The sequence below is a fragment of the Arthrobacter sp. Ld5 genome, assembly GCF_051172775.1.
GTDB lineage: Bacteria > Actinomycetota > Actinomycetes > Actinomycetales > Micrococcaceae > Arthrobacter_D.
This window is the reverse complement of record NZ_JBPKBO010000016.1, coordinates 114007-226631: the sequence shown is the minus strand read 5'-3', so window position 1 is coordinate 226631 and position 112625 is coordinate 114007. Positions and strand designations below refer to the sequence as shown.

The window sequence follows — 112625 nt, the reverse complement described above, 5'->3', positions numbered from 1 at the left end:
TTGAAACCGTAGTCCTTCAGCGCCCACACGGCGTGTTCCCGCGAGGAGCCGGTACCGAAATCGGGACCGGCCACCAGGACCGAGCCCCGGGAGTAGGGCTCACGGTTGAGGATGAAGTCCTCGTCCTTGCGCCAGCCGGCGAAGAGCGCGTCCTCGAACCCCGTGCGCGTGATGCGCTTGAGGTAGACGGCGGGGATGATCTGGTCCGTGTCGATGTTGCTCTGGCGCAGCGGCACGCCGATGCCGGTGTGCGTGGTGATCTTCTCCATGGCGGGCTCCTAGGCTGCGGTGATGGTGGTGGGGGCGGCGTGGGCGCCCGTGCCGCGCGCCTCCGTACCGGCGGGGCGCGGGGGCAGGTCCGACGGCGAGCTGAGCGTGCCGCGCACGGCCGTCGCGGCCGCGACGACCGGCGAGACGAGGTGGGTCCGGCCGCCCTTGCCCTGGCGACCCTCGAAGTTCCGGTTCGACGTCGACGCGCAGCGCTCCCCCGGCGCCAGCTGGTCCGGGTTCATGCCGAGACACATGGAACACCCGGCGAACCGCCACTCCGCCCCGAAATCCGTGAAGACGCGATCCAGGCCCTCCGCCTCGGCCTGCAGGCGCACGCGTGCCGAGCCGGGGACCACCATCATCCGCACCGCCGGGTCCTTCTCGCGGCCCCGGATGATGTCGGCGGCGATCCGCAGGTCCTCGATGCGGCTGTTGGTGCAGGAGCCGAGGAACACGGTGTCCACCCGGATGTCCTTCATGGGTGTGCCGGGCAGCAGGGCCATGTAGTCCAGCGCACGGCTGCACGCGGCCTTGTCGTTCTCGTCGGCGAAGTCGTCGGGCGACGGCACGGCCTGCGAGAGCGAGACGCCCTGCCCCGGGTTCGTGCCCCACGTGACGAAGGGCTCCAGCTCGTTCGCGTCGAGGAAGACCTCCGCGTCGAAGGCGGCGTCGTCGTCGGTGCGCAGCTCGCGCCACTCCGCGACCGCGGCATCCCAGTCCGCGCCCTCGGGCGCGTGCGGGCGGCCCTTGAGGTAGGCGAACGTCGTCTCGTCGGGGGCGACCATCCCGGCCCGCGCGCCCGCCTCGATCGACATGTTGCAGATGGTCATGCGTGCTTCCATCGACAGCGCCCGGATGGCCGACCCGCGGTACTCGAGCACGTAGCCCTGCCCGCCGCCGGTCCCGATCTTGGCGATGACGGCGAGGATGATGTCCTTCGAGGTGACGCCCGGCTTCAGCGTCCCCTCGACCGTGATGCCCATGGTCCTGAAGGGCTTGAGCGACAAGGTCTGGGTGGCCATCACGTGCTCCACCTCGGAAGTGCCGATGCCCATGGCGAGGGCGCCGAAGGCGCCGTGCGTGGAGGTGTGCGAATCGCCGCAGACCACGGTCAGTCCGGGCTGGGTGAGGCCGAGCTGGGGTCCGACGACGTGCACGATGCCCTGTTCGGCGTCGCCGAGCGAGTGGAGCCGCACCCCGAACTCCCTGCAGTTCGCGCGCAGGGTCTCGATCTGGGTCCGGCTGGTGAGATCGGCGATGGGCTTGTCGATGTCCAGCGTGGGCGTGTTGTGATCCTCGGTGGCGATGGTCAGGTCGGGCCGGCGCAGCGGCCGCCCGGCGAGGCGTAGACCCTCGAAGGCCTGCGGCGAGGTGACCTCGTGGATGAGGTGGAGGTCGATGTACAGGAGGTCCGGCTGGGCCTCCGCACCGACGACGTCGCCCTTGCGCACCACGTGGGCGTCCCAGACCTTCTCTGCCAGCGTCTTGCCCATGACCATCGTCCTTTTCCGCTCCGGCGTCCGGACCCCGGTGGGGAACAGCGGCCGGAACTCCTCGTGTCCTCAACTCAACCAGCGCCCGCCGACGAGTGCCACCCCGACGGCTTGCGTCTCAGATTATGAGACGGCAGTATCATCTTATGGACAATTCTAGCGGCGTCGGCGTCATCGACAAGGCCGCCCTCGTGCTCGACGCCCTCGAGGCCGGGCCCACCACCCTCGCCCAGCTCGTCGCCTCGACCGGCCTGGCCCGGCCGACGGTCCACCGGCTCGCCCTCGCCCTGGCCCACCACCGGCTCGTGGGCAGGGACATGCAGGGGCGGTTCGTCCTCGGCAGCCGGCTCGTGGAGCTGGCCTCGGCCGCTGGCGAGGACCGCCTGATCGCCTCGGCGGGGCCGGTGCTCCTCGGCCTGCGGGACGCGACGGGTGAGAGCGCCCAGCTGTTCCGGAGGCAGGGCGAATGGCGCGTCTGCGTCGCGTCCGCCGAACGTCCCGTGGGTCTGCGTGACACGATCCCGGTCGGGACGCAGCTGTCCATGAAGGCCGGATCGGCCGCACAGTGCCTCCTGGCCTGGGAGGACCACGACCGCCTGCTCAAGGGCCTGCAGGACGCACGCTTCACGCCGACCGTGCTGGCCGGTGTGCGGCGCCGCGGGTGGGCGCAGAGCCTCGGCGAACGGGAGAACGGCGTCGCCTCCGTGTCGGCGCCGGTCCGCGGTCCGTCCGGCCGCGTGATCGCCGCCGTGTCCATCTCCGGGCCGATGGAGCGCCTCACCCGCCAGCCCGGCCGCATCCATGCCGAGGTCGTCTCGGATGCCGCGCGCCAACTCACCCTTGCCGTGGCGAAGGCCGCGGACTGACATGGGCGGAGAGGTTCCCGGGCCCGGGCATCGGTATGCGATCTTCCTGCGGGGCGTGAACGTGGGCGGGGTCACCATCCGCATGGCCGACCTCCGGGACCTGCTCGCCGGCCTGCCGGTGCAGGAGGTCGCCACGGTCCTCGCGAGCGGCAACGCCACCTGCTCGTCCACGCTCGAAGCCGCGCAGCTCAGGGACCGGGTGGAAGAGGCACTGCGCGCACGCTTCGGCTATCAGGCGCGTGTGATCGTCGTCGAGCACTCCGAGCTCGCCGGCATCGCGGCATCGGTGCCCGGTCAGGACAGCCCCGCCACGCACTCGTACGTCACGCTGTTCACGGGACCGGCGGACCGTGCGGCGTTCGTGGACGAGGCCCGCAGCCTCGGAGAGGATCCGGTGATCCTCGCCGGGGCCGCGATCGCCTGGTTCCCGCCGAAGGGCAGATCCACCGAGGTGCCCCTCGCGAAGCTGCTCGCCCGGACACGGCACGCCTCGAACTCGACGACGCGGAACATCAACACCGTGGAGAAGGTGCTGCGTCTCCTGGGGTGAGGCTTGGTAGGGTTCCAGCACGCGACGATCCAGCCGAAGGACACCCATGCGACTCATCGCGCAGGACTGCCACCAGCTCGAGCGGCAGAAGGGCTCCCACGGCTTCGTGGTGGTCGGGTCGGGGCGTGCCGCCGTGATCGACCCGGGCCTGACATCCGGGTCCGACGGCGTTCTCGCCGAACTGCGGGCCGGCGAGGCGACGACGGGTCCCATCACCGACATCGTCCTCACCCACTACGACCCCGACCACGCCCAGGCGGCGCGGCGCCTCCAGGACGCACTGGGCGCGAGCGTCTGGATCGGTTCCGCCGACGCCGGGGTGCTGCGCGGCAGCATCCGGCCGAGGACCGTGCTGCGGCGGGCGCTGCGCCGGATCATCCGCGTCGAGCTCCCTGACCACGTCCGCGAACTCACCGGGTCCGGCGAGATCTTCCCGGGGCTCGGGTACTTCCCCACTCCGGGGCACACCCCGGGACACTACGCCTACCAGTGGCGCGGGGTCCTGTTCACCGGCGATGCCGCCAGGGTGTCGGCGGGCGGGGGTATCCGGGACTTCTACGCGCCCCTCGACGACGACCGTCCCGTCGCCGCGCGGACCGTGCGGCGTCTGGCCGAGCACATCCGGGACGGCTCCGTGGACTGGGTCTGCTCCGGTCACAGCCCGATCGCCCGGGTCACCCTGTCGACATCCTGACCATGGCCCTCCCCGGCGTGCTGCCGGGGAGGGCCATGGTCTCCGGACACGGATGATCCCGTCCCCGGGATCTGCCCGGAGGACGGGATCACCGATGCGGTCAGCTCGCGGACGCCAGGGCGCGATCCTTCAGCTGGACGAACTCGGGCTCCGTGATGGCGCCGGCCTCGAGCAACTCCCTCGCCTTCGCGATCTCCTCGGCCGAGGACGGGGTGGCCACGCTGCGAACGTAGTTGTCCATCGACTCCTGGGCTGCCTGCCGACTGGCCAGTTCACGCTCGGCCATGCCGCGCCCACGCGCCAGCAGGTAGGCCACGGCGGTGATCAGGGGGATGAAGATCAGGCCCAGCGCCCACAGCGTCTTCCACCATCCGGAGAGCTCGCGATCACGGAAGAGATCCACGATGATCTGGAACAACACGATCAGATAGGCGAAGAACACCATGATCGCGAAGGACGCCCATATGATGTTCCAAATGTTTTCCCAGAACTCCATCTGTCCACTCCTGTCGGAATTCGAAAAGGGCCGCGGTAACAGGTGGACCGGTGCGGCTCGGGTATTCCCAGTGTGGTGATCCACCACCCCGGGGCAAAGGGCCGAAGGTCCTTCGGGCGCTCTCACCCGCGGGGGACGGCACCGTCAGGGCGAGCGGCTGGCTACCATGAATACATGGGTGGGAATAGCATCGGGCAGCGCAGCCCAGCGTTCGTCAGGGATCTGGACAAGCGGGTCCGGCGCCGTGCCGTGCTGCTGATGCTCATACGGCTTATCGTTTTCTGCACAATTCTCCTCGGCACCTATTTCCTCATTCCCGTCGAGGGATTCGACGAGGAGAATCCACTCGCCGCGTGGGTCCGCCTGGTCGCCGTGGTGCTGGTCTTCCTCGCTGCCATGGCCCTCCAGCTGCAGTTGATCATGGCCGCGCGGATCCCCCAGATCAGGGCGGGCGAGGCCGTCGTCGAACTGATCCTCGTCCTGTTGTGCCTGTTCGCGCTGCTCTACGTCTCCATGTCCGTGACCGACGCGACGGCCTTCAGCGAACCGCTCAGCCGGGTCGACGCGATGTACTTCACGACCTCCACCTTCGCGACCGTGGGGTTCGGGGACATCACGGCGCGGAGCGACCTCGCCCGGGGGCTCCTCACGGTCCAGATGCTGGCCGATCTCGGCGCCCTGCTCCTCATCGGCAAGGTCGCCTTCTTCGCGGCCTCGAAGCGGCTGTCCCAATAGCGGGGACGGCGGCTCGTGTGCTGCGTCAGCCGCGCTGTGAGGCCGCCCCCACCGCCGCACTGAAGGCGTTGCTGCGCTCCACCTCGTCCAGCACGGGCCGCAGGACGACGTCGTCCGCCGCACGCGAGCACGCGGCCAGCAGCTTCCGCCGCACCCTCGCCGCGCGCCTCCCAGCACCCCAGCGCGCCAGGAGCCCCGCAAGGACCCCCAGCAGGAGCCCGGCCGCCAGGCCGCCGAGAATCAGCAGGGTGGGCAGCGGGAAGCCCTCCACCCGGGGCACCTCCGGTGCGGGCAGCTGCAGGAACGCGAGAGCAGCCAGGAGGCCGAGCCACACGAGCCCTGAGGCGAGGGCCGCGAAGGCGATCCACTGCAGGACGCCGAAGACGCCCCACGCCTTGCTCCGGCCGGTCTCGAGGTCGGTGCCGGTGACCGCCGCATCGAGGGCATCCGTCAGCTCGGGGGCGGTCGTGCGGGCAGCGTCGCGGACCGAGGTGTGCCACGGCTCGCGGAGCCCCGTCGCGGCCTCGTCTCCGAAGGCGCGCAGGGCCTGGCCCACGCGCGCCTGCTGCGCCGGGTCACCGGCGGGGAGCGAGGACCGGCGGAGCTCGGGGACGAGGTCCTGGCGGCGCAGGTTGAGCCGGCGCAGCGGGTCCGGGCGGAGCCCGGACAGCCAGCGGGTGACCGGCCAGCCCGCGGTCGCGTGGACGTCCCTCCGGTAGGCGCTGCGGACGGCGTCGACCACCACGGGCACACCGGCGGCCCTGCCCAGTTCGGCGGACAGGGCCTCCCGCGCGGCGTCGGACGGTCCCGCGGTGCGCTGTGCCGCGAACGGGAGCAGATCGCCGACCGCCCGCTCGGCGTCGGCCGCGACCCTGCGCATCGCCGCGGCCCGGGTCTCGGTGAGGTCCCTGATGGTGGCGGCGAGTCCGCCTACTCCCTCGCCGGTCCGGGCGGACACCGGGACGACGTCGACCCCCGGCAGCCCCTCGCCGGCGAGGATGCCGGCGAGGGAGGACGTCACGGCCTCGAGGTCCTGGGGGTCCAGCCGGTCCGCCTGGTTGAGGGCCACGAGGATCACCGCCTCGTGGGTCGCGAGGCCGCGCAGGAAACCGTGGTGGAGCGCCGCATCGGCGTACTTCTGGGGGTCGACCACCCAGAGCAGCACGTCGACCTGCCCTGCGAGGCGCTCGACGGTCTCGCGGTGCGCCAGCGCGGTGGAGTCGAAGTCGGGCAGGTCCAGGAGGATGAGCCCCGCGGTGGACGTCGCTGCGGGCGGACCCGAGGGGCCGGGCTCTGCCCCGGTCGACGGCGTCGAGGGGCGCTGCCGCCGGCGGAAGAACCCGCGGCGGGACGCGCGGTCGCCGGAGCCGGCCACAGCCTCCGTGGCGGAGCCGGAGTGCGGCTCCCGCCGGCCGGGGGCGGGACGATCCTCGGGCACTGCGACGGCGCTCCCTCCCCCGGGTGCCACGGCCTCGAGCACGCGCGGTCCCCGGACCGGACCTCCCGCGACGAGCGGGGCGCCCTCGGGCAGGGCGACGCGCTGCCTGATCTCCAGCCAGTCGAGCAGCTCGTCGCTTCCGCTGCTGCCCCAGACGAGGGCCAGCGGTTCCGACGTCGTGGGCCGCCGGACCGCGACGCGGGCCGCCCCGGTGCCGCTCAGCGCGTTGACGAGCGAGGACTTGCCGCTGCCGGTGGGCCCGAAGATGCCCACCACCGTGTGGTCCGCCGAGAGCGAGCGGCGCCGGCCGGCGCGCTCGAGCATCCGGCGCAGCCGCTCGAGCTCCTCCTGCGGGAGCCGGTCCGCACCGAGCTCGTACGCATCCTGCAGGTGCGCGAGCACCTCGGACAGCGGGGCGGACGCCCCCGGCTCCGTGTCCGGCCCGGGACGGCTCACGCGTCATCCCCCGCCGGCTCGGCCGGCAGCGCCGTGCGGAGCCGGGTCGCCAGGACAGTGAGCGCCTCGGCGGAGGTCTGCAGGGCCAGGGGGTGCAGGCATCGGCCATAGGCGTCGCGTTCGCGGCGGAGCAGCGCCTCGACGCGCTGGTACAGGTTCCGGCGCGCCGTGGCGGCCAGCCGGCGGACGGCGTCGTCACCGAAGACGGCCTCCAGGAGTTTCTGGCCGGCGACCGCGGACGCGCCGGCGATGCCGATCTCTCCACCCGTGAGCCCGCCCGTCGAGGCGAACACCACCACCATCAGGGCCACGGCGACGCCGTTGACGCCGAAGGAGAGCATGCGGGCCGTGAAGCGTCTGTCCGCCCCCTCGGCCTGCACGAGCAGCAGGATGTCCTGCTGCCACTCGCGGATCTCGCGGGCCACGTCGGCGGAGACGTGGGCGGCGTCCCAGATCGGGACGTCTTCGAGCAGGACGCGGCCCGCCGGGTCGGCGCGCCAGCGGCGGCGTGCCGTCTCGTCCGCGCGCGCCGCCTGCTCGACGATCACCGTCTGCAGCCCGCTGCCGATCGCCTCGGCGACGGTCGCCGCCGGCGCAGGGCGTCCCGTGAAGAATGCACTCACGCGGTCGCGGGCCCGGCCGATCCTCGTCTCGAGGCCACGCATGAACTCACCGGTGCCGACGAAGTCCTGCCACCGGGCGAGGACCTCGCCGCGCAGCAGCTTGCCGTCCTCCGTGGCCGCGAGGACGTCCGCCAGCGCATCCGCGTAGGCGCCCTCCACGGCTGCCCGCAGGGCGTCGGCGACGGACTGCTCCTGGTCGGCGGCGTCGGCGATGGCGTCGATGCGAGCCGCCAGGGCGCGCAGCGCACCGCTCACCGTCCGGCGCGCGATGTCCCGCCGCCCGTCGGCGTCGGCCGCCAGCGCCTGCAACCACCGCATGATCGGCTCGACGGCATCCGCGGGCAGCATCCGGGACGGCCCGAGGTCCATCTCCGGGACCACGAAGATGGGAGCGTGGCCGAGGTTCTCGGCCGACAGCAGCGTCAGGAGGTCGCTCCTGATCTCCTCCTCCACCCCGGCCGGAACGCGGTCCAGCACGACGGCGACGAGGACGTCCCGCCGGCCCGCCTCCGCCAGCAGCCGCCACGGGACGGCGTCCGCGTAGCGGTTGGCCGTGGTCACGAAGATCCAGAGGTCCGCGGCCGCGAGCAGCTGGCCGGCGAGCCTGCGGTTCTCGTCCGCGATGGAGTCCACGTCGGGGGCGTCGAGGAGCGCCAGGCCCGAAGGCAGGCTCGACGTCGGGCGCAGGAGCAGGGTGTCCAGGCCCGCGGCTTGGTGGAGTGGGGCGGGCGCCCCGGCCGTCGACGGGCCGTCGGCCCCGGTGGTGCCGGACGTCGCGTCGTCGGCCGCCAGGCGGACGCGGCTGAGCGTGGGCAGGACCCGCGCGTCGTCGAACCAGGCGCCGTCGTCGGGGTGGTGGAGCAGGAGCGGCTGGCGGGTGGTGGGTCGCACTGCACCGGTGACGGAGACGGGACGCCCCACGAGGGCATTGACGAGGGTGGACTTGCCGGCGCCCGTGGAGCCGCCGACGACGGCGACGAGCGGGGCGTCCAGGCTGGCCAGCCGCGGGAGGATGTAGTCATTGAGCTGCGCGCGGGCGGCCGCCGCGGATTCCCGTGCCTCGGCCGATCCGGGAAGCTCCAGCGGGAAGGCGAGACTGTCCAGCGCCTCACGGACCTCGCGCAGCAGCGGGGAGAGCCCGCGGGCTTCACCGACCAAGGATGGTGCACTCATGAAACCATCATGCCAGTCCGCCGCACTCGCACCCGGAAGACCTCGTCCTCTTCCGGAAACAGGAAATCCCGGACATCGTGGTGATGTCCGGGACTTCCCGGTGTCCTTGCGGACTGTTGTGACCCCAGCGGGATTCGAACCCGCGTTACCGCCGTGAGAGGGCAGCGTACTAGGCCGCTATACGATGGGGCCAGTACTTTCCATCTTACTATGTGTTGCCGTGTGCTTTTGCCATCCTGCCCCGAGGGGCCGAAGTGCGCTGGGGTACCAGGACTCGAACCTAGAATGTTGGTACCAGAAACCAGTGTGTTGCCAATTACACCATACCCCAATGGCGCTTTTCGAAGCCCCGATGGTGCCGGGCCCCGGTCGCGTAACCGCTCCGCGCCGAGAAATAACTCTACCGGACGGAAGGCAGGTACTGCAAAACGGGCAGCAGCCCCGCGATGCGGGGCACCGCGGGCGCGGGTCCGGCGCCGGCGTCGGGGCCCGCACCCCCGCCCGTTCCCGCGCGGTCCAGCCACACGCCGACCAGTCCGGCCGACCGCGCGCCGACGGCGTCGATCAGCCGGTTGTCGCCGACGTAGAGCGTCCGTCCGGGCGCCGTCCCGAGCAGCCGGGCTCCCTCGTGGTAGATCGCGGGTTCCGGTTTGGCCACGCCGACGGTGTCGATGCCGACGAGCGTCGCGACACGCTGCAGGCCGGCGTGGTCGAGCTTCGCGCGCTGGTAGTCGTGCACGTTGTTGCTGACCGCTCCGTACGGGACGCCCCGCGCGTCCAGTTCGTCCAGGAGCGGCTCGACGTCGTCGTACGCCCGGAAGTGCAGGGGCAGTGTCTGCTCGTAGGCGCGCACCCAGGCCTCGGCCATGTGCCCCACGAACGGCTCCGGGGTGAAGGCGGCGCGCGCGTGCCGGACGCGGTGCACCCGCTGCTCCTCGAAGGTGACGTCCCCGGCCAGGAACCGGTCGTAGTGGCGCTGCGGGTCCGTCGTGAACAGCGCCTTGTACCGCGCCCAGTCGTCGTCGCTGAGATGGTCGAGGGACGGGTCGGGGATGGCCCGCAGGGTGTGCCCCATGGCCCCTTCGAGGTCCACGAGGGTGTCGTCGATGTCGAACAGCACGCCGTCGACCACGCCCTCCGTCGCCTCCGGCAGGCCCTCCCCCGCTGCTGCGGGCCCCGCCACGCCCGGACCCGTCGCCATCACGCAGCCGTTGCGCGCAGCGCCCGGACGCGCGCGAGGGAGGACTCCCGCCCGAGGATCACCATGGACTCGAACAGCGGCGGGGAGATCCTGCGGCCGGAGACGGCCGTCCGCACCGGGCCGAAGGCGAGCCGGGGCTTCAGGCACAGGGTGTCGACCAGCGCGGTACGCAGCGCGGCCTGCAGCGACTCGGCATCCCAGGTCGGGCAGCCGTCGAGGGCCGCCAGGGTGGCGTCGAGCACCTCGCCGAGGTTCTCCGGCAGCCCCTTGCGTGCGTCGTCGGCGATGTCCACGGCGTCGTCGGCCTTGAACAGGAACCCCAGCATCTCGGGGGCCTCGCCGAGCAGCGTGATGCGCTCCTGGATGAGCGGGGCCGCCTCGGCGACGATGCGCAGGTCCTCCTCGCTGGGGTCGGCGCCGATGAGGCCGGCCGCGGCGAGGTACGGCAGGAGCCGGGAGCGGAACTCGGCCGGGTCCAGCAGCCGCACGTGGGTGCCGTTGATGGCCTCGGCCTTCTTGAGGTCGAACCTGGCCGGGTTGGCGAGTACGTCGCGTACGTCGAATGTCCGGACGAGTTCCTCCACCGAGAAGATGTCCTGGTCCGCCGACAGGCTCCAGCCCAGCAGCGAGAGGTAGTTGAGGAGGCCTTCGCGGATGAAGCCGCGCTCGCGGTGCAGGAACAGGTTGGACTCGGGATCCCGCTTGGACAGCTTCTTGTTGCCCGCGCCCATGACGTAGGGCAGGTGTCCGAACAGCGGCATGTACTGGGCCACCCCGATGTCGATCAGCGCCCGGTAGAGGGCCACCTGACGTGGCGTGGAGGACAGCAGGTCCTCGCCGCGCAGGACGTGCGTGATGCCCATCAGGGCGTCGTCGACGGGATTCACGAGCGTGTACAGGGGCGCGCCGTTGGCGCGGACGACGGCGAAGTCGGGGACGCTGCCGGCGCGGAACGTGATCTCCCCGCGCACGAGGTCGGTGAAGGTGATGTCCTCGTCGGGCATCCGCAGGCGCAGGACTGCGGGGCGTCCGGCCGAGCGGAAGGCGTCCTTCTGTTCCTCGGTGAGGGTGCGGTCGTGGTTGTCGTAGCCGAGCTTCACGTCGCGTCCGGCGGCGCGGTGGCGTTCCTCCACCTCCTCCGGCGTCGAGAACGACTCGTAGAGATGGCCCGCCTGCACGAGGCGCTCGATGACGTCCCGGTAGAGCTCGCCGCGCTCCGACTGGCGGTACGGGGCGTGCGGCCCGCCCACCTCGACGCCCTCGTCCCAGTCGATGCCCAGCCAGGTCATCGCCTCGAGGAGCTGCTGGTAGCTCTCCTCGCTGTCACGGGCGGCGTCGGTGTCCTCGATGCGGAAGATGAGCTTGCCACCGGTGTGGCGGGCGTACGCCCAGTTGAAGAGCGCGGTCCGGATCAGCCCGACGTGGGGCGTTCCCGTCGGCGACGGGCAGAATCGGACCCGGACGGGCGTGGCATCGGAGACGGTGGGGAACTCTGCGGCTGTAGTCATGGTGGTCCCAGTCTAGGTGGGACCACCGGCGGTGGCCGAGCGCCGTCGGACCCCGGGCCCGACGGCGCCGGACGTCAGCGGCGCGCCGGGTTGGACAGGCGGCCGATGCCCTCGATGTCGACGTCGTACCGCTGGCCGTCGGTGATCATGCCCACCCCGGCCGGTGTGCCCGTGAGGATGATGTCCCCCGGCAGCAGGGTGAAGGCCTGCGAGACGTAGGCCACGAGTTCGCGGACGCCCCAGATCATGTCGCTCGTGGAGCCGTCCTGGCGGAGGTCGCCGTCGAGGCTCCCCCGGATGGTGAGGTTCTCCGGATCGAGGTCCGTCTCGATCCAGGGGCCGATGGGGCAGGAGGTGTCGAAACCCTTGGCGCGCGCCCACTGGTCATCGGTCTTCTGGACGTCGCGTGCCGTCAGGTCGTTCGCGCAGGTGTAGCCGAAGACGACGTCGTCCACGCGCTCGAGCGGGACGTCCTTGCAGATGCGGCCGATCACGACGGCGAGCTCCGCCTCGTAGGAGATCTGGTCCGAGAAGGACGGCAGCATGATCGGGTCACCGGGACCGATCACCGACGTGTTGGGCTTGAGGAACATGAGCGGCGCGGCCGGCGTCTCGCTCCCCATCTCCTGGATGTGGTCGGCGTAGTTCCGGCCGACGCCGACCACCTTGCTGCGGGGAATGACGGGCGCCAGGAGGCGGACGTCCTCCAGGGCGTGGCGTGCGCCGGTCAGCTGGATGCCGGCGTAGAAGGGGTCACCCTGGATGACGGCGATTTCCTCGCTGCTCTCCGGCCCTTCCACGACACCGAACATGGGGTCATCATTTATGACAAAGCGTGCAATTCGCATGCTGCCAAGCCTAGCGCGGGCCTCGGCACGCGGTGTCAGGGCTGACGGCGGCGCACGGACCGGTTAACGGGGTACCGCGGGCACCCTCTCCTTGGAGAGGATACCCGCGGTATCAGTTGAACCCCACCGGCAGATCGATGACCCTAACGGAATCCGTGCAACTGCCGATTGGTGACTAGCCGGGCCAGTTGTTGATTCGATCAACAGAGGAGACAGGAGCAACAACGCCCGTCTTGGCCGGAGCAGCGTTCGCCGCTGCCGCACTCCCCGTAATCAGGAGCGTTGCGAGGAGGAAAGCGGAAGTAATGCGCTTCATGGTGTGGGTCCTTTAGCTGGTAGTCGACAGTATTGCGGAGTCCGACTCTACATACCACGAGCGGTCCGGAAATCATCGTAAGCCACACCAGCCACTTTAGTAACACCCCCAGCAAGTTCTTTGGAAAAACTTCGGAAGCTCCCGCACTGTCGGGTTCAAAGACGAATAATGGATTGAAAAGCTCTACGGGCGTGGAAGGCACAGGGTGAGCATGACCTATAGCGACACAGTAGGACAGAGACTGCTACTTGAGCTGAGATCTCGCGAGGCGTGGAACCAACGGGATTACCTCAATGCTCAGAGGCTGGCGGAGGAACTCGCGGCAGCGGCACTCCAGGAACAGGACGAACTCGGCTGGTGGAACGCCACTTTTATAGTGTCCGAATGCCTTCGAAAGCGAGGCCTAGTCAGGGAATCTCGGGAGGTAGCCGAAGATTTAGCCGACCATCCTCTAACTGCCCAGTCAAACGCACTCAGCGCGCGGGTGTCCACGCTCGTCTCACTGGCTCTACAGGGAAGCGGCGACTTGGCTCAAGCAGTCGAGGCTGGAAAACGGGCTGTCCGAGCTGCGTGTGGGCACCCCGACGACCTCAATGTGGAAGTAGATGCCCGGCACGCCTTAATCGCAGCGCTTGCTGACAGTGATCAACTTGAGTTCGCCTGGCATGAATGCCTAGTACTGGTGGACTTGTTGAAGTCACAGCCAGACCTCAAGTACGCGGGACAGTCCTACTGGGCCATCGGCAACGTGGCCTTCCTGATGCAACATGTGGATCAGGGCGTTGCATACCACCAGCTTGCGGCCCAGTCTCTCTCTCCCAGTAATGACCTTGACCTCTGGGCTAGATTCAATCGAGCGTCCGCTTCCCTGCGCCTGACGGCTGGAGTCGTCGAACCCGAAACCCTTGAATGCATCGAGCGGGCGGAACTCGCCAGCTCCATCGTCGGTGGGACCGAGCGCGACCGGCTGGAACTCCGCCTGACACGGGGACAGTGGCTTGTGCTCACAGGACAGTTCGACGCCGCAATCGCCCCACTGACCGAGATCATCGGGAAGAAAGACCTGCTTGCCACTCACATGGCGGCACAGGCCCACTTCCTCCTTGGCCAGGCCCTTTCCGAGCGTGCGGGCGCCACGGGAGCGGTCTCCAACTTCGAAGCCAGCGAGGACCTGTTCCTTCAGTCGGGCGCCGAGGACAGGGCGTCCACTGCACGGGCCCTGATCGAGGCGATCAAGGGCTGAACGGGGAACCACCTCCTCGACTCACCGTCAAGCGGAATTCCGATCCTGATGCATATGCATGATCTTCGCTCGCTGTCCCGTATGCTGGTGAACAGACCCCGGCCGGGTTGGGCGTTTTCCCCCATTACTCCCACCCCGGCCGGGGTTCATTCGTTCCCGGGCCATGCGCGTTGACTCCCGGCTGGCGCGACCCGGAGAGAACACGCTCAACGCGCCGTCAGAATCGCCGCCTCACCGGCTCAGCCACCCTGTGGAATGTACGCTGGGACCGATGAGCGCTGACCACAAGGACCCCCGCCTCGCGATGCTCGTCGAGAGCATCGTCCGACTGTCGCGCGGAGAACTGAGCAGCCGGATCGAACCCTCGTGCGCCCGGGACGAGGTGGACGCCGTGATCACCGGCGTGAACCTGCTGGCCGAAGAACTCGAGCAGGTCTACGAGCAGTTCGAGAAGCGCGTCGAGAGCCGGACGGCGATGCTGCGCCAGGCACACCTCGACATGATGAAGATGGCGATGTCCGATGCCCTGACCGGCCTCGCCAACCGCGTGGCCCTCATGGACGGCGTCGAGGAAGCGCTCAGCCAGGCGGCCGCCACCGACGCCGGACCACCGGCCCTCCTGCTCCTCGACCTCGACAGCTTCAAGAACGTCAACGACCGTTTCGGGCACGACGCCGGCGACCGCGTCCTCCGGGAGGTTGCCACCCGCCTGCTCGGCGTGGTCCGCGAGAGCGACCTCGTGGCACGGCTGGGCGGCGACGAGTTCGCCATCCTGCTCCCGGGCGCCACCATGGAGATCGCCATGCAGGTCGCCCGCCGTGCGCTCGACGCCCTCGGGGAGCCGATCCGCCTCGACTCCCTGTACGTGCACTCGCGCGCGAGCATCGGCGTGCGGCTCGGCGCCCCCGGCCAGACGGCGGACGACCTCCTCCTGGACGCCGACACCGCCATGTACGCGGCCAAGCGCGAGGGCCGCAGCATCATCAAGGTCTTCGAACCCGTGATGCTGTACTCGCGCCAGCTCCGCAGCCAGATGGCCACCGAGCTCCGGGACGCCATCAGTTCCAACCAGCTCGTGCTCCACTACCAGCCCGTCGTCGAGCTCGCGACCAACCGGATCCTCGGGGTGGAGGTCCTGGTGCGGTGGCAGCATCCCCTCCGCGGACTGATCCCACCGGACACGTTCATCCCGCTCGCCGAGGAGATCGGCGTCATCCATGACCTGGACCGCTGGGTGATGTCGTCATCGCTGCGGCAACTCGCCGCCTGGCGGAAGGACCTCCCGCTCGACGACGACTTCCAGCTGCGGGTGAACCTCTCCGCCGTGGAACTCAAGCAACTCGACCTCGTCGACCACATCCGGGGTCTGCTCCGCGAGCTGGAGGTCCCGGCCCACAGCCTCGTGGTGGAGATCACCGAGACGGCCATCGTCACGCGCGGCGAGGTGGAGATGTACTCGCTGCTGAGCCTGCAGCAGCTCGGCGTCGGGATCGAGATCGACGACTTCGGGACGGGCTACTCCTCCATCAGCTACCTGCGGGAACTGCCGGTCAGCATGGTCAAGGTGGACAGATCGCTCCTCGTCGAGCTCAACACGAGGACGGGCCAGCTCGAGTTCGTCGCGGCCATCCTGCAGCTGATCCGAGCCGCCGGCCTGGAAGCGGTCTTCGAAGGGATCGAGACCCAGGAGCAGGCCGAGCAGCTGAGATCCATGGGCTGCGCCAGCGGTCAGGGTTACTACTTCAGCCGCCCGATGCCGGCCGACGAGGCATCGACCCTTCTCGCCTCCACGCGGTACCTGCGGGTGGCCGAAGGCATCGACGATGCGGAGACGGCGCGGTCGTACTGACTCCCCCGCGCTGCGGGACCAGGACCGACGACGGCGTCCGCCCCGCCCCCCTCCGAGGGGGGCGGGACGGACGCCGTCGTCGTCTGCCGGGGATCAGACCAGGCGCGTGAGCCAGCCGTGCGTGTCCTCGACGACGCCGGTCTGGATGCCGAGCAGCTCGCTGCGGATGGACATGGTCACCTCGCCGGCGGGGGTGCCCTCGGCGCCGATGAACTCGTCGCCGTCGCGCAGCCGTCCGATGGGCGTGATGACCGCCGCCGTGCCGCAGGCGAACACCTCGGTGATGTCGCCGCTCGCGACGCCGTCGCGCCACTCGTCCAGCGTGATCTTGCGCTCGGTCACGTCCAGCCCGCGGTCCCGGCCGAGCTGGATGATGGAGGACCGCGTGACGCCCTCGAGGATGGTGCCGGAGAGTGCGGGAGTGACGATGGAGCCGTCGCGGAACACGAAGAACACGTTCATGCCGCCGAGCTCCTCGACCGCGTTGTCGTTGAACTGGTCGAGGAAGAGCACCTGCTTGCACCCGTGCGCCTCGGCTTCGAGCTGGGCGGCGAGCGAGGACGCGTAGTTGCCGCCCGCCTTGGCTGCACCGGTGCCGCCGCGCCCGGCCCGCGCGTAGTTGCGGGACACCCAGATGTCCACCGGCTTCACTTCGCCGCCGAAGTAGTTCCCGGCGGGCGAGGCGATCACGCGGTAGGACACCTCGCGGGCAGGCCGGACGCCGAGGAACGCCTCCGTGGCGATCATGAACGGCCGCAGGTAGAGGCTCTCGCCGTCCCCGGACGGGATCCACGCCTGGTCGACGGCGACGAGCCGGCGCAGGGACTCGAGGAACAGTTCCTCCGGCAGCTGGGGCAGCGCGAGGCGGACCGCGGAGCGGTTCAGGCGCGCCGCATTGGCGTCGGCACGGAACGTCCACACGGAGCCGTCGGCGTGGCGGTAGGCCTTCATGCCCTCGAAGATCTCCTGGCCGTAGTGCAGGACGGCGGCCGCGGGGTCGAGGGCGATCGGCCCGTAGGGCTCCACGCGAGCGTCGTGCCAGCCGCCGACGCCCGACTCGTCGACGCTGAAGTCGACGATCGCGGTGTGGTCGGTGAAATGGTTGCCGAAGCCCGGGTTCGCCAGCACCGCCTCCCGCTCCTCGTCCGACGCCCGCTGCGTCGACAGATGCTGGGCGAACTGGGTATCGGTGGCTGTCATGGTTCCTCCGCGCTGGAACGGACTGCACGCACGGCTCGGCCGCCGTCGTCCGTCGGTGGTCAGTGCTCCGGCACTGGGTTAATGATGTGTAACCACCTTAGGACACGGCTGCGGCAATAGCATCGCCGACCGCTGAGGTGCTCCGCGCTCCCGTTCGCGCGGCGATGTCCTCCTCGACGGCCCGTTCGATCCGGTCCGCCTCGTCGGCGTGACCGAGGTGCTGCAGGAGGAGCGCTGCGGAGAGGATCGCGGCGGTGGGATCCGCCAGCTGCCGGCCCGCGATGTCCGGCGCCGAACCGTGCACGGGTTCGAACATGGACGGGGCGGTGCGCTCCATGTTCAGGTTCGCGGACGCGGCGAGGCCGATGCCGCCGGTCACGGCTGCCGCCAGGTCGGTCAGGATGTCGCCGAAGAGGTTGTCGGTGACGATCACGTCGAAGCGCGACGGGTCGGTCACGAGGAAGATCATCGCGGCGTCCACGTGCAGGTAGTCGTGGGCGACCTCCGGGAAGTCGGCGGCGACGGCCTCGACGGTGCGCTTCCACAGGTGGCCGGCGTACACGAGGACGTTGTGCTTGTGCACGAGCGTCAGCTTCCTGCGGCGAGCAGCGGCCCGCTGGAACGCGTCGCGGACGACGCGCTCGACCCCGTGCGCCGTGTTGAGGGACACTTCGGTGGCCACCTCGTGCGGCGTGCCGGCGCGCAGCGTCCCGCCGTTGCCGGTGTAGGGGCCCTCGGTCCCCTCACGGACGACGACGAAGTCGATCACCCCGGGATCCGCGAGAGGGCCGGGCACGCCCGGGAAGAGCCGTGAGGGCCGCAGGTTCACGAAGTGGTCGAGGGAGAAGCGGAGCTTCAGCAGGAGCTCGCGTTCGATCAGTCCCGACGGGATGCGCGTGTCCCCGGGAGCGGCACCCACCGCGCCGAAGAGGATGGCGTCGTGGCCCCGGAGCCGCTCGAGGGTGGCATCCGGCAGGGTCTCCCCCGTGGCGAGCCAGTGCTCGGCCCCGAGCGGGTACTCGGTGAGGGTGAGCCCGACGGCGTCCCCGAGCGCCGCGCGCAGCACCTTGACCGCCTCGGCGGTCACTTCGGGGCCGATCCCGTCTCCGGGAATGACGGCGAGGTCGATACTGCGGGGTGCATCAGTCATGAGCCCAGCCTAGGAAAGCGCTCCGGACGGCAACAATCCGTCCATAGGGTGAGACGGCTCCACCCTGGGTCTGATGTGCGCCGTGGTGCAGCCCGCCTAGAGTGGGACCTCATGGACATCCACCTGCGGCTGGCGCACTGGATCCGCACACATCCACGCATCATCGACGCCTGCCTGGTGGCGGCGATCCTCCTGGGGTTCGTCCTGCCCTTCGCCGCCGACGGCACCCAGGGGTACACGCTGATCGCCGTCGTGTCGGTCGCCCTGACGCTCCCGTTGATCTGGCGCCGCTCGCGCGTCGTCCTGTCGGCCGGGCTCGTCGCGGGTGTCTCCGTCCTGCAACTGCTCACCGGGATCGAACCGGTGCCGGCCCAGTTCCTCATCCTGATCACGCTGTACACCCTCGCCGCCCACGGTCCCCGCTGGGCGAGTCTCGGAGGGCTCGGGCTCGCGGTCGTCGGAACGGCGATCGGTCTGGTGCGCTACGCCTCCCTGATCGGGCTCAGCCCGGGCGGGTCGGTCCTCACCGAGGTGCCCCTGTTCCTGATCGTGCTGTTCCTCGTGGAGTCGCTCGTGCTGCTGGCCTGGACACTGGGTGATCTGTCCCGCGCACGCCGCGCGACCTACCGGGCCCTCGAGGACAGGGCGCGCCGGCTCGAGGTCGAGCGGCAGCAGGAGCGGGACCTCGCGGCGGCCGACGAACGCAGCCACATCGCACGCGAGATGCACGACATCGTGGCCCATTCCCTGTCGGTGATCATCACGCAGGCCGACGGCGCCCGGTACGCGAGCGCGCAGGCTCCGGAGGTCGCTGTCCGGACCCTCGGGACCATCGCCGACACGGGGCGCGGCTCCCTCCGCGAGATGCGGCGGCTGCTCGGGGTGCTGCGCGGGGACGAGAGCGCGTCGACCCGCCCCCTGCCGACGCTCGAGGACGTCGACTCCCTCATCCGGTCGGTGCGCCGCTCCGGGATCGGTGTCGCCTGCCGCCGCACGGGCGCACCGCGCGGCGACCTCCCGCCCGGCGCGGAACTGACCGCCTACCGCGTGGTGCAGGAAGCGCTCACCAACGTGCTCCGCCACGCAGGGGCGGCCACCACGGCGGACGTGGTGCTCGACCACGGCCCGCGCGGACTCGGCATCACGGTCGACGACGACGGCCGCGGCGCCGCCGCGGATCCCGCCACCGCGGGCGCCGGCCAGGGGATCCTGGGCATGACGGAGCGCGTGCGGCTCTACGACGGCTCCATGACCGCGGCTCCACGCCCCGGCGGCGGCTACCGGGTGGAGGCCTTCATCCCGTACACCCAGATCTGACGCGCACCCCGTTCGGCCATCCAAGGAGAGACACGCAGCATGGACAGCACCACCGAGACCCCGGCCCCCGCGGACGGTCGGCACCCGGCAGGGATCCCCGACGGCGGCGCCGCGGCGATCCGCGTCGCGATCGTGGACGACCAGCACCTCGTCCGCAGCGGCTTCGCCATGCTCATCAACTCCCAGCCCGACCTGCGGGTGGTGAGTGAGGCGGCGGACGGCGAGGCCGCGGTGAGGGCCCTGGCGAGCACGCACGCCGACGTCGTGATGATGGACATCCGCATGCCGGGGATGGACGGCATCGAGGCCACCCGGCGGATCCTCGCGGACCGCACCCCGCCGGCCGGCGGGAGCACCGGGGGCGCCGCGGCCGGTCCCCGCATCGTGGTGCTCACGACGTTCGACCTCGACGAGTACGCCCTGGCGGCCATCCACGCCGGAGCCAGTGGGTTCCTGCTCAAGGACGCACCGCCCGAGGAACTCCTGGAGGCGATTCGGACGGTGCATCGCGGAGACGCCGTGATCGCGCCCTCGACGACGCGCCGCCTGCTCGACCACGTGGCACCCCTCCTGCGGCAGCCCACCCCCGAACAGCGCGCCCACGCGGAGGCCGTCGCGCGGCTCACCGTCCGCGAGCGCGAGGTCTTCGGACTCATCGCCCAGGGTCTCTCCAACCCGGAGATCGCCGCGAAGCTCTACCTCTCGGAAGCGACGGTGAAGACCCACGTGGGACACATCCTCGCCAAGCTCCAGGCGCGGGACCGCGTCCAGGCCGTCGTCATGGCCTACGAGACGGGCGTCGTCCAGGTGTGACGGGTGGAGGCTGCGGCGGCCCTTCTCATCCCGGAGGAGGAGACTCCGCCCTGCAAGCCGGGCCCTGGCGCCGATCCGCACGGCGCCGCGCGTCCATAGCGTGGACACATGACACCATCGACGAATTCCCTCGACGCGCTGCCCGGCTCCTCGGCACCGCCCACCGGCGCCGTCTCCGCGCGGGCCGTGACCAAGAGCTACGGCACGGGTGAGACCGCTGTCCACGCCCTCCGCGATGTCTCCCTCGACTTCGAAGCCGGTCGCTTCACCGCGATCATGGGGCCGTCCGGGTCGGGCAAGTCCACCCTGATGCACTGCCTGGCCGGCCTGGACAGTATCGACGCCGGGCGGCTCTGGATCGGAGGCACCGAGATCACGGGGCTCCCCGACGCCGACCTGACACGACTCCGGCGCGAGCGCGTCGGCTTCGTCTTCCAGGCCTTCAACCTCGTCCCGACCCTCACCGCCGAGCAGAACATCACGCTGCCGGTCGCGCTGGCCGGAGGCACGGTGGACGCCGGCTGGCTGCGCCGCATCTCGGCGTCGCTGGGCCTCGACGACCGCCTCTCCCACCGTCCGCACGAACTCTCCGGCGGCCAGCAGCAGCGGGTCGCCGTCGCCCGTGCCCTGCTCACGCGGCCCGACGTGATCTTCGGGGACGAGCCCACCGGGAACCTCGACTCGGCGACGGGCGCCGAGGTCCTGGCGCTGCTCCGGCGGAGCTGCCGCGAGATGGGCCAGAGCATCATCATGGTCACGCACGACCCGGTGGCGGCCTCCTACGCCGACCGCGTGGTCCTCATGAGGGATGGCACCCTGGTGGGCGGGCTCGAGCAGTCCTCGCCCGATGCGATCCTCGCGGCGCTCGCGACGCTGGGGGGCTGACGTGCTGCAGGTAGCCCTTGCCCAGGTCCGTGTCCACGCGCGGCGCTTCCTCGCCGTCGGCGTCGCCGTCGTGCTCGGCGTCGCCTTCCTGTCCGCGACCCTCATGGTGGGCGCGACCACGACAGCCAGCCTGCAGGAAAGCGTGGGCGCCTCGTATGCGAGGGCGGACCTCGTGGTGGCCGCCCAGGACGGCGGATCCGTCCCCGCCGGGATGACCGCCGGCCTCGCGCCCGTGCCCGGCGTGGACGCTGCCTACGGCCTGGAACGCTCCTACGCCCAGCTCACCACGGGCGCCCAGACCTCGCTCGCCGTCCTGTCCACCACGGCGCCCCCGCAGCTGGAGAACGCGGTCGTGACCGCCGGGTCCTACCCCTCGGCGCCCGGCCACGTGGCCCTGGACGAGGCATCGGCTGCCCGCCTCGACGTCGTCCCCGGGGACACGGTGGCCCTCGACGCCGATGCTCCCGCCACCTCGCCCGGCCATGCCCTGACCGTCACCGGCCTCACGGAACCGAGCACGGACCCCGCCCTCGCCGGTGCGGTGCAGGTCCTCGCTTCGCCCACCGTGGTCCGGGAACCGAACGACGGCGAGACCGTGTTCCGCAGCGTGCAGCTCGCCCTGACCGCCGGAGCCGATCCCGGCGAGGTGCGCGCCGCGGTCTCGTCCGTCGTCGACGCGGCATCCTCGGAGGCCGGCGTCCCGCTGGTGGTGAGGACGGCGGAGGAGCAGACCGTCGCCGACGTCGCCGACTTCTCGAACGGCAGCGACGTGCTCACCGCGGTCCTGCTGGCCTTCGCTGCCGTCGCGGTGCTTGTCGCCGGACTGGTCGTCTCGAACACCTTCGCGGTCCTGGTGGCCCAGCGCACCCGCGAGCTGGCCCTCCTGCGCTGCATCGGGGCGGAGCGGCGCCAGATCCGCACCGCGGTGCTGGTCGAGGCCGCGATCGTGGGACTCGTGTCCTCGGTGCTGGGCGTGCTGCTGGCCACGGGGCTCATGGGCGCGCTCGTGGCCGTGGCCCGACAGACCGAGTACGGTTCCTTCGCGGTCCTCGCCGTGCCGTTGTCCGCCGTCGCCGCCGGCATCGCCGTGGGCACGCTGATGACGCTTCTCGCCGCGCTCGTGCCGGCCCGCGCCGCCACCCGGGTGGCTCCCCTGGCTGCGCTCCGGCCCGCGGCGCCGCCGGTCGCCGGAAGCGGCAGCGGTCGCGTACGGCTGGCCTCGGGGCTCGTCGCCGTCTTCGTCGGCGGGGGGCTGCTCCTTCTGGGCGCGCTGTCCGCCGCGCTCCTCCCGGCCGTCGCGGGCGGCGCCGTCTCCTTCCTGGGCGTTCTGCTCCTCGCCCCCCTGTTCGTGCCGCGCAGCGTCGCCGCCGTCGGCAGGATCGCGCGCCCGCTCGGTGTGCCCGGAGTCCTGGCCTCACTCAACGCCGTGCGCGACCCCGCGCGCACGACGGCGTCCTCGGCGGCGCTGATGATCGGCGTCACGCTCGTGACGATGATGATGGTCGGCGCCCAGACCTCCAGGACGTCCTTCGAGCGGGAACTGGACCAGACCTTCTCCGTCGACCTGGAGGTCTCCGGCACGGGCACCGGGTCGGCCGCACCGGACGGCACCCCACCCCGCGTCGACCGTGCCACCCTGCTGACCGTGGACGGCGTCCGGACCGCCGTCGAGCTCACGCCGGTGATGCTCACCGGTGCGGAGGACGGCGGGCAGGTGGTGTACGCCGTGGATCCCGCGGAACTCGCCGACGTCCTGCGGTCGGAGGCCACCCTCTCCGACGGGATGGTCCTCGCTCCCCGGACCTGGACGCAGCCGGAGGTGACGCTGGAGGGAGGCACCGGACCCGCGACGCTCCCCGTCACGGCCGTCGACGGCGCCTTCTTCCAGCCGCTGATCACCACCGACACCGCTGCGCGGCTCGGCGGCACCCCGGACGACGCCCTGTCCACCTATCTCGGTGCCGCCGGGGAACCGGCCGCGGAGACGGCGGGGCTGACCCTCGCGGACCATCTCGGGACGGCGTTCTGGCTCGGGCTCGACGACGCCGCGGACGCCGCGTCGGTGACGGACATCCAGGCGCGGATCGTCGAGGTCACGGGCGTGTCCGAGTACCAGGTGACAGGCGCGGCACTCGAACGGGCGGCGTACAACCAGGTCATCGACGTCCTGCTCCTGATCGTGACCGCCCTGCTGGCCGTCGCCGTGCTCATCGCGCTGATCGGTGTGGCCAACACGCTGTCCCTGTCCGTCCTGGAGAGACGCCGGGAGACCTCGCTGCTCAGGGCCCTCGGCCTCACCCGCGGCCAGCTGCGCGGGATGCTCGCCGTGGAGGCCGTGCTGATGGCCGGTGTGGCGGCGCTGCTCGGCACCGGCCTGGGCACCCTCTACGGCTGGCTCGGCGTGCAGTCCGCCCTGGGCGGGATGGCCCCCGTCAGCCCGGACGTGCCGGTCGGACAGCTCGCGGCCGTCCTCGCGGTGGCCGTCGGAGCGGGCCTGCTGGCCTCCGTGCTCCCGGCGCGCCGCGCCGCCCGCCTCTCCCCCGTCGCCGGGCTCGCCCACGACTGACGCCGGTCGCGGCGTCCTCACCGGAGCCTCCCCTGCCGCCTATATTGGGAGGATCGCAGTCGTGGCCGGAGAGGACGCCGTGGAGCAGGACGAAACAGCAGGGAACGACGGCGGAGCGCTCGCCGTCGTCGCCGCGTCCGGGCCGGTTGGCGAGGCCGCGTGCCGGACGCTCACCGGGGGCGGGTATCGGGCGAGGATCGTGGTGCCCGGGACGTCCGTGCTCGGCGCGATCCTCGATGCCGGGCCGGAGATCCTGCTGGTGGACCTGCCCACGGCCCTCGCCCACCTGGAGGCCGTGCAGGACATCCTCACCCGGCACCCGGCGCTCGCGACCCTGCCCGTGATCCTGCTCCTCCCCGAGGGCCGCGGCGTGCAGGTCCCGGAGGCCCTCACCCGGTACGTCTCCGACGTGGTCTTCCCTCCCGTGCACCCCGCCGAGCTCCTGCACCGCACCGGGGCGCTGATCGCACGGCGCCGGCGGGTCGGTGCCCAGCGGGCGTCCGCCGCCCGCCTGCGCGAGGACATGCGGGGGATCTCCGCCCGCATCCGCGCCACGAACGATCCGGCGGTCATGGTCGAGGCGTTCCTGTCCGGCGTCGGGCGCGCCCTCGGCGCACACCACGTGGCCCTGCAGGTCTTCGACGACGAGCGCGCCGCCGCGCTCGGCAGCAGCTGGACCGACCGCGCGGACGGGAGGCGGGCCCTGCCGGCACCCCGACGGGAGGACCAGGAGGAGGCACTCCCCCACGCGTTGGACCTGTGGGAGCACTCCAGGACCGTCCCCTTCAGTTCCGGTCCCGGCGCCATGCACGACGCCGACGGCGCGCCGGTCCCGGCGTGGTTGTTGGAGGGATCAGGGCGACGCAGCGTCCACGGCGTCGTCGCCGCACTGGGCGAGGGCGACACACCGTTCGGCCTCCTGTGGATCATGACCGAGGAGCAGCCCCTGGCGTGGTCCGGGGTGGAAACCGCCCTGACCCAGCACGTCCTCGGGAACCTGGCCCACGGACTGATCCAGGCCCAGCTCATCTCACGCCAACAGCAGGCCGTCCGGAAGCTGGAGGCGCTCGACCAGGCCCGGACCGACTTCGTGGGGACCGTGAACCACGAACTGCGCACCCCGCTCGCCTCCATCGCCGGGTACCTGGAGATGATCCTCGACGGCGCGGGCGGCGAACTGCCGCCGGAGGCGAGCACCATGCTGCAGGCCGTCGAGCGGAACACCGCCAAGCTGAGCGGGCTCGTCGAGGACATCTCCGCGCGCTCCTCCAGGGAGTCCGGGGCGCCCGGGCAGGCGGGCGCTGACCTCGTGCATCTCCTCAGCGACGGTCCTGTGGACGGGCCATGACCCAGGAGGCCGGTCGGGACGCGCCGCGGGAGTACCACGACCGGGCCACCCCGGACGTCGGACCGGCCCCAGCACGCTTCCGCTGCCGGAACACGCTGCCGTAGGGTGAGGTGCTGACATCCGATGGAAGGAACACGCATGACGAGCGCCCCGCACGGCGTCCCGGGGACCCGGCTGGACCTGGACGTCCTCCTGCCCTACCTGGACCTCCACCTCGCCGGCGCCACGAACGGCGTCCGGCTGTTCAACGCGGCACGGGTCTCCTGGGCCGGCACTCCGCACGAGGCCGAGTTCACGCGGCTGCGGAAGGAGATCAGCGAGGAGCGCACGTACCTGAAGAAGCTCATCAAGACCCTGGGGCACCGTCCCAGCCGCATCAAGATGGGCTTCGCGCGGGTGGCGTCCGTGGTCGCCGAGTTCGATCCCCTGAACCCCCTGCGCCGCAAGGCGACCGCCGGGGCGCAGCTGGAACTCGAAGCCCTCCAGTCGCTGCTCAAGGGCAAGGAGGCACTGTGGGCCACGCTCCTGGCCCTGCCGCCGGGTGCCACGGCGGGCCCCGGGCGTCACGGTCTCGACCGCGCCGCCCTCGAACGCCTGCTGGCCGCCTCGCGGGAACAGCAGGACTCCGTGGCCCGCGTCATGACCGAGACGGCCCCGGCCAGGTTCCTGGTCGAGACTCCTCGGTGACAGGACCGCCGGTCAGGCCGGAACGGGCTCCTCGTACTTGGGGAACACCGGCGTCGGCGCCGGAAGGGCCGTTCCCGGGGTGATCCGCGTCCCGAGTGCACTGAAGAGCCGCCGGGCGTCGTCGTCCGTCTCCCCCTGGCCGAGGGCCGTGAGGATCTGCCCGGCGCTGGTCGGCATGACCGGCTGGGCGAGGATCGCGACGACGCGGAGCACCTCCAGCGTCACGTAGAGCACGGTGGCCATGCGCTCCGGGTCGGTCTTCCGCAGGACCCACGGCTGCTGGTCCGCGAAGTAGGCGTTCGTCCCGCCGAGGACCGTCCAGACGGCCTCGAGGGCGCGGGAGAACTCCTGCTTGCCGTAGGCGGCGCGGCTGGCCTCCAGGAGGGCATGGGCCCGGTCGAGGATCTCCGTGTCGGCGGGGGTGAACTCCCCGGGCTGCGGCACCGCGCCTCCGCAGTTCTTCGCGACCATCGACAGCGACCGCTGGGCGAGGTTCCCGAAGTTGTTGGCGAGATCGGAGTTCATGCGCCCCACCATGGCCTCGTGGCTGTAGGAGCCGTCCGCACCGAACGGCACCTCGCGGAGCAGGAAGAAGCGCACCTGGTCCAGGCCGTACTGCTCCACCCAGTCCGCCGGGGCCACGGTGTTGCCGAGGGACTTGGACATCTTGACGCCCTTGTTGTGCAGGAACCCGTGGATCATGACGCGCTTCGGGACCTCGAGCCCGGCGGACAGGAGGAAGGCCGGCCAGTAGATGGCGTGGAAGCGGGAGATGTCCTTGCCGATCACGTGGACGTCCGCGGGCCAGAACTTGCGGAAGCGCTCGGAGTCGGTGTCGGGGAAGCCGACGCCGGTCAGGTAGTTGGTGAGCGCGTCCACCCAGACGTACATGACGTGGCGCGGGTTGCCGGGGACGGGGACGCCCCAGTCGAAGGTGGTGCGGCTGATGGAGAGGTCCTCGAGGCCGCGGCGCACGAACGAGATGACCTCGTTGAAGCGGGACTGGGGCGCGCCGAACTCGGGCTGCGCCTCGTAGAGGTCGAGCAGCTTCTGCTGGTAGGCGGAGAGCCGGAAGAAGTAGCTCTCCTCCTCGGTCCAGCTGACCTCGGTGTCGGTCTCCTTGGCGTACCGCACGCCGTCCTCGCGGACCTCCGTCTCGTCCTCGCCCCAGAACGCCTCGTCGCGGACCGAGTACCAGCCCGCGTACTTGTCGAGGTAGATGTCCCCGTTGGCCTCCATCCGCTGCCAGATGGCGGCGGCGGCGGCGTAGTGGTCCTCGTCCGTGGTGCGGATGAAGCGGTCGTAGGAGGTGCCGACGACGTCGTTCATGTCCCGGAACGCCAGCGCGTTGCGCGTGGCGAGGTCGCGGACGGGGATGCCTTCCTTGTCCGCGGCCTGCTGCATCTTCAGGCCGTGCTCGTCGGTGCCCGTCAGGTACATGACGTCGTACCCGTCGAGCCGCTTGAAGCGTGCTATGGCGTCCACGGCGATCGTCTCGTAGGCGTGGCCGATGTGCGGCACGCCGTTGGGGTAGGAGATGGCCGTGGTGATGTAGAACGAGGGCTTCTCGTCGGGTGCGGGAGTCACCCTATGAAATTACCCCGCGCGGACCGCATTTGCCCAAGCGTGCAGCCCGGCCGGGGGCTTCAGGCCGCCCCGACGGCGGCACCGACCGCGTCGAGCCCGAGCACCGCGTGGACCCCCCACGTCTGGTTCGCGATCTGCGTGACCCGGAGGTCGACGACGGCGCCCGCCAGGGCCAGCGCGGCCTTCCGCTCCAGCCCGTGCAGCAACTGCAGCCAGGTGAGCATCGCGCCGAGGGCCTCCGACGTCGCCCGGTTGAGGTCCGCGTCGAAGCCGAAGGTGATGCGCGCCGTCGGCGTCACCGCGTGGATGCCGGAGACGGGTGGGTCGCGGACGAGGTCGAGGGTGACCGTCGTCGTCATGCCGCATTCGATCGCCGTGCCGCCCACCTCGCCGTCGCCCTGGGCTGCGTGCCCGTCGCCGAGGTGCAGCAGGGCGCCGGGCACGGTCACCGGGAGGAAGAGGGTGGAGCCGGCCGTCAGCGCGCGGCAGTCGATGTTCCCGCCGCCGGCCGCGCGCGGCGGGGTCGTCGAGTGCTCGCCCGGCTCCGCGGGTGGCAGCCCCACCAGGCCGAGGAACGGCGCCAGCCGGACCACGTGCCCGTACTGGTCGGTGGCGGTACCTGCCTCCCGGTCGAGGTCCCAGAGCAGCCAGGCAGGGTCCGCTCCGTCGAGGCCGAGGCTCCGCGCGAAGGCGTCGTCCCGCCGCCCGGCGACCGTCCAGCCCCAGTCCGCGGGGTCGAGTGCGTCGAAGCGGACCGCGAGGACGTCGCCGGGAACGGCGCCGGCGACCTCGATGGGCCCGGTGAGGGCGTGGCCGCGCCGGTCCGGGAACCGGTAGCGCGTTCCCGCTCCGGGCGTGGCCTGCCGCTCCAGGTGCCCCGAGGCGTCGAGGGACTCGACGACGACGCGGTCGCCGGGCGCCACCCGGAGCACCGGCGGGGTGTCCCGCGACAGGACCTGCGTGGCGGTCGACGGCGTCGCCGGAAGGTGGTGCTCGGTCATGTGTGCCCTCTCCTGGCTGCCGGCGCTCAGTCCTGCAGGTCCACTTCCCGCGCCACGGTGGCACCGATCTCCGTCCGGATGGCGTCCAGGACGTCCTGGGGCACGGCGCTGTCCACGGTGAGGAGGGACAGCGCCTGGCCGCCCTCCTTGCTCCGGGCCACCTGCATGCCGGCGATGTTGACGTCCCGCTCCCCCAGGAGGCGGCCGAGCGTGCCGATCACGCCGGGGCGGTCGGCGTAGAGGATCACGAGGAGGTGCTCGCTGATGGGGATCTCGAGGTCGTAGCCGTTGACGCCGACGAGCTTCTCCACCTGCTTGGGCCCGGTGAGCGTCCCGGCCACGGAGATCTGGCTGCCGTCGGACAGCGCCCCGCGGAGGGTGAGGACGTTGCGGTACTCCTCGGACTCGGCGGTGGTGATGAGGCGGGAGGTGATGCCGCGCTGCTCGGCCAGGACGGGCGCGTTGACGTAGGACACCTGCTCGGAGACGACGTCGGTGAAGACGCCCTTGAGGGCGGCGAGCTCCAGGGCCTTGACGTCGAGGGCGGCGATCTCGCCCGCGACGACGATGTCGATCTGGGTCAGGGAGTCGTGCGTGAGGGCCGTGAAGATCCGGCCGAGCTTCTCCATGAGGGGGATGCCCGGGCGGACGGCTTCGTCGATCACGCCGCCGGCCACGTTGACGGCGTCGGGCACGAGCTCACCGGCCAGGGCGAGTCGCACGGATTTCGCCACGGAGATCCCCGCCTTCTCCTGGGCCTCCTCGGTGGACGCGCCGAGGTGCGGGGTCACCACGACGCTGTCGTGCGCGAAGAACGGCAGGTCGGTGCTCGGCTCCTGCACGAACACGTCGACGCCGGCCCCGGCGATCTGCCCCTGCTCCAGCGCGGTGTGGAGGGCCTCCTCGTCGACCAGCCCGCCCCGGGCCACGTTGACCACGTAGGCGGTGTCCTTCATGAGCGCGAAGGCCTCGGCGCCGAGCATCCCGACGGTCTCGGGCGTCTTGGGCATGTGGATGGTGACGAAGTCGGACTCGCGGAGCAGCTCCTCGAGGGGCACCAGGCGCACCCCGAGCTGGGCGGCGCGGGCGGAGGTGACGTAGGGGTCGTAGGCGAGGATCTGGGTGCCGAAGCCCTGGAGGCGGGCGGCGACGAGGGCGCCGATCCGGCCGAGGCCGATGATGCCGATGTTCTTCTCGTACAGCTCCGTGCCCGAGTACTTCGAGCGCTTCCACTCCCCCGCCTTGAGCGCGGAACTGGCCTGCGGGATGTTCCGGGCGAGGCTCAGGATGTGGCCGACGGTGAGTTCGGCGGCGGAGATGATGTTCGACGTCGGCGCGTTCACGACCATGACGCCGGCCTGCGTCGCGGCCTTGATGTCCACGTTGTCGAGGCCCACGCCGGCGCGGGCGATGACCTTCAGCTTCGGCGCGGCCCGGATCGCTTCCGCGTCCATCTGCGTCGCCGAGCGCACGAGGACGGCCTCGACGTCGGCCAGCGCGGCGAGCAGCTGGGAACGGTCGGCGCCGTCCGTGCTGCGGATCTCGAAGTCGGGGCCCAGCGCTTCGACGGTGGCGGGCGAGAGTTCTTCGGCGAGGAGGACGACGGGCTTGGTCACTGGGGTTCCTTCGGTGTGAGCGGGGGTGCGGGCGGGGCGGGGCGGACCGTTCGGAGGCGGACACGGCTCCGGCAGGACACCTGCTCGTCGGTGAGCATCGAACTTGTGTCCTGCCGGGACCGGGGGGTGTCGGCTCTAGCGCGCGACGGAGCCCTCGGTGTAGTCGTCGCTCGTCTTGATCCAGGAGAAGAGCTTGCGCAGCTCGCGGCCCGTGCTCTCGATCGGGTGGTCCTCGCCCTTCTTGCGGAGGGCGGTGAACTCGGGCGCACCGGCGTCCTGGTCGTCGATGAACCGCTTGGCGAAGGCACCGTTCTGGATGTCCGCGAGGACGGCCTTCATGTTCTCCTTCACCTCGGGCGTGATCACGCGGGGGCCGGAGACGTAGTCGCCGTACTCGGCGGTGTCAGAGACGCTCCAGCGCTGCTTGGCGATGCCACCCTCCACCATGAGGTCCACGATGAGCTTGAGTTCGTGGAGCACCTCGAAGTACGCGACCTCCGGCTTGTAGCCGGCCTCGGTCAGCGTCTCGAAGCCGTACTGGATGAGCTGCGAGGCGCCTCCGCACAGCACGGCCTGCTCGCCGAAGAGGTCCGTCTCGGTCTCCTCGGTGAAGGTGGTCTCGATGACGCCGGCGCGGGTGCCGCCGATCGCCTTGGCGTAGGACAGGGCCAGGTCGCGGGCCGTGCCGGACGCGTCCTGCTCGACGGCGATGAGGTCGGGGACGCCGCGACCGGCCTCGAACTCCCGCCGGACGATGTGCCCGGGGCCCTTGGGCGCCACGAGGGCGACGTCGACGTCGGACGGCGGCTGGATGTACCCGTAGCGGATGTTGAACCCGTGTCCGAAGAACAGGGCGTCGCCGGCCTGCAGGTTCGGCGCGATCTCGTCCTTGTACACGTGCCGCTGCACCTGGTCCGGGGTGAGGACCATGATGAGGTCCGCTTCCGCGGTCGCCTCGGCGACGGAGAGCACCCGGAGGCCCTCGGCCTCGGCCTTGGCGCGTGACGCGGAGCCTTCCTTCAGTCCGACGCGCACGTCGACGCCGGAGTCCCGCAGGCTCAGCGCGTGGGCGTGGCCCTGGCTGCCGTAGCCGATGACGGCCACGGTGCGGCCCTGGATGATGGAAAGATCTGCGTCGTCGTCGTAGAACATCTCGGTCACGGGTGTTTTCTCCTTGGGTGGGTGGTGCTGGGAAGGTCTGGTGGTGGCGGGGTCAGGCGCTGCGCAGCGCGCGGTCGCTCATCGACTTCGCGCCGCGGCCGACCGCGAGCGTGCCCGACTGCACGATCTCGCGGATGCCGAACGGCTCGAGCACGGACAGGAGCGCCGCGAGCTTCTCGGCCGTGCCGGTCGCCTCGAGGATCAGCGAGTCGATCGACACGTCGACGACGGACGCCCGGAACAGGTCCGCGGCCTGGGTCACCTGCAGGCGGGTGGCGGCGTCGGCCCTGACCTTGATCAGGACGTGGTCGCGCTGCACCGACTGCTCGGGCGTCAGCTCGACGATCTTGATGACGTTGATGAGCTTGTTCAGCTGCTTGGTGACCTGCTCGAGGAGATCGCCCTCGGCCTCCACCACAACGGTGATGCGGGACATGCCCGCGACCTCGGTCGGTCCGACGGCGAGGGAGTTGATGTTGAACGCCCGCCGCGCGAACAGGCTGGCGACGCGGGTCAGGACGCCGGGCACGTCCTCGACGAGCACGGAAAGGGTATGGCGAGCCATGGTCAGTCCTCCTGTTCCCAGGTCGGGGTCATGTTGCGGGCGATCTGGATGAGGTCGTTGCTGACGCCGGCGGGCACCATCGGCCACACCATGGAGTCGCGGCTGACCACGAAGTCGATGACGACGGGGCGGTCATTGATCGCGAGTGCCTGCTGGATGGTGGCGTCGATGTCCTCGTCCCGCTCGCAGCGCAGGCCCACGCAGCCGTAGGCGTCGGCGAGCTTCACGAAGTCGGGCACGCGGACGGTGTCGTGGCCCGTGTTGAGGTCCGTGTTCGAGTAGCGGCCCTCGTAGAAGAGGGTCTGCCACTGCCGGACCATGCCGAGCGAGGAGTTGTTGATGACCGCGACCTTGATGGGGATGTTGTTGATGACGCAGGTGGCCAGTTCCTGGTTCGTCATCTGGAAGCAGCCGTCGCCGTCGATGGCCCAGACGACGCGGTCCGGGTTGCCCACCTTCGCCCCCATGGCCGCGGGAACCGAGTAGCCCATGGTGCCGAGGCCGCCGGAGTTGAGCCAGGCGTGCGGTCGCTCGTACTGGATGAACTGCGCGGCCCACATCTGGTGCTGGCCGACACCGGAGACGAAGACGCCCTCGGGCCCGGTGAGCTCACCGATGCGCTTGATGACCTGCTGCGGCGCGGACAGGCCGTCGTCGGGCTGCGTGAAGCCCACCGGGTACGTCTCGCGCAGGTGGTCGATGGTCGTCCACCAGGCGGAGATGTCCGGTCGTTCCTGTGCGGCGAAGGCTTCACGGACCGCGGCGGTCAGCTCCGGGATGATCTCCTTCACCGAACCGACGATCGGCACATCGGCGGCGCGGTTCTTGGAGATCTCGGCGGGGTCGATGTCCGCGTGGATCACCTTCGCGTGGGGTGCGAAGCTCGCCAGCACGCCGGTCACGCGGTCGTCGAACCGGGCACCGAGGGTGATCAGCAGGTCGGACTGCTGCAGCGCGGTGACGGCGGAGACCGAGCCGTGCATGCCGGGCATGCCGACGTGCTGCCGGTGGGAGTCGGGGAAGACGCCGCGGGCCATGAGGGTGGTGACCACGGGCGCGCCGACGAGCTCGGCGAGTTCCAGCAGTTCCTCCGATGCGTGGCCCTTGACCACGCCGCCGCCCACGTAGAAGACCGGGCGCTGCGAGCCGCTGATCAGCCGGGCCGCCTCGCGGACCTGCTTGGCGTGGCCGCGGAGCACGGGCCGGTAGCCGGGGATGTCGATCCTGGGGGGCCAGGAGAAGGTCATCGGGGACTGCTGGGCGTCCTTGGCGATGTCCACGAGCACGGGGCCCGGGCGGCCGGTGGTGGCGATGTGGAAGGCCTCGGCGAGCACGCGGGGGATGTCCTGGGCATCGGTGACGAGGTAGGAGTGCTTGGTGATCGGCATGGTGATGCCGACGATGTCCGCCTCCTGGAAGGCGTCCGAGCCGATGAAGGCGCTCGAGACCTGCCCGGTGATCGCGACCATCGGCACGGAGTCCATGTGCGCGTCCGCAATGGCGGTCACGAGGTTGGTGGCTCCCGGACCCGAGGTCGCGATGCACACGCCGGGACGGCCCGTGACCATGGCGTAGCCCTGGGCCGCATGGCCCGCCCCCTGCTCGTGCCGCACGAGGATGTGCCGGAGCTTCGTCGACGCCATGAGGGGGTCGTAGGTGGGGAGGATGGCCCCGCCGGGAAGGCCGAAGACGTCGTCGACCCCGAGTTCCTCGAGGGACCGGACGATCGCCGCCGATCCGAGCATCTCGGTGGGGGCCACGACCCGGTTGGGGCCGCGGACGGAGCTCGCCGGAGCGACGGGCGCGGACTCACGCGCAGGTGCTGCGGGAGGTGCTGGCCTTGCTGCCATCAGCGCCGGGCTGACGGGCGATCCCTTGGACATCTCAGACTTCCTTCGGAACGATCGCTGCACTGCTGCAGCTGGAACTGCGGGCTTCCGCGCACTCTCCGTATTGACGGGTTGTGTCAACAAAAAAACCCCTCGGCCTTGTGGGCTCTGCGAGGGGTTGCGCGTGACTGCAGTCGTCTACCGGACGGGCTTCAGGCCACGCGCTGTATAAGAATGACGACTACGGGTTCGGGCTGCATACCTGTAGTTTCCCTGTCCCCGTGAAAGCGTGTCAAACGACTCCCTGCGCGTCTCACATGGTGGACAGCAGGTCCAGTTAGTGGACGTTAACCCTGCGGGGCCGGGAGCCCGCCGGAGGGTCGCATCCCTCCGGCGGGCCGGACCTCAGCCGCAGTACGCCCCTTCGGACGCCGAGTGGACGAGCTTGGCGTACTTCGCCAGGACGCCCTTGGTGTAGCGGGCGGGAAGCGGCTCCCAGCCCACCCGCCGCTCCTGGAGTTCCGCCTCGTCGACGAGGAGGTCGAAGCTCTTCGCGGCGATGTCGACGCGGATGCGGTCGCCGTCCCGCACGAAGGCGATGGGGCCGCCGTCGACCGCCTCCGGCGCGACGTGCCCGATGCACAGGCCGGTGGTGCCGCCGGAGAAGCGGCCGTCGGTCAGCAGGAGCACGTCCTTCCCGAGCCCGGCACCCTTGATGGCGCCGGTGATGGCGAGCATCTCGCGCATGCCGGGGCCGCCCTTCGGCCCCTCGTAGCGGATGACGACGACGTCCCCGGCGTGGATGCGGCCGGCGTCGAGCGCGTCGAGGGCGCCCTGCTCGCGCTCGAAGACGCGCGCGGTGCCCTCGAACACGTCGGCGTCGAACCCGGCGCTCTTGACCACGGCACCCTCGGGCGCCAGCGACCCGTGGAGGATGGTGATCCCGCCGGTCTTGTGCATCGGGTTGTCGAGGGCGCGCAGGATCTTGCCGTCGAGGTCCGGCGGGTCGATCTCGGCGAGGTTCTCCGCGAGCGTCCTGCCGGTGACGGTGAGGCAGTCGCCGTGCAGGAGGCCGGCGTCGAGGAGCGCCTTCATGATGACGGGTACGCCGCCCACCTTGTCGACGTCGAACATGACGTAGCGGCCGAACGGCTTGAGGTCGCCGAGGTGCGGGATGCGCTCGCCGATGCGGCTGAAGTCGTCGAGCGTCAGGTCCACCTCGGCCTCGCGGGCGATCGCCAGCAGGTGCAGGACGGCGTTCGTGGAGCCGCCGAAGGCCATGGTGACCGCGATGGCGTTCTCGAAGGCCTTCTTGGTCATGATGTCGCGCGCCGTGATCCCGAGGCGCAGGAGGTTCACGACGGCCTCGCCGGACTTCTGGGCGAACGCGTCGCGTCGCCGGTCGACGGAGGGAGGAGCGGCGGATCCGGGCAGTGACATGCCGAGGGCCTCGCCGATGCAGGCCATGGTGTTCGCGGTGTACATCCCGCCGCAGGCGCCCTCGCCGGGACAGACGGCGCGTTCGATGCTGTCGAGGTCCTTGAGGCTCATGGTGCCGGCTGCGCAGGCTCCGACGGCCTCGAAGGCGTCGATCAGGGTGACCTCCTTCTCGGTCCCGTCCTCGAGCTTCGCGAAGCCGGGCATGATCGTGCCGGCGTACAGGAAGACGGAGGCGAGATCGAGGCGGGCCGCCGCCATGAGCATGCCCGGCAGGGACTTGTCGCAGCCCGCGAGGAGCACCGAGCCGTCGATGCGTTCGGCCTGCATGACGGTCTCGACCGAGTCGGCGATGACCTCCCGCGAGACGAGCGAGAAGTGCATGCCCTCGTGGCCCATCGAGATGCCGTCGGAGACGGAGATGGTGCCGAACTGCATGGGGAACCCGCCGCCGGCGTGGACGCCCTCCTTGGCGCCCTCCGCCAGCCGGTTGAGGGACAGGTTGCACGGCGTGATCTCGTTCCAGGAGCTCGCGACGCCGATCTGCGGCTTGGCGAAGTCGTCATCGCCCATGCCCACGGCACGGAGCATGCCCCGGGAGGGGGCCGCATGGATGCCGTCGGTGACGATGCGGCTTCTGGGCTTGATGTCTGGTGTCGTGTCCGCGCTCATAGGGGAGAGTCTAGGCCCGCGTTGCGCGCACGTTTCGCCATGTGACCGGCCTGTTACAGCCGTCGGCACGCCCGGAACCCGGCGGCCGTGGCGGGGCGCGTGGCGCCTCGTCCGGGCCGGGCGCCCTCCGGTACAGTGTGGACCTCGCGGGCGAATCGACAGCCCGCCCGGCGCCTGCGAGCAGCCCCGCGAGGGGACGAGACCGACCGCCTCCTACCCCGATGGCCGTGATATGACCCCCGAAGAGCCCTCCTCCAGCCCACCGCTCGACGGCGGACAGGGCCTCAAGAACGCCCTCCGACGGGTCTTCGACTCGCAGATCCCGAACTACGGCGACTACAACCTCGTGTTCGCGGTGCCGGCGGACGCTCCCGGCGCCCGGACGGCCTACGTGGTGGGCTACCGGTGGAAGCCCGCCGAGCTCATGATCGCCCCGGTGGACCTCGCCGGCATCACGGGCGCGGGCGTTCCCGTGGAGGTCAACATGACGAACCTCGCGCACGCCCTGCAGTGGGACGAGGACGGCAGCTTCGAGGTGGGCACCAGCACCGGGCGCATCTTCCGGTTCGGCGTGACGCCGGCGCCCGTGCTCGACGTCGGCCCCGGCACGGCCCTGCACCTCGCCCAGCACGAGGACGTGACGGACTTCACGGCCTTCATGGACGCCTTCATCGGGATGGCCTGACCCGGACCCGGCTCAGGCCCAGGGGCCGCGCCGCACGAGGTTCACGGGTTCCGCGCCCCGGCCGAGCAGTTCCACCTGGCGGCGGAGCAGCGCGAGGATCCGCGGCGGGAAGGCGCCGGTGTTGCCGCCGACATGCGGCGTGATGATCGCCCCGGGCGCGCTCCACAGCGGGTGGCCCTCGGGCAGCGGCTCCGGGTCGACGACGTCGAGCGCCGCCCGCAGCCGGCCCGATACCACCTCGCGGGTCAGCGCGCCGGTGTCGACGACGGCGCCGCGGGCCACGTTGACGACGAGCGCGCCGTCGGGCAGCGCCGCGAGCACCTCCGCGCCGATCAGGCCGCGGGTGGCGTCCGTGAGCGGCGTGATCACGATGACGACGTCGTGCCCGGGCGCGAGCCGGACGAGTTCGTCGCTGCCGTGGACATGCCCCAGGGCGTCGTCGCGTGCCGTGCTGCCCACCCGCGTGACGGTCGTCTTGAAGGGGACGAGCCTCCGGCGGATCTCCTCGCCGATCCCACCGACGCCCACCAGCAGGACCTTCCGGTCCGCGAGGCCCGGGTAGCGTGCGCTGTGCCAGCGGCCCTCGGCCTGCTGCCGGACGGCATCGTCGATCCCCCGCAGCGACGCGAGGGCGAGCCCGACGGCGAGTTCCGCCGTGGCCGCCGCGTGGACCCCCGCGGCCGTGGCGATGGCGACGTCGGGTCCCACGAGCTCCGCCACGCCGTCGTACCCGGTGGACTGCGTCTGCACGAGCGCGACGTTCACGGCCGCATCGAGCGCCCCGTCGAGGTGCGTACGCCCCGTGTACGGCAGGACGACGGCGTCGAGTGTGGCCGGGTCGCAGCCCTCGGGCGGGGTCCGGAAGTCCCACAGCACCACGTCGACGGCGGGCGAGACGCCGGACAGGGCATCCCGCAGGTCCGCGGACGGGACGCTCAGGGTGCGGACGGTCGGTGGCGCTGCATCGGGGATCGTCATGGCGTCAGCCTAGCGCCGCCGCCCTGGTCCGCCTCCTGCGCCGGGCTCGTCCCGGATTCCCGGGCCCCGGGGACGGCACCACCTCCCCGGTTTCAGGTTTCGGCCGAAGTGCTGGTAGAGTTTCATGCTGTTGCGGATGACCCGGACGGCACGAAGAAGCCGGGAAAACGCTACGCACCTCTAGCTCAATTGGCAGAGCAATTGACTCTTAATCAATGGGTTCCGGGTTCAAGTCCCGGGGGGTGCACATCGAAGCCCCGTCCTCAGGTCTCGCCGCCTGCAGGGCGGGGCTTCGTCTATTGATCCCGCGCCCGGCGCCGGCAACCGCGTGGGGCACGGCGGCCGGGCCTACGATGGACCCGTGAACGAACTCCTTTCCTTCGCAGGGAGCTACTGGTGGCTGGTCTTCCCGCTCTCCGGGGTCTTCGCGATCTGGGGCAAGTCGCTCACCGAGGCGTCGGAGCGGCGGCACCAGCGGAAGATCGAGCTGTACCGGCTGAAGCATCCCGCGCCCCTCGCCGCGCCGTCCGAGGCCCCGCCGACCGCTGCGGCGCAGCCCGTCCCCACGAGGACCCCGCTCGAGCACGTGCAGCGCATGCACGACGAGGTGGACCGGAAGTGGCTCACGTACGAACTCGATGCCGCGAAGCTCATCGACTACCCCATGATGACCGACGTCCGCGAGCCCCTCACCGTGGCCTTCCTGCGGGCCAAGCGGGAGGCGGACGCGTTGCGGCCGGAACCGTCCGCGCCCGTGGCACGCGACGACCTCGCGGCATACCGGTCCGCCGTCACCTCCTACGACGTCGCCTTCCAGATCGCGGAGACCGAAGCCCGGCGGGTCCGGGCGAGCGGGTTCACCACCGAGGAACGGCAACGGCTGGAGACGGCGCGCCGTCTCGTCACCGTGGCGATCGACGACGCCGCGACCGCGGCGGAGCGCCAGACCGCCTACCGGCGTGCCCGCCGGGAGCTCGACGGCCTGATCGTGCTGCCGGACGCCACGGTCAGCTCACTGGAGGAGAAGGTCGCCGGCGCGATCGGGCAGCGGCCGGAGCCCCCACGACCCTGATTTCCGTGGGACCCTTCCCCGGGCGGCCCCCTGCGGACGATAATCGCTCCGTCCATCACAGGGGCGTGGCCGACGGCCACCCGAGGAGAGGCGATTCCCATGGCAGCGACGATCAACACGTACCTCAGCTTCAAGGACACCGCGAGGGAGGCCATGGCCTTCTACCACTCGGTGTTCGGCGGCGAGCTCACCAGCACTACCTTCGCCGAGTACCAGGTGAGCGAGGACCCGGCCGAGCAGGACAAGATCATGCATTCGATGCTCACCACCCCGTCGGGGCAGGTCCTGATGGGGGCCGACACGCCCGCCAGCATGGAGTACACGCCTCCGGCCGGGCACTCGCTGTCGGTCAGCGGTGACGACGAGCACGAGATCCGTGGCTACTGGGACGCCCTCACGGGCGGCGGCCACGTCGTGATGCCCCTCGCGCCGTCCCCCTGGGGCGACAGCTTCGGCATGTGCATCGACCGCTTCGGGATCAGCTGGATGGTGAATATCGCCGGGGACTCGGACGACGGCGCGCCGGCGTCGGGCGAGCGGGCGGCGCAGGAGCCCGCCCGGAAGTAGCCCGAAGCGGGCAGCCCGGTGGCGGCGTCCCCGGGAACGCCGCCACCGGATGCTCCTACTTGGCGGCTTCCTTGTTGACCTCCGCCGGCGACTCGAACTCGCGGTCGGGCAGGTTCTCGAGCGTGTCGAGGACCGAGCGGTCGGCGCCCTTGTCCTTCGCGTGCTGCACGAGGTCCTCCTTGGAGGCCGGGTAGTCCACGCCGCCCAGGGCCTTTTGGATGTCGATCGGGCTGGAATCTGCCATGTGCTGCTCCTTCTGTTCGGTTGTGCGGATACTGCCTGGTGGCTCCGGGACGGAGGCACCGTCACTGGCCCAGGATCTCCCGGGCAGCGTCTGTGTCACGGTCGACCACCGTGGTGGGTGCCTCCAGGTGCACTGCACCGGAGGGGATGATGCCGGCGCCGCCGTAGCGCTCCATGACGCGCCATTGCGCGGCCACGTCCTCCCCCGCATGGCCGGGCGGCAGCCGGTCCCAGAACTCGAACCCGCCGCAGTCCACGAGGGCCCGGCGGTCGAACAGGACGCAGCCGCCCACCCAGGCGACGTGGTAGAGCCGCCACTCGCCGCGTGGGACGGCGAGCTCGGCGGCCGCGTGGGCGAGGTTGGCCGCATTGTGCAGGGGCCACCGCCCGAAGCCCTCCGTCCCCGTACGGACAAGCTCGGGCCGCACCTCGTTGCCCGGCCACAGCTCGAACACGTCGCGCTCGTGGGGCCGATGATCATCGAGGTAGGACAGCCCCTGCACCGCGGATCCCACGAAGCCGCACCCGGCGGCCTGCAGGGCCCGGCTCATGCGGTCCAGCGAGCCTGGTTCGAGCCACACATCGTTGTCCAGGAAGAGGACGGCCGGCGCGTCGGCCAGGCCCAGCAGGAAGTTCCGGTGCTCGGCCAGTCCCCGGCGCGGCAGGTGCCGTTCCACCCGGACCGCCCGGCCCTGCGCCTCGAGGACCCGCACCATCGCGCGGACGGCCGGCTGGTCGACGGCGGGCTCGTCCTCGGTCTGGTCGCTGAGGATGACGCGGAACGCCGGCCCCTCCTGCGCGGCGAGGCCCGCCAGCGTAACGGCGAGCTCGGCGGGGCGTCCGAAGGAGGGGATCAGCACGTCCACCTCGGGCTCGCGGGCCGGCGGCTCCAGCGCCCACTCCCCCGACCACCGCGCCGTCACGGGGTCTCCCCCACCGCGGGGATGGCGCGGATGCGGCGGACCACCTCCGCGGTGTACCGCTCGGGAACGTAGTCGAGGATGCTGACGCGTCCGCCGCAGGCCTCGACCGCGGGGGTCTCCTCCAGCATCTGCGCGGTGTAGTCGCCGCCCTTGGCGTAGACGTCGGGCTTCAGCTGCTCGATCAGCGGCACCAGGGTGTCGGTCGAGAAGACGGTGACGTAGTCGACGCAGCTGAGGGAGGCGATGATGCCCGCGCGGTCGGCGATCGGGTTGATGGGCCGGTCCGGGCCCTTCAGCCGGCGCACGCCGTCGTCGTCGTTCAGGGCCACCACGAGCACGTCCCCGAGCCGCTTGGCCTGGTCGAGGTAGCGCGTGTGTCCACGGTGCAGCACGTCGAAGCAGCCGTTGGTGAGGACGATCCGCTTGCCGGCGGCGCGGTCCGCCTCCACCGTGCGCAGCAGCTCGTCCGTGGCGAGGGCGGTATCGGCGAACTGCTGCAGGTGGCCCGTCAGGTCCGCCGTCGTGCACACGGACGTGCCGGGGCGGTGCACGACGACGTCCGCCGCGGCCTGCGCGAGGTCGAGGCTCGTGGTGAGTGGCAGTCCCGCGGCGCGTGCGGCGGTCAGGCTCGCGACGAACGTGTCCCCGGCGCCGGAGGCCTGCTTCTCGGTGGCGGGCCTGGCGTAGGTGCGGTGCTCCTCGCCGTCGGGTCCGAGCAGGACGGTGCCGTCGCGGTCCAGCGTGACGACGACGTTCACGGCGTTGGTCGCCGCGAACAGCCGGCTCCGCCGCGCCGCCACCGTGGCGGCGCGGTCCGTCCGCGCGTCGAGGCGCGCGCCGAGGACCTGCGCGGCCTCGGCGGCGTTCGGCGTGACGATGTCCGGGCGCAGTGCGGACCAGGCCGCGGTGTCGTGGGCGTCGACCACCACCACCGCGGCGGGGTCGAGGGTGGCACGGCGCGCCAGGGCGGCGCGGACCTCCCCGCCGAGCGCCCCGGAACCGTAGTCGCAGACGACGACCGCCTCGGCGCCCGTGACGGCGGCGGGGATCCGGGCGGCCAGCGCGGCGATCGCCGCCGGCGGGAGGCCGTCGTGCGTGTCGTCGAGCCGCAGCATGACCTGGTCCCCGCCGAGGATCCGGTACTTGGTCGTGGTGGACACCCGCGGGTCCTGGACGAGGTGCATGGTGTCCACGCCCGCGTCCTCGAGGATGCCGCGCAGGCGGCGACCGGCGTCGTCGTCGCCGATGAGCCCGCACATCCGCACGCGGGCGCCGAGCGCGGCGAGGTTCACGGCCGTGTTCGCCGCGCCGCCGGCCGCGTACTCGCGGCGCGTGATGTCGACGACCGGCGCGGGAGCCTCCCGGCAGAAACGCTCGATGGTGCCGCTCCACCAGCCGTCCAGCATCGCGTCCCCCACCACGGTGACGGACGGCGCGTGATCGGCGATGGCGGCGGGCACCCACGCGGCGAGGCGGCGCACCAGCGCCAGGTCGCCGTCCCGGTGCTCGGGCGCCCCGTCGGCGGGGTGGCGCTGGGCGTCGTCCATCAGCCCTCCTGCGGCGGCGCGCTGATGTGGACGACCTTCACGAGCGAGAACTCGTCCAGCAGCTCCGGGCCGTAGCCGAATCCCGCCCCGCTGATGCCGCGCGGCTGGGCGGATCCGCCGGGCGCTCCGCCGAACACGGCGTTGACCTTGACGGTCCCGACGGCGAGCCCGGCGATGGCCTGCTGCGCGTGGGCGATGCTGCCCGTCAGGACGGACGCGGCGAGCCCGTACGGCCCGGAGGCAGCGAGCCGCAGGGCCTCGTCGAAGGTGTCGACGACGGTCACCGGGGCCACCGGGCCGAAGGTCTCCTCCGTCATGACGGTCATGGTCTCCGTGCAGTCCGAGAGCACCGTGGCCGGGTAGTGGGCGCCGGGGCCGTCGGGGACCGCCCCGCCCTCGAGGCACGTCGCGCCCTGGTCGAGGGCCTCGGCGACCTGTGCCTCCACGGCGTCACGCATCCGGCGGTCCACGAGCGGCGGGAAGGACCTCCCGGCGTTCCTGCTGCGGGCCTCCGCCGCGAGGGCAGCGAGGAACGGCTCGGCGACGGGCCGGCACACGTAGATCCGTTCCACGGAGGTGCAGATCTGCCCCGCGTTCGCGAAGGCGCCGAGCGCCGCCTGTCCTGCCGCCCAGACGGGGTCGACGTCGGCGTCGACGATCAGGGGGTCGTTGCCGCCGTTCTCGCGGATGACGTGGGCACCGGTCAGGACGGCCGCGCGGGCGATCCTGGCACCGGTGTCGCTGGATCCCACGTGGGCGAACACATCGACGTCGGCCTCCGTGGTGAGCTGCTGCCCCACCTCCGCGCCGCCGGTCAGGGTGAGGAACACGCCGTCCGGGAAGGCCGGCTGCAGCAGGCGCCCGAGCAGCTCGCCCACGTGGGGGCAGCGCTCGCTGGGTTTGTGGATCACCGTGTTGCCGGTGACGAGCGCCGCCCCGATGAGACCGCCGGCAACCGCCACGGGATCGTTCCAAGGGGTCAGCAGGGCGGCGACGCCGCGCGGCTCCGCCACGGTGTAGTCGGTGGCCGTGACGGCGCCGCGCAGGCTGAGCCCGCGGTGGACGGGCCCGAGTTCCGCATACTGCTCGAGGGTGGCGATGGCCGCTTCCACGCCACCGAGCGCATCCGCGGGCGGCTTGCCCGTCTCCCGTGTGTTGAGCTCCGCCAGGTCCTGGGCGCCGTCGCGCAGTGCCGCGGCTGCCCGCCGCAGGGCCGCGCCCCGTTCGGCCGGGCTGGTGGCCGCCCACTCGGGCTGCACGGACCGCGAGAGGCCGACGGCGAGCGAGACCTGCTCCCTCGCGGCGCAGGGCAGCGTGCCCACCTCGCTGCCGTCCCGGGGATCGACGATGGTGATGGACTCGTTCCCGAGCACGTCGGGCAGCGCGGGCGTCTGGGCGTTGATGGACATGGTGCTCCTCGAGGTCGAAGGCCGGAACGGCTGATCTACTCCTCCCGTACCCGTCTGCCGCGCCCTCACACAGGCGGCGGACCGATTTCTGTCGGCCGCCCGACAATCGTCAGCATGCTTGGCATATGGTGGCAGGAGGAGCAGCCGGGGCTCGACGGGTCAGTGGGAGAGCGCTGGACGGCGGTGGCCCGCGGCGGACGGAAAGGACATCCATGCAGGACGGCACGACGACGGCGGAGTTCGGCGGGCGGCAGGACACGGCGCGGGCAGTGGGACCGGTGCTCGAACCCTTCGGGGACATCCGGCGGATCGCGGTCCTGCGCGGCGGCGGTCTCGGGGACCTCATGTTCGCGATGCCCGCGATCGCGGCCCTCGGAGCACGCTATCCCGACGCCGAGATCACCCTGCTCGGCATGCCCGGCCACGCGGCACTGCTGGAGGGCCGGCCGGGGCCGGTGTCCTCGGTCGTGGAGCTGCCGGTCTTCCCCGGCGTGCGCCCAGGGGACGTGGACCCCGGGGCCGTGGACGCCTTCTTCGACGACGTCCGGGGCTCCTTCGACCTCGCCGTCCAACTGCACGGTGGCGGCCGCAACTCGAACCCGTTCCTCCTGCGGCTCGGGGCCCGCCACACGATCGGCACGCGGACGCCGGGCGCCGTAGCACTGGAACGCACCATCCCCTACGTCTACTACCAGCACGAGGTCTTCCGTGCGCTGGAGGTCGTGGGGCTGGCGGGGGCCGTGCCCGTGGACCTCGAACCCCGGATCGGCGTCCTGCCGGAGGAGGTGGAGCACGCGGAGCGGCTGACCGGCGACGGCGCGGTCGTCGCCCTGCACCCGGGCGCGACGGATCCGCGGCGCCGGTGGCCGGCGTCGTCGTTCGCCGAGGTCGCGGTGCGCGCGTCCGCGGACGGCTGCGAGGTGGTGGTGGTCGGTGACACGACGGACGTCCCGGCGGCGGAGGAGATCGTCCGGCTGGCGCTCGCGCAGGCCCCGACGGCGGACGTCCGCTCGCTCGCGGGCGAACTCTCGCTCGGGGAGCTGGCCGGCGTGCTCGACCGCAGTGCCGTGCTGGTCGGCAACGACAGCGGTCCCCGGCACCTCGCACAGGCCGTGGGCACGCCCACGCTCGGCGTCTACTGGATCGGCAACATGATCAATGCGGGCGCGATCGGCCGCACGCTCCACCGCGTCCACTTCTCCTGGGTGACGCACTGCCCGGTGTGCGGCGTGGACGTCACCCAGGTGGGCTGGACGGCGGAACGCTGCGAGCACGATGACTCGCTCGTCGCCGCCGTCCGGCCCGACGCCGTCTACGCGGACGTCGCGGAACTCAGGGCCACGAGCCTTCTTCTGCGTGGGCGATGACCATCTCGCGGATCTCGCAGCTCTTGGGCTGCGAGAGGGCGAAGAGGATGGCCTCCGCGACGCGTTCGGGATCGTTGAGGCGGGAGTCGTCCTGCGGCTTGTACTGCTCGTCGCGGTCGTCGAAGAAGCGCGTCTTCATGCCGCCGGGGATGACCGTCGTGACGCCGATCTGCCCGGTGGTCTCCGCGGCCAGGGCCTGCGAGAAGCCCATGACCCCGAACTTCGAGGCGCAGTAGGCTGTCGCGTCGCCGACCGCCTTGATCCCGAGGGTCGAGGCGATGGTGACCACGCGGCCGGAGGTCTGCTTCAGGTACGGCAGGGCGGCACGCGCGGTGGACGCCGTCCCCATCAGGTTCACGCCGATCACCTTCTCCCACTCGTCGGCGGGCACGGTGTCGAGCGAGCCGCACCGGTCGATCCCGGCGGCGGTGACGACGGCGTCGAGCCCGTCCATCATCTCCGCGGCCTCACGGACCGCGGTCTCGACGGCCTGGCGGTCGGCCACGTCGACCTCGAAGGCCTTGACGCCCGTGACCCGGCTGATGTCGCGGTCCAGCACCACGGGGGTGCCCCCGGCGGCGAGGACGCCCTGGACGATGGCCGCGCCGAGGCCGGAGCCTCCGCCGGTGACCAGGACGCGTCCGGGGTTGTAGCCGTTGCCGGTCGTGGTGGTCGTCGTGTTCTCGGTCATGGGTGTTCCTTTCGTTGCGTGCACGGTCCGGCCGGACGGGCCGGAAGATTTCGGCGGGGTCAGCCCACGCGGGCGAGCGCGGCTGCCAGGTTCGTGGTGGAGCGGGCGGGGATGTAGGGGACGGTGACGGTCCTGCCGCCCCAGCTGCTCACCAGCGCGGCCTCCGGGAGGTCCTCGGCGGCGTAGTCGCCGCCCTTGACCCAGATGTCCGGCTGCAGGCGCGAGATCGCGTTCTCCGGCGTGGACTCGGAGAACACCAGGACGGCGTCCACGCACCCGAGGGCCGAGAGCAGCTCCGCGCGGTCCTCCTGCTTGATGATGGGCCGGCTCTCCCCCTTGAGCCCGCGCACGGAGTCGTCCGAGTTGAGGCAGACGATCAGGCAGTCGCCGAGCCGGCGCGCCGCGGCGAGGGTCCGCGCGTGCCCGGCGTGCAGGAGGTCGAAGCATCCGCCCGTCGCGACGACGGTCCCGCCGGCCTCGCGCGTCCGGCGCACGACGGTGAGGGCGTCGAGCCCGTCGACGGGCAGCTGCTGCGGCGCGTCCTCGCGCTGCCGGCCCATGGCACCGACGCCCCCGGAGGCCAGGAAGTGTGCGGCGGCCTCGGTGGCCTGCTGGGCGGCGGCGTCGATCGGGGCGCCCTGGGCGAGCCCGACGGCGAGCGCCGAGGCGAAGCGGTCCCCGGCGCCGCAGGGGTCGGGGGCGCTGACCCGTGGCGCGGGCACCACCTGGGGCAGCAGTCCCGTCGCGGCGACGAGGGCTCCGTGGTCGCCCATGGTGACGAGCACGGCCTTGCTCCGCCAGGCGGCGAGCAGGACCTCGGCCGCCGCGGCGGCGGCCCGCGTCCCCGAGCCCTGGACGTCGGCGAAGCGCAGGGCCTCCCCGAGGTTCGGGGTCACCGCGGCCACGCCCGGGACCGGCGGGGCGCCGGCGGGGTGGGGGTCCCACACCACCGGGGTCGTCCCGGCGAGCGTCGCGAGGCGCGCGCGCAGGTCCTCGTTGGCGAGCAGCCCGCGGCCGTAGTCCGCCGCGACGATGGCGTCGGCTCCGTCCAGGGCGGCCAGCATGGCGTCGGTGACCCCGGGCACGGGAGGCGTGGCGCAGCCCTCGTCGAACCGGACGACCGCCTGGCCGGAGGCCCGGACCCTCGTCTTCACGGGGGTGGGCGCGCCCGAGGGGCCGGCGACGACGGTCACGCCGTCGAGTTCGGCGCGCAGGAGCCCGGACGCGTCGTCCTCCGCGAGGACGGTGACCAGGACGGCGTCGTGCCCGTCGGCACTCAGCATGCGGGCCACGAGGCCCGCGCCCCCGGCACGCCGCTGCACGGCGTCGACGTCGACGACGGGCACGGGCGCGTCCGGTGAGAGCCGTCCGGCCCCGCCGGAGAGGTCCGTGTCGAGCAGGACGTCACCGACCACGACGATCCTCATCGCTGCGCCTCCCGACGGCGGTGCACCTCGGCGTCGAAGGCCCGGCACATCGCGTGCAGGGCGATGAGGTGGCCCTCCTGGGCGTTGGCGGACCGGGCGTCGACCGCCACGTAGTCGTCGACGCGCTCGGTGAGGGGGTTGGGCCCGGCGCCGGTGAGCGCCCACGTCGTGATGCCGGCCGAGCGGGCGGCGTCGACGGCGTGCAGGAGGTTCGGGCTCCTGCCGCTCGTGCTCAGGAGGACGAGGATGTCTCCGGGCCGGCCGTGGGCGCTGACCTGCCGGGCGTACAGGTGGTCGAACCCGTAGTCGTTGGCGATGGCCGTGACCGCGGAGCTCTCCGCGTGGAGGGAGATCGCGGAGAACGGTTCGCGCTCGCCGTCGAAGCGGCCCACGAGTTCCGCCGTCAGGTGCTGGGCCTCGGCGGCGGACCCGCCGTTGCCGGCCGCGAGCAGGCGTCGGCCGGCCATCAGGCGGTCGGCCATCTCCACGCCCCATCCCGCCAGGGTGGCGGCGTTGAGGGCGAGGGACTCGAGGGCCGGTGTGACGGCCCGGAGGTGGTCCAGGACGAGGCGCCGCGAGTCCGCCAGGACGGTGTCCGGGGCGCCTGCGGTGACGGTGGACGGGGTGTCGGTCGGGACGTCGGTCTGCGTGGTCACAGTGCCCTGCCTCCTGTGCTTTCGAGTCGACGTGCGGCGCTGCGCCGCACGGTGGCCGGTTCTGCGGGTGCTGCTTCGGCGAGGGCCAGCTGGTAGGCCTTCTCCGTGTCGGCGGCGATGCGGCTCCAGGAGTAGCGGGCCTTGGCGCGGCGGTAGCCGTTCCCACCGAGCTCGCGGGCCCAGTCGGGTTCGCCGATGATCCCGGCGACGGCCGCGGCGATGGCCGCCGGGTCCTGGGGCGGGACATGCAGCCCCGTCGTGCCGTCCACCACGGTGTCCACGAGGCCGCCCACGGCCGCGGCGATCACCGGGACCCCGCACGCCATCGCCTCGAGCGGGACGATCCCGAAGGGCTCGTACCAGGGGGCGCACACGACCGCGTCCGCGCTGCGCAGCACGGCGGGCATCTCGGCCCGGGACACCTGCCCGCGCAGGACGACGCGGTCGGCGACGCCGAGATCGACGGCGAGGGCACGCAGGCGCTGCGCCTCCGGGTCGTCCTCGAGGCCTGTGAAACTGCCGGCGCCGCCCACGATGTGGAGTTCGACGTCGTCGCGGCCGAGGTCGGCGAGCTCGCGCATCGCCCGGACGACGAGGTCCATGCCCTTGCGGGGGACGAGCCGGCCGACGCTCACGATGCGGTGCGCGCGGGTGCGGTCCTCGACGGGACCGTGCGGCGTGAACAGTTCGACGTCGACACCGCACGGGGCGATCGACACCCGGCTGCCCGGGACGCCCATGGCCGTGAGCTCGAACACCTCGTCGGAGCACGTCGCGACGATGCGGTCGGCGCTGCGTCCCACCATCGCCTCCAGCATGAGGCGTTCGGAGGGGCTGGTGTCCTCGGCGCCCTGATGCCGGCGCTTGACGGTGCCGAGGGCGTGGAAGGTCTGGACGACCTGGACGGGCCGGCCGTCCGCGCGCGACCGTCCTGCGGCGTCGAGCGCGGCGAGCCCGGACATCCAGAAGTGCCCGTGCACGATGTCCGGCGGCTCCTGCCCCCAGTCCTCGACGATCCCTTCCGCCAGCTCGCCCATGTAGGGCAGCAGCAGGTCCTTCGGGACGTTCCGCGCGGGGCCGGCGGTGACGTGCACGACCTCCAGGTGCGGGTCGGTGCGGACGCGGTCCGGCAGCGCCGGATCGTCGCGTCGCGTGTAGACCGTCACGTCGTGTCCCCGGCGGGCCAGCGCGAGGGACAGCTCGGCGACGTGGACGTTCTGCCCGCCGGCGTCGACACCCCCCAGCGCGGCGAGCGGACTCGCATGCTCCGACACCATCGATATCCTCACTGCGTCTTCCTCTCTCCTACCGCCAGGACGCGTCGCCGCGTCGGCTCCTGCTCCAAGACGTCGTCCCAGTCGGCCAGGAACCGGGCCAGTCCGTACCGGGCGAGGGCGGCCGCGCGGGCGGCCCGTCCCCGGGTGCGGGCCTCGTCCGGGTCCTCGACGAGGTGTGCCGCCGTGCGGACCAGGTCGTCGACGTCCGTCGAGATCGAGCCGGCCTCGGGGGGCACGGCACGCGCCGCCTCCGTGGTCGCGAGCGCGAGGACCGGCAGGCCCACGTGCATGGCTTCGAGGAGCGAGAGCCCGAGGGAGGTCCAGCGCAGCGGGTGGACGTAGGCCCGGGACCGCCCGAGCCGCGCGTGCAGCTGCGCCATGGGCAGGTCGCCGCCGATGCGCAGCTCCGAGGGGGCGAGGTCCAGGGCGTCGGCCAGCCCGTCGGTCCCCATCCCGAAGACCTCCAGCGGCGCGACCCCCGCGAAGCGCGGCAGCAGGTCGGTGCCGGTGATGCGTCCGCGGCGCACGGGCTCGTTGATGACGGCGGCGAGCTGCTCGAGCTCGCCGGTGTAGAGGTAGCCCGGGTCCACGATGCCGTGTTCGATCACGGTGGTGCCGGCCCTGCCGTTGTCCCAGAAGAGCGCGTTGAAGTGGGTCACATGGACGATCGGGATGTCCGTCTGGCCCGCCAGCGGGTGGACGGTGCCGACGATGTCGCGACGCGGCGTGTTGTGCTCGAGGAAGACCGCGGGCAGGTCGCGGCCGGGCGTGCGCCCCAGGAGCCGCTCGCACTCGGCGATCTCCTCGACCCGCTGCAGGACGACGACGTCGATGTCGGCGTCCGCCAGGTCGGAGGGCGCCACCTCGAGAACGGAGGCCGGCCAGTCGCGGCCCGCGCGGCCGAGGCCCCAGGGCCCGCCGTCGGGTGTGGTGGGCAGCACGTAGGTGTGGGTGCCCCGCACGAAGGCGTCGGTCCACCCTCCGTGCACGTGCCATAGCAGGATCCTCATCGGTGTCCCCTCGTTGGTCGGCGGCCTTCCGTGCGGCCGATGCTGCGGCGTGAGCCGAGTGACGATACCCCGGAGCTGAGCCGGAGCACGGCGTCCACGACGTCCTCCGGGGAGACGCCGGACAGGCAGGGGTGCCCCTGCACGGGGCAGATGCGGGCCCGGCTGAGCGCGCAGGCCGCGTCCTGGTCGCCGAGCAGTTCCACGGGCACGCGGTAGGGCGCCCAGCGCACCGCCGGGACCACGGGCGAGAACAGGCAGACGACGGGGGTGCCGACGGCGGCCGCCAGGTGCGCCGGCCCGGTGTTGCCGGTGACGATGACGCTCGCCCCGGCGATGACGGAGCCGAGCGTGGCGAGGTCGGTCCTGCCCCCGAGGTCGAGGGCCTCGGGGCCCGCGACGGTGGACGTCAGTCCGGTCTCGCCGGGGCCGCCGGTGACGACCACGCGGAAACCGGCGGCGGTCAGGAGCTCGACGGCGGCCGCGTGGTGGAGGGGCGGCCAGGCACGCGCCGGCACGGTGGCACCGGGATGGACGACGACGTAGGGTCCGTCGCCGACCAGCGCCGAGGCGTCGGTGAGGTCGGTGACCTGCAGCCGGCCGTCGTCGCCGGGGGGCAGGGCGTACCCGGCGGCCTCCGAGATGCCGAGGGCGCGTTCCGCTTCGGGCTGGTCCTCCGGGAAGTCCTCCCCGGGCTTGAGCCGCACGTCGAGGAGCGAGCCCGCGTAGTCCACGGACGCGCCGGCGATCCTCCGGACGCCGGCGAGCCGGAGCAGCAGGGCGAGCGGCAGCGGCGACTGGTGGAACGAGGTCAGCAGCACGGCCTCGTCCACGGCGAGCGCCGTCACGGTGTCGTGCAGCTCGGCCATCAGCGTCGGCGTGGGCTCGGGGGCCGGATCCACGATCCAGGGAGCGGACCACGTGACGACGTCGACGACGCCGGGCAGCAGCCGCGCCGCCGCGGCGCCCTGGGGGCCGCACAGCATGACGACGTCGTTCGGGGAGTCCCCGTGGTCGCCGGCGGCGATGGCACGGACGGCGGGGCCGGCGAGAAGCACGTCGCCGGCGCTGTCGAGGCGGGCGACGAGGACCCGGCGCCTCACGGCGTCCCCGCCCACAGGGTGTCGACGGCTCCGGCGAGGGTGCGGGCGACGGCGGGCGCCGAGCGGATCTCGTCCTCGAGCGTGACGTCCGTCGGCACGAGGACGGCCTGCGCCCCCGCGGCGGCGGCGGCTCCCATGTCCGCGCCGATGTCCCCGATGACGGCGACGTCGGAGGCCTCGAGGCCCAGGCGGGCGCAGGCCGCGAGGACCATCCCCGGAGCGGGCTTGCGGCACGTGCAGCCGTCGTCGGACCCGTGCGGGCAGAGCTCCCAGACGTCGAACGGCCCGAGCAGCTCCTCGACGCGGGCGTTGACGGCGTCCACCTGCCCGCGCGTGACGATCCCCCGGGCGATCCCCGACTGGTTGGTCACCACGCCCACCGGGATGCCGCGGGACCGGAGGCCGTCGAGCACCGCGCGTGCCCCGGGCATGGGCTGCACGAGGGCGGGGTCACCGTTGTAGGGGACGTCCACGACGATCGTCCCGTCGCGGTCGAACAGGACGGCCCGTGGGGGCGTCCGTGGAGGTCCGGCCGAAGTATCCATACAGGCTTAGTTCCCGCAGAGGAGCAGTACTAAACACTTTCCGCCGAACTTCTTCTCCGCAGGCACTCCCGGGCGCCCTGCAACGTGCGGTCCCGATGCTCTGGCAGGATCGGTCCCATGACTTCCGAGGGCTCCAACACCACAGGCACGTCCGCCCGACCGCCGGGGCGCGGTGCAGGGTCCGGTTCCCGCCCGGTCCCGGCGTCCACCCCGGCACCGGACGGGCGTCCCGAGATCCTGGCGCTGCGGGCCCTGAAGCTCGGGGACCTCCTCGTGGCCGTCCCCGCGCTCAAGGGACTGCGGCGCGCCTACCCGGAGCACCGCATCCTGTACGCCGCACAGGAATGGCTCCGTCCGATGATGCCGCTCACCGACGCCGTCGACGACCTCCTGCCCACGCATGGCCTGGACGACCCCCTGCCCATCGAGCACGGCCGCATCGACCTGGCCGTGAACCTCCACGGGAGCGGCGGAGAGAGCCGGGGCCGCCTCGAGGAGATCGGAGCGCGACGCCGGATGGGGCACCGCTCGCCGGGCTGGGACGGCCCTGAGTGGCGCAGCGGCATCCTGGAGCGCGAACGGTGGGCGTCGCTCGTCAGCTGGCACGGCGTCCCCGCGGACCCGCTGGACTGCAGGCTGCGGGTGCCCGATGTGGAGAACCCGGCACCGGACGCCGTCGTCGTGCACGTCGGGGCCGCCTACGGGAGCCGACTCTGGCCGGTGGACCGGTTCGCGGCGGTGGCCCGCACCCTCGCCGCCGCCGGGCACCGGGTGGTCTTCACGGGCAGTGCCAGGGAGCGGCCGCGGGCACTCGCGGTCGCCGATGCCGCGGGCCTGCCGGCGGCGACGGTCGCCGCCGGGGACCTGCCGCTCGACGCCTTCGCGGGACTGGTGGCGGGTGCGTCCCTGGTGATCTCGGCGGACACGGGCGCCGCCCACCTAGCCTCCGCCTACGCCCGGCCTTCCGTGGTGCTGTTCGGGCCGGCGCCGCCCTCGGAGTGGGGGCCGCCGCCGGGACCCCACACCGTCCTGACGGACGAGTCGGTGCGGGTGGGCGAGACGTTCTCCGCCACACCGGATCCGGCCCTGCTGGCCGTGACCGTCGATCAGGTCCTGGCCGCCGCCGCGGGCCACGGGATCTCCTAGGCGGTACCGGACCGTACGGCCTGACGCTCCGCGGTGGCGGGCGCGCCGAGAAGCCTCTTCTGCAGTTTCACCAGGATGCGCGCCAGCGCCCTCGAGACCTGCATCTGGGACATCCCGAGCTCGTCACCGATACCCTGCTGGGTCTGCTCCATGAAGTACCTGCGGTAGAGGAGTTCCTTCTCGCCGTCCCCCAGGTCGTTGACGGCACCACGCAGGGAGAGCATGTCGTCGCTGCGCTCCACCCCGCCGAATCCGCTCGCCAGGGTGTCGGCCCAGGGATGACCCTCCGAGGGCGCGTCGAGCGAGACCGGCCGGAGGCTCGTCGCGGCGGCCTGAGCCTCGAGGACCTTGTGCTCCGGCCGGCCGAGCTCGAGCCCCAGCTCGCGTGCGGTGGCTTCGCGGCCGAGCCGCTGGGCCATCGCAGGGGCCGTGCGGGCGATCTCGGTGCGGAGGTCCTGCACCTCCCGCGGCGGCCGGACCACCCAGCAGGAGTCACGCAGGTAGCGCTTGATCTCCCCGCTGATCGTCGGCACGGCGAACGAGGCGAACGCGATACCGCGCGCCGGGTCGAAGCGCTGCACGGCCTTGACGAGTCCCAGGTAGGCGACCTGGCGGATGTCCGCGGCCTCGGGGCCGGCGGCGGCGAAGGACCGCGCGACGGATTCCGCAATGTCCAGGTGCCGCAGCGTGATGTCGTCCTGCAGGGCAGCCTTGAGCGGCGCGTGCTGGGCTGCGGCGGTACTTTGCATGCTGTTCTCCCGATGGGCGCTGGACACTTCCGTGTCCCAAGAGAACATCAGCACGCTTAGCATGCAAGCCGGAAGGTCCTGGAAGGCACGACCACCCGGGGGGTCTTCCCTTTCCCGCCGAGTCGAGGTAGAGGGGCGGCGTCGAGGGCTGGGCAGGAGCCGGACCGGCCTGCGTGTGCCGGCGCCCCGTCATTCGTCGGGGGTGATGCGCCGGGGCGGGAACCCGCCCGACCGTGGACCCATGACTCCCGGACGACGGCGCCCCATCACCACTCCCGCGAGGGCGGACTGATGGATGCGGTCCTCAGCACCAACCTCACCTGGATCGTCGCGGTGCTCGCGCACCTGACCGTCTGCATCGCCGCGTTGATCGTCATTCCGAAGCGGCGCAAGCCCACGGCGGCGATGGCATGGCTTCTGCTCATCGTCCTGCTCCCGCTGATCGGCGTGGTGTGCTATCTCGTCATCGGTTCGGTCAAGCTGCCGAGGCGACGCCGGGCCGAACAGCGGCGGATCACGGCCTCGATCGCGGCAGGCGCCGAAGGCCTCGACCTGGCCACGCCCCGGGACAGCCGGCCGGAGTGGTTTACCCGCCTCACCCGGCAGAACCAGTTGCTCGGCGGCATCCCGGTCGTCGGCGGCAACACCGGCCTGCTGCTGGCCGACTATCGACAGTCCATCGACGCCATGGCCGCGGCGGTCGACACAGCAGAACGGTTCGTGCACGTGGAGTTCTTCATCGTCTCCTTCGACGACACGACCAGAGGGTTCTTCGCGGCCCTGGAAGCGGCCGTCACCCGCGGCGTGACGGTGCGCCTGCTCGCCGACCACGTCTCCTCCACCAGGATCGTGCACCACAGGGAGACCTTCGCGGAACTCGACCGCATCGGCGTGGAATGGAGTTACATGCTGCCGGTGATGCCCCTGAAGGGCAAGTACCAGCGGCCTGACCTCCGCAACCATCGCAAGCTGGTCGTGATCGACGGGAGGGTGGGCTTCATGGGTTCCCAGAACCTGATCGACCGCAGCTACAACAGCCCGAAGAACCTGAAGCGCGGCCTGCAGTGGCAGGAACTGGTAACGCGGCTCGAGGGACCGGTCGTGACGACCCTCGACGCCGTGTTCGTCGCCGACTGGCTGACCGAGACCGGGCAACGCCTCGACACGTCCTCACCGCCCGCCGTGCTGCCGATGCGTGCTGCCGTCGTCGACGAGTCCGTGGAGGCCATCGACTGCCAGGTGGTGCCGAGCGGTCCGTCCTACGAGACCGAGAACAACCTGCGCCTGTTCCTGTCCCTGCTGTACGGGGCGACGGAACGGGCGATCATCACGAGCCCCTACTTCGTCCCCGACGAGGCGATGATGTACGCCATCACGTCCGCCTGTCAGCGCGGCCTCGACGTCCAGCTCTTCGTCTCCGAGATCGGCGACCAGGGCCCGGTCTTCCATGCCCAGCGCTCCTACTACGGGGAACTCCTCGAGGCCGGGGTGCGGATCTTCCGCTACCCGGCACCGTACATCCTGCACGCGAAGCATCTGTCGATCGACGACGACATCGCGGTCATCGGGTCCAGCAACATGGACATCCGGTCCTTCAGCCTGGACTTCGAAGTCTCGCTCCTGGTGCGTGGCCGCGTCTTCGTGCAACGGATGCGCGAGGTCGAGGAGCACTATCGTTCCGTGTCGCGCGAGTTGACCCGTGAGGAGTGGGCGCGGGAGCCGCTCTCGTCGACCTTCCTGGACGGCGTTGCGCGGCTGACATCCGCGCTGCAGTAGCAGGGCCGTTGCGGCAACGGTTCTGTGCTGGCAGGATCACTGCACTGTCACCGGAGCGAGCGGATCGGGAGTACTCCATGAACTGGACGCTGGAAGTCGTGGTCGTGCCCGTGGCGGACATCGACCGCGCCAAGAGGTTCTACGCCGATCAGCTGGGTTTCGTGGTCGACCACGACACTACGGTGAGCCCGGGCGACCGGCTCGTCCAGCTCACGCCACCGGGCTCCGGCTGCTCCATCGTGATCGGCGAGGGAGTGGTGCCGGCGATGCCGCCCGGATCCGTCCGGGGACTCCAGCTGGTCGTCCCGGATCTGGTCCGGGCGCACGCGGAACTCGTGGAGCGCGGCGTCGCTGTCGGTGACATCCGGTCGGTGGGGAGTGATCCGGAGGCGGTGCACCGGGGCGGGACGGCACTCGACAATGTCGGCTTCGTGTTCTTCAGCGACCCGGACGGCAACGGCTGGGCGGTCCAGCAGATCTCCGCTCGTGCCTGACGGGCGCCGTCGGCCCCGCCCTCAGGGGGTGACGCTGCGCTTCACGAGCAGGTACGGGGCCCACAGCAGACCTGCCGAGAGGACGGTCAGTCCGAAACCGATCAGCGCCATGTCCTCCGCCGCACGCCCCAGTCCCTCGACGCCGACGACGACGGTGAAGGCCGTGACGACCAGCAACAGCCAGCACACCGCCACGTGGTACCAGCGCAGACCCCGGCGCAGCGGCAGGAAGAAGAGCCCTGCGGCAGGAAGGACCACGAGGAGCTGCAACGGCCAGGCGGCGAGGGGCAGCAGTCCGTCCTCCACGAGATAGGGCAGCAGGAACCCTGCGCCCGTCGCGTACATGACGGCCAACCACGCGCCCTGGAGCCAGGACCGTCCGGTGGGCCTCAGACGCTTCTGGCGCAGGCCCGGGTCGCGCCGCTCCGCCTGTTCCTGGATCTCCTCGGCGTTCCGGCGCCAGCGGTCCCCCAGGCCGGCCGCGTTCTCCAGCCAGCCGCCCGTGGCGGGGTAGTCGAGGACCTCGTCGGTGGTCGCGAAGTATCCGAGCCGCGCCTCGTCGCTGAGGTAGTCCTCCTCCTTCCACGACAGCAACCGCGCGGTGTAGCCGAGCCGGACGTCGCGCCTGCGCAGCTCGTCGATCCACGTGTCCACGCCGGGATCCTTGTGGGAGGGGAAGGGAACGCTGCTGATCTGACGGCGCCCGTCCTGATCGAAGAGGATGTGCAGGATCGGCGCTGTCTCGGTGATCACCCCACCGCCGATCCTGGTCCGCATCACCCGCCGCACGATCCGGTGGGAAGCGACCACCGAGGCGATCGCTCCCATCGGGATCACCCGGCGCACCGGCGCTTCGGCACCCACCGTGTTCCACTCGGTCGTCTCGATGCAGGTGTCGCGGAGTACGAAACTCGAGCGGTGGCGTGATTGCCACGCCATCGTCCGGAGGCCGGCAACGGTCTTGACCAGGAGCAGGATCCCGGCCGCGACGAAGACCAGGGTGAACAGCAGCCAGGGGTTCCAGAACCTCACCATGAGCATGACCGGCACCCCGATGAGGGTCACGACGATCGCCGCGATGAGGAACACCGCGAGGACCAGGGCCGCCCTCCAGAACAGGTCGGCCCCCTGCTCGCGCTGTATGTGGAGGATGGGGTTGTCGGCCGTGTCCGTGTCCGTGGCCGGCACGGGGCGGGGCTGCGGGATCACGGGCAGGCTCGCTCTCGTGGGACGGGGCGCGTGTACGGAGCGGGGTGGGACGGTCGTCGGGTCAGGTGGACATGGTGGCGGCCGGTCCGGCATCCGAGCCGTCAGCGGCGGCGTCCTCGCCCGATGCCGAGCCCGCAGCCGTGTAGCTCCAGCGCGGGGCGCCGAGTTCCCGGATGACGGTCTTGAGGTGGTCCCGTAGTTCCTCGGACACCAGGCCTCCCCCGGCCACGAGGGTGCGCTCGATGTCCTCGGAGGCCTCGAGGACCTGACGTCCCGCGGGCGAGATCGACACCATGTGGGAGCGCCGATCCAGATCGTTCCGCACGCGAGTGACGTGGCCCCGGGACTCGAGCCGGGTGAGGGTCTTGCCCATCGTCTGCGCCTGCACGCGCACGATCTGCGCCAGGCTCGCCTGCGTCATCGCCCCCTCGTTCGCAAGGACGCCGAGGGCGATCACGCCTGCGTGGGTCACCCCGATGTCGACCAGACGCTCGTTCCATGCGTGCTCGACCAGCCGCGCGGCTGTCGTCAACAGTCGACCGGTGGGCCATTGCTCCAGATCGGGCATAGAACCGTGCACTTCCTCTCGCTCAGGAGACCGGCGGCCGCCGTCGGCGTCGGACCTTCCCCCTATGATAGCTAGGCCGGCCGGCCCGGCTCTCCAACCCGGCCGCCGCCCCCTGCACGCGGGCGCGTCCCGCCGTCCCATCGATCCCCAGGAGTATGCATGTCGGAACGACTGACCACGGGCGACAGTGCCCCGGATTTCACATTGACGGATGCCGCCGGCAACGACGTCACGCTGTCCTCCCTGCGGGGCGGCAACGTCGTCGTCTACTTCTATCCTGCCGCCGCCACCCCCGGCTGCACCACCGAGGCCTGTGACTTCCGCGACAACCTGGCGTCCCTCGCGGCCGCCGGGTACCGGGTGCTCGGGATCTCCCCCGACCCGGTCCGCAAGCTGGCTGCCTTCACCGAGAAGGAATCGCTCACCTTCCCCCTCCTCTCGGACGAGGACCACGCCGTCGCGGAGGCGTACGGGGCGTGGGGCGAGAAGAAGAACTACGGGAAGACCTACGAGGGCCTCATCCGCTCCACCATCGTCGTCGACCCCGACGGCAAGGTCGCGGTGGCCCAGTACAACGTCCGGGCCACCGGGCACGTCGCGAAGCTGCGCCGCGACCTCGGGATCGACCAGTAGGAACCCTTCACGCACGGAGGCCGCCGCTCCGGTGGCGCTACAGTGAAGGACGAAGGAACGCCCTCGGCACGAGCGGCGTTCCGAGCGCGAGTGGCGGAATTGGCAGACGCGCTGGATTTAGGTTCCAGTGTCTTCGGACGTAGGGGTTCAAGTCCCCTCTTGCGCACCAGCAGCACCAGCAGCACCAGCAGACGGACGGTCCCCGACCGGTCCGAACAGCCCCTCCGGGCACGCCGCGCGGAGGGGCTGTTCTCTGCCCCACGGCAGCTCTCCCGCCATCGCCGCAGGTCACGGGCCGGTTGCGAAGAACCTTTCTCGAAGATTCCACCCATCCACCCCTCGGGCACCCCCGAAGTACCTCCGAGACATCGACACGGTGTCCTTCACACGACAGTCACTGACCCAGGCACCCGCCGGGTCGTCACTTTGGAGGAAATTCATGCAGATCACCAAGCGTAGGAACCTGTCCGTCCTCGGTATCGCGGCAGTCTCGATGTTCGGTCTCGCGGCCTGCGGCGGCGGCACCGACGCAGCATCCGAGGCCGCCCCGAGCAGCATGGCGGAAGAGACGAGCATGGCGAGCGAGTCCCCCTCGATGGAGGCCAGCATGAGCCCCTCCGAGGACGCCATGATGGACCCCGCCGCGAACCTCGTCGGCCCCGGCTGCGAGGGCTACGCCGCCGAGGTGCCCGAGGGTGACGGATCGGTGGCCGGCATGGCCCTCGATCCCGTGGCCACCGCCGCCGGGAACAACCCCCTCCTGACCCAGCTGACCGCCGCCGTCTCCGGTGGCATCAACCCCGACGTCAATCTCGTCGACACCCTCAACGGCGACGAGTTCACCGTCTTCGCACCGGTCGACGAAGCCTTCGCAGCACTGCCGGCCGAGACCGTCGAGGGCCTGAAGACCGACACCGAGGGCCTCTCCAGCATCCTCACGTACCACGTGGTGCCGGGCAAGATCCAGCCGTCCGAGCTCGAGGGCACCACGCAGACCACGGTCCAGGGTGGGGACGTCGAGATCACCGGCTCCGGTGACGAGCTCCAGGTCAACGGCGCCAACGTCATCTGCGGTGGCGTCCAGACCGCCAACGCCGTCGTCTACCTCGTCGACACCGTCCTGACGCCTCCGGCCAACTAGGGACCCCGACCTCCCTGGTGTACCCCTCTAACGTGCTCCGGGGATCACGGACAGGCCCCCTCACCCCGCTGGGGTGAGGGGGCCTGTCCGTGGGGCCGCTCACCCCACTCCTGGGCGGCGCGGACAGGGCGATCGCCTACACTGGGGCATTCCACACACCGGTCCATCAGGGACCGGCCCCTGCCCTTCGGAGATCGACGCCAGTGAACAACGCCGCCGCGCGCCGCACCAGCCACGGACGGGCGACCCACGGTGGAACGCGCGTCGCCAGGATGGCCGTCGTCCTCGTCTCCGCGGCGTCCCTCGTCTCCTGCACCGCCGGCCAGCTCCCGCAGCCCCAGCCGGCGACGACGACGGCGCCTCCCGTCTCCGAGGCGGCCACCTTCACCTTCGGGACCGCGGCACACCCGCGCACGCTCGACCCCGCGCTCGCCAACGACACCGAGTCCTTCCGCGTGAGCCAGCAGATCCTCCAGGGGCTCGTGGGCGTCGATCCGCTGACCTCCGAACCGACGCCGCTGCTGGCCGAATCCTGGGAGGAGTCGGAGGACGGGCGGTCCTACGAGTTCACGCTGCGCGACGACGTCGTCTTCCACGACGGCGAGCCCTTCGACGCGGCGGCCGTGTGCGCCAACTTCGACCGCTGGTACACGCTCCCCGAGAGCACGCGTGCCGCCACGAGCCGGCTGCCGTTCGAGAACGTGTTCAAGGGCTACTCCGACACTCCCGAGATGAGCCTCTACGAGGACTGCACGCCGACCTCGGAGCACACGGTGGACCTGCAGCTCACTTCCCGGAGCACGGGACTCATCCCGGCCCTCGCCACGCCCGCCTTCGCCATGTCCTCCCCCGCCGCGCTCGAGGCCGGTGCCGCGGACGACCTCACCGAGACACGCGACGGCGCCGCGATCTCCCGCTACGGCCAGACGCCCGTCGGGACCGGCCCGTTCCGGTTCGTCTCCTGGGAGGCAGGGGACGTGGAGCTCGAGTTCTTCGACGGGTACTGGGGCGAGCGCGGCGATGTGGAACGCGTGGTGTTCACCACCATCGCCAACGCGGACTCCCGGGCACGCGCCCTGGCCTCGGGCCGGATCGACGGCTACGACTTCGTGTCCGTGGACAGCGCCGTCGACCTCGCCCGCAACGGGCTGCAGTTCCTGCAGCGCGACCCTTACTCCGTGCTCTACCTCGGCATGAACCAGGGCTTCCCCGGCGTCGACGACCCCCTGTTCCGCGAGGCCGTCGCCCACGCCGTCGACAAGGGCGCCCTCATCGACGGCCGTTTCCTCAACGGCACCAAACAGGCCCGCCAGTTCATCCCCGAGAAGCTCGGGGTGAGCAACGAGACGGTGGAGGACTACGGCTACGACCTCGAGCTCGCCAAGGACCTGCTCGAACGCTCCGGGTACGACGGGCGGGAACTGCCCTTCTACTACCCCCGCAACGTCTCCAGGCCCTACCTGCCGTCCCCCGAGAAGGCCTACGCCGAGCTGAGCCGGCAACTGACCGAGGCCGGCTTCAACATCAAGCCCGTCCCCGTCGACTGGAACGACGGCTACGTGGAAGCGGTCCAGCAGTCCGGCAACCGGGCCTTCCACCTGCTCGGGTGGAGCGGCAGCTACCAGGACCCGGACAACTTCGTCGGTGCGCTCTTCGGCAAGTACTCGGAGGAGTTCGCCTACGAGGACCCGCAGCTGTTCAGCAAGATCAACCGGGCCCGCGGACTGCCGGCGGGCGAGGACCGCACCGCGGCCTACGCGGACATCAGCTCGCAGGTCTCCGACCGGATCCCTGCCGTCCCGCTCGCCTTCCCCATCTCCGCGCTGGCGATGAGCCCGCGCGTGACCACCTACCCGGTGAGCCCGGTCATGAACGAGGTCTTCAACCGCATCGACCTGGCCGACGTCGAACCCCGGTCGACGCCGTCGGACTGAACCGCGGGACGCCGCGCCGCTGCCCGTAGCCGCGACCCGCAGGACGATTTAAGTTCGGTCACCCCCTGCGGCTAGTCTTTGTCTGCTAGTGACCTCGCGACTGGAGACTCCGTTGACCTCAAACACTCAGGGCACGCCTGCCAAGACCACCGACGTCGTCCTGATCGGCGGCGGGATCATGAGCGCCACCCTCGGTGCGTTCCTCCGGCAACTGCAGCCCGAGTGGGACATCTCCCTGTTCGAGCGGCTCGACGTCGCGGGCCTGGAGAGTTCCGACCCCTGGAACAACGCCGGCACCGGGCACTCCGCCCTCTGCGAGCTGAACTACTCGCCCGCCGGCAAGGACGGCTCCGTGGATCCGGCGAAGGCCGTGGCGATCAACGAGCAGTTCCAGGTGTCCCGGCAGTTCTGGTCGCACCTGGTGTCCGAGGGGCTCATCGGCGATCCCCGTACCTTCATCAACCCGGTGCCGCACATGAGCTTCGTGTGGGGCCAGGCCAACGCCGAGTACCTGCGCCGACGCTACGACGCCCTCAGCCCGCAGCCGCTGTTCAGCACCATGGAGCACAGCGAGGACCACGACACCATCGCCGGATGGACTCCCCTGGTGATGCAGGGCCGCAACCCGTCGCAGCCCGTCGCGGCCTCCCGCGTCGAGGGCGGCACCGACGTCGACTTCGGCGCCCTCACGCGCCACCTCACCACCTACCTCGGGGGGACCGGCGTCGACCTGCACTACGGCTTCGACGTCCTCGACGTCGCGCGGGCGACGGACGGCCGCTGGGACGTCAAGGTCAGGAACAAGGCGACCGGCGAGACGAGCACCGTCACCACGAAGTTCGTCTTCATCGGCGCCGGCGGCGGCGCCCTGCACCTGCTCCAGCGCAGCGGCATCCCCGAGGGCCGCGGGTTCGCTGGCTTCCCGGTCTCCGGACAGTTCCTGCGCTGCACCGACCCGGACCTCGTGGGGCGGCACAACGCCAAGGTGTACGGCCAGGCGTCCGTCGGCGCGCCGCCGATGTCCGTCCCGCACCTGGACACACGCTTCGTCCAGGGTGAGCGGTCGCTGCTGTTCGGTCCGTACGCCGGGTTCTCCACCAAGTTCCTCAAGCGCGGCTCCTACCTGGACCTGCCGACGTCGATCCGCCCCTCGAACCTGGTGCCGATGCTCGCGGTCGCCAAGGACAACATGTCGCTGACGAAGTACCTCATCACGGAGGTCCTCAAGAACCGCGAGGCCAAGAACGACGCCCTCACCGACTTCCTGCCCACGGCGGAGGGCGGCAGCTGGGAACTGATCTCCGCGGGCCAGCGTGTACAGGTCATCAAGAAGGCTCCGGGCAAGGGCGGCGTGCTGCAGTTCGGCACCGAGGTCATCACCTCGGCGGACGGCTCGGTGGGCGCGCTCCTCGGGGCCTCCCCCGGAGCCTCCACGGCGGCGCCGATCATGGTGGAACTGCTCAAGCGGTGCTTCCCGGCCAAGATGTCCGGCTGGGAGCCGAAGCTGAAGGAGATGCTGCCCGGGTACGGCGTCAAGCTCAACGAGAACGCGTCCCTGGCCGCCGACGTGCAGTCGATGACCGACCGGGTCCTCAAGCTCAAGTAACGTCCGACGGAGCCTCCGGTCGACCGTCAGCATCGAAGGCAGGTTCCTTGTTCCGTCTGGCCCACTTCTCTCTCGGCAACCGCGCGCTCATCGCGCTCATCACCGTCCTCGCGTCGGTCTTCGGGGTGATCACCCTCGGCTCCCTGAAGCAGGAGCTCATCCCGTCGCTCGAGTTCCCACAGATCACCGTGATCTCCGCGCTGCCCGGCGCGTCCCCGGAGTACCTCGACCAGCAGGTCAGCGAGCCGCTGGAGGCCGCCCTGAGCGGCGTGGAGGGCCTCGAGTCCTCGTCCTCCACCTCCCGCTCGGGCGTCTCGACCGTGAGCCTGGTCTTCGTGTACGGCACGAACCTGGACCGGGCCCGGGCGCAGGTGGACCGCGCGATCTCCACGGTGCGTCCCACCCTGCCGGAGGACGTCGAGCCGCAGGCCCTCGCGGGCAGCATCAGCGACCTGCCGATCGTCTTCATGGCGGTCTCCTCCGACCAGTCGCTCAGCGAGCTGAACGGTGACCTGGCCCGGCTGACCGTGCCCCGGCTGCAGAAGATCGACGGCGTGCGCACCGCCGACGTCTCGGGCGGGTCCACGCAGCACGTCGCGATCCTCCCGCGCGAGGGAGCCCTCGCGGCCGCGGGCCTGACGGTCGGGGACATCAGCAGCACCCTCGAGGACAACGGCGCCCTGTTCCCGGTCGGCAGCCTCGAGGATGATCCACGGTCGCTGACCATCCAGGCGGGCAGCCGCATCGGGTCCCTCGAGGACATCGAGGGGCTGCCGGTGCTCCCCTCCTCGGACGAGCCCTCCCCCGGGCCGGTCAGGACCATCGGCGACCTCGCCGACGTCGGTCTGGCCGACGACGCGCCGAGCTCCGTGGCGCGCACCAACGGGATCGAGACGCTCGCGCTCAGCGTCACGAAGGTGCCCGACGGCGACACCGTGGAGATCTCGCAGCAGATCGTGGCCCTCGTCCCCGAGCTGGAGACCGAGCTGGGCAACGCGGCGGACATCACCGTGGTCTTCGACCAGGCACCGTTCATCGAACGCAGTATCGACGACCTCACCACGGAGGGGCTGCTGGGCCTCGGCTTCGCCGTGCTGATCATCCTCGTCTTCCTCCTCTCCGTCCGCTCGACGCTGGTCACCGCGATCTCCATCCCGCTGTCGCTGCTCGTCACGTTCATCGGGCTGTACGTCGCGGGGTATTCCCTCAACCTGCTGACCCTCGGCGCCCTGACGATCGCCGTCGGGCGCGTGGTGGACGACTCGATCGTCGTCATCGAGAACATCAAGCGGCACCTCGGGTACGGCGAGGAGAAGCGCGAGGCCATCCTCACCGCGGTCCGGGAGGTGGCCGGGGCCATCACCGCCTCGACCCTCACCACCGTGGCGGTCTTCGCGCCCATCGGCTTCGTCGGCGGCCTGGCGGGCGAGCTCTTCCGGCCCTTCGCGATCACCACCGGGATCGCGCTGCTGGCCTCCCTCGGCGTGTCCCTGACCATCGTCCCGGTGCTCGCCTACTGGTTCCTGAAGCGCACGCCCCCGGACGCCTCCCCCGCCGACGGCGCCACCGCCTCCCGGGCGGGGTCGGACCGTCCGTCCCTCCTCCAGCGCGGCTACCTCCCGATCCTCACCGGCACCCAGCGCCACCCCGTCATCACCCTCGTCAGCGGCGTGATCGTGCTGGGCGCCACGGCTGCCATGGTCCCGTTCCTGCCGACCAACCTGCTCGGCTCCTCGGGCCAGAACAGCTTCTCCATCACGCAGACCCTCGCCCCGGGCACCAGCCTGGCGACGACGGCGGAGACGGCCGCGCGGACGGAGGAGATCCTAGCGGACAACCCCGACATCCGCGATGTCCAGCTGACGGTCGGCAATCCCGAGGGCGCGTTCGCCGCCCAGTTCTCCGGCGGCGCCTCGGTCGCCACCTTCACCGTCATCACCGAGCAGGACGCCGACCAGGAGGCCCTGCAGGAGTCCGTGCGTCAGGACCTCGAGGGCCTCGAGGACGCCGGCACCATCTCCCTGTCCAGCCAGCAGGGCGGCTTCGGGACCTCGAGCACCATCGACGTCGACATCACGGCGCCCGTCGCGGCGGACCTCGAAGCCGCGGACGCCGCCGTGCTGGAGGGGCTGCAGGGGCTCGACGGCGCGGGCGAGATCACGAGCAACCTCGCGGCGGCCCAGCCGCAGGTCCAGATCGACGTGGACCGCACGGCCGCCGTGGAGGCGGGACTGAGCGAGGGCCAGATCGCGGGCCTCCTCGGCGGCAGCATCAGCCCGGTACCGGCAGGATCGGTGCGGTTCGAGGCCGACGACTTCCCCGTGCTGATCGGCGAGGGGACGGCGATCACGAGCCTCGACCAGCTCCGGGACCTGCAGGTCACGACGCCGACGGGGCCCGTCTCCCTGGCCGACGTCGCCTCGATCGAGGAGGTCCAGGTGCCGCTGTCCGTCACGAGCTCCAACGGCGAGCGGACGGCCCGGATCTCGATCACGCCGTCCGACGACGATCTCGGCACCCTCACGGGCGCGGTGAACGAGCGCCTCGCCGGGATCGACCTGCCGCCCGGTGCCACGGCGACCGTCGGCGGCGCCTCCAGCCAGCAGGCGGAATCGTTCGACCAGCTGTTCCTCGCGCTGTGGGCCGCCGTCGCGATCGTCTACGTGATCATGGTGGCGACGTTCAAGAGCCTCGTTCAGCCCCTGATCCTGCTCGTCTCCATCCCGTTCGCGGCCACCGGCGCCATCGCCCTGCTGCTGGTCACCGGGACGCCGCTCGGGCTGCCCTCCCTGATCGGCATGCTGATGCTCGTGGGCATCGTGGTGACGAACGCGATCGTGCTGATCGACCTCATCAACCAGTACCGCCTCCCCCACGAGGGACGGCCCGGACTGCCGGTGGCGGACGCGATCCGCGAGGGAGCCCGCCAGCGCCTGCGCCCGATCCTCATGACCGCGCTTGCGACCATCTGCGCCCTGACCCCGCTCGCCCTGGGCCTGACGGGGAAGGGCGGCTTCATCTCGCAGCCCCTCGCGATCGTGGTGATCGGCGGACTCGTGTCCTCCACCGCGCTGACCCTCGTCCTGGTCCCGGTCCTGTACCGGCTCGTGGAGGGCCGGCGCGAGCAGCGGGCGCTGCACCGGCGGGCCGCGGCCTGACCGGTGCGCCGGCGGGACGGGGACGGCGTACACTCGGTGCGTCCGTATCTAGTTGCCGGTGCCCCGGCAGGAGGCCCGAGAACGCCATGGCTGACATCCCGCCCGCCGCCGTCGACCCCGCCGTCGAGCCCGCCGTCGAGCCGGTGGGCGGCGGGGCCGCGGGGGGCGCTGCCTCGGTCCGCCAGGCGTCGGAGACCTGGGAATCGCTCTTCCGGGCCCAGGTGGGCATCATGCAGCGCATCCGGCAGGACCCGGCCTTCAAGGACCTGCCCATCCGGGAGTACGACGTCCTGTTCAACCTGAGCCGGTGCCCCTCGGGCTGGACGCGGCTCAATGAACTCAACCATTACCTCCTGATCAGCCAGCCCAGCCTCAGCCGCATGGTGGAGCGCCTCGAGGCCCGGAACCTCGTGCGCAGGAGGCCGGCCGCCGCCGACCACCGCGGCATCGAGCTCGCGCTGACCGAGGAGGGCAGGGCGCTCCAGCGGCGGATCGGCTCGGGCCATGTGCAGCGCATCCGGGAAGTGCTCGCACCCGTCCTGAACCCCGGGGAGATGGACCAGCTCAAGGCCCTCACGGACAAGATCAACGCCAGGCTGGGCGACTGATCCCGCGCGGCGCCCACGGCGTCGACGGGCATGCCCGCTCCGGCACGACACACGAACGGCAAGGACCAGGATGAACGGCTTCACAGCGGACTCGATCGGCGATCTCACGGGCAGGCGTGCGGTCATCACCGGGGCCAACAGCGGGCTGGGCCTGCAGACCGCCGTCGGCCTCGCGCGGAAGGGTGCCGAGGTCGTCCTCGCCTGCCGCAGCGAGGAGCGCGGGCGCGACGCCGAGCAGCGGGTGCGCTCGCTCACGGGCAGCGATCGGGTGGAGCTGCGCATCCTCGATCTCGGCAGCCTGCAGTCGATCCGCGCGTTCGCCGCCGACCTCGGCGGTCCGGTGCATCTCCTTGTCAACAACGCCGGGGTGATGGCGACGCCGCGGTCGACGACGGCCGACGGCTTCGAGCTGCAGTTCGGCACCAACCACCTCGGTCATTTCGCCCTGACGGGCCTGCTGCTGCCCAACCTGCGCGAGGCCGGGTCCTCCCGCGTCGTCACCCTCTCGAGCCTCGCCCACAAGGGTGGGCGCATCGACTTCGACGACCTGCAGTCCGAGCACCGCTACCGCCGGTGGGCGGCGTACGGGCAGAGCAAGATCGCCAACCTCTACTTCATGGTCGAGCTCGACCGCCGCGCGCGCGCCGCGGGCTGGGACCTCACATCGGTGGCGGCGCATCCCGGCGGGGCCACCACCAACCTGACGGCCGGCATGAGGCTGCCGGCGCTCCTCGACGTGCTCTCCGGCTTCATCGCGCTGATGGGCCAGTCCGCGGCCGACGGTGCGCTGCCCACGCTCTACGCGGCCACCGCCGACGACGTCCGGGGCGGCGACTACTACGGTCCGTCCGGGTTCGGCGAGACCCGCGGCGCCCCCCGCCTGGTGGCCCCCGCGCCCCGCGTGCTGGACCGGGACATCGCGGTGCGCCTCTGGAACCGCAGCGTCGTGCTCAGCGGCGTGGACTTCGCGGCCCTGCAGCCCGTCGGCTGAGGACCGCCGCACCGGGCGGGCGCGGGACGCCTCAGCCGGTGGTGCCGGGGGCGATCCGGAGGGAACCGAGCATCTCGCGGATGGTCGCGAAGTCCGGGCGGGCGTAGAAGGCCTGGGCCTCCCCGATCGTCCCGAAGGTGACGTTCTGCGGTCCGGTGTTCGCGGGTGCCTTCGGCACCAGCACCTCGAGGTCCCCGAAGCTGATCCGCCCGAGGGCCTCTCCGCCCTGGACGGTGTTGGACAGGGCGCACGCGAGTCCGTCCGCGCCGCCCACCTGGTCGGCGATGCCGTAGGAGGCGAAGAAGCGGAAACCCGTGATGAGCCGTACCACGACCCGCGGCCCGACGTCCGCCGTCGCCGGAGCCTCCCCCGTGAGTTCCAGCGGTTCACTGACGATCACGTGGTAGGGCGTGCGGTCCGCGTCGGGGCAGGGCGCCTCCGGCGTCAGGATCCCGGTGTGCAGCTCGGCGATCGTGACGCCCTCCGGGGTGCGGACCGCGTAGTGCAGTGAGCCGGGGGCGTGGACGCCGGGCTCCGGTTCGAGGAGCTGCACCAGCCATTCCTCGGGCAGCTCGAAGCTCAGCAGCCGTCCCGGATCGGAGAAGACCTTCCAGCCCTCGCGGGCCTCGCGCAGCGGTGCCGCCGCGCGCTCGGCCGGCTCGGCTGTCGCGGTCACGGCGGGCGGCGGCGCGGCGTCGCCCTCGGCGCCGGTGCACGCAGTAACCAGCGTCAGGATCAGTGCGCCGGCGGCGAGGGCCTGCGGCAGTCTCCGCCTGCCCGGCCGTGCGGACGGTCGGTGCTCCATGGCGTCCCTCCCTGGATGTGGCTCGGTGGCGTCATTCTAGGCGGCGGCGTGGCTGCCCGCGGGTGCCGCGCCGAGGGACCGGACCGCTTCCACGGCGGCGACGACGGCGTGGGCCGCCCGGTCGAGGTCGGCGGAGGACGTGTCCGGCGTCCAGGAGAGCCGCACGGCGCTCCGGGCCGTCTCCTCGTCCAGCCCGAGCGCGAGCAGGACCGCGGACGGCTCGGAGGATCCGGCGGCGCACGCGGACCCGCTCGAACACACCACGCCGCGGCGCTCGAGTTCCAGGAGGATCGCCTCACCGCTGACGCCGGGGAAGCAGAAGGAGGCCAGGTTCGGGAGGCGGCGGGAGGCGTCACCCGTGAGCAGCGCGCCGTGCACCCCGGCGAGCACGTGGGCGATCAGGGCGTCGCGGGACGCCGTGCACCGCTCGGCGGCACCGGGCAGGGCCGCCCGGGCGAGTTCCAGCGCCCGGGCCAGCCCCACGGCCCCGGCCACGTTCTCCGTCCCCGACCGGCGCCCGCGCTCCTGGCCACCGCCGTGCAGCACCGGTTCGCAGGCGGTCCCGGATCGGAGGTACAGCAGGCCGATCCCCTTCGGTGTGCCGAGCTTGTGGCCCGAGAGGCTGAGGGCCGTGACACCGAGACGGTCCACGTCCAGGGGCAGCCATCCCGTGGCCTGCACGGCGTCGGTGTGGAACGGCACGCCGGCGCGGCGGCAGACCTCCGCGAGGGCCGGGATGTCCTGGACGGTGCCCACCTCGTTGTTGGCGTACATCACGGTGCACAGCGTCGTCGTGTCCTCGAGTGCGGCGGCGAGATCCGACGGCGAGACCCGGCCGGTGCCGGAGACGGGCAGCACCGTGATCCGGAAGCCGTGAAACTGCCGCAGGTAGGAGAGGACCTCCAGCACCGCCGGGTGCTCGATCGCGCTGGTGACGATGTGCCGACCGCGCGGGGCGGCGAGAGCCATCCCCTTCAGCGCCAGGTTGTCCGCCTCCGTGCCGCCCGAGGTGAAGACCAGCTCTCCCGGCCGGCAGCCGAGCAGGACGGCGATGCGGGCCCGGGCACGCGCGTAGTCCGACGCCGCGGCCTCCCCGTAGGTGTGGTGGCTGGACGGGTTGCCGAACGTCGTGGTCAGCAGGGGCCACATCTCCTCGAGGACCTCCCGACGGGTGGGCGCGGTGGCGGCGGCGTCGAGGTAGATCATGGCTGCCCTCCCCGGTCGATGGTCGCGCTCCGGTGCGCGACGAAGTCCAGGCCCAGATCGAGGGCCCGGACGCTGTGGGTGAGCGCACCCACGGAGATGATGTCGACGCCGGTGGCGGCGATCGCCGGCACCGTGTCGAGGCGGACGTTGCCGCTGGCCTCGACGAGTGCACGGCTGTCGATTCGGCGCACGCCCTCCGCGAGGTCGGCGGGCGCGAAGTTGTCGAGCATGATGGTGTCCACCCCGGCGGCGAGCACGGGGTCGAGCTGGTCCAGCCGGTCCACCTCCACCTCGATGTGCACCGTGTGCGGGAGCCTCGACCGCGCGGACCGGAGGGCCTCGGTGAGGGCGTCCGGTCCGTCCACGGCGAGGAGCGCCAGGTGGTTGTCCTTGACCATCACGGCGTCGGACAGGCCGGCGCGGTGGTTCGAGCCGCCCCCGCAGCGGACGGCCCAGCGCTCCAGCACCCGGAGTCCGGGCGTCGTCTTGCGGGTGTCGGTGATGCGCGCCCGGGTGCCCGCCGCGGCGTCCACGAATGCACGGGTCAGGGTCGCGATCCCGCTGAGCCGCTGCGCGATGTTGAGGGCGGTCCGCTCGGCGGTGAGGATGCCGGCGGCCGGTCCCGTGATCTCCGCGAGGGTGTCGCCCGCGGCGAAGACGGCACCGTCGGTGCGCGGGAACGCGACCCGGATGCGGGGATCGGTGAGGCGCATCGCGGCCTCGATGGCGGCCGTCCCGCAGAGGACGCCGGGTTCCCGGGCCGTGATCGTCGCCGTCGCCCGCTGGTCGGCGTCGATCAGGGCCTGGCAGGTGAGGTCGCCCCACGGTGCGTCCTCGGCGAGGGCGGCAGCGACGACGGCGTCGATCAGGTGCCGGGGCGGCGGCGCGACGGCGTCCTGCAGGACGGCGGCGGCGGGTGCGGTCTCGGTCATGGGTGCGTTCCTTCGGTGGCTCGTGCGTAGGACCGGCTCGGAGCCGGGGCGCGCGGCGCGGCATCGGGCTGGTCCAGGCGGTGGTGTGCCCCGCAGGACCCGGCCCGGCGGGACGCCGCGTGCACGAGCAGCCGTGCGCAGAGCAGCAGGTCGGCGAGCTCGGGGTCGGTGTCGGGGCTGTAGGAGGCGAGGTTTTTGCGGGCGAGCTCCAGTCCGGCACCCGTGCGCAGCACTCCCGCGTGGTCGGACATGACCGCCTGCAGCTCGCCCCGGGTGAACGGCTGCGTGGCCGTCTCCTCCGCCTCGAGGTCGAGGTGTTCGACGTCGAACCGCGGCGCCGTCCCCCCGCCGTCGGCGAGCGCCTGCGCGCAGCGGGCACCGAACACCACGCCCTCCAGCAGGCTGTTGGAGGCGAGCCGGTTCGCGCCGTGCACGCCCGTCCGGGCGACCTCCCCGACCGCGAAGAGGCCCGGGACCGAGGTCCGCCCCGAGGTGTCGGTCCGCACGCCGCCCATCCAGTAGTGGGCTGCCGGGACCACCGGGACCGGCGTGGAGGACCAGTCGAAGCCGTGCTGCGCGGTCAGCGCCGTGAGGGTGGGGAAGCGCCGCGCCAGGAACGCCCGGCCCAGGTGCGTCGCGTCGAGGTACGCGCCGGACCGCCGGTCGCGGGCGAGGTGCTGCGCGATGCTGCGCGAGACGACATCCCGCGGCGCGAGGTCACCGTCCGGATGGTAATCGGTCATGAAGCGGCGGCCGCCGGCGTCGACCAGGCGCGCACCCTCGCCCCGGACCGCCTCCGAGATCAGCGGGTTGCCGGGGACGTCCAGGGAGGTGGGGTGGAACTGGAAGAACTCGAGGTCCGCCACCGCGGCACCGGCACGCCAGGCGAGGGCGACGCCGTCGCCCGTGGCGATCCGGGGATTGGTCGTGGCCGCGAAGAGTTGGCCCGCCCCGCCCGTCGCGAGGACGACGGCGTCGGAGTGGATGTCCCGTGCGACTCCGCCGTGGAGCACCGCGACGCCCGACGCGCGCCGGGCGCCCTCGAGTGCCGGGGCGTCGTCGTCGAGCAGGACGCGCGTCACGAGGGTGTCCTCGAGGACCTCGATGCCGGGGTCGCGGCGCACCGCGGCGGTGAGCGCGGCGACGAGTCCCGCCCCGGTGGCGTCGCCGCCGAGGTGCAGGATCCTCGCCGCGGAGTGCGCGGCCTCGCGTCCCCGGGCCGGCGCGCCCGCGTCGGTCGCGGAGGTGTCGAAGACGACGCCCGCGGCCCGGAGGGAAGCGATCCCCTGCGCCGCCTCCCCGCAGAGCACGTCGACCGCCTCGGGATCGGCCAGCCCCGCACCGGCGGCCAGCGTGTCGGCGATGTGGGCGGCGACGGAATCGTGCGGGCCCTCGGCGGCCGCCCCGCTGTCCGCCGCATCCGGCACGACGGCGGCGATCCCGCCCTGTGCGTACCGGGTGTTGCTCTCCGCGAGCGCCGTCTTGGAGATGAGGACCACCGCGCAGTGCGGCGCGAGCCGGCGCAGCGCCAGGGCGGTCTGCAGGCCCGCGCCGCCCGAGCCGACGATGACCACGCGCCGCACGCCGCCGGCTGTCATGGCCGGACCGCGAGCATCCGATTCAGCGCGACCCGCGCCGGCGCGGCGACGGCGTCGGGAACCGTGATCCGGTTGAGCACCCGGCCCTGCACGAGCCCCTCGAGCACCCAGGCGAGGTAGCCCGGGTGGATGCGGTACATCGTGGAACACGGGCAGATGACCGGGTCGAGGCAGAAGATGGTGTGCTGCGGGTACTGGGCGGCGAGCCGATTCACCATGTTGATCTCCGTGCCGACGGCGAAGGTGCTGCCGGGCGCGGCGGCGTCGATCGCCTTGCGAATGTAGTCGGTCGATCCCGCCTCGTCGGCGGCGTCGACCACGGGCATGGGGCACTCGGGGTGCACGATCACGCGGACGTCGGGGTGCTCGGCGCGGGCCTTCTCGATCTGCGCCACGGTGAAGCGCCGGTGCACCGAGCAGAAGCCGTGCCAGAGGATCACGCGGGAGTCGCGCAGCGTCTGCTCGTCCGTGCCGCCCCAGGGCTTGCGCGGGTTCCACAGGGGCATGTGCTCCAGCGGCACGCCCATGGCCTTCGCCGTGTTGCGCCCGAGGTGCTGGTCCGGGAAGAACAGGACGCGCTGGCCCCGCTCGAACGCCCACTCCAGCACGGCGGCGGCGTTCGAGGAGGTGCACACGATCCCGCCGTTCTCCCCGCAGAAGCCCTTCAGGGCGGCCGAGGAGTTCATGTACGTCACCGGGATCACGGGCCGGCGGCCCGTGGCGTCCGGCTCGGATCCGAGGAGCGCGGTGAGCTGGTCCCAGCACTCGGAGACGGAGTCGATGTCCGCCATGTCGGCCATCGAGCAGCCGGCCGCGAGGTTGGGCAGGATCACGGCCTGCTCCGGCGTGGATAGCATGTCCGCCGTCTCCGCCATGAAGTGCACGCCGCAGAAGATGATGGCCTCGGCCGCCGTGCGTTCCGTGGCGGCGCGCGCGAGCTGGTAGCTGTCGCCCACGAAGTCGGCGTACTGCACCACCTCGTCGCGCTGGTAGAAGTGGCCGAGGACGACGACGGACTCCCCGAGGGTCTCCCGGGCCGCGCGGATGCGCCGGTCCAGCTCCTCGGGGGACGCCGTCCGGTACTCCTCCGGCAGCTCTCCCTGCCGGGGAGTCGCGGCCGGGGCCGTGTCGTGCATCGAGGCGCCGGGGCCGTAGCCGGGCATGGGGAGGGCGTCGAAGGACCAGGGGTCCTGCGCGAGGTCCGGCGAGCAGGTCCCCGGGTCCGCAGGGGGCCCGGCTTCGCCGCGGGCGATCAGCTGGATGGCGGTGGTGACGGACATGGCGTTCTCCCTGGGGTGGGGACCGGCGCGTCGGCCGGCGGGGTCGGGATGGGGTCTGGTGGGTGGCGGGGCGTCAGGGCCCCGTGTACCGGTAGAGCCGGGGCGGCCGGTTCCGCCCGCCCTGGAGCACGTCGTCCGTCGCCTCGATGTCCTGCGCCGACCGGAGCTGGCGCCGGAAGTTGGCCGGATCGAGGTGCTTGCCGAGCACGGCCTCGTAGACCTCCCGCAGCTGCGCGAGGGTGAACCGCTCGCCCAGGAAGTGGTAGGCGACGGACCCGTAGGTGACCTTCCCGCGCAACCGCTCCAGCGCGTAGGCGACGATCTCGTCGTGGTCGAAGGCGAGGCCCGACGCCTCGGAGGCGCGGAACCAGCGGACGTTCTCGGAGTCCCGGGCCAGGTCCGCCTGATCGGGACGGACGAGGGCCCAGTAGACGATGGACACGAGGCGCTGGGTGGCGGACCGGTCCAGCCCCCCGAAGGCGTAGAGCTGTTCGAGGTAGGTGGGATCCAGGGCCGTGGTCTCCCGGAGATTCCGTGCGGCCGCGTCCTGCAGCGATTCACGGGCTCCGAGCGGGCCGCCGGGCAACGCCCACTTGCCGAGGTGCGGCTGGCGGATGCGCCGGACGAGCGGCAACCAGATCTCCGACCGGCCCGATGCCGGGTCGGTCCGCAGCGCGAAGATCACGGTCGAGATGGCGAGCGCGGGTGCCTGCGACTGCCGTTCCGAGACGTTGGCCGAGCTGTACATCGCCGGTCCCTTCGTCCGCCGGGCGACTCCCCTTGTTAGAGTCATAATGACTATAACTCATTCCGGACGGTTCGCCCAGAGGGCCTCCGACCTTCCGGGTCGGCGGGACGCGTCGGAGGGTCGGCTCGGCCCCGCCGCGCATACGATGGGACGCATGGATCACCACGCCGTTCACGCCGTCGAGGGCGTCGACCCTCGCCTGTCCATCACCCGCAGCAATGCCGCGGACCCCCTCGACCTCCCTCCGGTCCTGCTGCTGCACGGCTTCGGCTCCTCATCCCGGCAGAACTGGGTGGACACGGGCTGGGTCCGCCACCTGAACGACGCCGGACGGAACGTGGTCATGGTGGATCTGCCGGCCCACGGGGACAGCGGGGCGCCGGCGGACGCGGGAGCCTACGCACCGAGCCGCATGCGGGCGGACATCCTGCAGGCCCTGTTCGACGAGCGGGTCCTCCCCCTGCGCAGCGACCTGCCGGGATCCGGCGTGGATGTCATCGCCTACTCCCTCGGATCGCGCCTGGCCTGGGAGTTCGGAGCCACCCAGCCCGAACTGGTCCGCAGGATGGTGCTCGGCGGCCCCGGCACCGCCGACCCGCTCGCCTCGTTCGACCTTGCAGGAGCCGAGCTGTACCTCGCCGGCGGGCCCGCCTCGGAGGACCCGGTGACGGCGGACCTCCTGCGCATGGCCCAGGCCGGACCGCACAACGACCTCCCCTCGCTGCTCGCCATGGTCTCCGCCATCAAGACGGAACCCTTCGACCCGCAGCAGGCCGTCCCGAAGATGCCCCTGCTCCTGGTCGCCGGCGACCGGGACGAGTACGCGGAGGGCATCTCGGACCTCCAGGCCTGGGCCCCCGACGCCCGCGTCACCACCCTGCCGGGACGGGACCATGCGAACGCCATCACCTCGCGGCTCTTCAAGGAAGCGGCCGTCGCTTTCCTGGCCTGAGGCACCGTCCGATCAAGGTTTGGTAAACGGTGCGCCGGTGCCGCATCCCCGCGGTCCTTCGGCGCTATACTGGCAATTGATCAGCACGCTTAGTGGTGTGCCGGGGATCGCCACCAACATCCAGCAGGGGGAGGACACGCATGACCGTGCTCCTCGGGAACCGGTACCAGACCACGGACCTGCTGGGGGTCGGCGGCACGGCATCCGTGTACCGCGCGGTCGACCGCAACCTGCAGCGCGACGTCGCCGTGAAGATCTTCAATGCCACCACCTCCGACGACGACGACTACCGTCGCCAGCACACGGAGACGATCCTGCTGTCCACCCTCAACCACCCGGGCCTCGTGACCCTCCACGACGCGGGGATGCACGAGGACCAGGAGGGCCGCACCTCCGGCTTCCTCGTCATGGAGCTCGTGGACGGCGAGGACCTCCGGCAGCTGCTCAAGCGCGGCGCTCTCCCCGCCGACGACGTGGCGCAACTCGGGGCGGACCTGGCCGATGCGCTGGCGTACATCCACTCCGAGGGGGTCGTCCACCGGGACGTGAAGCCGGCGAACATCCTCATGTTCCACAGCGGGGACAACGGGACGCGGCTGTACCCGAAACTCACCGACTTCGGCATCGCCCGCATGGTGGAGGCCACCACGGCAACGGCCGCCGGCGCGACGATCGGCACGGCGAACTACCTCAGCCCCGAGCAGGCGAAGGGGGACACGGTCGACGAGCGAAGCGACATCTACTCGCTCGGCCTCGTCCTCCTCGAATGCCTCACCGGGGAGAAGGCGTTCCCGGGGCCCGTGGTGGAGGCCGCGCTGGCCCGACTCCTGCGGGATCCGGAGGTGCCCGAGTCCCTGGGCCCGGAGTGGGTCGCGCTCCTGCGACGGATGACGGCCCGCGATCCGTCCCTGAGACCCGACGCGCACGACGTCGCCCTGCAGCTCCGCAGCCAGAACGACGACCGGGCCGAAAGCCGCCCCGGCGCGCCCGACGCGGGCGGGATGCGCTCCTCGCCCGGTGCGGGCCCGGACCGGGGCGACGACGGCGACGCCCTCACCGGCGGTGCCATCACGGGCGGTGTCGTCACGGGGAACGTCCGCATCCCGCACCCGCCCGCCCGAGCCCCGCGCATCAGCTGATCCCGGGCGCCACCGGATCCGCACGCTGCTCCGCCGGGGATGGCCCTCCCGACGCCACTGCGCCCCCTGCCGGTGACCCGGCAGGGGGCGCAGTCAGTGTGGTCGTCGCACGACCGGGACGCTGGTCGTCCTGCTAGTGGCCCTCGCCCGCATCTTCTTCGGGCTCGAAGCTGCTCGGCTCGTCCGAGGAGCCGGCTGCCACGCCGTCACCGCCGGCCGGGATGGTGCCCTCGGGGCCGGAGCCCTGTGGATCGGCGGCGTCGTCGCGCTCGGTGCCTTCGGTACTCATGCGTCCTCCTGGATCTGGGTGTCCTACGATCCTATGCGTGACGCGACGGGATTGTCAGGCGGCTGACGATCGGGCGGGAAGGGTCAGGCCCGGGGAACGTGCCGGAGCGCGACGGCGGCCACGGCGCCGAGGACGAACAGGGCGGCCCCGGCCGCTGCCGGGACGACGACGGCGGCTGCCGCTCCCCCGCCCTCGGCGAGCATCCCGGCCAGTCCGGAGCCCACGGCCGTGCCGGCGACGATGCCGCTCGCGAGCAGCGTCATGACCGTGCCCAGGCGGTGCGACGGGGCGACGGCGGAGCCGATGGAGAAGATGGTGACCATGGTGGGCCCCACGAAGATCCCGAGGAACAGCAGTGCGACGAGCATCGCGGCGATCGAGGCGGGCAGCGCCAGGGCCGCCGCCGCGAGGGCCATCGCGGCCGCCGACACCATCCACCGGCCGGTGTGGCGGAAGCGCTGCGGCCAGTAGGCGACGGACAGCGCGGCGACCGCCGACGTCAGGCCCATGACCGCGTAGAGGAGGCCCGAGGACTCGGCGGCACCGAACTGGCCCGTGAAGGCGGTCAGGAAGGTCTGGGTGGACCCGAAGAAGGTGCCGACCGCCACCATGCCGGCGACGGGCAGCAGGACGAGGGCGAAACGCGTGGGCCCGGCCTCGGACCCAGGGTCGCCGTGCGGGGCGGGGCCGGCGTGCGGGGCGGGGCCGGCGTCGGAGGCCGCAAGGGCGTCGGAGGACCCCCGGTCGCTGTAGGCGACGGTGCGGTGCACGGCGAAGGCACTGACGAGGGTGATGGTGAGGGCCGCGGCCAGCGCGAGCGGGAGCCACGGGGCGATCAGGCTCGCGAGCAGGCCGACGAGGGCCGGCCCGAGGACGAAGGTCAGCTCGTCCGCGGTCCCCTCGTACGAGAGTGCGGTGTCGAGGGCCGAGCGCGGGCTCCGCCGGGTCATGGCCATCCAGCGGACCCTGGCGAGCGGACCGATCTGCGGGCAGGTGAAGCCGACGGCGAAAGCCGCAGCGAGGACGAGCGCCAGGGCCGCCCCGCCGAAGGTCGCGCTGGTCAGCGTCGCGATCAGGAGGGCCGCGATCGCGGCGGTGTTGAGCAGTGCCGCGACGAGCAGGACGATCCGCTGCCCGCGCTTGTCGGCGAGGAAGCCGAGCAGGGGCGCTCCGAGGGCGGACCCGAGGCCGACGGCGCCTGCGGCGAAGCCGCCCGCGGCGTAGGAGCCGCTCTCCGTGGTGACGAGGGTCAGGGCCCCGACGGTGAGCATCGCCAGAGGAAGCCGCGCGAAGAGGCCGAGGACGAGGAAGGAGGTGCCCGCGAGGTGCGGGAGGACACCGAACCTGCCGAGACGGGACCGCTCGGGGCCCGGGAGGGTCGGCGTCGAGGGGGCGCCGCCATGGGCAGTGTGGCCCGGTGGGGCCGGGGAGGTGATCTTGTACATGCGCTTTCCGGGGTGCATCGAACGCGCATCGTCCCCCCTCCCGATGCGCCCGACCCGGTAACGGCCCGAGTTTACACGCTGGCGGGCTGCTCCACATAGCGGAGGGTCGAGCCCTGCCGGCCCTTCACGACCTGCAGCTGCGCACTCACCCGCTGCTTCAGCTCCGGGACGTGGCTGACCAGGCCCACTACGCGTCCGCCGCTGCGCAGGCCCTCGAGCGCGTCCATGACCTGCTCGAGGGCCTGGTCGTCGAGGGACCCGAACCCCTCGTCGACGAAAAGGGTTTCGATGTCCAGCCCCCCGGATTCCTGCTGCACCACGTCCGCGAGTCCGAGCGCGAGGGCCAGGGAGGCCATGAAGGACTCGCCTCCCGAGAGCGTCGAGGTGTCGCGCCGGTTCCCCGTCCAGCCGTCGATCACGTTCAGGCCCAGACCGGATCGCCGGTTCCCTGCCGTGGCATCGCTGTGGACCAGCTGGTATCGGCCGTCCGACATCTGCAGCAGCCGTTCGGTGGCTGCCGCCGCCACCTGTTCGAGGCGCGAGGCGAGCACGTACGTGGCCAGGGGCATCTTGTAGAGGTTCTCCCCGCCGCCGCGCACGGTCTCGGCGACGGCCGCCGCCAGCTGGGCCTCCTCGCGCAGCGGGGCGATGTCCTTCTCGAGGTCGGCGAGCTGCCGGGCATACGATTCCAGCTGCACGACCGAGTGCCCGAGCACCTCGACCCCGATGCCTGCGCGGTGCGCCCGTGCCCTGAGGTCGTCGGCCGAGGCGACGGCGAGGCGCTCGTCGTCGTCGGTCGGCGCCGGGACCCCCTCCTGCTCCTCGCGGAGGGTCTCGCGGATGGCGGGCTCCTCCTCCGCCGCGTCGAGGCGGTGGCCGCGCGCCTCGTACTCCCTCACGGTGCCCTCGAGGGCTGCGGAGCGGTCCTCCGGCAGGAGTGCGGCGCGCACGTCCTCGACCGACCCGAACGGTGTCCCCGAGAGTGCATCGTCGAACCGTCGGGCGTTCTCCTGCTGCGCGGTCGTGGCGCGCTCCAGTGCGTCGAGGGTCTCCCGGACCCGGTCGAGATCGTCGTGGGCGTGCTGGACGGCGTCGATCCGCGCGGCCAGCGACGGCGCGTCCGCCTGCAGCCCGGCGAGCCGACGGCGCAGTTCGGCGTCCTGGTCCGTCAGGGACGACCGGCGGCTCTCGGCGTCCGCCCGCTCCTCGCGCAGCGCCTCCAGCCGGGCACCGGTCCTGTCCTCCTCCTCGGCCGACCGGCGCAGTCTCTCCTCGAGGGCGGCCCGTTCGGCGTCGGCGGTCTCGGCGCGCTGCAGCGTCGAGCGCGCGGTCCGTGTCGCGGCAGCGGCGTCCGCGGGGGCCACCTCACCGCCACGGGCCGCCAGTCGGGCCAGCTCCACCCGCCCGTGGTCCCGCACCTCGCGCGCGGTCTGCAGCACCGCCTCGGCCTCGGCCTGCAGCCGCCGAGCCGCCTGTTCCTCGTCCAGGCTGATCCTCTCGCCCTCCGGCGGCGGCACCGGCGCCGGGTGCTCCGTGCTCCCGCACACGGGACACGCCCGCCCGTCCTCCAGCTTCTCGGCGAGCTCCTGCGCCGCCTGCTCGAGCCGGAGCTGCAGCTTGGCCAGCCACTCCTCCTTGAGCGCCAGGAACCGCTCCGAGGCGAGCGCGTGGGCGGCGTCCGCCGCCGCCTGGCGTTCCTTCGCGGCACCGTACTGCTGCACGGTCTCCTCGGCGGCCACCGCGGCGGCGAGGTCCGTGCGCAGGTGGGCGAGTCCGTCGGCGGCGTCCCGCAGGGGCCCGAGCCTCGCGGCGTCGTCGGCGCGCTGGAGCTGCAGCCGTGCGATGCCCTCCCGGGCGTCGTCGAGCCCCGAATCGAGCCCGCGGATCGTCGCGTCGAGGGCGTCCAGCCCCGCGCGGACGTCGAGCAGCCGCTGCTCGTCCGGCAGGGCGGCCCGCAGGACGGCCAGGACGGCGGAGGACTCCGTGCAGGCCCGCGTCAGGGGATCGCGTGCCACGCTGCCGTCCCCCTCCTCTCCCGGTGGAACCCCGAGGTACTCCCCTGCCGTGGCGTTGCGTCGGAGGCGCCCCAGCGCCTCCGTGTGCGCCCGGTCCGTGTCCCGGACCAGCGAGGCCGCGTCGTCGGCGAGCCGGAGATGGGCGGCGAGCCCGCGGGCCTGGTCGTGGCCCCGGATCCGTTCCACCAGCCCGGCGATCTCCTCCGCGCGGCCCTCGTGCTCCTCGCGGTGCGCCCGGAGCTGCGCCAGCGCGTCGAAGCGGTGGCGCCGTTGCCTGAGCGCGGCGAGCACGCCGTCGGCGAGCGCGCTCTGCGCGGCGAGATCCGCGGATTCGAGGGCGGCCGCGTCGCGGCGGTCGGCGAGGGCCTGGGACAGTGCCTGCAGGGACGCGTCCCAGGCATCGGGGACGTCCGGGTCGGCGCCGACGTCCGCCGGGGCGAGACCGTGGCGTCCGGCCTCGTCGACGGCGCGGAGGAAGAGGTTCCGCTGCCGGCCCTCCTGCTCCGCGAGCCGGCGCGCGGTCCGCTGGTGCTCCTCGGCGAAGAGCTTCTCGAGGTCCTCGAAGCGCGCGGTCGAGAAGAGCCGCTGCAGCAGTTCCCGGCGCGGTTTGGCGTCCGCCCTCAGGAAGGCGGCGAACTCGCCCTGCGGCAGCATCACCACCTTCGTGAACTGCTCCTTGTCCATGCCGAGCAGTCCCTGCAGTTCGAGCCCGGCCTCGTCGTTGCGCGCGGACTTCTGGACCCAGTCGCTGCCGATCCACTCGCTGAGCAGGGTGTGCGCCTGTTCGGTGGTCGTGCCGCCCCCGCGGCGGGCCGGCCTGTCCCAGGCCGGTGACCGGACCACCCTGAAGCGGCGGTCCGCGACGGAGAACTCGAGGGAGACCTCGGGGGCGAGGGCCTCGGCCGCGTGGTCGCTCCGGAGCCTCTTCGCCGCCTGGCGCGCCCCGGGCACGGAGCCGTACAGGGCGAAGCACACGGCGTCGAGCACGCTCGACTTGCCGGCGCCCGTGGGTCCGTTGAGGAGGAACAGGCCCTGCGCCGAGAGGGCATCGAAGTCGATGCCCTGCCGGTCGGCGAACGGCCCGAAGGCCTGGATCTCGAGGTGGTGCAGTCGCATGCGTTCCTACCGTTCGTGGGCGAGGCTCAGGGCGGCGTCGACGGTCGACCGGACGAGCGCCTGCTCCTCGGTGGAGGCCTTCCGGCCGCGCACATGCTCGAGGAATCCGCAGCAGATCTCGGCGTCGTCGCGGGCCTCGGCGAGGCGCTGGCTGTAGGTGCGGGTATCGGCCTGCCCGCCTCCCTCCGGTGCGAAGGCGAGGACGAGCGTGTCCGGGAAGCGGACCCGCAGGCGCTCCATGGCCCGCGCCGGCCGTTCGGGGTCGGTGAGGGTGACCTGGCAGTAGGCCCGCTCGGCCCAGGCGAGGTCCTCCCGCGCCAGCAGGTCCTCGAGGCGCCCGCTGAGCACCGCGAGGTCGCGCGGGGCCGGCCACTCCACGGCCCTGATGCCCTCGACGCCGTCCGGGGTCACCTCGACGAGCCACGCGCCCTTGGCCTGGGTGGCCTCCGAGAAGGAGTAGGCGAGGGGTGACCCGGAGTAGCGCACGGTGTCCGAGAGTCTCTGCCGGCCGTGGAGGTGCCCCAGGGCGCTGTAGTCGAAGCCGTCGAAGAGGGACAGGGGCACGGAGCCGAGGCCGCCGATGGCGAGATCTCGTTCGCTGTCCGAACCGGCCCCGCCCGCGGCGAAGGTGTGCGCGAGGACGATCGAGACGGTGCGCCGCACGGAGGAGCGCTGCGCCAGGTCCTCCCGGATGCGGTCGAGGGCCGCGGCGGTCACCGCGGTGTGTGTGGGCGCCTCCGCCTGCAGGCTCTCCGCGACGACCCGCGGCTCCAGGTAGGGCACACCGTAGATCGCGAGCTCCGCGCCGCCGTCGAGGGGGCGGACGACGGGGACGGCGATGTCCTCGATGCGCGTGCGCAGGTGCACCCCGCCGCGGGCGAGGATGCGTCCGCCGAACCCGAGCCTGGTCGCGGAGTCGTGGTTGCCGCTGCTGACCACCACCTGGGCGCCGGCCACCGTCAGACGGTCCAGTGCCTCGTCGAACAGGGCGACGACGTCCACCGCGGGCAGGGCGCGGTCGTAGACGTCCCCGGCGACCAGGACGACGTCGATGCCTTCCTCGCGGACCGTCTTCTCCAGGTTGTCCACGAAGATCCGCTGGGCGTCGAGGGTCCCGGTGCCGTGGAAGGAACGGCCGAGATGCCAGTCCGAGGTGTGGAGGATCTTCATGCATTTCACGCTACCGCCGGACGCCGACATTCACCGGATCAGCGCGCGGCGGGGGCCCGGTCCGGGACCCCGGGCGTGGTCCCGCCTCCTAGAATGGACCGGTGATGACGAACAACACCGCCGGCACCGGCAGCGAGACGGATCCGGGCACGAGCGGCATGCGGGCCGCCACGGAAGCCCCGCAGGAGGCACGGCAGGATGCACCGACCGCCTACGAGGACCGGGTGCTGGGATGCCTCCTCGGCACGATGGCGGGAGACGCGTACGGGCTCCTGTCCGCGGCAGGGGACGATCCCCTCACCGCGCTGGGCGATCCCTCGGACCTGGCCGTCTCGGACGCCACCCAGCTGACCCTCTACACCGTCGACGGCCTGACGGACGCGCTGGAGTGGGCGAACGACGGCGTGGCTGCCGACGAGACGGCCTGCCTGTGGCTCGCCTACCTGCGGTGGCTCACCCGCCAGGGCGAGCACCTTCCGGCCGCGGCACCGGCACCGCCCGCCCGCTGGCTCGACCGGCAGGAGGACCTCCTCCCGGTGCACGATCCCGACGCCGACACCGTCCGCGCCCTCCTCACCGGCGAGATGGGGACGCGCGCGCGGCCCCTGAACCCGCACGCGGAGGGAGCGGGTGCGCTCATGCGTTCGGCGCCCTTCGGCCTGGTCCCCCGCATCCCGGCCAGCCTGGTCGAGCGCCTCACCGTGGACGCCGCGGCCCTCACGCACGGAACGGCCGACGCCCGGGCCACGGCGGCCCTGTACAGCGGGATCATCCGCTCGCTCGCCATCGACGGACTCCCCCTCGAGGCGGCCGTCGTCGCCGAGCGCGGCGAGGAGCGGCAGCTGGCCGCGGACGCGGGACAGGATCCGGCCCATGCCGCGGCGGAGGGCCTCGTCGGCGCCACCGTGCATCGCACGCGGGCCGACCGGACGGACGCGGAGGCGACGACGGCCGCCGCGACCCTCGAAGCGGCCCTCCAGGCGGCCCGTGAGGGCGCGTCCGCGGCGACGCCGCGCGACCAGCTCGCCGCCGCCCTGGCGCACGCGTCGGCCGCCGGACGCCCCGATGCGTCACCCGTCGTCGCCGCCTCCCTCGCGGGCGGCATCATCGGGGCACTGCACGGCACGGCCGCGCTGCCGGCCGCGTACCTGGACGCTCCGGGGGCGGCCGGCGTCGTCCGCTCCGTGGCCAGGACCCTCCTGAAGGCGACCACGGGCTCCTGACCGGCCCGCCCGGCTCCTGCAGCCGCGCCCCCGCGGCGGGGAGCGGCGGAGCGATCTAGTCTTGGTCGCATGTGGAACCCCGACGATCTCCCGCCGCTCGCCGGCAAGCGCATCCTGGTGACGGGCGGCAACGCCGGCCTCGGCTACTTCGCCTGCGAGCAGCTGGCCGGGGCGGGCGCCCACGTGGTCTTGGCGTCGCGGAGTCCCGACAAGGCCGCACGGGCCATGGACGCCATCCGCGGCCGACACCCCGGCGCCCGGGTCTCCTTCCAGCCCCTCGACCTGGCCGATCTCTCCTCCGTCCGCGCAGCGGCCGCGACGATCGCCGCCGGGGCGCCGCTGAGCGGCCTGCTCGCGAACGCGGGTGTGGTCGGGTCCCGGCGGCGGCGGACGACGGCGGACGGCGTCGAGCTGCAGTTCGGCACCAACCACCTCGGGCACTACGCGCTGATCGCCCGGCTCCTGCCGTCGCTGTCCGCCGCGGGCACGAGGATCGTGCACGTCGGCAGCATCAGCCACCGCTGGGCGCGCCTCACGCCGTCGTTCCTGGAGCCTTCGACCTACAGCAACGCCCGGGCCTACGCGACGTCGAAGCTCGCCGTCACGGCCTTCGGGTTCGAGCTCGCGCGGCGCCTCGACGCGACAGGCAGCCCGGCCACCAGCGTCGTCGCCCACCCCGGGCTGGCCCTCGGCATGCTCACCCCGGACCGGCCCGGGGTGGCCGCCCACCGGTCCGCGTCCCGGTGGAGGCGGCGCATCATGGAGCGGGTGGCGCAGGGGAAGGACGCCGGCGCCTGGCCCCTCGTGCGTGCCACGATCGACCGCGGGATCCCGAACGGCGCCTACTGCGGTCCGGACGGCTGGTTCCAGCTCACGGGACGGCCCGTCGTCGTCCCGGCGCAGCGGCATGCGCGGGAGCGCAACGCGGCGTCCCGGCTCATCGACCTGTCCGCCCGGCTGACCGGCGTCGATCTCCGGTTCTGACCGCGCGGCGGGCCGCCGCCCGCCGTCACTGGCTGCCGGCGGGCCAGCGTCCCCCGGTCATCTGCAGGAACTCCGCTTCGGACAGCACCTCGATCTCCTGGCCCCGCTCGTGCAGTTCGAGCACCCTCCGTGCCTTGCCCGTGACGCGGCCGTTGCGGAGGTCGGAGGCCACGAAGCCGTCGCCGACCACGAGGACCGTGGTGCGCCGGGTCACGGAGCTCGCCGGCTGCGCTCCGAGACGCGCCGCACGCTCCTTCGCCTGGGGGCGCGGGATGCCCAGGGTGCCGGTGAAGACCACGGTCTGCCCGTACAGCGGGTGGCGGGGATCGGCCTGGGCATTCGCGTGCGGGTTCTCCCCCTCCTCCGGCCAGCCGGACCAGCCCGAGGGCGCGGCACCGCGCTCGAGGGCCGCGCGCGTCGCCTTCGACAGATCGTCGACGCCGGGGGCGTAGGGCTCGGCGCGGGAGAGAGGGAGGTTATGGTGGCCGAGGACGTCCTCGACGGTCGGTGCGCCGTACCGTCGGGCGATGTCGATCATGATGCCGGCGCAGGCGCGGGCGTCCTCCACGGCGTCGTGGTGGTTGAGCAGGGGCACGCCGGCCGCCTCCGCGACGAACGGCAGGGAGTAGGAGGGCAGGGAGTAGCTCCGGCGCGAGAGCACCACGGTGCAGGCGTAGTCCCACGCGGGCCCCGACAGCGCGGAGACCTCGAGCGCCGAGCGGATGACGCCGAGGTCGAACGCCGCGTTGTGCGCAACCAGGACGTCGGAGCCGATGAACCCGCCGATCTCGGGGAACAGCTCCCCGAACCGCGGGGCGTCCTCGACCATCGCCGACGTGATGCCGTGGATCGCGATGTTCCGGGAGTCGAAGTGGTCGTGGCCGACGGGCGGCCGCATCAGCCAGGAGGCCTCCTCGACGACCCGGCCGTCCCTGACCTTGGTCAGGCCGACGGCGCACGGGGAGCCGCGGAAGCCATTCGCCGTCTCGAAGTCGATGGCCGTGAACGCGATTCCCACGCCCCCCACTTTACCGCCGCCCCAGGACGGTCCGTTCACCCGGAATTCACCGGGGGGACCGGGGTCGGACGGCCGCGCACGGTCCTATGCTGGACCATGGCACGCACAGACAGCCCGCGACGGTGGTACCTCTTCGACTACGGCAACGTGATCTCCACGCCCCCGACGCCCTCGGACTGGGAGGTCCTCGCGGAGGCTGCCGGCGTGGACCGCCTGCAGGACCCGGGGTCGGCCTACTGGCGGTACCGCATCGCCTACGACGCCGGGGCCCTGACCTCCGACGAGTACTGGTCGCTCGTGCGCGGCAGCCGGGCCGGGCCGCCCCGCGCCGCCTGGCTCGACGCCCTGGACGCCAGCCAGTGGTCGCACCTGAACCCCGAGACGCTCGACGTCCTCGAGGATCTCGAGGCGCGGGGTGAGCACCTGGCGGTGCTGTCCAACATGCCGGCGGCCATGGCCGCGCAGTTCGCCGACGCCTCGTGGACGAGGCTCTTCCGCCACCTCTTCTTCAGCTCGTCGCTGCGCCTCGTCAAACCCTCGCCCGCGATCTTCGAACGCGTCCTCGCCGAGCTCCGGACGGCCCCGTGGCAGGTGACCTTCGTCGACGACTCGCCCGCGAACGTCGCCGCAGCGAGGGCCGTCGGCCTGCACGGTCTGCTGTTCGACCCGTCGGAGGACCTCTGGCGCCTGCTCGCGGAGGGCCTCGCGGTCAGTCCCGCGTCGCAGGACTGAGGAGGGCCCGGACCGCGTCGACGCCCTGCGCGTCGACCACCCAGTCCGGCCTGGCGAAATCCTCCCGGGCCAGCAGGAGGATCTGCTGCACGTCGACCTCCCCGCGGCGCACCTCCACGAGCGCGGTCCCGTTCGGGGCGTAGCCGAGCCGCGTGGAGACGCCCAGCGAGGCGCCGTTCCACGCCGCGGCCTCGGACACCGCGGACGTCGCGCCCAGATGGTCGAAGGCGAACTGCAGCACGGCCGCCCGCATCTCGGTCCCGAAGCCGCGGCCGTGGACCGACCGGGTGAGCCACGATCCCGAGCCCACGCGCCGCAGCAGCGCGAACGAGCGGGCGGTGAGGTCCTGGACGCCGATCACCCGCCCCTCGTGCAGCACGGCGAAGTTGATGGTCCAGGAGTCCGCGGACACCCCGGCGCGGATCCGCCACTGGTGCTTCGCGGTCTCCCTGATGAGGACCTCCCGCGGCGCATCCGTCCACGGCACGCTGAAGGGCATCTCCGCCGGGTCGTGGATGCCCGCGAGGACGGCGTCGATCAGGGCCGGCAGATGCTCGTCGCGGACCGGCGTGAGGACCAGGCGGGGCGTCGTCAGGACGAGCCCGAACAGCGGCCAGACGCGGACCAGGGAGTCCGGGGCGGCCCCGACGGGCTCCCCCGTCACTGGATCCGCCCCCTGGCACGGTACTTGCGCACCTTGGTGACGACGAAGTAGAGGAGGAACAGGATGACGGCGACGATGACGATCCGCTGGAACGTGCCCGCGTACTGCTCGACGATGTGCCAGTTCTCCCCCAGGTAGAACCCCGCCAGGACGAAGATCGAGTTCCAGATGAGGCTTCCGGCCGTGGTGAGCAGGAGGAACTTCCCGACCGGCATCCGTTCGATCCCCGCCGGGATGGACACGAGACTCCGGAACAGCGGGATCATCCGGCCGAAGAAGACGGCCTGGTAGCCGTGCCGGTTGAACCAGTCCTCCACCCGGTCGACGTCCTCGAGGTCGATGAGCGGCACCCTCGACACGAGACGGCGCATGCGGTCACGGCCCAGCCAGGCGCCGAGGGCGTACAGCGCGAAGGCGCCGACGACGGAGCCGATGGTCGTCCACAGGATCGCCTCGAACAGCGAGAAGTTGCCGCGGCTGGCGGTGAAGCCCGCCAGGGGCAGGATCACCTCGCTGGGCAGCGGCGGGAAGAGGTTCTCGAGGGCGATGGCCAGGCCCGCACCGGGCGCGCCGATGGTCTCCATGAGGTTCACCGCCCAGTCCGTGACGGCGCCGAGCGTCGAGCCGTCCGACGTCGTGGTCGCCGCCGCGACATGGAGCGTCTGGGCTGTCTGGATGGTGCTCACGGTGTATTCGTCCCTCTCATGGGCCGTCCTCCGGGGAGGGCCGGCGTGCGGTGCTGGTTGGTACTGATGATCGGCGGTGGCGGGCGCCCTCGTGCGGGGAGGACCCGGTCAGGACAGGGCGTCGACGAGGTGCGGCAGGAGCGCCCTGAAGGCGATGCCGCGGTGGCTGATCGCGTTCTTCTCCTCCGGGGTGAGCTCGGCGCACGTCCGGTCGAGGCCCTCGGGGACGAGGACGGGGTCGTAGCCGAACCCGCCCGACCCGCGGGGAGCGGTCAGGAGGGAGCCGCGCAGCTCGCCGCGCTCGGTGTACCCGGCGGGCCCGCCGTCGGGGTGCGCGAGGGCCGCCGCGCAGACGAAGGCCGCGCCGCGCCGCTCCTGCGGGATGTCGGCGAGCTGTGCCAGGAGGAGGTCGAGGTTCGCGGCGTCGTCGCCGTGGCGGCCCGACCACCGGGCGGAGAAGATCCCCGGAGCCCCGCCCAGGACGTCCACGGCCAGCCCCGAGTCGTCGGCGACGGCGATCAGGCCGGTGGCCCGGGCGGTCTGCTCGGCCTTCAGCAGCGCGTTCTCCTCGAAGGTGACCCCGCTCTCGACGACGTCCGGCGCACCGACGGCGGCGGCGTCCACCACCTGCGAGTCGACGTCGAGCCCGGGCACCCGCCCGCGCAGCAGCTCGCGCAGTTCGCGCAGCTTGCCGGCGTTCCGGGTGGCCAGGACGAGCCGGGGACGGGGCTGCTCAGTCATCCCGGTCGTCCCGGAGCGTGTCGAGCTGGATCTGCGTGAGCTGCGCCGTGCCGACCAGGGCGAGGTCGAGCAGGGCATCGAGCTCGGCGCGGTCGAACGGCGCGCCCTCCGCAGTCCCCTGGACCTCGACGAAGGTGCCGGACCCGGTGACGACGACGTTCATGTCGGTCTCGGCGCGGACGTCCTCGACGTAGGGCAGGTCGAGCATGGGGACGCCGTCGATGATGCCGACGCTCACGGCGGCCACGGTGTCCGTGAGCGGGGAGGCCGAGGCGGCGATGAGCTTCTTGTCCTTGGCGTACCGGATCGCGTCGGCGAGCGCGACGTACGCTCCGGTGATCGCGGCCGTCCGCGTGCCGCCGTCGGCCTGCAGGACGTCGCAGTCGAGGACGATGGTGTTCTCGCCCAGCGCCTTGGTGTCGATGACGGAGCGCAGCGACCGGCCGATCAGGCGGGAGATCTCGTGCGTCCGGCCTCCGATCTTCCCCTTCACGGACTCGCGGTCGGACCGCGTGTTGGTGGCGCGGGGCAGCATGGCGTACTCGGCGGTCACCCAGCCTCTGCCCTCCCCCTTGAGCCACCGCGGCACCCCGCTGGTCAGCGACGCGGTGCAGAGGACACGGGTGTTGCCGAACTCGATGAGGGCCGAGCCCTCGGCCTGCGTCGACCAGCCCCGTGTGATGGTGATGGTGCGTAGCTCGTCGGGTGCCCGGCCGTCCGCGCGGAGGGCGGGGGCGGTGCTCACGGGGGCAGGGACAGGCGTCGGATTCGCGGGGGTCATGGCTTCCAGTCTAGACGGCGGCCCGTGGGAGATCGCAGGCAGGAGCGTGGACCGCGGATCCCCCGGCAGCGCCGATCGCCGTGTCAGACGGTGTAGGAGACCCCGGCGACGGCGACGGCGAGGTGGCCCTCGTAGCTCTCGCGGGCCTCGCTCACGGCCACGTTGGCGTCGTTCCAGACCGGCAGGTGCGTCAGGAGGAGGCGTTTCGCCGACGCGCGGGTGGCCACGTCCCCCGCCCGCTTCCCCGTGAGATGGACCCCGGCGATGCCGTCGTCGCGGCCCTCGTGGAACGCGGCCTCGCAGAGGAAGATGTCGGCGTCCCGGGCGGCGTCCACCAGGCCGTCGCACGCGTCGGTGTCCCCGGAGTAGGTGATCACGCGTGTGCGGTCCACGCCCTCGGCATCGGTCTCGGACACCTCCACGCGGAGCGCGTACGCCTCCTCGATGGGGTGGAGCACCTGGTACGGGGTGATCGTGAAGGGCCCCACCGTCACCGGGTCGCGGTCCGTCCAGGACCGGAAGTCGAAGTCATCGTGCATGCCCGGGTCGAGCTCGAGCCCGTAGGCGCTCGCCATCCTGTCCGCCGTCGCCGCCGGTCCCCACACGGGGATGCGCGGCAGTCCCCAGCCGGCGGGATCCCAGTGGACGGCGACGTGCAGCCCGCACAGGTCCATGCAGTGGTCGGGGTGCAGGTGGGAGAGGAAGACGGCGTCGATCTCCCGGAGGTCCATGTGCCGCTGGAGTGCACCGAGGGAGCCGTTGCCGAGATCGAGGAGGATGCGCCAGGTGCGCCCCTGCCACTGCATGCTGAGCAGGTAGCAGGACGCCGGCGACTGGGGGCCGGGGAAGGATCCGCTGCACCCGACGATGGTGAGTTTCATGCCGGCGGGAACCCCGCGGCGGCGATCATCTCGGGCGTGATGCGTGCCAGGCTGCCCGTCGGGTACTGCGCGGCCACGTGGTCCACGTGCTGCACGCTGAGCACCTCGGGGCCGAGGAAGCGGCGGGCCAGGACCTCGAAGCCCGCGGCGTCGCCGGTGGCGATGAAGCGGTGCACGCCGGGCGCGGTGCTGTCGCGCTCGAGGCCGTGCGAGACGAGGGCGCGGTACACGTCCTTGGCCGTCTCCTCCGCGCTCGAGACCAGGGTGACGGCGTCGCCCATCACGTAGGAGATGACGCCGGTGAGCAGCGGGTAGTGGGTGCAGCCGAGGACGAGCGTGTCGACGTCCGCGGCCCGGAGGGGCTCGAGGTACTCCTCCGCCGTCCGCAGGAGGGCCTCCCCGCCGGTGATGCCGGCCTCCACGAACTCGACGAACGCCGGGCAGGCCGTGGAGGTGATCTCCAGGTGCGGCGCGGCGGCGAACGTGTCGTCGTAGGCGCGCGAACCGACGGTCGCCGTCGTCCCGATGACGCCGATCCTGCCCGACCGCGTGGCGGCGACGGCCCGGCGCACGGCGGGCTGGATGACCTCGATCACGGGGATGCCGTACCGCGCCGTGTAGCGCTCCCGGGCGTCGCGGAGGACCGCGGCGGACGCCGAGTTGCACGCAATCACGAGCAGCTTGACGCCCGAGTCGACGAGTTCGTCCATGACCCCGAGCGCATGCGCGCGGACCCGGGCGATCGGCAGCGGTCCGTACGGGCCGTTCGCGGTGTCGCCGACGTAGATGACGGACTCGTGGGGCAACTGGTCGATGACCGCCCGGGCGACGGTCAGTCCGCCCACGCCGGAGTCGAAGATCCCGATGGGCGCTTCGCGGCGGTCCGTGGTCGCTGGCTCTGGACTCATGATCTCCGACAATAGGACGTGCCGCCGATGAAAACTATTCGCCGATCCGTGGCTTTTGTCACAGGCGGCCGCGGGACCGCGCATGCGCGTCCCGGCGCGGGGGCGGGTCAGCGCTCCAGCTTCGCCGCCTTCAGCATCGCCTGCACGAGTGATTCCTGGAGCCAGGTGATGAAGTTGTAGACGAGGGCGAGGTACGAGTCGACGTCGTCGACGTCCTTCGAGTCCGCGACGTCGTGGAGCCGCTCGGCGTCCTCCTCCGTCTCGATGCCGAGCCGGTCCGCGAGGACCAGGCGGACGTCGTTGAGCGCCTGGGCGAGCAGCCGCGCCTGCTCCCCGGTGAGCGTCATGGGGCTCGACTCGATGAGCAGCGCGCTGCTGCGGAGGGCCCCGATCTTCTGCTCCCGCAGGGAGCGCTCCGTGAGGCGGCGGAAGGCGAGCGCCTCGTCGTCGTCGCCGCGGACCGCGTCCGGGAGGAGACGCCGGACGGCGGAGTCGTCGGGCGCCGTGGCGTCGGCGTCGGCGCCGGACAGTCCGATCAGCGCTGCCAGCGGATCCTCGCTGGGTGCCGTCTCGGGCTCGAGCATGGAGATGACGTCCTCGAGGAGGGCGCCCAGCAGGCGCGCCTCACCGGGCTCCAACGCTCCCGTGATGCCGCGGCGCGTCGATTTGAAGGGTTTGGCCATGGGGTCCGACTACTCGCTTCCGGCTTTTTCGAAGGTGGCCCACAGTCCGTACGAGTGGAGGGCGACGGTGTCCTGCTCCACCTTCTCGCGGCTGCCCGAGACGACGGCGGAGCGGCCCTGCTCGTGGACCTCGAGCATGAGCGTGCGCGCCTTGGCCTCGCTGTAGCCGAAGTAGGACTGGAAGACGAAACTCACGTAGCTCATGAGGTTCACGGGGTCGTTCCACACCACGACGACCCAGGGCTGGTCGAGGTCGGTCTTCTCGGCCGTCCCCACCTCTTCCAGGGTGTCGGTGCCGGTTGCAAAGCCTACTGTCATGTTCGCCATTCTAGGGCGGCTCGCCCGCCCCGGGTGGCCGGGTACTCTCTCGGCGGACGCCCGGCTATCGTTTTCAGGGTGACCGATGCCCTGACCACGAACCCGCCGGCCGCAGCCGGTCCCCCGCCGCCCGCGGTGACCGCGCCGAACAGTGCGCTGTTCACCGACCAGTACGAACTCACGATGCTGCAGGCCTCGCTGCACTCCGGGGCCGCCCACCGCCGCTCGGTGTTCGAGGCCTTCGCGCGGCGCCTCCCGGCGGGCCGCCGCTACGGCGTCGTCGCGGGGACGGGACGGCTGCTGGAGGCCCTGTCCGCCTTCCGGTTCGACGAGGCGCAGCTCGCCTTCCTCAGCGACCACCGGATCGTCGACGACGCCACGCTCGGCTGGCTCGCCGACTTCCGCTTCACCGGGTCGATCTCCGGGTACGCGGAGGGCGAGGCCTACTTCCCCAACTCCCCCATCCTGACGGTGGAATCCACCTTCGCCGAGGCCTGCATCCTCGAGACGCTCATCCTCTCCATCCTGAACCACGACAGCGCCATCGCCTCGGCGGCCTCGCGGATGACGGGGGCCGCGGCGGGACGGCCCTGCATCGAGATGGGCTCACGCCGCACGCACGAGGAGTCCGCGGTGGCCGCCGCACGCGCCGCGATCATCGGCGGCTTCGCCAGCACCTCCAACCTCGAGGCCGGACGACGGTACGGCGTCCCCACGGTGGGCACGGCCGCGCACTCCTTCACGCTCCTGCACGACTCCGAGCGGGCGGCCTTCGAGGCGCAGGTCGCCGCCCTCGGGCGCAGCACGTCCCTCCTGGTGGACACGTACGACGTCGAACAGGGTGTCCGGACCGCCGTCGAGGTCGCAGGACCCGAGCTGGGTGCCGTCCGCCTGGACTCAGGGGACCTCGTGGCCCAGGCGCGCTGGGTGCGCGAACTCCTCGACGATCTCGGCAACCACGCCACCAGGATCGTCGTGACCTCCGACCTCGACGAGTTCGCCATCGGGCTGCTCGCCTCGGCGCCGGTCGACTCCTACGGCGTCGGCACGTCCCTCGTCACCGGCTCCGGTGCCCCGACCGCGGGCATGGTCTACAAGCTCGTGAGCCGGCAGGACGATCACGGCACGTTCGTGTCCGTCGCGAAGGCGGCCAAGAACAAGGCGTCGGTCGGCGGGCACAAGCGCGCACTGCGCCGACTCGACGAGCACGGCCGTGCGCAGGCCGAGGTCGTGGGGATCGGTGTCGCCCCCACCGCCGACGGCAACGACCGCCCGCTGGTGCAGCAGTTCGTCAGCGACGGCGTCGTCCTGCCGGGCTGGACCGGGCCGGAGGCCGTGGTCCGCGCCGCCGAGCGGCACCTGAGCTCGATCGCCGAACTGCCGGGAGCCGTGCGGCGGCTGCAGCGCGGCGAACCCGTGATTCCCACCGAGTACGAGGAGGCAGCATCATGACGCGCGCACTGATCATCGTGGACGTGCAGAACGATTTCTGTGAGGGCGGTTCGCTCGCCGTCGACGGGGGCGCGCAGGTGGCCGCCGACATCAGCGACCACATCGACGAGCACGCCGCGCGGTACGACTACGTCGTCGCCACGCAGGACTGGCACATCGATCCGGGAACCCATTTCTCGGAGACCCCGGACTTCGTGGACTCCTGGCCCGTCCACTGCGTCGCGGACACGAAGGGCTCCGAGTTCCATCCGGACCTCGACACCGAGAGCATCGACGCCGTGTTCCGCAAGGGCATGTTCGAGGCCGCCTACTCCGGCTTCGAGGGCGTCAAGGCGCCCGACGACGAGGTACCGACGGGCGACCAGAAGCTCGGCGCGGCCGCGGACGGCGACGAGGACCCGATGACGCTCGACGACTGGCTGCGGGACCACGACGTGGACGACGTCGTAGTGGTCGGCCTCGCGACGGACTACTGCGTGCGGGCGACCGCGCTGGATGCCCTGCAGGCGGGCTACTCCGTCACGGTGCCCACCGCGCTCACGCGGGGCGTCCACGAGGACAGGTCCGCTGAGGCGTTCGACGAGCTGGAGACCGCGGGCGCCGAGCTGGTCCGCTAGGACCCCCGGGCGAAGGCCGGGCCGGTACTCCCGGCCCGGCCTTCGTCTACTTCTTGCCGATGAACCAGTCCTGGAGCTTCTGCAGGCGGCGCTGGAGCTGGTCCTCGTTGGCCTGCGCCACCGCCGGCCCGCCGCACTGGCGCCGCAGCTCCGTGTGGACCTGGCCGTGCGGCATGCCCGTCCGCGCGGCCCACGCCGAGACGTTCTTGGCCAGCTGGCCCCGCAGTTCGGTGAGCTGACGGTGGTCCACCACGAGCGGCTCCGCGGCGGGCGCTGCACCCGGCCGCGCCTTCCGTCGGACCTGCTGCTCCTGCTGGCGCTGACGCAGCAGCTGGCCCACCTGGTCGGCGTCCAGCAGGCCCGGGATGCCGAGGAAGTCGAGCTCGTCCTCGCTGCCCATCTCGCCGCCGGTCCCGAACTCGCCGCCGTCGAAGAGGACGCGGTCGAAGGACGCCTGCGACTCGAGGGCCTCGAACTTCTGCTTGGTCAGGGAGTCCGAGGCCTTGTCCTCGCGGTTCGCGGCCTCCATCAGGGCGTCCTCGAGGCCGAATCCCTCGTCGTCCTTCTCCGGCCGGTCGAGGGCGTGGTCGCGCTCGAGTTCGAGCTGGTTGGCCAGCGCCATGAGGTTGGGCACCGAGGGGAGGAAGATCGACGCCGTCTCCCCGCGCCGTCGGGCCCGCACGTACCGGCCCACGGCCTGGGCGAAGAACAGCGGCGTCGCCGTCGAGGTGGCATACACGCCGACAGCGAGACGCGGGACGTCGACGCCCTCGGACACCATGCGGACCGCGACCATCCAGCGCTTGTCCCCCGCGGAGAACTCCTCGATCTTCGAGGACGCCTTGACGTCGTCGGACAGGATGACCGTCGGGGACTCCCCCGTGATCCGCTTCAGCTGGCCGGCGTACGCACGGGCGTCGTCGTGATCGGTCGCGATGACGAGCCCACCGGCGTCGTGCACGGTGCGCCGCACCTCGGTGAGTCGCTTGTCCGCGGCGGCGAGCACCGACGGGATCCATTCACCCGCGGGGTTCAGCGCCGTCCGCCAGGCCTGGGCCGTGATGTCCTTCGTGACCGCTTCCTCGCCGAGGGACGCCGCCATCTCCTCGCCGGCGCTCGTGCGCCAGCGCATCTGGCCCGAGTAGGCCATGAACATGACGGGACGGACGACGTGGTCCTTGAGGGCCTGTCCGTAGCCGTAGGTGTAGTCGGCGCGGGAGCGGCGGATGCCGTCACGGTCCTCCGCGTATTCGACGAACGGGATGGCCGCGGTGTCCGAGCGGAACGGCGTCCCGGTGAGGGCGAGGCGGCGGGTCGCCGGCTCGAACGCCTCGCGGATGCCGTCGCCCCAGGAGAGCGCGTCGCCGCCGTGGTGGATCTCGTCGAGGATGACGAGCGTGCGGGCGGCCTCCGTCTTGGCGCGGTGCAGCATGGGCTTGCTGGCCACCTGCGCGTACGTCACCGCGACGCCGATGAAGGCGCCGCCGTGCCGGCCGTCGGCGTTCTTGAAGTTCGGATCGATCGCGAGGCCCACCCGCGCCGCGGCGTCGGCCCACTGTCGCTTCAGGTGGTCTGTGGGCGCGACGACGGTGACCCGGTTGACGACACCCCGCTCGACGAGCTCGGTCGCCACGCGGAGCGCGAAGGTGGTCTTGCCGGCGCCGGGTGTTGCGACGGCCAGGAAATCACTCGGGGAATCCCGGAAATACTTCTCCAGCGCTTCGCTCTGCCACTGGCGCAGTTTGGGGGCGGTCCCCCAGGCTGCGCGCTCCGGATACGCGGGAGGCAGGGCTGCGCCGGCACCGAACAGGGTGTCATTACTCACGCCGGGACAGTACCTTCCATTGGCTTGCTGGGGGAGAGACCGGGGCCGTCATCGGATGACCGGGCCCCTCTCAGACCCGAAACTATACCTGCTGCGGTGAACACCCAGAGAGCCAGCCAGATCGCAACGAAGGTGGGGACGTGTCCCGGGTCGGCGTCGTCGTGCAGGAGGGCGAAGAGGGCTCCCGCGCCCGCCGTGCCGACCACCCCGCCGAGCTGGTCGGAGATCTGCAGGGCCGCGGAGTTCCTGCCCTGCTCGCTGGTCGCCGAGAGTTTCAGTACCAGCACGGAGGTGCTGGAGAGTGTCATGCCCATGGCGAAGCCGGACAGGCCCCACACCACGGCCAGCACCCACAGTGGCGCCTCGACCGCCGTCGCCAGGGCGAAGCCGCCGAGGCTCAGGGACAGGATGGAGGACCCGGCGACCAGCAGCCACTGGCGGCGGAACGTCACGCGGGCCTGGACGAAGGAGCCGGCACTCCAGCCGAGCGCGCCCGCGCTCAGGGTCAGGCCGGCCGTTCCCGGGCTGATGTCACGGGAGCTGACGAGCATGAGCGGGATGAAGGCCTCGGTCCCGAAGAACGCGACGTTGACGAAGCCGCGGGTCGCGATGATGCTCGGCAGGCCCCGCCGGAGGAGGAGGGTGCCCTTCGGCAGGAGGGCGGGAAGCACGAGGAGGGCGACGGCGGCACCCGCCACAGCGAGGCCCACGAGCCCGGCCACCGTCCCGGCTCCGGGGGACTCGATGTCCGCGAGGTGGACGAGCGACCACTGCGCGGCGAAGACACCGGAGGCCAGCACGAGCCCGCGCAGGGTGCGGGCCTTCGCCGATCCGGCGTCGGGGGCGTCCACCGGGCCGAGATCCCCCGTCTTCGGCCAGACGATGAGGACCGCGGCGAGCACGATCGGCACCACGCCGAGGAACACCCAGCGCCAGCCGAGGTGCTCCGTCACGAAGCCCGCCACCACCGGGCCGATCAGCGCGGGCAGCACCCACGCGGCCGCCAGCCAGCCGAACACCACGGGGCGGGCCTTCTCCGGGAACGACCGTCCGATCACGACGTACACCGCGACGATCATGAATCCGCCCCCCAGCCCCGAGATGGCACGGCCCACCGTCACGAGCCAGAAGGCGGGTGCGGCACCCGCCGCGAGCAGCCCGAGGACCATGAGGCCCAGACCGACGGCGAGGGCGGGCCGGGGCCCCCGGCGGTCACACCACGAACCGGCGACGACGGTACCGAGCAGCGACGCCGTGAGGTACATCGAGAAGGCCAGGCCGTAGCTGGACTCACCCGAGAGCTCCCGCGCCACCGACGGCATGGCGGTCACCACGGCCATCGCCTCGAAGGCCGCACACGTGATGATCGCCAGGATCCCGATGGTCAGGGGACGCAGTTCGGGCGACATCGCCCCACCCGTCGCGCCCGCGGACGCCTTCACCGTCTTGCTCATGTCACCTCGGGGTCGGGCCGGGGCGCTTCCCGCCTCCGGGGATGGGTTGCTCCTGCGGACGAAGAGGAGGCGGCGCCGTAGTACGGCGCCCCCTCCTCACCTGTGCGCCCATCTCGGGCGCCTCACCTGTGCGCCCATCTCGGGCGCGTCACCTGCGCGCCGGTCGGGCGCCTGCGGTCAGTCCTTCGGCTTGTCGTTGCCCGGGCGGAGACCGTTGTAGATCTCCTTGCACTCGGGACACACGGGGAACTTCTCGGGGTCGCGTCCGGGGGTCCACACCTTGCCGCAGAGCGCGATCACGGGCTCGCCGGTGAAGGCCGACTCCATGATCTTCTCCTTGCGGACGTAGTGCGCGAAGCGCTCTGCGTCGCCGGGCTCGACCTCCTGGCGGACTTCCTCGCGCTCGATCGTCGCAGTCGAGCCGCCGGTGCCGGGATCACGTGGATCGTTTGCAAAAGGATCAGCAGGCATAGTCATGCTGCCAGTCTATCGTCCGGCCCCCGCCGCCCCGAGGTGTCGGAAAGGCATTTCCCGTCCATCCGCGGGCAGTGAACGTCGTAGGTCCGTTCCTTCGGGGACCAGGGAATGCGCCATCGACAGCCCCGAGAATGTCGGTGGCGGGCGGGAGAATATGGTCATGAGGACGTCAGCGGAACATGCGAGGGAACTCGATCGGATCACCGATCGGATCACCGCACTGAGCGCCGAGAAAGCTCGGATCGATGCCGAACTAGCCGCGAGTACCGAGGAACTGCGGAAGGTCTTCGAGACGAGGATGATGGATCATTTCTGGCCCGGCCGGTCCGGCCCCCACCGCACCAATCTCGCCGACACCACCACCGCCACCGAAATCGCGTGCCTGCTGCGCATCTCGGAACGCACCGCGCACCGTCTCGTCCAGTACTCCGCCCTGCTGGTCAACTATCACCCGCGGACCCTCGCCGCCCTCCGGACCGGGGCAATCTCCTGGCCGCACGCCACCACCCTCCTGCACGAGTACCTCGGCCTACCCCACCATGCGGCGACCCGCCTCGAGGACGCCCTGCTCCCCGTCGCCGCTGACACCACGGTCTCCCGCCTGAGCTACCGCGCACGCCGGCTCCGCACCGAGCTCCACCCCGAGGCCCTCGAGAACCGCGCCCGCGCGGCGGTGCAGGGACGGCGCGTGGACCTCGAACCCGCCGACGACGCCATGGCCTGGCTCCACGTCCACCTACCGGCCACCGATGCGGCTGCCATCGATGCCCGGCTCACCCACTCGGCCCGTGCACTCCAGACCTCCTCCGAACGTCGGACGCTTCCGCAGCTGCGCGTCGATGTTCTCACCGATCTCCTCCTCGACGACTCCGCACTGCCGAACCACGCGCACCAGCCCGGCTGCGGCGCTGCCGGGTCCGGCACGGCGTCAGGCACGGCGTCCGGCACGGGGTCCGCCGGTGGATACCGGGTCCGGGCGCACATCAACGTCACCGTTCCCGTCCTGACCCTGCTCGGCGTCGACGACGCCCCGGCAGACCTCGAGGGCTACGGCCCCATACCGGCCGACATCGCCCGCCGCTCGCCGCGCATGCGCCCTCGTTCACGCGGCTGCTGACCCATCCGGAGACCGGGGCCGTCCTCAGCGTCGGACGCAACACCTACGCCGTCCCCTCGGACCTGAAGAAATGGTTGCGGGTCCGCGACCGCACGTGTCGACACCCCGGGTGCGGCATCCCCGCGGCTCGGTGCGAGCTGGACCACACCACCCCGTGGTGCCGTGGCGGACCCACCAGCCACGACAACCTCGCCCATCTGTGCCGCAAGCACCACATGCTCAAGAGCGAAGGGGTCTGGCATTACGACCAGCCCACTCCGGGCGCCCTCGTCGCCACCTCACCCGCAGGCCGGACCTACGCCTGCGATCCGGAGCCTCCGCCCTTCTGACCCGCCACCGCGCACGCCGCGGAGTTCACCGTCACCCGCTCAGCGGGTGGGAGCTTCGCATCCGATCCCCCGGGGATTCCCGATGCAGTTCTCGCTCACGTTGTGTCCTCTGGTGCGCCAGATACTCATGAGGTGTGGCTCGGACACGACCGCCGCCTCGCCGGCGACGGGCTGTAACGGGCCCCCGTCCACCGAGTAGTCACCGGCGAAGAACGTGGTCAGCGTCAGTTCGAAGTCGCCGGTCTGCGTGTACTGGTGGCTCGTGGGCGTCGGGGTGTTGAAGGCGGACCCGTCCACCGGACCGCCGGGGGTGGTCGTCGTCGCACTGGTGCCGTCGCCGTAGTTCCACTGGTACGAGACCGGGCGGGCCTTGAGGACGATCGCGGCGTCCTGGAACTCGAAGGTGAACTCCTGCTCCTGCGCCTGCGCATAGACGTTGGAGTGGGCGTTCCTGAGCCCGAAGTTCGACGGCTGCGAGACGATGGTCGCCGCGAGGACGGGCTGCTTCTGGAACTCCTCGAGGGTGATCACGATCGGTGCCTCCTCCGGTGCCTCTGCTCCTTCCACCGGTGGAGCCGGGGGCTCACCGAGATACATGCAGGACGACCTCCCCGTCGGTGTCCGGGTGGCCGGCTGCACGCTGCTGTCGACCTCGATCCAGTTGACGAGGATGCCATCGTCCTGGGCGTCGCACTGGGCGTCCATGCGTGGGCACGTCGCCGGGTCGAGAGCACTTCCGGCGCCGGCGGTGCACGCGCGGACGTAGGTGTAGGTGATGTTGTCTTCCTCGATGGAGGCAGCAGCTTGAGCCGGCGTTGGGTCGAGCGCCAAGTCTTTAGTGGCTGGTCTGCCCGTTTGAACGGTTCGCTTCCCTGACACAGCCGAAAATGATCCTTCAGACACGAAGGCGTTCGGCGGGTCACCGCGTTCTAAGGCACTTGCCAGAGTAGGCGGAGTCTGCAATGCAGCCACTAATGCGATAAGAATGCCGACTCCGGTCCCATTCATTGGGTACCCTCGGGCTTTCCAAAGTCGAGCATCAACCATCCGTCGCTTGCATAGATAGCAAATGTTGCGTCGACGACGGGCTCAGGAGCTTTGTCAGTTCGAATAGCAACGCCGTTCTTACCGTAAAAGGTGATGTCCGACTGGCTATTTGTAACAAAAGCTTGAATCGAACCCTGCGTATTCGTTTCAAAGTCGGTGAAGAAATCGTGCATTACAAAAGAGCCACCACTCATATATTTGCCGTCAGCGTAGACACCCCGAACGATCTCTATATATTTGGCGCAGGTGCGGCAGCCGGGGTCCGTCACGGCCTCGAACGAAGCCCAGTCGTTCGTCTCGTAGCCGTAGGAAAACAGCTCAAACCAGTACTCCGTGAAGGCCTCGAGCCCCTCGGGCGTGTTCTCGTCGGCGAGCGCCGGCTTCACCGGGACGGGGATGTTGGTGGCGGGACCGGCCGAGGACGCCGGTGATGGCCCAGCGGTGGCAGAGGGTGCGGAGGAGGGCGCCGCCGAGGGAGGGCCGGAGGCGTCCGCCGACGCACCCGAGGACACGAGCGGGGCGGAGGTCCGCCCCGGTGCTGCGTCCGCATCGTTCTGGCAGCCGCTCAGGAACAGCAGTGCCGCAGCCGCTCCGGCAAGGATCGGTAGTGCTCGTCGAGAACCTTCTGCACGCACAGGAAACACGCAACTCCCCCATCACCTCGCCGGTCCCGCCGGATTGGGGCTCAGCATAGCCCGAGGCATTCGGCCGCCCGAAGGTTATGCACACGGTGGGACGCCCGTGGGACTACTCCACTCGCTCCACCCTTGTCAGGCAGCCAGGTGGGGCTTAGGGTTCGCGTGGACCGCTCCGCGCACCCGCCTCAGCGGTTCGCCGAGACGGCCAGCAGGAGTTCGGGCGTCCGGCGGTCGTACCAGCGGCCCCCTGCCCTGATACCGACCACCAGGAGTGCCCCGCCGAGGACCACCCCGACCAGCAGGCCCGACCAGCCGAACAGCGCGTCCCCGGTCACGAAGTAGACGATCGTCAGGACGATCTCCGGCAGGGCCAGCAGCAGCATGACGAGCCAGCCGATGATCTGCACGGCGAACATCAGGAAGTTCGTCCCGGGAGGTGTCTTGAAGGCGCTTTCGCCCGGAAGCGGCACGTTGTAGGTGTACCGCGCGGACACGACGCTCGACAGCCCCGTCCCCGTCAGCAGGAGGCCGATCGCCAGGCCCAGCATCACCGGCAGGTCCTCGATCCGTCCCGAGACCAGCAGCGGGGCCACGGTGAGCACCAGGGTGACCGGCAGCGCGAACACCAGGAGTGCGAGCGCCCGACCCAGACGATCGTCGCGTCCGCTGACCCCGGTCGAGAGGTGCAGGCTGAAGGCCGTGTTGTCGTAGGAGATGTCGGCGGAGATGGACCAGGCCAGCAGGAACGCCGTGATGGGACCGAGGAACGCGAGAGCCGCGCCGTCGGTGCCACCCGAGATGACCAGCAGCACGGCGATGAACGGAATGGCCACGAGGGACGCGAAGTAGCGGGGGTCCCGCTGCCAGTAGGTCAGCGCCCGTGCTGCCACGGCGCCGGACGGCGTGGCCGGGAACCGCGCGAACCAGCCGAGGTCGCCTCCGGCCCGCTTCGTCACGGCGTTGTAGGGAGGGGTGACCAGGGCGTGGCTGAGGCTGCGGCTCCAGAGCAGGAGGAACAGCCCCAGGGTCACGAGCCCGATGGCGAACCGGAGCACCGCGAGCCCGGCATCGCCGGCGGCGACGTCGGCGGGTGCGGCCCAGAGTGCGCCCAGCGGCGTCCAGGCGAGGACGTCGGCCAGGGTGGCGGCGAAGCCGGGAGAGTTCTGGAACCCTGCCGTCACCGCCCCGATGATCGGCCCGAGGAAGATCAGCGGGATGAACGCGACGATGCCGTTGATGTCCTTGAACCTGCGGGACCCGGTCAGGGAGGACACCGCCGTCGTGACCAGGCGTGAGGCGACCACGCAGAGCAGGACGGCGACGAGCCCGCACACCAGCGCGGTCACCGCGGCGGCCGGGTACCGGATCCACGTGAGCACCTGCGCGAGGACGGCGATGAGCGTCACGACGCCCGGGATGCCCACGAGTCCGCCCAGCACGAGACCCGTGACGAGCTGCCGCTGCGGGATGGCGAAGGTCACGAACCGCGCGGGGTCGAGCGTCATGTCGATGCCGGCCGTCGCGATCGGGATCACGATCCAGCCGAGCACGGTCGCGGACCCACCGAGCACGAGGACGGTCCGGATGAACTCGGGGTCGGCCGCGCCGAGGAACACGAGCCCGACGACGACGGTCCCGAGGATGCCGAGTCCGTACAGCCCGCCGAGGATCACACCGACCAGCTGCGCTGTACTCCGCTTGAGCGAGTTGCGCAGGAGGAGGAGCTTCAGCCTCAGGAGGTCCGCAACCACGACAGTCCCTCCGAGGTGTTGCGCCCGCCCACGAGCTCCACGAAGCGGTCCTCGAGCGTCGCGTCGCCGCGCACCTCGTCGACCGTTCCGGCCGCGAGGACGGTGCCTGCGGCGATGACGGCCACGTGGTCGCACATGCGCTGCACGAGGTCCATGACGTGGCTCGAGACGATCACGGAGCCGCCGGACTCGACGTAGCCGGCCAGGATGTCGCGGATGTTGGCGGCAGAGACGGGATCGACCGACTCGAAGGGCTCGTCGAGGACGAGGAGCCGGGGCGCGTGGATGAGGGCGGAGGCGAGGGCGATCTTCTTGGTCATGCCCGCCGAGTAGTCGACCACGAGGGTACCGGCGTCGTTCGCCAGGTCGAGCGCACGCAGCAGGTCGCCGGTCCGTTCGGCGACCGTCTCCCGGTCCATGCCCCGCAGCACTCCGGCGTAGGTGACCAGCTGCTCACCCGTCAGCCGGTCGAACAGCCGGACGCCGTCGGGCAGGATCCCCATGAGCTTCTTGGCCTCGAGCGGGTGTTCCCAGACGTCGACGCCGTGGACGAGCGCCTGGCCGAATTCGGGCCGGAGCAGCCCCGTCGCCAGGGAGAGCGTCGTGGTCTTGCCCGCGCCGTTGGGGCCCACGAGTCCGTAGAAGGACCCCCGCGGAACCTCGAGGCTGACGCCGTCGACGGCGATCTTGTCGCCGAATCGCTTGGCCAGACCGCGGATGCTGAGCGCGGCGCTGCCGGCTCTCCCCCCGGGTTCGTTCTCGACGGACGGGGGCGGCACAGGAGAACTCATGCTGCCACGCTAGCAACGCGCCGCCGCGCGGTTCGTCATCCCAAAGGAGGAACCGACGGACGAGGAAGGATGAGATCCGCGCAGAGGGTCGGGTGCCCTCAGTACGATCCGGCGCGCTCGTATTGCGGGACCGGCACGAGGTCGTGCCCGAGCTCCTGCGCGGCGCGCATCCACCAGTGCGGATCGCGCAGCGCCGCCCTCGCGATGAGCACGACGTCGGCGCGCTCCTCGCGGATGATCGCCTCCGCCTGGCGCGGGTCGCTGATGAGGCCGACGGCGCCCGTCGGCACGCCCGAGGACCGCACCTCCTCGGCGAGCGCCACCTGGTAGCCCGGTCCCACGGGGATGGCCGCGGCCGGGACCGCGCCGCCGGAGGAGACGTCCACGAAGTCGACGCCCTCCTCGGCTGCCCGCTTCGCGAGCCGCGCGGAGGTGTCGCCATCGAGCCCGCCCTCGGTCCAGTCGGACGCCGAGACGCGCAGCAGCAGGGGCATGCCCTCGGGGATGGCGCGGCGCACCGCGCGGACGACCTCCAGCGTGAGCCGGAACCGGGCCTCCTCCGAGCCGCCCCAGCCGTCGGTCCGCGTGTTGACCAGGGGTGAGAGGAACTGGTGCAGCAGGTATCCGTGCGCGGCGTGGATCTCCAGGGTGTCGAACCCGGCCTCGACGGCGAGCGCCGCGGAGGCGCCGAAGTCGCGGATGACCTGCTGGATGTCCTCCTCGGTCATCGCGCGCGGCGGGGCGTACGCATCGAACGCCTCGTCCGTGGGGCCCAGGGTCTGCCAGCCGCCCTCGACCTCCGGCACGGACCCCCGTCGACCGCTGAACGGCCAGTAGGTCGACGCCTTCCGGCCGGCATGGGCGAGCTGCACCGCGGTCTTCGTGCCGACGGCGCTGTGCTCGTGGACGAAGTCGTTGATCCTGCGCCACGCCCGCGCCTGCTCCGACGTGTAGAGGCCGGCGTCCCGCGGGCTGATCATGCCCTCGGGACTCACGGCGGCGGCCTCGGTGATGACGAGCGCCGCGCCGCCGAGCGCGAACTGCCCGAGGTGCACGAGGTGCCAGTCCGTCGGCACGCCGGGCGCCCCGACGGGGTCGCAGGAGTACTGGCACATCGCCGCGACCCAGCCCCGGTGCGGCAGGTCGAGGGAGCGCAGGGACATCGGATCGAACAGGCCGGGCGTACCGGTCGGGGCAGCTGCGGGGGTCATCGTGGTCCTCGGGGAGAGTGGGTGGGCACCGGGGCGCCCGGCGGAACGCCTAGAACAGGGCGCGGGCCAGCGCGCCGCGGGCCTTCGTCACGCGCGGGTCCGTGACGCCGACGACATCGAACAGTTCCAGCAGGCGCTTGCGGGCCGCGTCCCGGTCCTCGCCCGAGGTCCTGCCGATGAAGGCGATGATGCGGCCGAACGCGTCCTCGACGTGCCCGCCCGTCAGGTCCAGGTCGGCGACGGCCAGCTGGGCCTCCACGGCATCGGGCTCGTCGGCCCCGCGCCGGCGTGCCTCGCCCGCGTCGAGGTCCTGGATGCGCTCCATGAGTTCCACCTGTGCGAGACCGGCCTTCGCGTCGGCGTCGGCCGGCTGCTCCGCGAGCGCCCGGCGGTAGGCGGCCGCGGCGGCGGCGTAGTCGCCGCGCTCGATCGCGTCGAACGCCTCCTGGTGCAGGGGCGGCAGGGGCGGTTCCTCCGCGTCGCCCGGGGCGGGCTGGGACCCGTCGTTGAGCGTCCCGGTCACGCCGTTGGCCTCCGCGACCTTCATCAGCTCGTCCAGGTAGGCGCGGATCTGGGGGTCAGGAAGGGCACCCTCGAAGAGGGGGACGGGCTGGCCCTTCACCACGGCGACGACGGTCGGGGCGCCCTGGGCCTGGAAGGCCTGCGCGATCTGCGGCTGCGCCTGGAGGTCAACGTTGGCGAGCAGGACCCGCCCGTCGAACTCGACCGTGGCCGCCTCGAGCACGGCGGTGACCTGCGTGGACTGGTCGCTGTAGGTGGCGCGGAGGTTCACGATCACGGGCACCTGCGACGACAGCTGCACGAGCTGCGGGAAGGTCTGTTCCGTCACCTCGACGATGTACGGGCTCGGGGCGGCGGCCTGCCGTGCCGCGGCGGGGCGCGCGGCCGCGTCGGCGCGGGCCTTGAGGGCGGAGAGGTCCACCGCTCCCCGCAGGTTCATGCTCGACGGCGGAAGTCCGCCCCGCTGTGCTGGTGTGGACAATGCTCTGCCTTTCTGTGGCTGCTACTGGTCGATACCGGGGTGCGGGTCAGCGGAGGGTGGCCGACAGCAACTGCTGGGCGGCGCCGATGACCCGGATCTTATCCTCGCTGCCGGCGGGCGGTACGTACATCATCACGGCCTCACCGTAATTGACGTCGATGCCCTTGCCGCTGGCCGTCTTGCCGGTGAGCGCCTGGTACACCGTGCCCTTGAGGTCGATGGTGTCGCCGCGGGACTTCGGGACGCTGGAGTAGGTGTGGGTGAGGTAGCCGAAGACCATCGCCCCTCCGTCGCCGGTCATGAGCGCCCGCGTGCGGTCCTCCTGGGCGGTGTGGGTGAAAGTGATCTTCGCGGCCCTGTTGCCGGGATCCGCGACGACGTCGCCCTGGAACCGGGTGATCGCCTCGGCGAACGAGTTCTCCTCGAACGTCTCCGCATTCGGGCCGGTCGGCTTCGTGAGGAAGTCGGCGATCGACGCGACGGCGGCCTGCGGCGCCGTCGCCAGGGCACCCGGGTCCTCGGTCGGCACGGAACCGGTGGCGCCCGGGGCCGGTGGGGAGGGGAAGGTGCTGCCGGGCAGCATCTGCACGGCGGAGGTCAGCCGGTAGTTCTCGCGCGGCGACTCCTGGACCAGCAGGAGCGCCTGCGGCACGGGGTTGCCCTCGCCCTGGGTCAGGGCGACGACCGTCCGGGGCCACTGGGTGCCCGTGGGGACCATGTCGAGCAGGAGCGGCGACGCGGCCACCGGCGCGGGCGCCTCGGCCTTCGTGTCCTTGGCACGCACGGCGTAGGCGCCGGTACGGAGGTCGAGGGCCGCGCCGTCGACCCGGGGGCCGAGGAGCTTCGCGTCGGCGGCGGCATCGGCGTCGGCCACGGTCGAGGCGACGGCGCCGAGGATGCGCTCGAGCTGGACGTCGAGGACGACGGGCGGCCCGCTGGCCTTGCTGCCCGCCGAGGGCGCCCCGTTGACGGCGGCGGCGGAGGACGGCGCCGGTGCCGGCGTCGCCGTCGCCGTCGAGGGACCGACTCCCAGGATGGAACCGGATCCCACCAGGCCCGCGACGAGGAGCACCGCGCCGGGTGCGGCGATGCGGGAGGCCCCGCCGGAGGACCCGGCATGGCGGCGCGCGTAGGCACGCGTGCCCTCGACCGGTTCCGGCCGGCTTCCGTTCCCGGGGCGGCGCGACGAGATCAGGAGGAGCGCGATGCCGAGGACGACGACGAGCGCGCCGCCGATGACGAGCGGCAGCGCGAAGGGGGTGGACTGGTCGTTGGGGGTGGTGACGGATACCCGGGTGGGGGCGGGTGCTTCGCCGTCGGCCGCGAGCAGGAGGGCCCAGTCCCCCTGGGTGGGCTCGCTCCACCGGTAGGTCAACGATCCGTCGCCGGACTCCTCCGCGATCCAGAGATCGCTGCCGCTCGGGTCGGGGACGGAGTCCTCGCCGTCCGAGAAGGCGGAGTCCAGCGTCTCCTCACCGCGTCCGGTGACGCTCAGGTGCGCGGCGTCGCCCACCCACGCCTCGACGTCGGACGCCCGCCCGACGGCGAGCGTGAAGGGACCGTCGGCCTCGACCGTCACCTCGACCGGGCCGGCGGCGTCCCCCCGTACCCCGGGCTCGATCACCGTGACCGGTCCGGCCTCGACATCCTGGGCGACGCCGGCGGTCACGGTCTCGGCGGGGGCCCAGACCGTCCGCTGGCCGATGCCGAGGAGCATCAGCAGGAGCCCCGCCACGATGATCGTTACTGCTGTCTTCACGCGCACTGGTTGCCTATCGTTGTCCGGAACGGCGGACCGCGTGGCCCCTTCCGCTCCGATTCCGCTTCGATCCTGCTCCGACGGTCCGGCGCGGCGACGCATGCCTCCGGAGCCCACGCAGGAATAGTTCCTCAATGGTAACGAAGATCGTCCCGGGCGATCCGGCCGCAGCCCGGACGGGCACCCCCGGAGCGTCGTCCGTCGAGGAGCCGGTCCGCGGAGCCCGGCTGTTAGGGTTTCGCTAGTCCTCCCTCCCGCGGCCGGACGCCGCGCACGTGAAAGCAGAGCCCCTCGTTGACAGACCCCCAGGACGTCCCGCTCGACCGGCCGCTCCCCCGGCCCGAGCCCGCCTCGGACGGCAGCAACGGACGGCCCTCCGAGGAGGGGCCGCCGCCCGTCGAGCGCCCGTCGTCGGGGTGGCGCTCCCTCCTCACCCTCGTGCAGCGCTCGCTCCCGGACGCCCGGCCGCGTCCGCGCTTCGAGTTCCCGCCGGACGTGGAGCCGGCCGGGGTCGCGGTGGACCAGGACGTGTCACTGGCCGACGAGCGCCTGAAGTTCGGCGGCAACGACGCCGCGACCATGCGCGCGCACCCCATCCACTTCGGTTTCATGATGAGCGTCGGCGTCGGTCTCGCGCTGCTCGCCTTCTTCATCATCACCAACGTCGGCCAGCTCCTCGTCTGGATCGGAGCGGCGCTCTTCATCGCCCTCGGCCTCGACCCGATCGTCCGCTGGTTCGAGACGAGGTACGTTCCGCGGCCCGCCGGCATCGCCGTCTCCTTCCTGCTCCTCATCGGGCTCGTGGTCGGCTTCTTCGCGCTGCTCATCCCGACGATCGTCAGCCAGACCTCGCAGATCATCGATCGCGCGCCGGGCTACGCCAACAGCTTCCTCAACTCGGAGTTCTTCACCAGCGTCGACCGGCAGTTCCAGGTCCGCGAGCGCGTCACCTCCGAGATCGACAGGTTCTTCGCCAACAGTGAAGCCGTGGGCGGGATCTTCGGCGGGGTCCTCGGGGTCGGGACGGTGATCGTCAACGGGCTTTTCGGCGCGCTGGTGATCCTGGTGCTCGCCCTCTACTTCCTCGCGTCCCTGCCCGGCATGAAGAAGTGGGCCTACCGGCTGGCCCCCCGCTCCCGCAGGGCCCGCGTCGAGGTGCTCTCGGAGGAGATCACCCGCAGCGTGGGCCTCTACGTCATCGGCCAGGCGTGCGTGGCACTGCTCAACGGCTCCTTCGCCTTCATCGTGATGTCGCTCGCGGGCGTGCCGTTCTCCGTGCTGCTGACGTTCGTCGTCGTGCTCCTGGCGTTCATCCCGCTCATCGGCGCGGCCATCGCGGCCGCCCTCGTCTCGCTGATCGCCCTGACCGTGGGCTGGCAGACCGCCCTGCTGTTCGCGGTCCCGTACATCGCCTACCTGCAGTTCGAGGCGTACTTCATCTCCCCGCGGATCATGCAGCGTGCGGTCGCGGTTCCCGGGGCGGTCGCGGTGATCGCGGTCATCGCCGGCGGCAGCCTCCTCGGCGTCCTCGGCGCCCTGATCGCCATCCCCACCGCGGCCGCCGTGATGCTGCTGCTCAAGGAGGTCTTCATCGCCCGGCAGGACCGCAACTAGCCTGCCGGGGGCATCCGCGGACGGAGGTCAGCGTGCCGGTGTCGCCGACGGTGCGACGGCGGCGGGGCCCGTCCACTGCGTGGGCAGCGGGATCTCCACCTCGGGGCGTACTACGCCGACGATCTCGTCGAGCGCGCGCGCCGCGTACTTCTCCCCCACCCAGAGGTGCTTCGCCCCGTCGACACCGGTGAGCTCGGCCTGCGGCACGCGGGAGAACCGGGCGGCGGCGGCCTCCGGCACCAGGTAGTCGTCGAACTCCGGCACGAGCACCTTCAGGGGCAGCCCGCTGGCACCCCAGGCGTCGAGGTCGGCGTCGTCCGCGCGGTGCAGCGGCGGCGACAGCAGGACGGCTCCCTCGATGAGCTCGGCCACCGGGTCCTCGGCGCCGTACTTCAGGCACAGCTCGGTGCCGAAGGACCAGCCCACGAGCCAGATGTGGTGCAGGCCCTGCGCCACGGCCCAGTCGACCGCCGCCTGGAGGTCGAGGCGCTCGCCCTCGCCGCCGTCGAACTCCCCCTCGCTGCAACCGCGCGGCGAGCAGGTGCCGCGCGTGTTGAACCGCAGGACGGCGATGTCGGCGAGGGCGGGCAGGCGGAAGGACGCCTTCCGGTAGACGTGGGAGTCCATGAAGCCGCCGTGCGTGGGCAGCGGGTGGAGCGTGACGAGGGTCGCCTTCGGGGTGCGTCCGCCGGCCGGCGCCGCGAATTCCCCGACGAGCGTCAGCCCGTCTGCGGTGTGCAGTTCGATCTCGCGGCGATCGGCAGGGAGCACCGTGGAGGCGCGGATCTCGATCGGCTCGTGGCTGGTGGAGAAGGTGTAGTCGGTGGTGTCGCTCGCCATGTCCCCAGTCTAGGTGTGGCCGTCCGGGCCCCAAACCGCACCGCGTCAGTAGCGGAAGCTCCGCGTCTGCCAGCACCGCACGTGCCAGTGCCGGCGCTCGGCGAGTGCGGTCTGCGGGCCGAAGAGCGAGTCCTCCCGCCAGACGACGAGGTGCGCGATGCCCGGCGGGATGAAGGAATGGCAGCCCGGGCAGGTGTAGGTCTTGGCGGCGTTCCGCTCCGTGATGCGCCGCACGGACCATTCGCCGTCGGGCGCGCTCTCGCGGGCGGGGATGCCCGCGCGGGCGCGCTCGAGGTCCAGTTCGGGCGGCGGGGTCCACTTGCTCCGCGCGCCGCCACCGGGCCGGCTGGGTCGGTTGGAACGGGGCACCGCACCAGTCTGCCATCCGGCCCGGCGCCCCGGCGCCTCCCCCGTGGGCCGCCGCGCGAATCATGCCCCACGGCCTCCGCCCGGTAGAGTCGTCCCCGTGCGTCTTGTCATTGCCCGCTGCTCCGTCGACTACATCGGCCGCCTCCGGGCGCATCTCCCCCTGGCCACCCGGCTCCTTCTGGTGAAGTCGGACGGCTCGGTGCTGGTGCACTCCGACGGCGGCTCGTACAAGCCCCTGAACTGGATGAGCCCGCCCGCGAACCTGCGCGTGAGCGCGCCCGACGACGCCGACCGCGCCGAGGGCATCACCGAGGTGTGGACGGTCCAGCACGCCAAGAGCGACGACCGGCTCGTCATCAACATCCGCGAACACCTGCACGACTCCTCCCATGACCTCGGCGTCGACCCCGGCCTCGTCAAGGACGGCGTGGAGGCCGATCTCCAGCGTCTCCTCGCCGAGCAGATCGAACTGCTCGGGGCAGGGTTCACGCTGATCCGTCGGGAGTACATGACGGCCATCGGTCCCGTGGACATCCTCGCCCGCGACGCCGAGGGCCGCACCGTGGCGATCGAGCTGAAGCGCCGCGGGGACATCGACGGCGTCGAGCAGCTCACCCGCTACCTGGAGCTGCTGAACCGCGACCCGCTCATGTCCCCCGTGCGTGGCGTGTTCGCCGCCCAGCAGATCAAGCCGCAGGCCCGGGTCCTCGCCGCCGATCGCGGCATCGACTGCCTGACGCTGGACTACGACGCCATGCGCGGGGTCGACGACAGCGCGTCGCGCCTGTTCTGAGCAGGCGTCTAGGGCGGCCGTCCCCGGCCCCCTACACTCGGACCATGGCCCTCTCGAGCAGAACGCCCACTGCCCTGTCCGGACGACTGGTGACCGCTGCGGGGATCATCGACGACGGCGTCCTGCGCTGGCAGGGCTCGCGGATCACCGAGGCCGGGGCCGCGCGTGACGGAGCACCCGCCGAGCGGCTGCCCGACGGTTTCCTCATCCTCCCGGGGCTGGTCGACCTGCACTGCCATGGCGGAGGCGGCGGGGACTTCACCTCCGGCTCCGACGCCGACATCGCCCGGGCGGCGGCGCACCTGCACAGCAGCGGGTCGACGACGCTGCTCGCGAGCACGTGTGCCGCACCGCTGGCGGAGCTCGAGGCCGCGTTCGGCCGGCTGGCGTCGGCCACGGAGTCGGGACTGGTCGCCGGCATCCACGCCGAGGGGCCGTTCCTGTCGAAGGAGCGCAGCGGCGCCCACGACCCGGCCCACCTGATCCTGCCCACCCATGAGACCGTGGCCCGCCTCGTCGCCGCCGGCCGGGGACACCTCGTCTCGATGACGTACGCTCCCGAGCTGCCGGGCAGCGACGTCCTGGTCTTCGAGCTCGTGACGCAGGGGGTCATCCCCTCGATCGGGCACACGGACAGTTCCACGGAGCAGACGGCGGCTGCACTGGACCTCATCAACGAGGAGCTCGCCTCGACCGGCTTCGCCGGCTTCAGCGGACGGCCGACGGCGACGCACCTGTTCAACGCGATGCCCGTGATCCATCACCGCTCGCCCGGCCCGGTCCCCCTGCTCCTGCAGAGGGCGCGCGCCGGGGAGATCGCCGTCGAGCTCATCGCCGACAATGTCCACCTCCACCCGGAGACCGTCAGGATGGCCTTCACGATCGCGGGCTCCGAGAACATCTGCCTGGTCAGTGATTCCACGGCCGCCGCCGGCCGCGCCTCCGGGGAGTACCGCCTCGGACAGGCCGCCATCTCCATCATCGACGGCTCCGCCGTCATCACGGCCACCGGTGTCCTTGCCGGGGGCGCCGGGAGCCTGCTGGACATCGTGCGGTGCACGGTCGAGGCGGGGGTCGACGTCGTCGACGCGGTGCGCGCGGCGACGTATGTTCCCGCGACCGTGCTGGGCCTCGGCGACGAGGTGGGCAGCCTGCACGGTGGCCTGCGCGCCGACGCCGTGGTCGTCTCGACCGATCTCGAGCTCAAGGGCGTGCTGCGCGGCGGGACGTGGATCAGGCCGCTGGAGGACTGAGGGCCGGGCGCCGCACGGAGGACGTCAGCGCCAGGTGCCGATGCCGATGACCGGTCCCGCCTCGATCCAGGAGGAGAGGCCCGCGTACACGTCGTAGCGCATGGCGAGGTCGAACGCCTCCCCGTCGTGGGCCAGACGGACGATGATCGCGCCCGGCTGGATCCGCACGCGTTCGGTCTCGGTGGGCGCACGCCATCCCTCGACCTCGAGGGAGCTCCGGAGGAAGCGGAACCTCGGCAGGGGGCTCAGCGACAGCAGGCTGAGCCATTCCAGGGAATCGTCCGTGTAACGACAAACCCCCACCCGCCATCCCTTGGGAGGGAGGCGGATGGAGGCGTCGAACGTGCCGAGGGCACGATTGAGTTGATACCGGCGGAGGAGGAATGCTCCGATCACGAGCACGAGCAGGCCGAAGACGACCGCAAGGCAGATGAACATCACACCCAGTGCCTCCATGCTGGAAGGCCTAGTCGGCTTCCGGGGTCACCGAACCGCCGACCCTGGCGTTGTCCGCCACGATCACGACACGGTTGGAGTCGACCGAGAAGAAGCCCCCGTCCACGCCGACCACCAGGCGTTCGCCGCTGACCGGCTCCACCGAGAGCTCGCCCGCTTCGAGGATCGCCAGGATGGGGGCGTGCCCGGGAAGGATCCCGATCTGCCCGTTCGCCGTGCGTGCGTTGACCTTGCGTGCCGCGCCCGACCACACGAAGTGGTCGGCCGCGACAACTTCGACCTCGAGTTCGCCCTGTGATGCCATGGGCGTTACTTACCGGTCTGCTCTTGGATCTTGGCCCACTGGCGCTCGACGTCATCGAGGCCGCCGACGTTGAAGAACGCCTGCTCCGCGATGTGGTCGAGGTCGCCG

At 71.7% G+C, this 112625-nt stretch carries 102 protein-coding genes, 4 tRNA genes and 1 pseudogene (2 of these 107 only partly in view); 39 read left to right on the top strand and 68 right to left on the bottom strand.

Annotated elements, in window-relative coordinates:
- Together leuD and leuC are read right to left on the bottom strand one after the other, a co-directional pair.
- Positions 1-269 carry the 5' end (the start) of a 3-isopropylmalate dehydratase small subunit gene (leuD, locus tag ACSGDB_RS07750; protein WP_434993964.1) on the bottom strand. Its footprint begins 331 nt before the window's first position, so only the first 269 of its 600 coding nucleotides appear in the window; it begins with the start codon at positions 267-269; its stop codon lies beyond the left edge, outside the window.
- A gap of 9 nt (positions 270-278) precedes the next feature.
- Positions 279-1763: a 3-isopropylmalate dehydratase large subunit gene (leuC, locus tag ACSGDB_RS07745; RefSeq protein WP_434993963.1), complete on the bottom strand. Its 1485-nt coding sequence runs from the start codon at positions 1761-1763 to the stop codon at positions 279-281.
- Between the two features lie 146 nt (positions 1764-1909).
- Here leuC and ACSGDB_RS07740 point away from each other — a divergent pair, with 146 nt between their 5' ends.
- From ACSGDB_RS07740 to ACSGDB_RS07730, 3 genes are read left to right on the top strand one after another with little or no spacing between them, the layout of a single operon-like run.
- The gene (locus ACSGDB_RS07740; protein ID WP_043445906.1) at positions 1910-2629 is read left to right on the top strand and encodes an IclR family transcriptional regulator; all 720 of its coding nucleotides are present in this window, start codon (positions 1910-1912) and stop codon (positions 2627-2629) included.
- Between the two features lies 1 nt (position 2630).
- Complete coding sequence (locus tag ACSGDB_RS07735; protein ID WP_434993962.1) at positions 2631-3179, top strand: DUF1697 domain-containing protein; 549 nt, start codon at positions 2631-2633, stop codon at positions 3177-3179.
- 46 nt (positions 3180-3225) lie between these two features.
- A complete protein-coding gene (locus ACSGDB_RS07730) occupies positions 3226-3873 on the top strand; it encodes an MBL fold metallo-hydrolase (RefSeq protein WP_434993961.1) in 648 nt (215 codons plus the stop codon).
- Between the two features lie 100 nt (positions 3874-3973).
- On the opposite strand, the gene ACSGDB_RS07725 is transcribed toward ACSGDB_RS07730, so the two are convergent.
- The gene (locus tag ACSGDB_RS07725; protein ID WP_434993960.1) at positions 3974-4369 is read right to left on the bottom strand and encodes a PLDc N-terminal domain-containing protein; all 396 of its coding nucleotides are present in this window, start codon (positions 4367-4369) and stop codon (positions 3974-3976) included.
- A 174-nt stretch (positions 4370-4543) separates the two neighbouring features.
- Here ACSGDB_RS07725 and ACSGDB_RS07720 point away from each other — a divergent pair, with 174 nt between their 5' ends.
- Complete coding sequence (locus ACSGDB_RS07720) at positions 4544-5104, top strand: ion channel (protein WP_434993959.1); 561 nt, start codon at positions 4544-4546, stop codon at positions 5102-5104.
- Between the two features lie 25 nt (positions 5105-5129).
- On the opposite strand, the gene ACSGDB_RS07715 is transcribed toward ACSGDB_RS07720, so the two are convergent.
- The 7 genes from ACSGDB_RS07715 to ACSGDB_RS07685 all read right to left on the bottom strand — a co-directional run bounded on the left by ACSGDB_RS07715 (position 5130) and on the right by ACSGDB_RS07685 (position 12351).
- On the bottom strand, positions 5130-6998 hold the full coding sequence (locus tag ACSGDB_RS07715) for a GTPase (protein ID WP_434993958.1): 1869 nt from the start codon (positions 6996-6998) through the stop codon (positions 5130-5132).
- Positions 6995-8794, bottom strand: a complete 1800-nt coding sequence (locus ACSGDB_RS07710; protein WP_434993957.1) for a dynamin family protein — start codon at positions 8792-8794, stop codon at positions 6995-6997. The genes ACSGDB_RS07715 and ACSGDB_RS07710 overlap by 4 nt, the downstream gene beginning before the upstream one ends.
- A gap of 119 nt (positions 8795-8913) precedes the next feature.
- Positions 8914-8986 (bottom strand) — tRNA-Glu (locus ACSGDB_RS07705).
- A 67-nt stretch (positions 8987-9053) separates the two neighbouring features.
- Positions 9054-9125 (bottom strand) — tRNA-Gln (locus tag ACSGDB_RS07700).
- A 69-nt stretch (positions 9126-9194) separates the two neighbouring features.
- A complete protein-coding gene (locus ACSGDB_RS07695; protein ID WP_434993956.1) occupies positions 9195-9995 on the bottom strand; it encodes an HAD family hydrolase in 801 nt (266 codons plus the stop codon).
- A complete protein-coding gene (gene gltX / locus ACSGDB_RS07690; protein ID WP_434993955.1) occupies positions 9995-11503 on the bottom strand; it encodes a glutamate--tRNA ligase in 1509 nt (502 codons plus the stop codon). Before gltX ends, ACSGDB_RS07695 begins: the two co-directional genes overlap by 1 nt.
- A gap of 74 nt (positions 11504-11577) precedes the next feature.
- On the bottom strand, positions 11578-12351 hold the full coding sequence (locus tag ACSGDB_RS07685; RefSeq protein ID WP_434993954.1) for a fumarylacetoacetate hydrolase family protein: 774 nt from the start codon (positions 12349-12351) through the stop codon (positions 11578-11580).
- A 527-nt stretch (positions 12352-12878) separates the two neighbouring features.
- Between ACSGDB_RS07685 and ACSGDB_RS07680 the strand changes: the two genes are divergently transcribed.
- Positions 12879-13910 carry a hypothetical protein gene (locus ACSGDB_RS07680; RefSeq protein WP_434993953.1) on the top strand — a complete coding sequence of 344 codons (1032 nt, stop codon included), beginning with the start codon at positions 12879-12881 and terminating at the stop codon, positions 13908-13910.
- Positions 13911-14181: 271 nt separating this feature from the next.
- Positions 14182-15759 carry a putative bifunctional diguanylate cyclase/phosphodiesterase gene (locus tag ACSGDB_RS07675; RefSeq protein WP_434993952.1) on the top strand — a complete coding sequence of 526 codons (1578 nt, stop codon included), beginning with the start codon at positions 14182-14184 and terminating at the stop codon, positions 15757-15759.
- 93 nt (positions 15760-15852) lie between these two features.
- On the opposite strand, the gene ACSGDB_RS07670 is transcribed toward ACSGDB_RS07675, so the two are convergent.
- Together ACSGDB_RS07670 and ACSGDB_RS07665 are read right to left on the bottom strand one after the other, a co-directional pair.
- Positions 15853-16959: a branched-chain amino acid aminotransferase gene (locus ACSGDB_RS07670; RefSeq protein WP_434993950.1), complete on the bottom strand. Its 1107-nt coding sequence runs from the start codon at positions 16957-16959 to the stop codon at positions 15853-15855.
- Between the two features lie 97 nt (positions 16960-17056).
- Complete coding sequence (locus tag ACSGDB_RS07665) at positions 17057-18109, bottom strand: 3-isopropylmalate dehydrogenase (RefSeq protein WP_434993949.1); 1053 nt, start codon at positions 18107-18109, stop codon at positions 17057-17059.
- Between the two features lie 111 nt (positions 18110-18220).
- Between ACSGDB_RS07665 and ACSGDB_RS07660 the strand changes: the two genes are divergently transcribed.
- The 6 genes from ACSGDB_RS07660 to ACSGDB_RS07635 all read left to right on the top strand — a co-directional run bounded on the left by ACSGDB_RS07660 (position 18221) and on the right by ACSGDB_RS07635 (position 25725).
- Positions 18221-19426: a DUF7134 domain-containing protein gene (locus tag ACSGDB_RS07660; RefSeq protein ID WP_434993948.1), complete on the top strand. Its 1206-nt coding sequence runs from the start codon at positions 18221-18223 to the stop codon at positions 19424-19426.
- A 39-nt stretch (positions 19427-19465) separates the two neighbouring features.
- Positions 19466-20239, top strand: a complete 774-nt coding sequence (locus ACSGDB_RS07655) for a response regulator (protein ID WP_434993947.1) — start codon at positions 19466-19468, stop codon at positions 20237-20239.
- 108 nt (positions 20240-20347) lie between these two features.
- On the top strand, positions 20348-21124 hold the full coding sequence (locus tag ACSGDB_RS07650) for an ABC transporter ATP-binding protein (protein ID WP_434993946.1): 777 nt from the start codon (positions 20348-20350) through the stop codon (positions 21122-21124).
- A 1-nt stretch (position 21125) separates the two neighbouring features.
- On the top strand, positions 21126-23690 hold the full coding sequence (locus ACSGDB_RS07645; RefSeq protein ID WP_434993945.1) for an FtsX-like permease family protein: 2565 nt from the start codon (positions 21126-21128) through the stop codon (positions 23688-23690).
- A 61-nt stretch (positions 23691-23751) separates the two neighbouring features.
- The gene (locus ACSGDB_RS07640) at positions 23752-25038 is read left to right on the top strand and encodes a histidine kinase dimerization/phospho-acceptor domain-containing protein (protein ID WP_434993944.1); all 1287 of its coding nucleotides are present in this window, start codon (positions 23752-23754) and stop codon (positions 25036-25038) included.
- A gap of 138 nt (positions 25039-25176) precedes the next feature.
- On the top strand, positions 25177-25725 hold the full coding sequence (locus ACSGDB_RS07635; RefSeq protein ID WP_434993943.1) for a hypothetical protein: 549 nt from the start codon (positions 25177-25179) through the stop codon (positions 25723-25725).
- Between the two features lie 12 nt (positions 25726-25737).
- On the opposite strand, the gene metG is transcribed toward ACSGDB_RS07635, so the two are convergent.
- From metG to ilvD, 7 genes are all read right to left on the bottom strand, one after another.
- The gene (gene metG / locus ACSGDB_RS07630; protein ID WP_434993942.1) at positions 25738-27312 is read right to left on the bottom strand and encodes a methionine--tRNA ligase; all 1575 of its coding nucleotides are present in this window, start codon (positions 27310-27312) and stop codon (positions 25738-25740) included.
- Positions 27313-27371: 59 nt separating this feature from the next.
- Positions 27372-28313, bottom strand: a complete 942-nt coding sequence (locus ACSGDB_RS07625) for an acetamidase/formamidase family protein (RefSeq protein WP_434993941.1) — start codon at positions 28311-28313, stop codon at positions 27372-27374.
- A 26-nt stretch (positions 28314-28339) separates the two neighbouring features.
- Positions 28340-29929, bottom strand: a complete 1590-nt coding sequence (gene serA / locus ACSGDB_RS07620; protein WP_434993940.1) for a phosphoglycerate dehydrogenase — start codon at positions 29927-29929, stop codon at positions 28340-28342.
- A 135-nt stretch (positions 29930-30064) separates the two neighbouring features.
- On the bottom strand, positions 30065-31090 hold the full coding sequence (gene ilvC / locus ACSGDB_RS07615) for a ketol-acid reductoisomerase (RefSeq protein WP_434993939.1): 1026 nt from the start codon (positions 31088-31090) through the stop codon (positions 30065-30067).
- A 52-nt stretch (positions 31091-31142) separates the two neighbouring features.
- Positions 31143-31655: an acetolactate synthase small subunit gene (ilvN, locus tag ACSGDB_RS07610; protein ID WP_434993938.1), complete on the bottom strand. Its 513-nt coding sequence runs from the start codon at positions 31653-31655 to the stop codon at positions 31143-31145.
- 2 nt (positions 31656-31657) lie between these two features.
- Positions 31658-33538 carry an acetolactate synthase large subunit gene (locus ACSGDB_RS07605; protein ID WP_434993937.1) on the bottom strand — a complete coding sequence of 627 codons (1881 nt, stop codon included), beginning with the start codon at positions 33536-33538 and terminating at the stop codon, positions 31658-31660.
- A gap of 351 nt (positions 33539-33889) precedes the next feature.
- Positions 33890-35593 (bottom strand): dihydroxy-acid dehydratase, encoded by a 1704-nt coding sequence (gene ilvD, locus ACSGDB_RS07600; RefSeq protein WP_434993935.1) that lies wholly within the window; start codon positions 35591-35593, stop codon positions 33890-33892.
- Between the two features lie 232 nt (positions 35594-35825).
- On the opposite strand from ilvD, the gene ACSGDB_RS07595 reads away from it, so the two are divergent.
- Entirely contained in the window at positions 35826-36278 is a 453-nt protein-coding gene (locus ACSGDB_RS07595) for a hypothetical protein (RefSeq protein ID WP_434993934.1), read from the top strand.
- 12 nt (positions 36279-36290) lie between these two features.
- Here the strand turns inward: ACSGDB_RS07595 and ACSGDB_RS07590 are convergent, their stop codons facing one another.
- Positions 36291-37256, bottom strand: a complete 966-nt coding sequence (locus tag ACSGDB_RS07590) for a 2-hydroxyacid dehydrogenase (RefSeq protein WP_434993933.1) — start codon at positions 37254-37256, stop codon at positions 36291-36293.
- A 174-nt stretch (positions 37257-37430) separates the two neighbouring features.
- Here ACSGDB_RS07590 and ACSGDB_RS07585 point away from each other — a divergent pair.
- From ACSGDB_RS07585 to ACSGDB_RS07575, 3 genes are all read left to right on the top strand, one after another.
- Positions 37431-37503, top strand: a tRNA-Lys gene (locus ACSGDB_RS07585).
- A 114-nt stretch (positions 37504-37617) separates the two neighbouring features.
- Entirely contained in the window at positions 37618-38328 is a 711-nt protein-coding gene (locus tag ACSGDB_RS07580) for a hypothetical protein (protein ID WP_434993932.1), read from the top strand.
- A 99-nt stretch (positions 38329-38427) separates the two neighbouring features.
- Positions 38428-38895, top strand: coding sequence for a VOC family protein (locus ACSGDB_RS07575; protein WP_434993931.1), 468 nt, complete (start codon positions 38428-38430; stop codon positions 38893-38895).
- A gap of 55 nt (positions 38896-38950) precedes the next feature.
- Here ACSGDB_RS07575 and ACSGDB_RS07570 read toward each other — a convergent pair whose 3' ends face one another.
- The 4 genes from ACSGDB_RS07570 to ACSGDB_RS07555 all read right to left on the bottom strand — a co-directional run bounded on the left by ACSGDB_RS07570 (position 38951) and on the right by ACSGDB_RS07555 (position 43017).
- A complete protein-coding gene (locus ACSGDB_RS07570; protein WP_434993930.1) occupies positions 38951-39139 on the bottom strand; it encodes a DUF2795 domain-containing protein in 189 nt (62 codons plus the stop codon).
- A gap of 61 nt (positions 39140-39200) precedes the next feature.
- Positions 39201-40061, bottom strand: coding sequence for a glycosyltransferase family 2 protein (locus tag ACSGDB_RS07565; protein WP_434993929.1), 861 nt, complete (start codon positions 40059-40061; stop codon positions 39201-39203).
- On the bottom strand, positions 40058-41608 hold the full coding sequence (locus ACSGDB_RS07560) for a PfkB family carbohydrate kinase (RefSeq protein WP_434993928.1): 1551 nt from the start codon (positions 41606-41608) through the stop codon (positions 40058-40060). The genes ACSGDB_RS07565 and ACSGDB_RS07560 overlap by 4 nt, the downstream gene beginning before the upstream one ends.
- Positions 41608-43017 (bottom strand): aldehyde dehydrogenase family protein, encoded by a 1410-nt coding sequence (locus ACSGDB_RS07555; protein WP_434993927.1) that lies wholly within the window; start codon positions 43015-43017, stop codon positions 41608-41610. Before ACSGDB_RS07555 ends, ACSGDB_RS07560 begins: the two co-directional genes overlap by 1 nt.
- Before the next feature lie 212 nt (positions 43018-43229).
- On the opposite strand from ACSGDB_RS07555, the gene ACSGDB_RS07550 reads away from it, so the two are divergent.
- Positions 43230-44384 carry a glycosyltransferase family 9 protein gene (locus ACSGDB_RS07550; protein ID WP_434993926.1) on the top strand — a complete coding sequence of 385 codons (1155 nt, stop codon included), beginning with the start codon at positions 43230-43232 and terminating at the stop codon, positions 44382-44384.
- Here ACSGDB_RS07550 and ACSGDB_RS07545 read toward each other — a convergent pair.
- From ACSGDB_RS07545 to ACSGDB_RS07515, 7 genes are read right to left on the bottom strand one after another with little or no spacing between them, the layout of a single operon-like run.
- Positions 44350-45075, bottom strand: coding sequence for an SDR family oxidoreductase (locus ACSGDB_RS07545; RefSeq protein WP_434993925.1), 726 nt, complete (start codon positions 45073-45075; stop codon positions 44350-44352). The genes ACSGDB_RS07550 and ACSGDB_RS07545 overlap by 35 nt on opposite strands.
- A 59-nt stretch (positions 45076-45134) precedes the next feature.
- Positions 45135-46502 carry a PfkB family carbohydrate kinase gene (locus tag ACSGDB_RS07540; protein WP_434993924.1) on the bottom strand — a complete coding sequence of 456 codons (1368 nt, stop codon included), beginning with the start codon at positions 46500-46502 and terminating at the stop codon, positions 45135-45137.
- Positions 46499-47158 carry a D-sedoheptulose-7-phosphate isomerase gene (locus tag ACSGDB_RS07535; RefSeq protein WP_434993923.1) on the bottom strand — a complete coding sequence of 220 codons (660 nt, stop codon included), beginning with the start codon at positions 47156-47158 and terminating at the stop codon, positions 46499-46501. The genes ACSGDB_RS07540 and ACSGDB_RS07535 overlap by 4 nt, the downstream gene beginning before the upstream one ends.
- On the bottom strand, positions 47155-48447 hold the full coding sequence (locus ACSGDB_RS07530) for a glycosyltransferase (RefSeq protein WP_434993921.1): 1293 nt from the start codon (positions 48445-48447) through the stop codon (positions 47155-47157). Before ACSGDB_RS07530 ends, ACSGDB_RS07535 begins: the two co-directional genes overlap by 4 nt.
- Entirely contained in the window at positions 48444-49445 is a 1002-nt protein-coding gene (locus ACSGDB_RS07525) for a glycosyltransferase (protein WP_434993920.1), read from the bottom strand. The genes ACSGDB_RS07530 and ACSGDB_RS07525 overlap by 4 nt, the downstream gene beginning before the upstream one ends.
- Positions 49442-50545 (bottom strand): glycosyltransferase family 9 protein, encoded by a 1104-nt coding sequence (locus ACSGDB_RS07520; RefSeq protein WP_434993919.1) that lies wholly within the window; start codon positions 50543-50545, stop codon positions 49442-49444. The genes ACSGDB_RS07525 and ACSGDB_RS07520 overlap by 4 nt, the downstream gene beginning before the upstream one ends.
- A complete protein-coding gene (locus ACSGDB_RS07515) occupies positions 50542-51090 on the bottom strand; it encodes a D-glycero-alpha-D-manno-heptose-1,7-bisphosphate 7-phosphatase (protein WP_434993918.1) in 549 nt (182 codons plus the stop codon). The genes ACSGDB_RS07520 and ACSGDB_RS07515 overlap by 4 nt, the downstream gene beginning before the upstream one ends.
- 117 nt (positions 51091-51207) lie before the next feature.
- Between ACSGDB_RS07515 and ACSGDB_RS07510 the strand changes: the two genes are divergently transcribed.
- On the top strand, positions 51208-52236 hold the full coding sequence (locus ACSGDB_RS07510; RefSeq protein WP_434993917.1) for a glycosyltransferase family 9 protein: 1029 nt from the start codon (positions 51208-51210) through the stop codon (positions 52234-52236).
- Here ACSGDB_RS07510 and ACSGDB_RS07505 read toward each other — a convergent pair.
- Positions 52233-52985 carry a sigma-70 family RNA polymerase sigma factor gene (locus tag ACSGDB_RS07505; RefSeq protein WP_434993916.1) on the bottom strand — a complete coding sequence of 251 codons (753 nt, stop codon included), beginning with the start codon at positions 52983-52985 and terminating at the stop codon, positions 52233-52235. The two genes, ACSGDB_RS07510 and ACSGDB_RS07505, sit on opposite strands and share 4 nt — an antisense overlap.
- Before the next feature lie 291 nt (positions 52986-53276).
- Between ACSGDB_RS07505 and cls the strand changes: the two genes are divergently transcribed.
- Both cls and ACSGDB_RS07495 read left to right on the top strand, forming a co-directional pair.
- Positions 53277-54761 (top strand): cardiolipin synthase, encoded by a 1485-nt coding sequence (gene cls / locus ACSGDB_RS07500; RefSeq protein ID WP_434993915.1) that lies wholly within the window; start codon positions 53277-53279, stop codon positions 54759-54761.
- 77 nt (positions 54762-54838) lie between these two features.
- Positions 54839-55255, top strand: a complete 417-nt coding sequence (locus ACSGDB_RS07495; protein ID WP_434993914.1) for a VOC family protein — start codon at positions 54839-54841, stop codon at positions 55253-55255.
- A 21-nt stretch (positions 55256-55276) separates the two neighbouring features.
- Here the strand turns inward: ACSGDB_RS07495 and ACSGDB_RS07490 are convergent, their stop codons facing one another.
- Positions 55277-56464, bottom strand: coding sequence for a hypothetical protein (locus ACSGDB_RS07490; RefSeq protein WP_434993912.1), 1188 nt, complete (start codon positions 56462-56464; stop codon positions 55277-55279).
- 61 nt (positions 56465-56525) lie between these two features.
- On the bottom strand, positions 56526-57032 hold the full coding sequence (locus tag ACSGDB_RS07485) for a MarR family winged helix-turn-helix transcriptional regulator (protein WP_434993911.1): 507 nt from the start codon (positions 57030-57032) through the stop codon (positions 56526-56528).
- 159 nt (positions 57033-57191) lie between these two features.
- On the opposite strand from ACSGDB_RS07485, the gene bcp reads away from it, so the two are divergent.
- The 8 genes from bcp (at position 57192) to ACSGDB_RS07445 (ending at position 67103) form a co-directional block, all read left to right on the top strand.
- On the top strand, positions 57192-57665 hold the full coding sequence (bcp, locus tag ACSGDB_RS07480) for a thioredoxin-dependent thiol peroxidase (RefSeq protein ID WP_434993909.1): 474 nt from the start codon (positions 57192-57194) through the stop codon (positions 57663-57665).
- 84 nt (positions 57666-57749) lie between these two features.
- Positions 57750-57834, top strand: a tRNA-Leu gene (locus ACSGDB_RS07475).
- A gap of 270 nt (positions 57835-58104) precedes the next feature.
- On the top strand, positions 58105-58806 hold the full coding sequence (locus ACSGDB_RS07470; RefSeq protein WP_434993908.1) for a fasciclin domain-containing protein: 702 nt from the start codon (positions 58105-58107) through the stop codon (positions 58804-58806).
- Between the two features lie 203 nt (positions 58807-59009).
- Positions 59010-60740 (top strand): ABC transporter substrate-binding protein, encoded by a 1731-nt coding sequence (locus ACSGDB_RS07465; RefSeq protein WP_434993907.1) that lies wholly within the window; start codon positions 59010-59012, stop codon positions 60738-60740.
- Positions 60741-60852: 112 nt separating this feature from the next.
- Positions 60853-62346 carry a malate:quinone oxidoreductase gene (locus ACSGDB_RS07460; protein WP_434993906.1) on the top strand — a complete coding sequence of 498 codons (1494 nt, stop codon included), beginning with the start codon at positions 60853-60855 and terminating at the stop codon, positions 62344-62346.
- A gap of 47 nt (positions 62347-62393) precedes the next feature.
- On the top strand, positions 62394-65504 hold the full coding sequence (locus tag ACSGDB_RS07455) for an efflux RND transporter permease subunit (protein ID WP_434993904.1): 3111 nt from the start codon (positions 62394-62396) through the stop codon (positions 65502-65504).
- An 86-nt stretch (positions 65505-65590) separates the two neighbouring features.
- The gene (locus ACSGDB_RS07450; protein ID WP_434993903.1) at positions 65591-66112 is read left to right on the top strand and encodes a MarR family winged helix-turn-helix transcriptional regulator; all 522 of its coding nucleotides are present in this window, start codon (positions 65591-65593) and stop codon (positions 66110-66112) included.
- Positions 66113-66182: 70 nt separating this feature from the next.
- Positions 66183-67103 carry an oxidoreductase gene (locus ACSGDB_RS07445; protein WP_434993901.1) on the top strand — a complete coding sequence of 307 codons (921 nt, stop codon included), beginning with the start codon at positions 66183-66185 and terminating at the stop codon, positions 67101-67103.
- A gap of 31 nt (positions 67104-67134) precedes the next feature.
- On the opposite strand, the gene ACSGDB_RS07440 is transcribed toward ACSGDB_RS07445, so the two are convergent.
- From ACSGDB_RS07440 to ACSGDB_RS07415, 6 genes and pseudogenes are all read right to left on the bottom strand, one after another.
- Positions 67135-67908, bottom strand: a complete 774-nt coding sequence (locus tag ACSGDB_RS07440; protein WP_434993900.1) for a hypothetical protein — start codon at positions 67906-67908, stop codon at positions 67135-67137.
- Positions 67909-67944: 36 nt separating this feature from the next.
- Positions 67945-69114, bottom strand: a complete 1170-nt coding sequence (locus ACSGDB_RS07435) for a cysteine desulfurase family protein (protein WP_434993899.1) — start codon at positions 69112-69114, stop codon at positions 67945-67947.
- The gene (nadC, locus tag ACSGDB_RS07430) at positions 69111-70046 is read right to left on the bottom strand and encodes a carboxylating nicotinate-nucleotide diphosphorylase (protein ID WP_434993898.1); all 936 of its coding nucleotides are present in this window, start codon (positions 70044-70046) and stop codon (positions 69111-69113) included. The genes ACSGDB_RS07435 and nadC overlap by 4 nt, the downstream gene beginning before the upstream one ends.
- A complete protein-coding gene (nadB, locus tag ACSGDB_RS07425; RefSeq protein WP_434993896.1) occupies positions 70043-71644 on the bottom strand; it encodes an L-aspartate oxidase in 1602 nt (533 codons plus the stop codon). The genes nadC and nadB overlap by 4 nt, the downstream gene beginning before the upstream one ends.
- A complete protein-coding gene (nadA, locus tag ACSGDB_RS07420) occupies positions 71641-72924 on the bottom strand; it encodes a quinolinate synthase NadA (protein WP_434993895.1) in 1284 nt (427 codons plus the stop codon). Before nadA ends, nadB begins: the two co-directional genes overlap by 4 nt.
- A 79-nt stretch (positions 72925-73003) precedes the next feature.
- Positions 73004-73672 (bottom strand): annotated as a pseudogene (locus ACSGDB_RS07415) (NUDIX hydrolase); the annotation flags it as partial.
- Between the two features lie 154 nt (positions 73673-73826).
- Here ACSGDB_RS07415 and ACSGDB_RS07410 point away from each other — a divergent pair.
- The gene (locus tag ACSGDB_RS07410) at positions 73827-74624 is read left to right on the top strand and encodes an alpha/beta fold hydrolase (RefSeq protein ID WP_434993893.1); all 798 of its coding nucleotides are present in this window, start codon (positions 73827-73829) and stop codon (positions 74622-74624) included.
- Positions 74625-74764: 140 nt separating this feature from the next.
- A complete protein-coding gene (locus ACSGDB_RS07405) occupies positions 74765-75763 on the top strand; it encodes a serine/threonine-protein kinase (protein ID WP_434993891.1) in 999 nt (332 codons plus the stop codon).
- 133 nt (positions 75764-75896) lie between these two features.
- Here ACSGDB_RS07405 and ACSGDB_RS07400 read toward each other — a convergent pair whose 3' ends face one another.
- The 4 genes from ACSGDB_RS07400 to ACSGDB_RS07385 form a co-directional block, all read right to left on the bottom strand.
- Positions 75897-76052: a hypothetical protein gene (locus ACSGDB_RS07400; protein WP_434993890.1), complete on the bottom strand. Its 156-nt coding sequence runs from the start codon at positions 76050-76052 to the stop codon at positions 75897-75899.
- Between the two features lie 83 nt (positions 76053-76135).
- Positions 76136-77497: an MFS transporter gene (locus ACSGDB_RS07395; protein ID WP_434993889.1), complete on the bottom strand. Its 1362-nt coding sequence runs from the start codon at positions 77495-77497 to the stop codon at positions 76136-76138.
- Positions 77498-77568: 71 nt separating this feature from the next.
- A complete protein-coding gene (locus tag ACSGDB_RS07390) occupies positions 77569-80628 on the bottom strand; it encodes an AAA family ATPase (RefSeq protein WP_434993888.1) in 3060 nt (1019 codons plus the stop codon).
- Positions 80629-80634: 6 nt separating this feature from the next.
- Entirely contained in the window at positions 80635-81798 is a 1164-nt protein-coding gene (locus ACSGDB_RS07385) for an exonuclease SbcCD subunit D (protein ID WP_434993887.1), read from the bottom strand.
- Positions 81799-81902: 104 nt separating this feature from the next.
- Here ACSGDB_RS07385 and ACSGDB_RS07380 point away from each other — a divergent pair, with 104 nt between their 5' ends.
- Positions 81903-83021 carry an ADP-ribosylglycohydrolase family protein gene (locus tag ACSGDB_RS07380; protein ID WP_434993983.1) on the top strand — a complete coding sequence of 373 codons (1119 nt, stop codon included), beginning with the start codon at positions 81903-81905 and terminating at the stop codon, positions 83019-83021.
- A 69-nt stretch (positions 83022-83090) separates the two neighbouring features.
- Positions 83091-84005: an SDR family NAD(P)-dependent oxidoreductase gene (locus ACSGDB_RS07375; RefSeq protein WP_434993885.1), complete on the top strand. Its 915-nt coding sequence runs from the start codon at positions 83091-83093 to the stop codon at positions 84003-84005.
- Positions 84006-84030: 25 nt separating this feature from the next.
- Here ACSGDB_RS07375 and ACSGDB_RS07370 read toward each other — a convergent pair whose 3' ends face one another.
- On the bottom strand, positions 84031-85023 hold the full coding sequence (locus tag ACSGDB_RS07370) for an exonuclease domain-containing protein (protein ID WP_434993884.1): 993 nt from the start codon (positions 85021-85023) through the stop codon (positions 84031-84033).
- A 96-nt stretch (positions 85024-85119) separates the two neighbouring features.
- Between ACSGDB_RS07370 and ACSGDB_RS07365 the strand changes: the two genes are divergently transcribed.
- Positions 85120-85755: an HAD family hydrolase gene (locus ACSGDB_RS07365; RefSeq protein ID WP_434993883.1), complete on the top strand. Its 636-nt coding sequence runs from the start codon at positions 85120-85122 to the stop codon at positions 85753-85755.
- On the opposite strand, the gene ACSGDB_RS07360 is transcribed toward ACSGDB_RS07365, so the two are convergent.
- The 8 genes from ACSGDB_RS07360 to clpS form a co-directional block, all read right to left on the bottom strand.
- On the bottom strand, positions 85733-86419 hold the full coding sequence (locus ACSGDB_RS07360; protein ID WP_434993881.1) for a GNAT family N-acetyltransferase: 687 nt from the start codon (positions 86417-86419) through the stop codon (positions 85733-85735). The genes ACSGDB_RS07365 and ACSGDB_RS07360 overlap by 23 nt on opposite strands.
- Positions 86416-87096: a DedA family protein gene (locus ACSGDB_RS07355; RefSeq protein WP_434993981.1), complete on the bottom strand. Its 681-nt coding sequence runs from the start codon at positions 87094-87096 to the stop codon at positions 86416-86418. Before ACSGDB_RS07355 ends, ACSGDB_RS07360 begins: the two co-directional genes overlap by 4 nt.
- A gap of 117 nt (positions 87097-87213) precedes the next feature.
- Positions 87214-87846: an RdgB/HAM1 family non-canonical purine NTP pyrophosphatase gene (gene rdgB, locus ACSGDB_RS07350; protein WP_434993880.1), complete on the bottom strand. Its 633-nt coding sequence runs from the start codon at positions 87844-87846 to the stop codon at positions 87214-87216.
- Positions 87839-88627, bottom strand: a complete 789-nt coding sequence (gene rph, locus ACSGDB_RS07345; RefSeq protein WP_434993879.1) for a ribonuclease PH — start codon at positions 88625-88627, stop codon at positions 87839-87841. Before rph ends, rdgB begins: the two co-directional genes overlap by 8 nt.
- A gap of 83 nt (positions 88628-88710) precedes the next feature.
- Positions 88711-89508: an MBL fold metallo-hydrolase gene (locus ACSGDB_RS07340; protein ID WP_434993877.1), complete on the bottom strand. Its 798-nt coding sequence runs from the start codon at positions 89506-89508 to the stop codon at positions 88711-88713.
- The gene (murI, locus tag ACSGDB_RS07335) at positions 89505-90416 is read right to left on the bottom strand and encodes a glutamate racemase (RefSeq protein WP_434993875.1); all 912 of its coding nucleotides are present in this window, start codon (positions 90414-90416) and stop codon (positions 89505-89507) included. The genes ACSGDB_RS07340 and murI overlap by 4 nt, the downstream gene beginning before the upstream one ends.
- 107 nt (positions 90417-90523) lie before the next feature.
- Positions 90524-91099 carry a DUF2017 domain-containing protein gene (locus ACSGDB_RS07330; RefSeq protein ID WP_434993874.1) on the bottom strand — a complete coding sequence of 192 codons (576 nt, stop codon included), beginning with the start codon at positions 91097-91099 and terminating at the stop codon, positions 90524-90526.
- Positions 91100-91108: 9 nt separating this feature from the next.
- Positions 91109-91417 (bottom strand): ATP-dependent Clp protease adapter ClpS, encoded by a 309-nt coding sequence (gene clpS / locus ACSGDB_RS07325; protein WP_434993873.1) that lies wholly within the window; start codon positions 91415-91417, stop codon positions 91109-91111.
- A gap of 135 nt (positions 91418-91552) precedes the next feature.
- On the opposite strand from clpS, the gene ACSGDB_RS07320 reads away from it, so the two are divergent.
- Positions 91553-92869, top strand: coding sequence for a nicotinate phosphoribosyltransferase (locus tag ACSGDB_RS07320; RefSeq protein ID WP_434993980.1), 1317 nt, complete (start codon positions 91553-91555; stop codon positions 92867-92869).
- Positions 92866-93486, top strand: coding sequence for an isochorismatase family protein (locus tag ACSGDB_RS07315; RefSeq protein ID WP_434993872.1), 621 nt, complete (start codon positions 92866-92868; stop codon positions 93484-93486). The genes ACSGDB_RS07320 and ACSGDB_RS07315 overlap by 4 nt, the downstream gene beginning before the upstream one ends.
- Positions 93487-93532: 46 nt before the next feature.
- On the opposite strand, the gene ACSGDB_RS07310 is transcribed toward ACSGDB_RS07315, so the two are convergent.
- The 3 genes from ACSGDB_RS07310 to ACSGDB_RS07300 form a co-directional block, all read right to left on the bottom strand.
- A complete protein-coding gene (locus tag ACSGDB_RS07310) occupies positions 93533-95311 on the bottom strand; it encodes a DEAD/DEAH box helicase (RefSeq protein WP_434993871.1) in 1779 nt (592 codons plus the stop codon).
- Positions 95308-96765 carry an MFS transporter gene (locus ACSGDB_RS07305; RefSeq protein ID WP_434993869.1) on the bottom strand — a complete coding sequence of 486 codons (1458 nt, stop codon included), beginning with the start codon at positions 96763-96765 and terminating at the stop codon, positions 95308-95310. Before ACSGDB_RS07305 ends, ACSGDB_RS07310 begins: the two co-directional genes overlap by 4 nt.
- A gap of 177 nt (positions 96766-96942) precedes the next feature.
- Entirely contained in the window at positions 96943-97242 is a 300-nt protein-coding gene (locus tag ACSGDB_RS07300) for a DUF3039 domain-containing protein (protein ID WP_104165625.1), read from the bottom strand.
- A gap of 160 nt (positions 97243-97402) precedes the next feature.
- On the opposite strand from ACSGDB_RS07300, the gene ACSGDB_RS07295 reads away from it, so the two are divergent.
- The gene (locus ACSGDB_RS07295) at positions 97403-98359 is read left to right on the top strand and encodes a DUF222 domain-containing protein (RefSeq protein ID WP_434993868.1); all 957 of its coding nucleotides are present in this window, start codon (positions 97403-97405) and stop codon (positions 98357-98359) included.
- A 368-nt stretch (positions 98360-98727) separates the two neighbouring features.
- On the opposite strand, the gene ACSGDB_RS07290 is transcribed toward ACSGDB_RS07295, so the two are convergent.
- The 7 genes from ACSGDB_RS07290 to ACSGDB_RS07260 form a co-directional block, all read right to left on the bottom strand.
- Positions 98728-99519, bottom strand: a complete 792-nt coding sequence (locus ACSGDB_RS07290; RefSeq protein ID WP_434993866.1) for a PKD domain-containing protein — start codon at positions 99517-99519, stop codon at positions 98728-98730.
- A gap of 173 nt (positions 99520-99692) precedes the next feature.
- Positions 99693-100379 carry a DUF6318 family protein gene (locus ACSGDB_RS07285; protein WP_434993865.1) on the bottom strand — a complete coding sequence of 229 codons (687 nt, stop codon included), beginning with the start codon at positions 100377-100379 and terminating at the stop codon, positions 99693-99695.
- 179 nt (positions 100380-100558) lie between these two features.
- Complete coding sequence (locus ACSGDB_RS07280; RefSeq protein WP_434993864.1) at positions 100559-102124, bottom strand: transporter; 1566 nt, start codon at positions 102122-102124, stop codon at positions 100559-100561.
- The gene (locus tag ACSGDB_RS07275) at positions 102106-102915 is read right to left on the bottom strand and encodes an ABC transporter ATP-binding protein (protein WP_434993862.1); all 810 of its coding nucleotides are present in this window, start codon (positions 102913-102915) and stop codon (positions 102106-102108) included. Before ACSGDB_RS07275 ends, ACSGDB_RS07280 begins: the two co-directional genes overlap by 19 nt.
- Before the next feature lie 98 nt (positions 102916-103013).
- Positions 103014-104126, bottom strand: a complete 1113-nt coding sequence (locus tag ACSGDB_RS07270; RefSeq protein ID WP_434993861.1) for an NADH:flavin oxidoreductase/NADH oxidase — start codon at positions 104124-104126, stop codon at positions 103014-103016.
- A 49-nt stretch (positions 104127-104175) separates the two neighbouring features.
- Positions 104176-105129: a co-chaperone YbbN gene (locus tag ACSGDB_RS07265; protein WP_434993859.1), complete on the bottom strand. Its 954-nt coding sequence runs from the start codon at positions 105127-105129 to the stop codon at positions 104176-104178.
- Between the two features lie 46 nt (positions 105130-105175).
- Positions 105176-106888 carry a hypothetical protein gene (locus ACSGDB_RS07260; protein WP_434993857.1) on the bottom strand — a complete coding sequence of 571 codons (1713 nt, stop codon included), beginning with the start codon at positions 106886-106888 and terminating at the stop codon, positions 105176-105178.
- 294 nt (positions 106889-107182) lie between these two features.
- Between ACSGDB_RS07260 and ACSGDB_RS07255 the strand changes: the two genes are divergently transcribed.
- Positions 107183-108502 (top strand): AI-2E family transporter, encoded by a 1320-nt coding sequence (locus ACSGDB_RS07255; RefSeq protein WP_434993856.1) that lies wholly within the window; start codon positions 107183-107185, stop codon positions 108500-108502.
- A 27-nt stretch (positions 108503-108529) separates the two neighbouring features.
- Here ACSGDB_RS07255 and ACSGDB_RS07250 read toward each other — a convergent pair whose 3' ends face one another.
- The gene (locus tag ACSGDB_RS07250; RefSeq protein ID WP_434993855.1) at positions 108530-109342 is read right to left on the bottom strand and encodes an alpha/beta hydrolase; all 813 of its coding nucleotides are present in this window, start codon (positions 109340-109342) and stop codon (positions 108530-108532) included.
- Between the two features lie 45 nt (positions 109343-109387).
- The gene (locus tag ACSGDB_RS07245; protein ID WP_434993853.1) at positions 109388-109711 is read right to left on the bottom strand and encodes a hypothetical protein; all 324 of its coding nucleotides are present in this window, start codon (positions 109709-109711) and stop codon (positions 109388-109390) included.
- 97 nt (positions 109712-109808) lie between these two features.
- Between ACSGDB_RS07245 and nucS the strand changes: the two genes are divergently transcribed.
- Both nucS and ACSGDB_RS07235 read left to right on the top strand, forming a co-directional pair.
- Positions 109809-110504, top strand: a complete 696-nt coding sequence (nucS, locus tag ACSGDB_RS07240) for an endonuclease NucS (RefSeq protein WP_434993851.1) — start codon at positions 109809-109811, stop codon at positions 110502-110504.
- A gap of 44 nt (positions 110505-110548) precedes the next feature.
- Positions 110549-111757, top strand: a complete 1209-nt coding sequence (locus ACSGDB_RS07235) for an N-acetylglucosamine-6-phosphate deacetylase (RefSeq protein ID WP_434993850.1) — start codon at positions 110549-110551, stop codon at positions 111755-111757.
- Positions 111758-111781: 24 nt separating this feature from the next.
- On the opposite strand, the gene ACSGDB_RS07230 is transcribed toward ACSGDB_RS07235, so the two are convergent.
- The 3 genes in view from ACSGDB_RS07230 to atpD are tightly spaced (at most 10 nt apart) and all read right to left on the bottom strand, a layout consistent with a single transcriptional unit that may run on beyond the window.
- A complete protein-coding gene (locus ACSGDB_RS07230; RefSeq protein WP_434993849.1) occupies positions 111782-112213 on the bottom strand; it encodes a DUF2550 domain-containing protein in 432 nt (143 codons plus the stop codon).
- 10 nt (positions 112214-112223) lie between these two features.
- Complete coding sequence (locus ACSGDB_RS07225) at positions 112224-112517, bottom strand: F0F1 ATP synthase subunit epsilon (RefSeq protein ID WP_434993848.1); 294 nt, start codon at positions 112515-112517, stop codon at positions 112224-112226.
- A gap of 5 nt (positions 112518-112522) precedes the next feature.
- A protein-coding gene (atpD, locus tag ACSGDB_RS07220) for a F0F1 ATP synthase subunit beta (RefSeq protein WP_434993846.1) crosses the window boundary here: on the bottom strand, positions 112523-112625 show its final stretch. It continues 1361 nt past the right edge of the window; only the last 103 of its 1464 coding nucleotides appear in the window; the start codon falls outside the window, past its right edge; its stop codon occupies positions 112523-112525.

Bases quoted from the DNA above. Each gene is read 5' to 3' on its own strand.
- ACSGDB_RS07695 (WP_434993956.1), bottom strand. From the start codon at position 9,995: ATGGCGACGGGTCCGGGCGTGGCGGGGCCCGCAGCAGCGGGGGAGGGC.
- leuC (WP_434993963.1), bottom strand. From the start codon at position 1,763: ATGGGCAAGACGCTGGCAGAGAAGGTCTGGGACGCCCACGTGGTGCGC.
- ACSGDB_RS07540 (WP_434993924.1), bottom strand. From the start codon at position 46,502: ATGAGGATCGTCGTGGTCGGTGACGTCCTGCTCGACACGGACCTCTCC.
- ACSGDB_RS07720 (WP_434993959.1), top strand. From the start codon at position 4,544: ATGGGTGGGAATAGCATCGGGCAGCGCAGCCCAGCGTTCGTCAGGGAT.
- ACSGDB_RS07405 (WP_434993891.1), top strand. From the start codon at position 74,765: ATGACCGTGCTCCTCGGGAACCGGTACCAGACCACGGACCTGCTGGGG.
- ACSGDB_RS07525 (WP_434993920.1), bottom strand. From the start codon at position 49,445: ATGAGGATCCTGCTATGGCACGTGCACGGAGGGTGGACCGACGCCTTC.
- ACSGDB_RS07625 (WP_434993941.1), bottom strand. From the start codon at position 28,313: ATGACCGAGCACCACCTTCCGGCGACGCCGTCGACCGCCACGCAGGTC.
- nadC (WP_434993898.1), bottom strand. From the start codon at position 70,046: ATGACCGAGACCGCACCCGCCGCCGCCGTCCTGCAGGACGCCGTCGCG.
- ACSGDB_RS07605 (WP_434993937.1), bottom strand. From the start codon at position 33,538: ATGTCCAAGGGATCGCCCGTCAGCCCGGCGCTGATGGCAGCAAGGCCA.
- ACSGDB_RS07445 (WP_434993901.1), top strand. From the start codon at position 66,183: ATGAACGGCTTCACAGCGGACTCGATCGGCGATCTCACGGGCAGGCGT.
- ACSGDB_RS07510 (WP_434993917.1), top strand. From the start codon at position 51,208: ATGACTTCCGAGGGCTCCAACACCACAGGCACGTCCGCCCGACCGCCG.
- ACSGDB_RS07735 (WP_434993962.1), top strand. From the start codon at position 2,631: ATGGGCGGAGAGGTTCCCGGGCCCGGGCATCGGTATGCGATCTTCCTG.
- ACSGDB_RS07495 (WP_434993914.1), top strand. From the start codon at position 54,839: ATGAACTGGACGCTGGAAGTCGTGGTCGTGCCCGTGGCGGACATCGAC.
- ACSGDB_RS07395 (WP_434993889.1), bottom strand. From the start codon at position 77,497: ATGTACAAGATCACCTCCCCGGCCCCACCGGGCCACACTGCCCATGGC.
- ACSGDB_RS07680 (WP_434993953.1), top strand. From the start codon at position 12,879: ATGACCTATAGCGACACAGTAGGACAGAGACTGCTACTTGAGCTGAGA.
- ACSGDB_RS07550 (WP_434993926.1), top strand. From the start codon at position 43,230: ATGCAGGACGGCACGACGACGGCGGAGTTCGGCGGGCGGCAGGACACG.
- ACSGDB_RS07400 (WP_434993890.1), bottom strand. From the start codon at position 76,052: ATGAGTACCGAAGGCACCGAGCGCGACGACGCCGCCGATCCACAGGGC.
- ACSGDB_RS07665 (WP_434993949.1), bottom strand. From the start codon at position 18,109: ATGACTGATGCACCCCGCAGTATCGACCTCGCCGTCATTCCCGGAGAC.
- ACSGDB_RS07655 (WP_434993947.1), top strand. From the start codon at position 19,466: ATGGACAGCACCACCGAGACCCCGGCCCCCGCGGACGGTCGGCACCCG.
- nadB (WP_434993896.1), bottom strand. From the start codon at position 71,644: ATGACAGCCGGCGGCGTGCGGCGCGTGGTCATCGTCGGCTCGGGCGGC.
- ACSGDB_RS07385 (WP_434993887.1), bottom strand. From the start codon at position 81,798: ATGAAGATCCTCCACACCTCGGACTGGCATCTCGGCCGTTCCTTCCAC.
- ACSGDB_RS07275 (WP_434993862.1), bottom strand. From the start codon at position 102,915: ATGAGTTCTCCTGTGCCGCCCCCGTCCGTCGAGAACGAACCCGGGGGG.
- nadA (WP_434993895.1), bottom strand. From the start codon at position 72,924: ATGTCCGTCACCACCGCCATCCAGCTGATCGCCCGCGGCGAAGCCGGG.
- ACSGDB_RS07575 (WP_434993931.1), top strand. From the start codon at position 38,428: ATGGCAGCGACGATCAACACGTACCTCAGCTTCAAGGACACCGCGAGG.
- ACSGDB_RS07375 (WP_434993885.1), top strand. From the start codon at position 83,091: ATGTGGAACCCCGACGATCTCCCGCCGCTCGCCGGCAAGCGCATCCTG.
- ACSGDB_RS07380 (WP_434993983.1), top strand. From the start codon at position 81,903: ATGACGAACAACACCGCCGGCACCGGCAGCGAGACGGATCCGGGCACG.
- ACSGDB_RS07740 (WP_043445906.1), top strand. From the start codon at position 1,910: ATGGACAATTCTAGCGGCGTCGGCGTCATCGACAAGGCCGCCCTCGTG.
- ACSGDB_RS07660 (WP_434993948.1), top strand. From the start codon at position 18,221: ATGGACATCCACCTGCGGCTGGCGCACTGGATCCGCACACATCCACGC.
- ACSGDB_RS07515 (WP_434993918.1), bottom strand. From the start codon at position 51,090: ATGGATACTTCGGCCGGACCTCCACGGACGCCCCCACGGGCCGTCCTG.
- ACSGDB_RS07330 (WP_434993874.1), bottom strand. From the start codon at position 91,099: ATGGCCAAACCCTTCAAATCGACGCGCCGCGGCATCACGGGAGCGTTG.
- ACSGDB_RS07485 (WP_434993911.1), bottom strand. From the start codon at position 57,032: ATGCCCGATCTGGAGCAATGGCCCACCGGTCGACTGTTGACGACAGCC.
- ACSGDB_RS07505 (WP_434993916.1), bottom strand. From the start codon at position 52,985: ATGCAAAGTACCGCCGCAGCCCAGCACGCGCCGCTCAAGGCTGCCCTG.
- ACSGDB_RS07230 (WP_434993849.1), bottom strand. From the start codon at position 112,213: ATGGAGGCACTGGGTGTGATGTTCATCTGCCTTGCGGTCGTCTTCGGC.
- bcp (WP_434993909.1), top strand. From the start codon at position 57,192: ATGTCGGAACGACTGACCACGGGCGACAGTGCCCCGGATTTCACATTG.
- ACSGDB_RS07555 (WP_434993927.1), bottom strand. From the start codon at position 43,017: ATGTCCATCAACGCCCAGACGCCCGCGCTGCCCGACGTGCTCGGGAAC.
- ACSGDB_RS07340 (WP_434993877.1), bottom strand. From the start codon at position 89,508: ATGAAACTCACCATCGTCGGGTGCAGCGGATCCTTCCCCGGCCCCCAG.
- ACSGDB_RS07590 (WP_434993933.1), bottom strand. From the start codon at position 37,256: ATGACGATCCCCGATGCAGCGCCACCGACCGTCCGCACCCTGAGCGTC.
- cls (WP_434993915.1), top strand. From the start codon at position 53,277: ATGGATGCGGTCCTCAGCACCAACCTCACCTGGATCGTCGCGGTGCTC.
- ACSGDB_RS07470 (WP_434993908.1), top strand. From the start codon at position 58,105: ATGCAGATCACCAAGCGTAGGAACCTGTCCGTCCTCGGTATCGCGGCA.
- ACSGDB_RS07300 (WP_104165625.1), bottom strand. From the start codon at position 97,242: ATGACTATGCCTGCTGATCCTTTTGCAAACGATCCACGTGATCCCGGC.
- ACSGDB_RS07450 (WP_434993903.1), top strand. From the start codon at position 65,591: ATGGCTGACATCCCGCCCGCCGCCGTCGACCCCGCCGTCGAGCCCGCC.
- gltX (WP_434993955.1), bottom strand. From the start codon at position 11,503: ATGACTACAGCCGCAGAGTTCCCCACCGTCTCCGATGCCACGCCCGTC.
- ACSGDB_RS07295 (WP_434993868.1), top strand. From the start codon at position 97,403: ATGAGGACGTCAGCGGAACATGCGAGGGAACTCGATCGGATCACCGAT.
- rdgB (WP_434993880.1), bottom strand. From the start codon at position 87,846: ATGACTGAGCAGCCCCGTCCCCGGCTCGTCCTGGCCACCCGGAACGCC.
- ACSGDB_RS07685 (WP_434993954.1), bottom strand. From the start codon at position 12,351: ATGCGAATTGCACGCTTTGTCATAAATGATGACCCCATGTTCGGTGTC.
- ACSGDB_RS07635 (WP_434993943.1), top strand. From the start codon at position 25,177: ATGACGAGCGCCCCGCACGGCGTCCCGGGGACCCGGCTGGACCTGGAC.
- ilvD (WP_434993935.1), bottom strand. From the start codon at position 35,593: ATGAGCGCGGACACGACACCAGACATCAAGCCCAGAAGCCGCATCGTC.
- ACSGDB_RS07390 (WP_434993888.1), bottom strand. From the start codon at position 80,628: ATGCGACTGCACCACCTCGAGATCCAGGCCTTCGGGCCGTTCGCCGAC.
- ACSGDB_RS07545 (WP_434993925.1), bottom strand. From the start codon at position 45,075: ATGACCGAGAACACGACGACCACCACGACCGGCAACGGCTACAACCCC.
- ACSGDB_RS07675 (WP_434993952.1), top strand. From the start codon at position 14,182: ATGAGCGCTGACCACAAGGACCCCCGCCTCGCGATGCTCGTCGAGAGC.
- ACSGDB_RS07410 (WP_434993893.1), top strand. From the start codon at position 73,827: ATGGATCACCACGCCGTTCACGCCGTCGAGGGCGTCGACCCTCGCCTG.
- ACSGDB_RS07435 (WP_434993899.1), bottom strand. From the start codon at position 69,114: ATGATCTACCTCGACGCCGCCGCCACCGCGCCCACCCGTCGGGAGGTC.
- ACSGDB_RS07225 (WP_434993848.1), bottom strand. From the start codon at position 112,517: ATGGCATCACAGGGCGAACTCGAGGTCGAAGTTGTCGCGGCCGACCAC.
- ACSGDB_RS07595 (WP_434993934.1), top strand. From the start codon at position 35,826: ATGACCCCCGAAGAGCCCTCCTCCAGCCCACCGCTCGACGGCGGACAG.
- ACSGDB_RS07315 (WP_434993872.1), top strand. From the start codon at position 92,866: ATGACGCGCGCACTGATCATCGTGGACGTGCAGAACGATTTCTGTGAG.
- ACSGDB_RS07725 (WP_434993960.1), bottom strand. From the start codon at position 4,369: ATGGAGTTCTGGGAAAACATTTGGAACATCATATGGGCGTCCTTCGCG.
- ACSGDB_RS07270 (WP_434993861.1), bottom strand. From the start codon at position 104,126: ATGACCCCCGCAGCTGCCCCGACCGGTACGCCCGGCCTGTTCGATCCG.
- ACSGDB_RS07710 (WP_434993957.1), bottom strand. From the start codon at position 8,794: ATGAGTGCACCATCCTTGGTCGGTGAAGCCCGCGGGCTCTCCCCGCTG.
- ACSGDB_RS07250 (WP_434993855.1), bottom strand. From the start codon at position 109,342: ATGGCGAGCGACACCACCGACTACACCTTCTCCACCAGCCACGAGCCG.
- ACSGDB_RS07670 (WP_434993950.1), bottom strand. From the start codon at position 16,959: ATGACAGCCACCGATACCCAGTTCGCCCAGCATCTGTCGACGCAGCGG.
- ACSGDB_RS07560 (WP_434993928.1), bottom strand. From the start codon at position 41,608: ATGGACGACGCCCAGCGCCACCCCGCCGACGGGGCGCCCGAGCACCGG.
- ilvN (WP_434993938.1), bottom strand. From the start codon at position 31,655: ATGGCTCGCCATACCCTTTCCGTGCTCGTCGAGGACGTGCCCGGCGTC.
- ACSGDB_RS07730 (WP_434993961.1), top strand. From the start codon at position 3,226: ATGCGACTCATCGCGCAGGACTGCCACCAGCTCGAGCGGCAGAAGGGC.
- ACSGDB_RS07365 (WP_434993883.1), top strand. From the start codon at position 85,120: ATGGCACGCACAGACAGCCCGCGACGGTGGTACCTCTTCGACTACGGC.
- clpS (WP_434993873.1), bottom strand. From the start codon at position 91,417: ATGACAGTAGGCTTTGCAACCGGCACCGACACCCTGGAAGAGGTGGGG.
- ACSGDB_RS07305 (WP_434993869.1), bottom strand. From the start codon at position 96,765: ATGAGCAAGACGGTGAAGGCGTCCGCGGGCGCGACGGGTGGGGCGATG.
- rph (WP_434993879.1), bottom strand. From the start codon at position 88,627: ATGACCCCCGCGAATCCGACGCCTGTCCCTGCCCCCGTGAGCACCGCC.
- murI (WP_434993875.1), bottom strand. From the start codon at position 90,416: ATGAGTCCAGAGCCAGCGACCACGGACCGCCGCGAAGCGCCCATCGGG.
- ACSGDB_RS07235 (WP_434993850.1), top strand. From the start codon at position 110,549: ATGGCCCTCTCGAGCAGAACGCCCACTGCCCTGTCCGGACGACTGGTG.
- ACSGDB_RS07650 (WP_434993946.1), top strand. From the start codon at position 20,348: ATGACACCATCGACGAATTCCCTCGACGCGCTGCCCGGCTCCTCGGCA.
- ACSGDB_RS07440 (WP_434993900.1), bottom strand. From the start codon at position 67,908: ATGGAGCACCGACCGTCCGCACGGCCGGGCAGGCGGAGACTGCCGCAG.
- ACSGDB_RS07570 (WP_434993930.1), bottom strand. From the start codon at position 39,139: ATGGCAGATTCCAGCCCGATCGACATCCAAAAGGCCCTGGGCGGCGTG.